Source organism: Pseudanabaena sp. FACHB-2040 (assembly GCF_014696715.1).
Taxonomy (GTDB): domain Bacteria; phylum Cyanobacteriota; class Cyanobacteriia; order Phormidesmidales; family Phormidesmidaceae; genus JACVSF01.
Map to the genome: position 1 here is coordinate 1 of NZ_JACJQO010000015.1, position 115,343 is coordinate 115,343.

General features: G+C 53.3%; 108 protein-coding genes and 3 pseudogenes (1 of these 111 running past the window's edge). 48 read left to right on the forward strand and 63 right to left on the reverse strand.

What is annotated here, in order from left to right; all coding sequences use genetic code 11:
* Window positions 1-115 precede the first annotated feature (115 nt).
* Both H6G13_RS17365 and H6G13_RS17370 read right to left on the reverse strand, forming a co-directional pair.
* Window positions 116-460: pseudogene (locus H6G13_RS17365) on the reverse strand (transposase); the annotation flags it as partial.
* A gap of 79 nt (window positions 461-539) precedes the next feature.
* Window positions 540-6,425 carry an EAL domain-containing protein gene (locus H6G13_RS17370; protein ID WP_190485062.1) on the reverse strand — a complete coding sequence of 1,962 codons (5,886 nt, stop codon included), beginning with the start codon at window positions 6,423-6,425 and terminating at the stop codon, window positions 540-542.
* A 153-nt stretch (window positions 6,426-6,578) separates the two neighbouring features.
* Between H6G13_RS17370 and H6G13_RS17375 the strand changes: the two genes are divergently transcribed.
* A complete protein-coding gene (locus H6G13_RS17375; protein WP_199305981.1) occupies window positions 6,579-6,953 on the forward strand; it encodes a hypothetical protein in 375 nt (124 codons plus the stop codon).
* Between the two features lie 198 nt (window positions 6,954-7,151).
* Here the strand turns inward: H6G13_RS17375 and H6G13_RS29190 are convergent, their stop codons facing one another.
* The 4 genes from H6G13_RS29190 to H6G13_RS29195 all read right to left on the reverse strand — a co-directional run bounded on the left by H6G13_RS29190 (window position 7,152) and on the right by H6G13_RS29195 (window position 8,378).
* Complete coding sequence (locus H6G13_RS29190; RefSeq protein WP_277882526.1) at window positions 7,152-7,274, reverse strand: hypothetical protein; 123 nt, start codon at window positions 7,272-7,274, stop codon at window positions 7,152-7,154.
* 99 nt (window positions 7,275-7,373) lie between these two features.
* Entirely contained in the window at window positions 7,374-7,565 is a 192-nt protein-coding gene (locus H6G13_RS17380) for a hypothetical protein (protein WP_190485064.1), read from the reverse strand.
* Window positions 7,566-7,752: 187 nt separating this feature from the next.
* Window positions 7,753-8,085, reverse strand: coding sequence for an HU family DNA-binding protein (locus H6G13_RS17385; RefSeq protein WP_190485066.1), 333 nt, complete (start codon window positions 8,083-8,085; stop codon window positions 7,753-7,755).
* Window positions 8,086-8,252: 167 nt separating this feature from the next.
* Window positions 8,253-8,378, reverse strand: a complete 126-nt coding sequence (locus tag H6G13_RS29195) for a hypothetical protein (RefSeq protein ID WP_277882527.1) — start codon at window positions 8,376-8,378, stop codon at window positions 8,253-8,255.
* A gap of 403 nt (window positions 8,379-8,781) precedes the next feature.
* Here H6G13_RS29195 and H6G13_RS17390 point away from each other — a divergent pair, with 403 nt between their 5' ends.
* The gene (locus H6G13_RS17390; RefSeq protein ID WP_190485068.1) at window positions 8,782-9,180 is read left to right on the forward strand and encodes a hypothetical protein; all 399 of its coding nucleotides are present in this window, start codon (window positions 8,782-8,784) and stop codon (window positions 9,178-9,180) included.
* A gap of 547 nt (window positions 9,181-9,727) precedes the next feature.
* Here the strand turns inward: H6G13_RS17390 and H6G13_RS17395 are convergent.
* Window positions 9,728-10,243 carry an O-acetyl-ADP-ribose deacetylase gene (locus H6G13_RS17395; protein WP_190485070.1) on the reverse strand — a complete coding sequence of 172 codons (516 nt, stop codon included), beginning with the start codon at window positions 10,241-10,243 and terminating at the stop codon, window positions 9,728-9,730.
* Between the two features lie 44 nt (window positions 10,244-10,287).
* A complete protein-coding gene (locus H6G13_RS29520) occupies window positions 10,288-10,377 on the reverse strand; it encodes a DUF6508 domain-containing protein (protein WP_347277500.1) in 90 nt (29 codons plus the stop codon).
* 208 nt (window positions 10,378-10,585) lie between these two features.
* On the opposite strand from H6G13_RS29520, the pseudogene H6G13_RS17400 reads away from it, so the two are divergent.
* The 7 genes and pseudogenes from H6G13_RS17400 to H6G13_RS17430 all read left to right on the forward strand — a co-directional run.
* A pseudogene (locus H6G13_RS17400) lies at window positions 10,586-10,705 on the forward strand (IS982 family transposase); the annotation flags it as partial.
* A 107-nt stretch (window positions 10,706-10,812) separates the two neighbouring features.
* Window positions 10,813-12,399: a cryptochrome/photolyase family protein gene (locus tag H6G13_RS17405; protein ID WP_190485072.1), complete on the forward strand. Its 1,587-nt coding sequence runs from the start codon at window positions 10,813-10,815 to the stop codon at window positions 12,397-12,399.
* 221 nt (window positions 12,400-12,620) lie between these two features.
* Complete coding sequence (locus H6G13_RS17410) at window positions 12,621-12,860, forward strand: hypothetical protein (RefSeq protein WP_190485074.1); 240 nt, start codon at window positions 12,621-12,623, stop codon at window positions 12,858-12,860.
* Window positions 12,861-12,963: 103 nt separating this feature from the next.
* Window positions 12,964-13,278 (forward strand): SHOCT domain-containing protein, encoded by a 315-nt coding sequence (locus H6G13_RS29525; protein ID WP_199305982.1) that lies wholly within the window; start codon window positions 12,964-12,966, stop codon window positions 13,276-13,278.
* A gap of 100 nt (window positions 13,279-13,378) precedes the next feature.
* Window positions 13,379-13,930 (forward strand): annotated as a pseudogene (locus tag H6G13_RS17420) (cyanophycinase); the annotation flags it as partial.
* Window positions 13,931-13,945: 15 nt separating this feature from the next.
* Window positions 13,946-15,019, forward strand: coding sequence for a succinylglutamate desuccinylase/aspartoacylase family protein (locus H6G13_RS17425; RefSeq protein WP_190485076.1), 1,074 nt, complete (start codon window positions 13,946-13,948; stop codon window positions 15,017-15,019).
* A gap of 28 nt (window positions 15,020-15,047) precedes the next feature.
* Window positions 15,048-15,467: a hypothetical protein gene (locus tag H6G13_RS17430; protein WP_190485079.1), complete on the forward strand. Its 420-nt coding sequence runs from the start codon at window positions 15,048-15,050 to the stop codon at window positions 15,465-15,467.
* A gap of 145 nt (window positions 15,468-15,612) precedes the next feature.
* Here the strand turns inward: H6G13_RS17430 and H6G13_RS17435 are convergent, their stop codons facing one another.
* Window positions 15,613-15,903, reverse strand: a complete 291-nt coding sequence (locus H6G13_RS17435) for a hypothetical protein (protein WP_190485408.1) — start codon at window positions 15,901-15,903, stop codon at window positions 15,613-15,615.
* A 7-nt stretch (window positions 15,904-15,910) separates the two neighbouring features.
* The gene (locus tag H6G13_RS29200; RefSeq protein ID WP_190485081.1) at window positions 15,911-17,212 is read right to left on the reverse strand and encodes a glycosyltransferase; all 1,302 of its coding nucleotides are present in this window, start codon (window positions 17,210-17,212) and stop codon (window positions 15,911-15,913) included.
* Window positions 17,213-17,365: 153 nt separating this feature from the next.
* Here H6G13_RS29200 and H6G13_RS17445 point away from each other — a divergent pair, with 153 nt between their 5' ends.
* Both H6G13_RS17445 and H6G13_RS17450 read left to right on the forward strand, forming a co-directional pair.
* Window positions 17,366-17,974, forward strand: coding sequence for a GNAT family N-acetyltransferase (locus H6G13_RS17445; protein WP_190485083.1), 609 nt, complete (start codon window positions 17,366-17,368; stop codon window positions 17,972-17,974).
* The gene (locus H6G13_RS17450) at window positions 17,967-18,971 is read left to right on the forward strand and encodes a hypothetical protein (protein WP_190485085.1); all 1,005 of its coding nucleotides are present in this window, start codon (window positions 17,967-17,969) and stop codon (window positions 18,969-18,971) included. Before H6G13_RS17445 ends, H6G13_RS17450 begins: the two co-directional genes overlap by 8 nt.
* Before the next feature lie 41 nt (window positions 18,972-19,012).
* Here the strand turns inward: H6G13_RS17450 and H6G13_RS17455 are convergent, their stop codons facing one another.
* Complete coding sequence (locus H6G13_RS17455) at window positions 19,013-19,150, reverse strand: hypothetical protein (protein WP_190485087.1); 138 nt, start codon at window positions 19,148-19,150, stop codon at window positions 19,013-19,015.
* A gap of 346 nt (window positions 19,151-19,496) precedes the next feature.
* Here H6G13_RS17455 and H6G13_RS17460 point away from each other — a divergent pair, with 346 nt between their 5' ends.
* Window positions 19,497-19,847: a hypothetical protein gene (locus H6G13_RS17460; protein ID WP_190485089.1), complete on the forward strand. Its 351-nt coding sequence runs from the start codon at window positions 19,497-19,499 to the stop codon at window positions 19,845-19,847.
* Here H6G13_RS17460 and H6G13_RS17465 read toward each other — a convergent pair.
* The 11 genes from H6G13_RS17465 to H6G13_RS17520 all read right to left on the reverse strand — a co-directional run bounded on the left by H6G13_RS17465 (window position 19,844) and on the right by H6G13_RS17520 (window position 30,514).
* Window positions 19,844-21,325 (reverse strand): cytochrome P450, encoded by a 1,482-nt coding sequence (locus H6G13_RS17465; RefSeq protein ID WP_190485091.1) that lies wholly within the window; start codon window positions 21,323-21,325, stop codon window positions 19,844-19,846. The genes H6G13_RS17460 and H6G13_RS17465 overlap by 4 nt on opposite strands.
* A 1,048-nt stretch (window positions 21,326-22,373) precedes the next feature.
* Window positions 22,374-22,763 carry a VOC family protein gene (locus H6G13_RS17475; RefSeq protein ID WP_190485095.1) on the reverse strand — a complete coding sequence of 130 codons (390 nt, stop codon included), beginning with the start codon at window positions 22,761-22,763 and terminating at the stop codon, window positions 22,374-22,376.
* A 76-nt stretch (window positions 22,764-22,839) separates the two neighbouring features.
* A complete protein-coding gene (locus tag H6G13_RS17480; protein ID WP_190485097.1) occupies window positions 22,840-24,168 on the reverse strand; it encodes an MFS transporter in 1,329 nt (442 codons plus the stop codon).
* A gap of 351 nt (window positions 24,169-24,519) precedes the next feature.
* Window positions 24,520-24,912, reverse strand: a complete 393-nt coding sequence (locus H6G13_RS17485) for a VOC family protein (RefSeq protein WP_190485099.1) — start codon at window positions 24,910-24,912, stop codon at window positions 24,520-24,522.
* 86 nt (window positions 24,913-24,998) lie between these two features.
* Complete coding sequence (locus H6G13_RS17490; protein WP_190485101.1) at window positions 24,999-25,367, reverse strand: VOC family protein; 369 nt, start codon at window positions 25,365-25,367, stop codon at window positions 24,999-25,001.
* A 34-nt stretch (window positions 25,368-25,401) separates the two neighbouring features.
* Window positions 25,402-26,181 (reverse strand): AraC family transcriptional regulator, encoded by a 780-nt coding sequence (locus H6G13_RS17495; RefSeq protein ID WP_190485103.1) that lies wholly within the window; start codon window positions 26,179-26,181, stop codon window positions 25,402-25,404.
* Between the two features lie 104 nt (window positions 26,182-26,285).
* On the reverse strand, window positions 26,286-26,801 hold the full coding sequence (locus H6G13_RS17500) for a DUF1579 domain-containing protein (RefSeq protein ID WP_190485105.1): 516 nt from the start codon (window positions 26,799-26,801) through the stop codon (window positions 26,286-26,288).
* A gap of 160 nt (window positions 26,802-26,961) precedes the next feature.
* Window positions 26,962-27,363, reverse strand: a complete 402-nt coding sequence (locus H6G13_RS17505) for a VOC family protein (RefSeq protein ID WP_190485107.1) — start codon at window positions 27,361-27,363, stop codon at window positions 26,962-26,964.
* 178 nt (window positions 27,364-27,541) lie between these two features.
* Complete coding sequence (locus H6G13_RS17510) at window positions 27,542-27,985, reverse strand: VOC family protein (protein WP_190485109.1); 444 nt, start codon at window positions 27,983-27,985, stop codon at window positions 27,542-27,544.
* 154 nt (window positions 27,986-28,139) lie between these two features.
* A complete protein-coding gene (locus H6G13_RS17515; protein ID WP_190485111.1) occupies window positions 28,140-28,667 on the reverse strand; it encodes a GNAT family N-acetyltransferase in 528 nt (175 codons plus the stop codon).
* Between the two features lie 446 nt (window positions 28,668-29,113).
* The gene (locus H6G13_RS17520) at window positions 29,114-30,514 is read right to left on the reverse strand and encodes a hypothetical protein (RefSeq protein WP_190485113.1); all 1,401 of its coding nucleotides are present in this window, start codon (window positions 30,512-30,514) and stop codon (window positions 29,114-29,116) included.
* A 557-nt stretch (window positions 30,515-31,071) separates the two neighbouring features.
* Here H6G13_RS17520 and H6G13_RS17525 point away from each other — a divergent pair.
* Window positions 31,072-32,871 (forward strand): hydantoinase B/oxoprolinase family protein, encoded by a 1,800-nt coding sequence (locus tag H6G13_RS17525; protein ID WP_190485115.1) that lies wholly within the window; start codon window positions 31,072-31,074, stop codon window positions 32,869-32,871.
* Between the two features lie 69 nt (window positions 32,872-32,940).
* On the opposite strand, the gene H6G13_RS17530 is transcribed toward H6G13_RS17525, so the two are convergent.
* Window positions 32,941-34,176, reverse strand: coding sequence for a M20 family metallo-hydrolase (locus H6G13_RS17530; protein WP_190485117.1), 1,236 nt, complete (start codon window positions 34,174-34,176; stop codon window positions 32,941-32,943).
* 164 nt (window positions 34,177-34,340) lie between these two features.
* Between H6G13_RS17530 and H6G13_RS17535 the strand changes: the two genes are divergently transcribed.
* On the forward strand, window positions 34,341-36,452 hold the full coding sequence (locus tag H6G13_RS17535; RefSeq protein ID WP_190485119.1) for a hydantoinase/oxoprolinase family protein: 2,112 nt from the start codon (window positions 34,341-34,343) through the stop codon (window positions 36,450-36,452).
* 104 nt (window positions 36,453-36,556) lie between these two features.
* Here the strand turns inward: H6G13_RS17535 and H6G13_RS17540 are convergent, their stop codons facing one another.
* A complete protein-coding gene (locus H6G13_RS17540; protein ID WP_190485121.1) occupies window positions 36,557-36,844 on the reverse strand; it encodes a hypothetical protein in 288 nt (95 codons plus the stop codon).
* Between the two features lie 144 nt (window positions 36,845-36,988).
* On the opposite strand from H6G13_RS17540, the gene H6G13_RS17545 reads away from it, so the two are divergent.
* Window positions 36,989-37,654, forward strand: coding sequence for a hypothetical protein (locus tag H6G13_RS17545; RefSeq protein WP_190485123.1), 666 nt, complete (start codon window positions 36,989-36,991; stop codon window positions 37,652-37,654).
* Here H6G13_RS17545 and H6G13_RS17550 read toward each other — a convergent pair.
* From H6G13_RS17550 to H6G13_RS17590, 9 genes are all read right to left on the reverse strand, one after another.
* On the reverse strand, window positions 37,601-38,011 hold the full coding sequence (locus H6G13_RS17550) for a VOC family protein (RefSeq protein WP_190485125.1): 411 nt from the start codon (window positions 38,009-38,011) through the stop codon (window positions 37,601-37,603). The genes H6G13_RS17545 and H6G13_RS17550 overlap by 54 nt on opposite strands.
* A 170-nt stretch (window positions 38,012-38,181) precedes the next feature.
* Complete coding sequence (locus H6G13_RS17555; protein ID WP_190485127.1) at window positions 38,182-38,583, reverse strand: VOC family protein; 402 nt, start codon at window positions 38,581-38,583, stop codon at window positions 38,182-38,184.
* Between the two features lie 122 nt (window positions 38,584-38,705).
* The gene (locus H6G13_RS17560) at window positions 38,706-39,131 is read right to left on the reverse strand and encodes an SgcJ/EcaC family oxidoreductase (RefSeq protein WP_190485129.1); all 426 of its coding nucleotides are present in this window, start codon (window positions 39,129-39,131) and stop codon (window positions 38,706-38,708) included.
* Window positions 39,132-39,288: 157 nt separating this feature from the next.
* A complete protein-coding gene (locus H6G13_RS17565; protein ID WP_190485131.1) occupies window positions 39,289-39,648 on the reverse strand; it encodes a YciI family protein in 360 nt (119 codons plus the stop codon).
* 34 nt (window positions 39,649-39,682) lie between these two features.
* Entirely contained in the window at window positions 39,683-40,162 is a 480-nt protein-coding gene (locus tag H6G13_RS17570) for a DUF1579 domain-containing protein (RefSeq protein WP_190485133.1), read from the reverse strand.
* A 97-nt stretch (window positions 40,163-40,259) separates the two neighbouring features.
* On the reverse strand, window positions 40,260-40,988 hold the full coding sequence (locus tag H6G13_RS17575; protein WP_190485135.1) for a DUF899 domain-containing protein: 729 nt from the start codon (window positions 40,986-40,988) through the stop codon (window positions 40,260-40,262).
* A gap of 47 nt (window positions 40,989-41,035) precedes the next feature.
* A complete protein-coding gene (locus H6G13_RS17580) occupies window positions 41,036-41,434 on the reverse strand; it encodes a YciI family protein (protein WP_190485136.1) in 399 nt (132 codons plus the stop codon).
* Between the two features lie 109 nt (window positions 41,435-41,543).
* Entirely contained in the window at window positions 41,544-42,782 is a 1,239-nt protein-coding gene (locus tag H6G13_RS17585) for an RNA polymerase sigma factor (protein ID WP_190485137.1), read from the reverse strand.
* 142 nt (window positions 42,783-42,924) lie between these two features.
* The gene (locus H6G13_RS17590; RefSeq protein ID WP_190485138.1) at window positions 42,925-43,866 is read right to left on the reverse strand and encodes an AraC family transcriptional regulator; all 942 of its coding nucleotides are present in this window, start codon (window positions 43,864-43,866) and stop codon (window positions 42,925-42,927) included.
* A gap of 205 nt (window positions 43,867-44,071) precedes the next feature.
* On the opposite strand from H6G13_RS17590, the gene H6G13_RS17595 reads away from it, so the two are divergent.
* The 5 genes from H6G13_RS17595 to H6G13_RS17615 all read left to right on the forward strand — a co-directional run bounded on the left by H6G13_RS17595 (window position 44,072) and on the right by H6G13_RS17615 (window position 50,271).
* Window positions 44,072-44,704, forward strand: coding sequence for an FMN-dependent NADH-azoreductase (locus H6G13_RS17595; RefSeq protein ID WP_190485139.1), 633 nt, complete (start codon window positions 44,072-44,074; stop codon window positions 44,702-44,704).
* Window positions 44,705-44,796: 92 nt separating this feature from the next.
* The gene (locus tag H6G13_RS17600) at window positions 44,797-45,279 is read left to right on the forward strand and encodes an anthrone oxygenase family protein (protein WP_190485140.1); all 483 of its coding nucleotides are present in this window, start codon (window positions 44,797-44,799) and stop codon (window positions 45,277-45,279) included.
* A 237-nt stretch (window positions 45,280-45,516) separates the two neighbouring features.
* Window positions 45,517-46,293, forward strand: coding sequence for a class D beta-lactamase (gene blaOXA, locus H6G13_RS17605; RefSeq protein ID WP_347277501.1), 777 nt, complete (start codon window positions 45,517-45,519; stop codon window positions 46,291-46,293).
* Window positions 46,294-46,957: 664 nt separating this feature from the next.
* Complete coding sequence (locus tag H6G13_RS17610) at window positions 46,958-47,731, forward strand: peptidylprolyl isomerase (protein WP_190485141.1); 774 nt, start codon at window positions 46,958-46,960, stop codon at window positions 47,729-47,731.
* A complete protein-coding gene (locus H6G13_RS17615; protein WP_190485142.1) occupies window positions 47,716-50,271 on the forward strand; it encodes a peptidase domain-containing ABC transporter in 2,556 nt (851 codons plus the stop codon). The genes H6G13_RS17610 and H6G13_RS17615 overlap by 16 nt, the downstream gene beginning before the upstream one ends.
* A 258-nt stretch (window positions 50,272-50,529) precedes the next feature.
* On the opposite strand, the gene H6G13_RS29205 is transcribed toward H6G13_RS17615, so the two are convergent.
* Both H6G13_RS29205 and H6G13_RS28765 read right to left on the reverse strand, forming a co-directional pair.
* On the reverse strand, window positions 50,530-50,658 hold the full coding sequence (locus tag H6G13_RS29205; RefSeq protein WP_277882528.1) for a hypothetical protein: 129 nt from the start codon (window positions 50,656-50,658) through the stop codon (window positions 50,530-50,532).
* A gap of 39 nt (window positions 50,659-50,697) precedes the next feature.
* Window positions 50,698-50,871, reverse strand: a complete 174-nt coding sequence (locus tag H6G13_RS28765) for a hypothetical protein (RefSeq protein WP_242028392.1) — start codon at window positions 50,869-50,871, stop codon at window positions 50,698-50,700.
* A gap of 745 nt (window positions 50,872-51,616) precedes the next feature.
* Between H6G13_RS28765 and H6G13_RS28770 the strand changes: the two genes are divergently transcribed.
* From H6G13_RS28770 to H6G13_RS17625, 3 genes are all read left to right on the forward strand, one after another.
* Window positions 51,617-52,039: a hypothetical protein gene (locus tag H6G13_RS28770; protein WP_242028393.1), complete on the forward strand. Its 423-nt coding sequence runs from the start codon at window positions 51,617-51,619 to the stop codon at window positions 52,037-52,039.
* Window positions 52,040-52,359: 320 nt separating this feature from the next.
* Window positions 52,360-53,283 carry a hypothetical protein gene (locus H6G13_RS28775; protein ID WP_242028394.1) on the forward strand — a complete coding sequence of 308 codons (924 nt, stop codon included), beginning with the start codon at window positions 52,360-52,362 and terminating at the stop codon, window positions 53,281-53,283.
* A 203-nt stretch (window positions 53,284-53,486) separates the two neighbouring features.
* Entirely contained in the window at window positions 53,487-54,827 is a 1,341-nt protein-coding gene (locus H6G13_RS17625; RefSeq protein WP_190485146.1) for an HlyD family type I secretion periplasmic adaptor subunit, read from the forward strand.
* Between the two features lie 178 nt (window positions 54,828-55,005).
* Here the strand turns inward: H6G13_RS17625 and H6G13_RS17630 are convergent, their stop codons facing one another.
* From H6G13_RS17630 to H6G13_RS17640, 3 genes are all read right to left on the reverse strand, one after another.
* Window positions 55,006-57,006, reverse strand: a complete 2,001-nt coding sequence (locus tag H6G13_RS17630; RefSeq protein WP_190485148.1) for a cation:proton antiporter — start codon at window positions 57,004-57,006, stop codon at window positions 55,006-55,008.
* Window positions 57,007-57,152: 146 nt separating this feature from the next.
* Complete coding sequence (locus tag H6G13_RS17635; protein WP_190485150.1) at window positions 57,153-57,548, reverse strand: DUF4174 domain-containing protein; 396 nt, start codon at window positions 57,546-57,548, stop codon at window positions 57,153-57,155.
* A 211-nt stretch (window positions 57,549-57,759) separates the two neighbouring features.
* Window positions 57,760-59,205 carry an alpha/beta fold hydrolase gene (locus tag H6G13_RS17640; RefSeq protein ID WP_190485386.1) on the reverse strand — a complete coding sequence of 482 codons (1,446 nt, stop codon included), beginning with the start codon at window positions 59,203-59,205 and terminating at the stop codon, window positions 57,760-57,762.
* Between the two features lie 153 nt (window positions 59,206-59,358).
* Here H6G13_RS17640 and H6G13_RS17645 point away from each other — a divergent pair, with 153 nt between their 5' ends.
* On the forward strand, window positions 59,359-61,353 hold the full coding sequence (locus tag H6G13_RS17645; protein ID WP_190485152.1) for a CHASE3 domain-containing protein: 1,995 nt from the start codon (window positions 59,359-59,361) through the stop codon (window positions 61,351-61,353).
* On the forward strand, window positions 61,322-62,074 hold the full coding sequence (locus tag H6G13_RS17650) for a response regulator (RefSeq protein ID WP_190485154.1): 753 nt from the start codon (window positions 61,322-61,324) through the stop codon (window positions 62,072-62,074). Before H6G13_RS17645 ends, H6G13_RS17650 begins: the two co-directional genes overlap by 32 nt.
* Before the next feature lie 104 nt (window positions 62,075-62,178).
* On the opposite strand, the gene H6G13_RS17655 is transcribed toward H6G13_RS17650, so the two are convergent.
* The 7 genes from H6G13_RS17655 to rppA all read right to left on the reverse strand — a co-directional run bounded on the left by H6G13_RS17655 (window position 62,179) and on the right by rppA (window position 70,885).
* Entirely contained in the window at window positions 62,179-62,928 is a 750-nt protein-coding gene (locus H6G13_RS17655; RefSeq protein WP_190485156.1) for a DUF928 domain-containing protein, read from the reverse strand.
* A 38-nt stretch (window positions 62,929-62,966) separates the two neighbouring features.
* Window positions 62,967-65,288 (reverse strand): CHASE2 domain-containing protein, encoded by a 2,322-nt coding sequence (locus H6G13_RS17660; protein WP_190485158.1) that lies wholly within the window; start codon window positions 65,286-65,288, stop codon window positions 62,967-62,969.
* A 4-nt stretch (window positions 65,289-65,292) separates the two neighbouring features.
* A complete protein-coding gene (locus H6G13_RS17665) occupies window positions 65,293-66,279 on the reverse strand; it encodes a DUF1822 family protein (RefSeq protein ID WP_190485160.1) in 987 nt (328 codons plus the stop codon).
* 29 nt (window positions 66,280-66,308) lie between these two features.
* A complete protein-coding gene (locus tag H6G13_RS17670) occupies window positions 66,309-67,211 on the reverse strand; it encodes a hypothetical protein (protein WP_190485162.1) in 903 nt (300 codons plus the stop codon).
* 398 nt (window positions 67,212-67,609) lie between these two features.
* Window positions 67,610-68,743 (reverse strand): aldo/keto reductase, encoded by a 1,134-nt coding sequence (locus tag H6G13_RS17675; RefSeq protein WP_190485164.1) that lies wholly within the window; start codon window positions 68,741-68,743, stop codon window positions 67,610-67,612.
* Window positions 68,744-68,859: 116 nt separating this feature from the next.
* The gene (gene rppB / locus H6G13_RS17680) at window positions 68,860-70,206 is read right to left on the reverse strand and encodes a two-component system sensor histidine kinase RppB (RefSeq protein WP_190485166.1); all 1,347 of its coding nucleotides are present in this window, start codon (window positions 70,204-70,206) and stop codon (window positions 68,860-68,862) included.
* The gene (rppA, locus tag H6G13_RS17685; RefSeq protein ID WP_190485168.1) at window positions 70,199-70,885 is read right to left on the reverse strand and encodes a two-component system response regulator RppA; all 687 of its coding nucleotides are present in this window, start codon (window positions 70,883-70,885) and stop codon (window positions 70,199-70,201) included. Before rppA ends, rppB begins: the two co-directional genes overlap by 8 nt.
* 150 nt (window positions 70,886-71,035) lie before the next feature.
* On the opposite strand from rppA, the gene H6G13_RS17690 reads away from it, so the two are divergent.
* From H6G13_RS17690 to H6G13_RS17705, 4 genes are all read left to right on the forward strand, one after another.
* Window positions 71,036-72,622 carry an efflux RND transporter periplasmic adaptor subunit gene (locus H6G13_RS17690; RefSeq protein ID WP_190485170.1) on the forward strand — a complete coding sequence of 529 codons (1,587 nt, stop codon included), beginning with the start codon at window positions 71,036-71,038 and terminating at the stop codon, window positions 72,620-72,622.
* 44 nt (window positions 72,623-72,666) lie between these two features.
* Window positions 72,667-75,813 carry an efflux RND transporter permease subunit gene (locus tag H6G13_RS17695; protein ID WP_190485172.1) on the forward strand — a complete coding sequence of 1,049 codons (3,147 nt, stop codon included), beginning with the start codon at window positions 72,667-72,669 and terminating at the stop codon, window positions 75,811-75,813.
* 23 nt (window positions 75,814-75,836) lie between these two features.
* The gene (locus H6G13_RS17700; RefSeq protein ID WP_190485174.1) at window positions 75,837-76,325 is read left to right on the forward strand and encodes a hypothetical protein; all 489 of its coding nucleotides are present in this window, start codon (window positions 75,837-75,839) and stop codon (window positions 76,323-76,325) included.
* Between the two features lie 122 nt (window positions 76,326-76,447).
* Window positions 76,448-77,668, forward strand: a complete 1,221-nt coding sequence (locus H6G13_RS17705) for a pyridoxal-dependent decarboxylase (protein WP_190485176.1) — start codon at window positions 76,448-76,450, stop codon at window positions 77,666-77,668.
* Window positions 77,669-77,779: 111 nt separating this feature from the next.
* On the opposite strand, the gene H6G13_RS29530 is transcribed toward H6G13_RS17705, so the two are convergent.
* Window positions 77,780-78,454 carry a helix-turn-helix transcriptional regulator gene (locus H6G13_RS29530; protein ID WP_190485178.1) on the reverse strand — a complete coding sequence of 225 codons (675 nt, stop codon included), beginning with the start codon at window positions 78,452-78,454 and terminating at the stop codon, window positions 77,780-77,782.
* Between the two features lie 272 nt (window positions 78,455-78,726).
* Between H6G13_RS29530 and H6G13_RS17715 the strand changes: the two genes are divergently transcribed.
* The 3 genes from H6G13_RS17715 (at window position 78,727) to H6G13_RS17725 (ending at window position 81,217) form a co-directional block, all read left to right on the forward strand.
* Window positions 78,727-79,761, forward strand: coding sequence for a hypothetical protein (locus H6G13_RS17715; RefSeq protein ID WP_190485180.1), 1,035 nt, complete (start codon window positions 78,727-78,729; stop codon window positions 79,759-79,761).
* 317 nt (window positions 79,762-80,078) lie between these two features.
* Window positions 80,079-80,273: a hypothetical protein gene (locus H6G13_RS17720; RefSeq protein ID WP_190485182.1), complete on the forward strand. Its 195-nt coding sequence runs from the start codon at window positions 80,079-80,081 to the stop codon at window positions 80,271-80,273.
* Window positions 80,274-80,980: 707 nt separating this feature from the next.
* Window positions 80,981-81,217 carry a hypothetical protein gene (locus H6G13_RS17725; protein ID WP_190485184.1) on the forward strand — a complete coding sequence of 79 codons (237 nt, stop codon included), beginning with the start codon at window positions 80,981-80,983 and terminating at the stop codon, window positions 81,215-81,217.
* 199 nt (window positions 81,218-81,416) lie between these two features.
* On the opposite strand, the gene H6G13_RS17730 is transcribed toward H6G13_RS17725, so the two are convergent.
* The 8 genes from H6G13_RS17730 to H6G13_RS17765 all read right to left on the reverse strand — a co-directional run bounded on the left by H6G13_RS17730 (window position 81,417) and on the right by H6G13_RS17765 (window position 85,685).
* On the reverse strand, window positions 81,417-81,686 hold the full coding sequence (locus H6G13_RS17730) for a GlsB/YeaQ/YmgE family stress response membrane protein (protein ID WP_190485186.1): 270 nt from the start codon (window positions 81,684-81,686) through the stop codon (window positions 81,417-81,419).
* Window positions 81,687-81,998: 312 nt separating this feature from the next.
* Complete coding sequence (locus H6G13_RS17735; protein ID WP_190485188.1) at window positions 81,999-82,475, reverse strand: YchJ family protein; 477 nt, start codon at window positions 82,473-82,475, stop codon at window positions 81,999-82,001.
* Entirely contained in the window at window positions 82,472-82,987 is a 516-nt protein-coding gene (locus H6G13_RS17740) for a 3'-5' exonuclease (protein ID WP_190485190.1), read from the reverse strand. The genes H6G13_RS17735 and H6G13_RS17740 overlap by 4 nt, the downstream gene beginning before the upstream one ends.
* A gap of 138 nt (window positions 82,988-83,125) precedes the next feature.
* A complete protein-coding gene (locus H6G13_RS17745; RefSeq protein WP_190485192.1) occupies window positions 83,126-83,527 on the reverse strand; it encodes a DUF6713 family protein in 402 nt (133 codons plus the stop codon).
* The gene (locus H6G13_RS17750; protein ID WP_190485194.1) at window positions 83,524-83,967 is read right to left on the reverse strand and encodes a dual specificity protein phosphatase family protein; all 444 of its coding nucleotides are present in this window, start codon (window positions 83,965-83,967) and stop codon (window positions 83,524-83,526) included. The genes H6G13_RS17745 and H6G13_RS17750 overlap by 4 nt, the downstream gene beginning before the upstream one ends.
* Window positions 83,968-83,979: 12 nt before the next feature.
* Window positions 83,980-84,624, reverse strand: coding sequence for an arsenical resistance protein ArsH (gene arsH / locus H6G13_RS17755; RefSeq protein ID WP_190485196.1), 645 nt, complete (start codon window positions 84,622-84,624; stop codon window positions 83,980-83,982).
* A 17-nt stretch (window positions 84,625-84,641) separates the two neighbouring features.
* A complete protein-coding gene (locus tag H6G13_RS17760; protein WP_190485388.1) occupies window positions 84,642-85,079 on the reverse strand; it encodes an ArsI/CadI family heavy metal resistance metalloenzyme in 438 nt (145 codons plus the stop codon).
* Window positions 85,080-85,322: 243 nt separating this feature from the next.
* Window positions 85,323-85,685: a metalloregulator ArsR/SmtB family transcription factor gene (locus H6G13_RS17765; RefSeq protein WP_190485198.1), complete on the reverse strand. Its 363-nt coding sequence runs from the start codon at window positions 85,683-85,685 to the stop codon at window positions 85,323-85,325.
* A gap of 190 nt (window positions 85,686-85,875) precedes the next feature.
* Here H6G13_RS17765 and H6G13_RS17770 point away from each other — a divergent pair, with 190 nt between their 5' ends.
* From H6G13_RS17770 to H6G13_RS17780, 3 genes are all read left to right on the forward strand, one after another.
* The gene (locus H6G13_RS17770) at window positions 85,876-86,349 is read left to right on the forward strand and encodes a hypothetical protein (protein WP_190485201.1); all 474 of its coding nucleotides are present in this window, start codon (window positions 85,876-85,878) and stop codon (window positions 86,347-86,349) included.
* A gap of 167 nt (window positions 86,350-86,516) precedes the next feature.
* Window positions 86,517-87,164, forward strand: a complete 648-nt coding sequence (locus H6G13_RS17775; RefSeq protein ID WP_190485204.1) for a MerR family transcriptional regulator — start codon at window positions 86,517-86,519, stop codon at window positions 87,162-87,164.
* An 11-nt stretch (window positions 87,165-87,175) separates the two neighbouring features.
* On the forward strand, window positions 87,176-88,471 hold the full coding sequence (locus tag H6G13_RS17780) for a VWA domain-containing protein (RefSeq protein ID WP_242028396.1): 1,296 nt from the start codon (window positions 87,176-87,178) through the stop codon (window positions 88,469-88,471).
* A 73-nt stretch (window positions 88,472-88,544) separates the two neighbouring features.
* Here the strand turns inward: H6G13_RS17780 and H6G13_RS17785 are convergent, their stop codons facing one another.
* The gene (locus H6G13_RS17785; RefSeq protein WP_190485206.1) at window positions 88,545-89,711 is read right to left on the reverse strand and encodes a DUF4394 domain-containing protein; all 1,167 of its coding nucleotides are present in this window, start codon (window positions 89,709-89,711) and stop codon (window positions 88,545-88,547) included.
* 661 nt (window positions 89,712-90,372) lie between these two features.
* Here H6G13_RS17785 and H6G13_RS17790 point away from each other — a divergent pair.
* Entirely contained in the window at window positions 90,373-90,564 is a 192-nt protein-coding gene (locus H6G13_RS17790) for a hypothetical protein (RefSeq protein ID WP_190485207.1), read from the forward strand.
* Window positions 90,565-90,681: 117 nt separating this feature from the next.
* On the opposite strand, the gene H6G13_RS17795 is transcribed toward H6G13_RS17790, so the two are convergent.
* From H6G13_RS17795 to H6G13_RS17820, 6 genes are all read right to left on the reverse strand, one after another.
* Window positions 90,682-92,868, reverse strand: a complete 2,187-nt coding sequence (locus tag H6G13_RS17795; RefSeq protein WP_190485209.1) for an ATP-binding protein — start codon at window positions 92,866-92,868, stop codon at window positions 90,682-90,684.
* Between the two features lie 232 nt (window positions 92,869-93,100).
* Window positions 93,101-94,723, reverse strand: a complete 1,623-nt coding sequence (locus tag H6G13_RS17800; RefSeq protein ID WP_190485211.1) for an alpha-amylase family glycosyl hydrolase — start codon at window positions 94,721-94,723, stop codon at window positions 93,101-93,103.
* 181 nt (window positions 94,724-94,904) lie between these two features.
* Window positions 94,905-95,144, reverse strand: a complete 240-nt coding sequence (locus H6G13_RS17805) for a hypothetical protein (RefSeq protein ID WP_190485213.1) — start codon at window positions 95,142-95,144, stop codon at window positions 94,905-94,907.
* A 149-nt stretch (window positions 95,145-95,293) separates the two neighbouring features.
* Entirely contained in the window at window positions 95,294-95,749 is a 456-nt protein-coding gene (locus H6G13_RS17810; protein ID WP_190485215.1) for a MarR family transcriptional regulator, read from the reverse strand.
* A 251-nt stretch (window positions 95,750-96,000) separates the two neighbouring features.
* Window positions 96,001-97,461: a cation:proton antiporter gene (locus H6G13_RS17815; RefSeq protein ID WP_190485217.1), complete on the reverse strand. Its 1,461-nt coding sequence runs from the start codon at window positions 97,459-97,461 to the stop codon at window positions 96,001-96,003.
* 78 nt (window positions 97,462-97,539) lie between these two features.
* The gene (locus H6G13_RS17820) at window positions 97,540-99,258 is read right to left on the reverse strand and encodes a SulP family inorganic anion transporter (protein ID WP_190485219.1); all 1,719 of its coding nucleotides are present in this window, start codon (window positions 99,256-99,258) and stop codon (window positions 97,540-97,542) included.
* A 382-nt stretch (window positions 99,259-99,640) separates the two neighbouring features.
* On the opposite strand from H6G13_RS17820, the gene H6G13_RS17825 reads away from it, so the two are divergent.
* The 8 genes from H6G13_RS17825 to H6G13_RS17860 all read left to right on the forward strand — a co-directional run bounded on the left by H6G13_RS17825 (window position 99,641) and on the right by H6G13_RS17860 (window position 108,144).
* Complete coding sequence (locus H6G13_RS17825; RefSeq protein WP_190485221.1) at window positions 99,641-99,976, forward strand: NADH-quinone oxidoreductase subunit K; 336 nt, start codon at window positions 99,641-99,643, stop codon at window positions 99,974-99,976.
* Window positions 99,973-101,418 carry a cation:proton antiporter gene (locus tag H6G13_RS17830; protein WP_190485223.1) on the forward strand — a complete coding sequence of 482 codons (1,446 nt, stop codon included), beginning with the start codon at window positions 99,973-99,975 and terminating at the stop codon, window positions 101,416-101,418. The genes H6G13_RS17825 and H6G13_RS17830 overlap by 4 nt, the downstream gene beginning before the upstream one ends.
* On the forward strand, window positions 101,403-101,792 hold the full coding sequence (locus H6G13_RS17835; RefSeq protein ID WP_190485225.1) for a Na+/H+ antiporter subunit E: 390 nt from the start codon (window positions 101,403-101,405) through the stop codon (window positions 101,790-101,792). The genes H6G13_RS17830 and H6G13_RS17835 overlap by 16 nt, the downstream gene beginning before the upstream one ends.
* Entirely contained in the window at window positions 101,789-102,049 is a 261-nt protein-coding gene (locus tag H6G13_RS17840; protein WP_190485227.1) for a hypothetical protein, read from the forward strand. Before H6G13_RS17835 ends, H6G13_RS17840 begins: the two co-directional genes overlap by 4 nt.
* A 3-nt stretch (window positions 102,050-102,052) precedes the next feature.
* Window positions 102,053-102,331, forward strand: coding sequence for a monovalent cation/H(+) antiporter subunit G (locus tag H6G13_RS17845; protein WP_190485229.1), 279 nt, complete (start codon window positions 102,053-102,055; stop codon window positions 102,329-102,331).
* On the forward strand, window positions 102,324-102,941 hold the full coding sequence (locus H6G13_RS17850; RefSeq protein WP_190485231.1) for a DUF4040 domain-containing protein: 618 nt from the start codon (window positions 102,324-102,326) through the stop codon (window positions 102,939-102,941). The genes H6G13_RS17845 and H6G13_RS17850 overlap by 8 nt, the downstream gene beginning before the upstream one ends.
* Window positions 102,938-103,597 (forward strand): Na(+)/H(+) antiporter subunit B, encoded by a 660-nt coding sequence (locus tag H6G13_RS17855; protein WP_190485251.1) that lies wholly within the window; start codon window positions 102,938-102,940, stop codon window positions 103,595-103,597. Before H6G13_RS17850 ends, H6G13_RS17855 begins: the two co-directional genes overlap by 4 nt.
* A 551-nt stretch (window positions 103,598-104,148) precedes the next feature.
* Entirely contained in the window at window positions 104,149-108,144 is a 3,996-nt protein-coding gene (locus H6G13_RS17860) for an ATP-binding protein (RefSeq protein WP_206756531.1), read from the forward strand.
* A gap of 408 nt (window positions 108,145-108,552) precedes the next feature.
* Here the strand turns inward: H6G13_RS17860 and H6G13_RS17865 are convergent, their stop codons facing one another.
* Window positions 108,553-109,233, reverse strand: coding sequence for an alpha/beta hydrolase-fold protein (locus tag H6G13_RS17865; RefSeq protein WP_199305984.1), 681 nt, complete (start codon window positions 109,231-109,233; stop codon window positions 108,553-108,555).
* Between the two features lie 580 nt (window positions 109,234-109,813).
* On the opposite strand from H6G13_RS17865, the gene H6G13_RS17870 reads away from it, so the two are divergent.
* Both H6G13_RS17870 and H6G13_RS17875 read left to right on the forward strand, forming a co-directional pair.
* Window positions 109,814-111,166, forward strand: coding sequence for an FAD-dependent oxidoreductase (locus tag H6G13_RS17870; protein WP_190485255.1), 1,353 nt, complete (start codon window positions 109,814-109,816; stop codon window positions 111,164-111,166).
* 101 nt (window positions 111,167-111,267) lie between these two features.
* Entirely contained in the window at window positions 111,268-112,611 is a 1,344-nt protein-coding gene (locus tag H6G13_RS17875; protein ID WP_190485257.1) for an NYN domain-containing protein, read from the forward strand.
* Window positions 112,612-112,752: 141 nt separating this feature from the next.
* Here H6G13_RS17875 and H6G13_RS17880 read toward each other — a convergent pair whose 3' ends face one another.
* Window positions 112,753-113,322 carry a hypothetical protein gene (locus tag H6G13_RS17880; protein ID WP_190485259.1) on the reverse strand — a complete coding sequence of 190 codons (570 nt, stop codon included), beginning with the start codon at window positions 113,320-113,322 and terminating at the stop codon, window positions 112,753-112,755.
* Between the two features lie 277 nt (window positions 113,323-113,599).
* On the opposite strand from H6G13_RS17880, the gene H6G13_RS17885 reads away from it, so the two are divergent.
* Entirely contained in the window at window positions 113,600-114,223 is a 624-nt protein-coding gene (locus H6G13_RS17885; protein WP_190485261.1) for a LysE family translocator, read from the forward strand.
* Window positions 114,224-114,550: 327 nt separating this feature from the next.
* A protein-coding gene (locus H6G13_RS17890) for a non-ribosomal peptide synthetase (RefSeq protein WP_190485264.1) crosses the window boundary here: on the forward strand, window positions 114,551-115,343 show its beginning. The gene runs 2,558 nt beyond the window's last position; the window shows 793 of its 3,351 coding nt (coding positions 1-793); its start codon is at window positions 114,551-114,553; the stop codon falls past the right edge of the window.

A 115,343-nucleotide genomic window follows, 5' to 3' on the forward strand; every position in this document is an offset into this window, starting at 1 on the left:
ACACCTCAAGCACTGCAACAAGCACTGAGGCAAATTGTCACCGAGGAGATTTCAGAAAGCAATGCCATTGCTTGGTTCGCTCACTGTGGCTTATTCACGTGAAATTCGCTGTAGCTACATAGTCCGTTGCGTTCCCTTTTTTACGGTCACCCGTTTCGTCGATGATGAGGATGATGGGGATATCGCCAAGCACTGACTTCACCAACTGCAATCGTCTTGACCTTAATTGGCTTGTGTCCCACACCGCAGGATGCAGAAAGTGATGCAGGTTCTGGCTATCTTTGAGCCCAACAACCCGAGCAATAGCAGATAAGCTTTTACGGGGGAGTTCGCCCATTGGACCAACATGGAGGTACTTAAAACACTCAAAGCTGCGAACATCGTTAAACAGGTTTCGGTAGGCTTGGCAGTACTCATCCACAAAACTAACGGTTCGGCGGGCAATACGAGGAATAACCATCGCTCCTACCCTATTACAACTCTTCTTCCTTCAGTTTACTTCCACCAAAGTGACCAAAGAGGGGTTAATTAGGGTTCTATCACTTGAGGCGGAGCCATTGGTTGCCTTGCTCAGCATTTAAGGGTGGGGAGAACCAATAGCCTTGGCCAAATTCGCACCCCAGTCCCTTTAAGACGTCGAGTTCGGCTTCTGTTTCTATGCCCTCGGCAACGACATCCATATCTAGGCTGTGGGCCAAGGTAAGGATCATCTGCACCGTCTCTGGAGAACTCTGATTCAGGCGTTTCACAAAAGAGCGGTCAATCTTAAGCGTATCAATGGGAAACTCATGCAGCCGACCAAGGGAAGAGTAGCCTGTGCCAAAGTCATCGATGCAAAGTCCTACACCCAACGCCTTTAACCGTTTCAGGGATTGAGCCTCGGAGGTAAAGGTTTCGAGGATGCAGCTTTCGGTAATCTCTAGCTTCAGGCACTCTTTAGGAATTTGGGTCGCCTGTAAGACTGACTCTAGCCGCTCAGCTAACTCGGTCTGCTTGAGCTGCATGGCTGACAAATTAACGTTCATAGTCAGCGGGATGGCATGGGAAGTCAGCTCTAACCAGCGCACGAGCTGCTGGCAGGCTTCTTCTACAACCCACCAGCCAATTGCGTTAATGAGGCCAGTTTCTTCGGCCACGGGAATAAATTCCAGCGGGGAGACGAGCCCTCGCGAGGGGTGCTGCCAGCGCACTAAGGCTTCAAAGCCTCTCACCTGACCGGTGGCTAGGGAAACAATTGGCTGGTAGTAGAGGCAAAATTCCTGAGCATCAATGGCTCGACGCAAGTCATTCTCGATTTGGAGCCGGTTTGCCACTTGGGTCTGCATGGCAGGGTCGAATACCACATACTGATTTCGTCCCTTTGCTTTGGCCTGGTACAGGGCAATATCGGCATCTCGCAGTACGTGGGTGGCAATTTGATAGTTTAGGGTGCTGTAGGTAATGCCGGTGCTGGCGGTGGAGAAGACTTCGTAATCGTCCACCTTAAAGGGCTGGGAAAACTGTTCCTGAATGCGCTGAGCGAGCTCAATAGCGTCATCCGGATGAAGCAAATCTTCTAGCAAGATTGCAAACTCGTCGCCGCCGAAACGGGCCACAATATCGGTGGAGCGCACGCAGCTTTGTAACCGTTGACTGGCCAGTTTTAAGAATTCATCTCCGATTAAATGACCCAAACTATCGTTAATATTTTTAAACCGATCTAAGTCCGTAAACAGCACTGCATAGAGCTGGTTAGGGGAGTGAGAACCGCTTTGGATGGTATGGTTTAGTAACTTCATGAAGCAAGAGCGATTGGGCAGATTCGTTAAGCCGTCATATAGGGCATCATGCTGTAGCTTCTCGTTAGCCTGGAAGAGCTGCAACTGGAGTTTTTGCAAACTCGTCAAGGACTGTGTCAGATTTTGGTTGCTGAGCTGCAAGTCCTGATACAAATTGGCATTCTCAAACGAAATAGCGGCCTGGGTGCAGAGAATTTCCAAAATATGAATTCGATCGGCAGTAAAAGCCCCCGTGGTTAGGTTATTTTCCAGGTAAAGAACACCAATTGCATGCTTCTTATGGATCAACGGTAACCCTAATACCGATTTGAGCGAGTGCTGCCTCAGGTAGGGGTCGGCAGCAAATCGCGGCTCGACCCGCATGTCGTCGATTACGAGGGGGGCAGTGGTGCGATAGACAAAGCGAATAAGGCTAATGGGCAGGTTGCGGCTATTTTGAAGGGGCACCAGATTCACCTGGACGGTTTTACCGTTTAGGCACTGGGCCACCACGGTAAGCTGATCGGCTTGTCGCAAGACCAGAGCACCGCGTTCGGCCCCCGCATTTTCTAGCACCAGCTGCATCAGGATGACGATCAGCTGATCGGACTGCAGCTCTTGTGAGATTGCCTGTGAAGCCTCAATGACAGCGGCCAAATCTAGGGCCGCGGTGTTACTGGTGTGGCTGCTGACATCATCACTGGGGTTGAGCACTCCTAGCGATGGCGGCAGCGTGGATAGAACCCCTTGTAAGGGTTCAGGATAGAGGGATTCGAGCTGTTGGGTTTTGGCCTGGGCCCCCCAATGGGCGTAGCTATAGTAGGCAGCTTGCAGGTAGGGTTGAGCCAGCTTTGCTCGCCCCCAAATTAAGTAGAATCTGGCGGCCAGTTCATTAGCTAGACCCTCATCCTGTATGAAGCCATTGGCTTTGGCGGTGTCGATTGCTGTATCGTAAGCCGTCATGGCATCTAGATAGCGACCTTCTACCCGGGCAGTTTCGGCCTCAACCAGTTGCCAACGATGGCGGTGATTGCTGGGAGCCTCTCTGGCCCAGTAGGCTAACTTTTCCTGCTGTTGCTGAATGCGTTGCCAGCGAACGGTCTGCTCGGAAAGGGGGGCCTGGTTGTAGAGAGCTAGCTGAATCAGGGCATCGTAGAAGGAATAGAGGGCGATGGGGAACTGGGCTCGGCCTCCATCTAGGTAAGTAGCCACCTGATCGCTCTCCTTGGCTGCCTGCTCAAGTTGCCCGAACAGGTAGTAAAGTACGGTCTGGTTGAAGTGGTAGTGGAAGAGGGATGTGCGATCGCAATGCTCCTGGTGAAACTGCACCGACGTCTCGGCCTCATACACCGACCCGCTCAATCGCCAGGGGGTTTCCCCCTCCCCCAACAAATTGAGCACCGCCTGTTGGACGATTTCCAGGCACTTCAGGGACACCTGCTTGAGCTGGCGCAGGGTTTGGTGATAGGCGGCTAGCTCCGTTGCCAAGTCCTTCAGGGCGTGTCCAGCGAAATAGGCGTAGTGCCCATAGGCCTGAGCGTTGAGCACGACACATTCTAGATCCCCCGTTTCCAGACCACTCTGGTACGCCTTGACAAAGGCTGGTAGGGTAGAGCGAACGGGGTCGCGCCAGTGGCTGATGAAGTTGTGGACCAGATACCCAGCCCGGCTCTTGCCGGCAGTAGCCTGAAGTTGCTCCAACAGACCGAGTGCTAGTTGACCAAACCCATAGCCCGCTTCAATGTCTCCCATGCTACACAGCGCCATGCCATAGCCTGCATAGGAAAAAATTGAAACCGAACTGTTGCCAAAACGCAGGGAAAATTCAACCTGCCTTGCCATCAGCAGCGGCATCAGGGCCGGCAGCGCCCGATAGGCCGGAGCCGTTAGCTTTGTCATAATCTGCATAGCCGCTAGCCGCTGAGCATCCTCCATCTCTGGCAACGCCAACAGGCTCAGAGGATCTTGCCCAGCCCAAAGCTGGCGAGTTTCGGCCAGAGCTTGCTGCACCTGGGCAGGGGAAGGTTGTGCTGACAAGTCAACTTCCAGAGCGCGCAGCACTTCTAGCCCCGTGTGCACCGCAGCGAGGTAATTTCCCTGAGCCCGATCGGCCAGCAACCGCACCTCGTAAATGGACACCTGATCTAGCAGGGTGCGGGCATGGCAGGTAGTGATAGTAGCCCACTGCTGCATTTGGTCAAAGTTGGCACACAGGTAGGCGGCTTCGGTAATGTCTTGATACAGGGCTAGGGCCAGATCGTACTGGTGTTGCCAGGGATCGGCTGCTAGTAGGGCGATGCCCTGACGCAGGTAGTCCACCGCCGCTTGATAGGCTGTTGCCGCTTTAGCCTTGCGGCCTGCCTGCAAATTTAGCTGGGCCAGCTGTTCCCGTTCAGAGGCCGCTGTCAGCAGCGCCTGCCCCTCATTTAAGTGATTGACAATGGCAAACAGCTGCTCTTCTCGCTGGGCCAGAGACAGTTTGTGCAGCAAAAGCTGACCGATGGTGAGATGGATCTGGGGCCGCTGACCTGCTGAAATCAGGGAGTAAGCTGCCTGCTGAATGCGGTCGTGCAGAAACCTGTAGCTCAGCTCTGAGGTATCTAGGGGCGGTAGGGGCTGGCCTAGGCTATCCTCGGTCTCGGGGAAAAAGGTATATACGCCGCTTTGAGGCAGCACCAGTCCCAGTTCCAGAGCGCTCCATAGCGCGATCGCAACTTCGGTTTCGGGTTGCTCTGATGCCAGCGCCAGTGTCCCCAAGCTAAATGGGTTACCGATGCAGGCTGCCAGCTTCAGTATCGCCTGGGTTGTGGGCACCAGCTTTTGCAGCTGCTGGGCCATGAACGTCACGACATCCTCGCCCAGGGCCGCTAGGCGGGCTTGGGCCATTTTGCACTGCCAAGCCCCCTGAGTTGGATCGAAGATGATGGTGCCGTCCTGGTGCAGGGTCTGCAAAAACTGGGTAGCAAAAAACGGGTTGCCGCCAGTCTTTTGGTAGACCAGATCGGCTAGGGGCTGGGCCAGGGGCACAGGACAAACCAGAGCGTCTGCCACCAGCTGGCTAAGACTCTGAGCCGACAGCGGCTCCAGGGTAATGGTGTTAATCGTTGCCCCACTTTGACGCAAGGTCTCCAGGGTCAGCGTCAGTGGGTGCGCCGGGGCCACCTCGTTATTGCGGTAGGCTCCAATCAGCAGTAGATAGGGACATTGCAGGTCGCCCACAAGCAAATTCATCAGCTGGAGCGAGACCAGATCGGCCCACTGCAAGTCATCCAAAAACACCACTAAGGGGTGCTGGAGCGCGGCAAACACCTGGATAAAGTTTTGAAATAGAAGGTTAAAGCGATGTTGCGCCGCCTGAGCTGAAAGTTCCACAGGAGCAGGCTGAGAGCCGATAATTTGCTCCAGCTCGGGAATCACATCAATTAGCAGCTGACCATTGGTGCCCAAGGCCCGCAGGATATTGACGCGCCATTCCTGGAGGCGTGCTTCGGGCTCGCTCAGGAGATGTCGAATTAGCTCTCGCAACGCCATCAAAAAGCCCGAAAAAGGGATGTTGCGCTTAAGCTGGTCAAACTTGCCCCGAACGAAGTAGCCCCGCTGGCGCACAATGGGCTTCTGCACTTCATTGACCACGGCTGTTTTGCCCACACCCGAGTGGCCTGCGACCAGCATTATTTCGCCGCCTGCCGCACCAACCCCGCTGACGCGCTCAAAGGCGGCTAGCACTGCCGCCACTTCCCACTCCCGGCCGTAGAGCTTTTCGGGAATCAAAAAGCGGCTACTCCGATCTCGCCGGCCTATGGGAAATAGGGCAACTTTCCCCGTCTGTTCAAGCTGAATTCGGCAACACTCGAGGTCGTGGCGCAGCCCAACGGCACTCTGATAGCGGTCCTCCGGATTTTTCGCCATCAGCTTGTTGACCAAAGCAGCAATTCCCTCAGGTACACTCGGCTGAATGCTTTGGATAGGTGGCGGTGACTTGGCAATGTGACAATACAACAGGCCCATTGGGGTATCTGCGGTAAAAGGCCTCTGCCCGGTTAACAGTTCGTATAGGGTGACGCCGAGGGAGTAGTAGTCGGTGCGGTAGTCTACGGCACGATTGATGCGTCCAGTTTGTTCTGGCGAGATGTAGGCTAGGGTTCCTTCTAACGTTCCGCAGCGCTGACTTGGAGCCGCTTCTCGTGGTAAGTGGGAGGCCAAACTAAAATCGGTTAGCTTCACCTGCCGGGTTTTGGGATGAATTAGCAGGTTGCTGGGCTTAATGTCTTTGTGAATGATGCCGTGGTCGTTCAGAAGCTGCAGGATATCAGCAATCTGTTCGGCAATCTCCAAAAACTCCATCAGGCTCAATCCAGGATTGCCCGCGGCCCGGTGTTGGTCCAGCCACTGCTTGAGAGAAATTCCCCTAAAGTCTTCTAGAACCAGCGCGTAGCTCTGGCGGTATGACAAAAGCTCGTAGGGCTGCACAATGCTGGGAAACTTTAACCTGCGTGCGATCTCAAACTGATTGCGAAATTGCATCAACTCATCCAGCGTTGGCCGCTCACTGCGCAACACTTTAACCGCTACTGCCTGACCATCAGAAATCCTCTCCCCTCGGTAAACCAGGCTCTTAGTCCCTAAGTGCAGCTTATCCAAGAGGCAGTATCCAGGCAGCTCAATCATCGGATGAGACCTTGAACGTTACTCTTTATTCTTCCCCACCTTACCTAGCTTGACGAGAGACACCTCAATTTGAATTCCGCAAATTCTGGTACGAGGTTGAGGACATCATAGAGAGTTTGGAGCAGGCATCTATGCTTCTGGAGGGGAAACTGCATGACGAGGTCAGCGAGTGAAGCCAGAGGTCGGCCTGATAGCTTCCAAGCCCTACGCTGCCTCGGCCAACTACATCAACACCATGAGCAACTACTGCAAGGGCTGCACCACAACCCCAAAGACCGCACTACTGAAAAAGCCTGTCCCTTCAACCTGATGTACTGGGACTTTTTAGCCCGCTACTATGAAAAGCTCCAACCCAACCCGCGCATGCGCCAAATCCTGCGAAACCTGGAGCGCATCCCCACTGACGAACTCCAGCACATTCGCCAAAAAGCCGCCGACTGGCGCACCCAGCACGCTCACACCGAGCACCTCCTGCCCGACACGCCCAAGCCGCAGGAGGCGCAAGCGTTGAGTGGGGAAATGAAGTGAGACTGCAAGTTCTGGGGGAACCAGATCAGCTCTCATAACACTATTGAGCAACGCTAGAAACTAGCGTGTAGTGATCTTGGGCTGCGGCCAAATCGAGGATGCGATCTCACAGTAGGGATGACTTAGAATGCGATCACAGAGGGGAGAAGCGATTGAGAGTGCGATCTGGTGAGCGCAGGTGTAGTCCAGAACGGCCTGCTAGATTAGGGCCTGAGTGTTGATATCGAGCATGGCCGTCATTTCATCGACGATCTGGTAGCGGGTCTGGGGGCCGACGGTGCGTGCGATCGCAAGTAGGGTTAATTCAGACTGCGATCGCACCCTTGCTTACCTTCAGCAGGTCCAACGCTTCACCCTCACTAGGGGGCCGCTGAGGCCGGAGTTGAGGCTTGGGGAACTGCGGGCTTGGGAGCGTGGAGGTCAATAATTGTGGCAGCGGGGAGCAGGGGGCGGGGTGATGCTGGCTTTTAGGCTATCCCAGTTCCCCTTGTCTTTGCAGCGCTGGATGTTGCGGCGGGCTACTTCGAACTGCCGCGCCATGTTGCTGGTAATGATGTCCTGCATGAAGAAGGCTTTAGCTTGTTCTCTTTTGCGATCGCTCTCGCTTGCCATGCCTGTGCTCCATCTGTGTTACAGACAGAATTCCTACAGGGCAAGGCTTTCAGGGCGCAATGTCACAGATCGGATCGCAGGGGGCAAATCTGCAAGCGATTGCGGAAAAGGCGGCGCGGCTACCAGTGCTACATCACAAAACCCCGCCGAGGAAGCGGCGGGGCGAGAGTACTGGTAGAGCTATAACTTATTTCTTTTTACCGCCCTTGGCCTTGCCTGAGCCTGCAGTTTCCAGTTCGGGCTTCTTGGGTGCCACCTTCTCCTTAAACAGCTTGCCAGCACTGAAGGCTGGGGTGGTGGTGGCTGGGATCTGCATAGCCTCCCCGGTCTTGGGGTTGCGGCCTTCCCGCTCGGCGCGGGCACGGGGCTCAAACGTTCCAAAGCCCACTAGGGTGACCTTTTCACCGCTAGCAACGGCTTCCATGATGGACTCCACGATAGCTGTGATGACAGCATCGGCCTCCTTCTTGCTCACTGATGCGCTCTCAGCAACCTTATCAATCAACTCGCCTTTATTCATGGGTCAACGGTCAACGACCGAATGAGGGTTTCAGCCGTTTTAACACGAGAGGTCAGGGGTTTCAAGCTTTTGCAACAAAAAGCCTGCTGGATGAGGTCCAGGGCGGGGTTTGAAGTTCCTTTGGCCTAGCTCAACAAGTTCATCATTACCTCTGGAGCTGCACCAGTTCAAGCCGGTTCCTTAGAGGCTGTGTTAGGGATCTGTAAGTGGGTGAAGCGGGCGGTTGAGATCGCACAGTCCGTGGTGATGGCAGTTGCGATCGCAAGTAGGGATAACTCAGAGTGCGCTTTCAAAGGGCCTGAGAGCTAGGGCAAGTTCAGTCTGTAGTTCCTCAGAGGCGGTGTAGGTGCTTGATAACTTTAATTGGCACCATCTCAGCCCTACGATTTCAACAGCCATTGCCGCATCCGACTTCAGCTACACATTGACCATCCTTACCTCTTTGGCACTACCAATTACCGAATTATTTCCTGTATTATTATTCTTTATTAAAGAAGAAATATTTATAGTTTTCTGTCAAGTATGTATTGGTAGGTAAGATTGAAAGGAATAGTTGATTTATAGCTTTTTCGATATTCCTAAGGTTAGATTTTTGGCTCCTTTCGATAGCAGGATTTGTCAAATTGTTTATTATCGAGTAAGAAGTCATTCTGCATTCTTCGAACGATTTGCTCATATTTAACACTGTTTCTAACCATGCCTAATCTAAACTCTCAACAAGAAAAAAGTCTTGCCGCTTTTATAGAAGCCCTTAGTCAGCAAGATGAATCCTTACCGCAAGGGTTACAGCAACAGCTCCATGCTATTGGTCAAAATTTAGATGCGCGGGCTATTGAAATTCCTGGAATAGCAGCTAGTCTTCCAAGTCTTAATCAGGCTTACCAGAACGCTTTAACTCATGTCCAAGAGAAGGACCAAGGAGCAACGCTTGTTTCCACAAATCAGGATGACAGTAGCAAACTACGAGATCGTGCTGTTCAAATTTTCACTGATTCAGATCCGGTTCAAGCTGCTCAGCACAGCCAGTTTAGGGGAATAGGGCAAATTGCCTCCAATCCGTTGAAACGCTTGTTTGGAGGATCTAGAAACGGCTGACCGGAAATGGGGTGGAGTCCAGATCTGATGGGTCAAGGAAAGGCTCTTACGATATGAAGTCTTAAGCCGCTTGAATTGATATTCATACAACCCCCTGTAAAGGATTAAGCAGTAGAGCAGGAACACAGGCCGCGCTCTGTAACCTCTCGCGCCCTCCAGGCAGACAAGCCCCACCCAGAAACCCACTCGCTGCAAACAGATGACTGTTGCGCTTCAAATCCTCAGAGCGATGGGGAAGTTGCGATCGCATACTCTTGAATTTGTAAGAGCTCAGCAGATCTTTCTCTCTACGGCTACAATTTTGCGACAGGACGGGAATTTTCTTAGGTAACAAAAGGGCACAACAGCACAAAACCGTTACCTACGAAAAACACGAGTGAGCAACCGTGTGACCCAAAGCACCCCCCACCGTGTGGCAGGGGTTGAAGGGTGAAGCCAGGCATCTACTCGTCGGGCTCGGCGGCCAACAGCTTGTTTAGGGCATCGTCGAGCTGCGGAAGTTTTATGCCACAACCAGAAAAGCGCAGATCGACTTGAACCAGGACAGCTAGATCGCAGCTTGGTAGCGTTCGTATGCTTCATCCCCAAAGCAGACAAACCTCACCTGCTCAAGGGCAGAGTTGCTCTCTAGGAAGGTCTTGACTTGTGCGATCGCAATCTCTGTCGCCCGCTCCAGCGGAAAACCATAGATCCCCGTACTGATCGCTGGAAAGGCAACGCTGGTGAGAGAATGCTCAACTGCTAAAGCCAAACTATTGTGGTAGCACTGAGCCAGTAGCTCATCTTCGTTGTGCTGCCCGCCCTGCCACACGGGCCCCACCGTATGAATTACCCATTTGGCCGGAAGGTTGTAGCCTCGCGTAATCTTGGCCTGCCCGGTTGAGCAACCCCCTAGAGTTCTGCACTCAGCCAACAACCCTGGGCCAGCAGCTCGGTGGATTGCCCCATCTACCCCGCCTCCCCCTAGCAACGATTCATTCGCTGCATTCACGATGGCATCCACTTTTTGACGGGTGATGTCACCCTGGACAACTTGAACCCGCCCTTGCCAATTTGAAGTCACTGTTCTCACCTCAGATGCGATCGCTGCTAAACGGTTCAGAGTTGTCAGAATGTGGCGTTCTCAATCAGCCCAGCTAAGTGTCCGCTAGAGAAACGCTCAGCTCGAGCATAAGTTGTTATCAGCTTCTGCAGCATTTCTAAGTGTACAGTGACTTTTTATTTGTCGCGGAGACACATGAGTATCATTAAGGCAGCAAAGCTAAAGCCAGCTTGCTTTTTCTGCCTCAAATCAGGTTGACAATGCTGACAGTTGGATGATGAGCCACTAAGCCAATTCTCTGTAATTTGCAATAAAGAAGGTTGCGTTCAACGACCCGAATTTGTCTCGATGTCACTTAATCTGGCACTGTACAGCAGTCCAGTCAACTTCATGGTCAACGTGCTCTGTGGCTTGATCGCCTATTGCCACCAACTCAAAAAGCCTGCTCTCAATCTGGACTTCGCCTTACCACAAGCCGCTTAAACGAACTGAGTCTACTCAACTGCATCCATATCTGCCCAATAGGTCCAGGGACAGAGCCTTTTTCCCAATGGCGTGTAACAATCGCAAACAGTGCACTCAACAAGCTCATGACTACAGGCGTTTGGATACTCGGCGATCAGCTCTGGGCAGGGCAGTCAGCATTGCAAAGCTGCTTCCCCAACCCGGCTCCCGTCATCTTCATCGAGTCGCTGCAGCACGCTCAAAAAAGGCCCTACCACCTGCAAAAGCTGGTGCTGGTCTGGTCGGCAATGCGCCACTTTGCAGGCGAGCTGCGCCAAGCCGGATGGGCCGTCACCTACACCCAGGCCGACGACTTTCGAGCGCCCCTCTTGAAGTGGATCGAGCAAAACCACATCAGCGAACTGCGGGTAATGACCCCCACCGACCGCCCCTTCACCCAGCTGATCCAAAGCCTCGATCTGCCCTGTGTCGTTACCTTCACCCCCAACAACCGCTTCATCTGGCAAGACCAGGCGTTTATCGACTGGGCCAAGTCGCGCCGCCGCCTGCTGATGGAAGACTTTTACCGCGAAGGGCGCAGGCGCTTCAATGTGCTGATGGAGGGCGAAAACCCCGTCGGCAACCGCTGGAACTTCGACCGCGAAAACCGCAAACCCGCGAAAGGTAAACTTACCCTGCCTGAAGCCCTCTGGTTCGAGCCTGACGAGATCACGCGCGAAGTAATTGACTGGGTTAAACAGTCCCCCGCCTTCAAAGACAGCCAGGAGTACTGGCAGGTCGAACCCTTTCGCTGGGGCGTCACCCGCGCCCAGGCCCTGCAGGTGCTCGCCTTTTTCATCCAAACCCGCCTGGCGGGCTTTGGTCCCTACCAAGATGCTATGGTCACGGGCCAGCAAACGATGTGGCACGCCATGCTCTCGCCGTATCTTAACCTGGGCCTGCTGCACCCCCTCGAAGTTGTGCAGGTTGCCGAGCGCGCTTACCGCGAAGACCCCGCCTGCTGGCAGCTCAACAGCATCGAAGGCTTTGTGCGGCAAGTCTTGGGCTGGCGCGAGTACATGCACGGCATCTACCTCTACATGAGCGAAGACTACCCCGAGCGAAACTGGTTCAACCACACCCATCCCCTGCCCGACTTTTACTGGACAGGCGACACCGAAATGAACTGCCTGCATCACGTTCTCCAGCAGGTCAAAGAAACCGGGTACGCCCACCACATTCAGCGGCTCATGGTGCTCAACAACTTTGCCCTGATCACAGGAATCTCCCCCCAGGAACTGCAAGACTGGTTCCACGCTGCCTTTATCGACGGCTACGACTGGGTGATGCAGGCCAACGTGATTGGCATGGGGCAATACGCCGATGGCGGCCTGATAGCCTCCAAGCCCTACGCTGCCTCGGCCAACTACATCAACACTATGAGCAACTACTGCAAGGGCTGCCCCTACAACCCCAAAGACCGCACTAGTGAAAAAGCCTGTCCCTTTAACCTGATGTACTGGGACTTTTTGGCCCGCCACTACGAAAAGCTCCAGCCCAACCCGCGCATGCGCCAAATCCTGCGAAACCTGGAGCGCATTCCCACTGACGAACTCCAGCACATTCGCCAAAAAGCCGCTGACTGGCGCACTCAGCACGCCCACACTGAGCACCCCCTGCCCGACACGCCCAAGCCGCAAAAGGCGCAGGCGTTGAGTGGGGAAATGAAGTAACCCTGCCAGTTTTGGGGGAAACCGGATCAGCTCTCATACCACTGCGGCCAAATCGAGGATGCGATCGCAGTCTTCCTCACGAATGCTGCGTTCCCCAGCATTTCGGCGCAGCCCATTCCTATAGTCGGGTAATCCCTCTTTAGTCACTCTGGCTGGGCAAAAAGCATTCAAAACGTCAGGCAGCAACTTTGAAAGCTTGGGGTGAAGCTCGAAACTGATTGATGCAAGAAGGGTACACCTTTAGTGAAGCCGCGATTGCCTCACTGAGTGCTTATCTGACAGAACATCAATACATAGACGACGACTCCCTAGCCGTCCTGATGCTGTTTGAAAACACCTGGGCCACCGCCTTCCGCAATGCAGTGGTCAAGGCCAACGGCCAGCTGTTATTCAACGAACGGATTCCCAGCAACGTGATTAACCAAGTCATAGCGGCTCAGGTTGTAGGGGGATTTTATTGATGGCCTCTGCCCCGCTAGTTGAGCTCAATTCTTTGCTGTTTACCAACTCCTAAGGAGCCTCCATATATCTAGAAATCGACGCAGTCCAGGTCTACTTCGCACGGTGGGGAAAACCACCGTGATCAGCGGCACCGCTACGGCGACCAGCCGAGCTGTGAACAATGCCACCGACCAGAAGGCACTGCGATCGCAACAAGAGCAGACCGCTGCCATTCAAGCCCAGGCCGACCTAGAACAGGTCAAAGCTCAAATGGCGGCCCTGCAGCAACCTGCGCCAGCCCCCGCGCTAGCTCCCACGCCAATCCCCACCCCTCAAAGCAATCTCTTAGCGCAGCTGACCCAGCTGGCCCAGCTCAAAGAAGCCGGTGCGCTAACCGACGATGAGTTTCAGCTAGCCAAGGCCAAACTGCTGACCTAACGAGATCCTGACCGATCGCAGCCCAAATAGATTGCAGGAGATACCCCCATGAGTACGGAGTCAAGTTCAGGCCCCTCGTCATCATTGGCGGTACTGAAGATCGCGACGGCGAATCGAACAGGCAACAGGCATTTTCTTTACTGGTGGTGACCAGTCTCGGATTGTCGACTTTATCCGAGGTACGCCCCTAGATAACGCGATTCGCCAACAGCATCAGGCTGGGGCGGTCATCGGCGGCACTAGCGCCGGAGCGGCCATGATGCCAGATCAAATGATTGTGGGCGGTGCCTCAGTCTCAAACCCCAGAGTCGATGCCGTCAGCATGGGACCGGGCGTGGGGTTTTTGCCCGGTATTGTAATTGACCAGCACTTTGCCCAGCGGGGTCGCCTGAGTCGTCTGTTGGCTGCCCTGGTGCTGCAACCGGCATCGCTGGGTCTGGGCATTGATGAAGACACCGCCATCATCGTCAAAGATGATGAGTTTGAAGTGGTCGGCCGGGGATCCATTACCGTGGTCGATGAAACCACCGCAACCCACAACAACCTGGACGGCCTGCTCAAAGACGAAGCGATCGCATTGTGCGGCGTAAAACTCTATATCCTGCCACACGACTATCGTTTTAACCTGAGAAGACACCTACCACTGGTGTAGGTAGCAGGTAACTCCATGACAACGCTATTGACTACGCATCAAACGCCAACCGCCAAGACCCACTATACCGGCGACACGATTCAGGGCATCCCTGTGATCAGGGATCTGGCCATTGACGATCTCGAACCAGGCCACCAGCACCGGTTTTTCTTCCAAGGGGTGCAGATGGGCAGCGGCCAGCACTGGTATGTCCCCATTGTGGTGGCTAAGGGAGCCCGCGCCGGTAAGCGGGTGGCGCTAGTCGCGGGAGTGCATGGCGATGAGGTAAGCCCGATCAATGCGGTACAGCGGATTTTGGCGGAGCTAGACCCAGCCCAGATGTCGGGCGCTGTGGTCGCCGCTATAGGAGTTTCCCGTCCAGCCGTGGAATATACCCAGAGCCACTGGCCCACTAGCCAAGGCGGCGGCTCTCTGATTGACTTCAACCGTGTCTGGCCCGGCGATGAAATCGGCAACAGTGCCCCGATGCGCCATGCAGGCCTCCTCTGGAACCGGCTGTTTAAGTCCAACGTGGATGTCGCTATCGATTACCACACGGTGTCTACAGGCGGCGACTTTACCCTCTTTATCTATGCCGACCTGGGCAAACCCGAGATTCGCCAGATGGCAGAGCTGTTTCCGGTTGACCAGATTAAGCACGACCCCGGCGAGCCAGGAACCCTGGAAATGGCCTTTGTGGAAGCAGGTATTTCCGCACTGACGGTCGAAATTGGCAGTCCTCGCATTTTTGATTCCCTCAAAATTGCTCTGACCGTCGAGGGCAGCCTCAATGTGCTGAAGCACTACCGGGTGATTGACGGAGCGCTGGGCCGCACCGCTAAGGATGTAGGCACCTTTGTTGGCAATGCCTTTGAAACAGTGCGGTCTACGTCGGGTGGATTCATCGAACTGCTGGTAGACCTAAAAACGCGCGTTACCCCCGGCCAAAAAGTCGCTCTCCAGCGCAACGCCTTTGGCGACATCGTGGCAGAGTACCACGCCAGCGTGGCGGGAGAAGTGGCCACCATTGCTCGTGATGCCCTCAGCGAACCCGGTTCGCGGGTGATGCAAATTCTATATGACAGTGCCGGACCCAGACCCCTGATCTGACTCTCCATAAACCTATGAGGATGTTCCCATGACCTACGAGCCTGCGCCCCGTCCGATTCGAGACCCGTCCTATCTCGATGTGCTGATTCCCCTGGCGGTGCTGATCGTATCCATCGGCGGAGCCGTTTCGCTATTTGGGCTCAATGCCATCGATGGTCCGGTACAGGTAGCCCTGATAGCCAGTATCATGGTCGCCGCCCTGGTCATCCTCAAAAACGGCCACCCCTGGAGTGAGATCAATGCGTCCGGCAGCCGAGCCAGCTCAAGGACACCCATTTATGACGGGTCTTTTCAAGCAGAACAGCTGTCACTGTGGTCGATCTGTTTAGTGGAAATGTGCAGCCTGGTTCTGAAGTTTCTGTCGGCGTTAAGGAACGGGGATAGGCAAGGGGAAGGTGTAAGCGCTAATGTAACGCTGCTACAGCGGTTTGTCTGGGATACATTCTGATTACTAAAGGGAAATTCCCTTGAAAGTTAGTAACGAAGCCGCAACAAAGTTGGAGTGCGAACTTGAGGAGTATATTTACTTAGAGAAGGAATACGAGGTTTACACCGACCACAGCGATTCTCAGTAACTGAACCCCCGTTCTGCGTTATCTGACCTTGAAGCCTAGAACTCTGGTTTGAGTTGCGATCGCACCCTCGACCACCCCAGTAGGCACTGGGGGCAGCTCCTCAGTTAGCCCAAAATCAACCTCTAATTCCTCAACGACACCGGCTCTTAAGCTGGCCATGGGAACGGCCACATCGCTCTGATAGGTTCTCAGGTCGGGGAAGGTCAGCACCACATCGTTAATCGCTCGAAGCAGGGCAATCTTGTAGCTTGTTACCTTCGAGTCATGCTTGAGTATGGTGCTGGTGATTTTGTCAGGAGAAATGGTCAAGCGAGAACTACCAACTCATGCGGTCAACAAAGGATTTAATGACACCAGCTGCGTGGTTGACTCCGTTCTCAGCTTGTATAGAAGTTGCAAGCTCTTTTGCTTTCTGGTGCAGGGATGGCGTATCTAATACCTGCCGAATCGCTGCAGCCAATTTTGGCGCTGTCAGCTCCCGAATGGGTATGGGCGGCGAACCAACTCCCAACTGTTCCAGTCGCTTCCCCCAAGCAGGTTGGTCACCAAAAACTGGAACGGTTACTGCTGGTATACCTGCCCGTAGACCAGCCGCTACTGTGCCTGCTCCCCCGTGATGGACGACAGCTGAGCAGCGGGGGAAAAGCCAATCGTGGGGAATCGACTGCACAGAGTAGACCTTCTCAGACAAGTAACCTGTCTCGCTGAGTCCCCATCCTGCAACTAATAGGGCTCTAACTTGGGCCAGTTGAACAGCCTCCAGCAAGAGCTGGGTCATTCTTTGAGGGTCGTCAACAGCCATACTGCCAAAACCGATTACAACTGGGGGCTCTCCACCTGCCAGAAAATCCTCAAGCTCCTCTGTTGGCTGATATGGACTCAGGGGTTCTACAAAGCAGTAACCTGTGACATGAATCGGATGTGGAGACCCACCCCAATCAAGCGGAGAAGATATTACGGCCTCACTATAGAGATGCAGGATAGGAACATGCTTCAGAGTTCTGGGCTGCTGCGAACGATAGCTAGGCCCTAGGGAGGACAACTCGGGTAGCTGACATTTTAGAACTCGAAACTTGTTGAGAATCTCCTTATCTCGAACCCAACCCAATAGACTTACAGCTCGGTAGCTAGCCCAATTTAATGTTGATTGAATTGGATTAACAGAGTCTGGAATTTCACCAAAGCCAAGAAATGGAAAAAGACCCGTCTCAGCAATGGGAACATATGAGGCTACAACCATTGGAAGCCTAAGACATTCAGCAATGTGATAGACCCAGAGCGACAATGGCCCAGTGATCAGAGCCTCTGTGCCCTTAGCCGCTTCTAAAACCTGCTCTAATTGGGTCGGTAACTCTTTCTGAAACTGGGGTATTGGCATCCAAGGTGAAAATTCGCCTCTTACAAAGCGCTGCCCCTCATCAGAGCTAAAGAACTGCCGGTAATCTCCGGCCAAAGGGGCAAATTCAAAACCGTGAGCCTCAACAAAGTCTTGGAAACCTGGATGAGTGATTAACTTGGGTGTATACCCGGCAGTCCTTAAGCCTTGGGCGAGGGCACATATTGGCATAAAGTCACCTGTGGAGCCAAGCGCGACCAATGCAATTTTTCGAGGGGACATAGCCTTGATCCGATTGACTTTCGCCCTTAGCCTATTACGTCTTCTAAGAAAGCGCTATATTCTGGCATCAGCCAGCAGGTTTCTTACTCCCTCTCCCAGTCCATACCAGGGCAGAGAGAGTAAGCATTCCAAGGCATTAGATCCCTGAAAGCAATGATTCAACCAGACAATCTACACATCCGTCCCGTTCAACCCAGCGATAAGTCCGCAGTTCTCGCCTTTTGCCAACACACCTGGGATGACGAAGCCGACTATATTGCTGACGTGTGGGATCTCTGGTTTTCAGACCCTTCTGGGCATATCCTCGTCGCTGACCTTAGCGGTCAACCCATTGGTATGACCCGGCTTGTCCAATTTTCTGCTGCTGAAGGTTGGTGGGAAGGGCTACGGGTTGATCGCGCTTACCGCTGTCAGGGCATTGGCAGCCAACTTACGGCTGCAGCTCTGGAAGTGGGTCGTTCTTTGGGGTTTACAACTCTACGCACCTGCGTGAGTACCACAAACACTTTTATGCACCCCTTTGTCCATCAGCAAGGCTTTAGGCCCCTAGGCAACTATGCTGTTTACTATACCGAGGCCAGCGATAATGCCCCAATTGCCCTTCAGCAGTTGGGTTCTCAAGACTGCGATCGCATCTGGGATGCCAGTAATCGCTTTGCCCCACAGAAATGTGATCGTCTGTTTGTGGTCCGCGGAGCTAAATGGCAAACCCTCACCCCCATAATTCTTATCAAGCATAAGGAGCACCTGGAGATTGAGTAAAGCAAGCGTCCCCATCATTCATGCTGTGCGGGATCCCGCTTTGCGGGCGACTGTCCGAAAGCGCATACCGCTTTTCTACCGCCAAGGAGCAGACTCAGAGATAGATCGCCCCGCCCATGTACGGGCAGGCTCTAGTTTGAGCTGGTTTAGCAATCAGCTCGCTCTCGTTCAGGATGATGCCAACTTTTTGGTGCTAATTGATCCTCAAACCTTTGAGGTTGAGGCTATCACACTACCCGCTGGAGAAGCAGGACTACGCCAGTTCGACGAGCAGCGGGGCAACAAACGCTTCAAGCTAGATTTAGAAGCTTGCACCACCGTTCCTACAGCCAATGGCAATCTCTTTCTAGCGTTTGGGTCTGGATCAACGGCACGGCGGGAGCAAATTTTGAGGGTGCAGGAACTAAACCCCGACCGGTTTACCCTAAGCCAAGCAGGGACACTCTATGCCCAACTTAGAGCTTGTGCTGAGTTTTCTGGCAGCGAACTCAATCTTGAAGGGGCATTTTATCAAGCTGGCCAAATCCGGCTGTTAAATCGGGGAAATGGCGCACCGCAAGGCAATTTGTTACCCGTCAACACCACAGGCGATCTGAGCTGGGATGAACTGGCGGCTTATCTGCAGAATCCAGAGAATCAGCAGCCTCCTTCTCTACACAACATTTGTCAGTACAAGTTGGGCAGTTTAAACGAACTTGAATTGAGTTTTACAGATGCCACCATCACGCCTAAAGGAGTCCTATTCTCAGCGGCAGCAGAAGCCTCCCCCGATGCCACGTCCGATGGTGTTGTCAACGGCTCAGTGTTAGGCATTTTGGACTCAAATCCTCCCCGATGGATCGAAATCTGTACCCCTGATGGTGCTTGGTTTACGGGAAAGGTTGAAGGAATTTGTGCCTCAAGAGAAAGTGAGCAGCATCTATTTGTGGTGATCGATGCCGATGATCCAGAACTCCCCTGTGAACTGTGTGAGATTGAACTATCTGGAGAGTGGTAGGTCACGCTTTTAGCAGCTGAGTCGAGGCTTTACCTATCGTTCTATTCTTCGAGGTTAATCTTCTCGACTCGCCACGCCGACTGTGCCCCATTTCTGCCAACTCTAGTAAAACGAAATCCATAGCGCTCAAACTGAGAAACCGAGAGAGACTGTAATTCCAGGATCTGGGGCAGTCCCATTGTGCTGGGCCGTTAGTCGTTGTCAGCGATCGCTTGCAGTTGCTCAAACTGCTGGAGAGGATTAGCTGAAGTTAAAGACTGCTGGTTTGCCAATCGAGCAAACGCCCAGCAGTTCAGACTGCTGGAGTAGCGGTGGAATGAGCTCGGTGCAGTTCAACACCTTGAAGTATTTGGCTTGGCCGCAGGCGGGAGTTCAACTTCTGGGAGGACTTTGAGTCATGAAACTGTTAATTGGACGGATGCAGATAGAGCTGCTGGAGTCAACCTCCAGCTATGACGACCTGCCTCAAGAGCAGGAAGAAGGTTCGATTAACCAAGCTGCCTAGTTGAAAAGGAGGACACACAAATGGAGCTAGCCGTTTACCAATACATTCAGGAGTCAGACCGCGCGGCGGATGAGCTGCCCATGAAAGCACTCTGGTGTGAGGGGCTACCAGAACCTAGTGAAACAGTCTCAATGGGCTTGGGAAGAATCTGCTCGTCATCCAGCCCGCAGGTATCGTGGCCGCAGCTACTGAACGTAAGCGCGGCTGCCTCTGGCCTCTACGGTAGTCGCCTGCGGAGCATTGTCAGGATAGTCATAGAAGTTCCCCTGATTACTGCCGCTATGGCCCAGGATGAAGTAGGGAATCTACGGCTGAGTGGAATGGGTTTATTTTTGGGCACCGCACATAGAGGTTTCTACACAAATCTCTAGGTCAACTTGACCATTTCATGGACATTCCCTTGTACATCACCGACCCCTTGGTGAAACTGTCGATCTTGCCGATGTACGACTAGGGATAGGCCATGTCTAGGTGTCAACACAATAACGCCGGAGCGATCGATAGGCTTTTGTGGCACAAACTGAAGTCTGTATCGCTGCAACAGCATAGCGAGCACAATTTTGATTTCCATCATGGCAAACCCTGCTCCAATACATAGGCGTGGGCCAGCGCTAAATGGGTTGTACTCATATGCATCGGGATGAATAGTTTCCCAGCGACGGGGATTAAAGGATGCGGGATCAGGATATAGGTCAGGCATTTGGTGTGTCTGGTAAATGCTGACTAGCACCTCAGTACCCGTTGGCAACTCGTAACCACCAAGTTCAGTAGGTTTCGCAGTGACGCGACCATTCCACGGAACAGGTGGCAAAATTCGCATGCTTTCCTTGATCACATTTTCAAGTAGCGGAAGCTGCGATAACTGTTCTATGGTTGGCGGCTCGCCATGGAGAACAGCGTCTAGTTCATCTAGGAGATCTGCCATGATCTGAGGATGCTGAGAAAGTAGAAATAGTGTCCAGGTGAGAGCATTGGCACTGGTTTCATGACCTGCTACAAACAATACCCCCACATGCCCTAGGAGTTCTTCTTCACTAAGATAAGCTCCGCTATCCTCATCTTGCACCTGCATAAGCATAGACAGTACATCAGACGCATCTTCATCTGACTGTTGTTTTGCTTTTATCAAATGGCTCATGCTGGCTTCGTAGCGAGCAACCAGATTCAGATAGCGGTTCCACGGAAGTCCTGGCAAGTCTAACGGGAACACCTTCATCAACAAGTTTCCTTGTTGGCTGAGGGCATCCTGAATGATTTGTCCAGTACTCTCCCCTTGATTACCAACATCCTCTCCAAACAATGATTTGGTGGCAATACGAAGGGTGAGTTGGCGCAACCAAGCAGCCATTTCGTTAGCCTGATTCAGCTGTAGCTGTTTTAGTTGGTCTTCGGTAATGGCCACCATATCCTGGGCGTAGGTTTCCAGACGCTGACGATGAAAAGCGGGCAGCATTAGTCTGCGCTGTTGTAAGTGCTGATCAGCATTCACACCAAAAAGACCCACCAGAAAATGATTAAGGGGCTTTGTTCGTTTTGAAGTATCCCGTAAACGGTAAAGCGGGCCTGTGAGAGGATGCTTGAAGTAGACTTCATGTTGGGTGGTAACCTGACGCACCAGTTTTGGACCGCAGGCAAAGACCGTTGCAGGACAAGTATCTCTTGGAGAATAAAGGCGTGTGCCACCGCCCGCTGCCAAAGCAACAAGGTTGCCATAAGTTTGAAAAAGCCCACGGGTATAGCCCACCGAATCTTTAGCAAAGCGAATGCTGTTGAGAGTCCGGCCTACCAGAGGTAAGGGGCGAGGGCCAGGTACAGTGAGGGTCGGTTGGTTTTGAACTGCAGTGGCCATGCGATCCTTCCTTACAGATGAATTTTGTTTATGTCCTCATCCTGCACTTAGCGAGGGAACAGGACATCTTTACTCTTAAGGTTGCGATCGCGACCAGGCTGACCTATTCCTTAACCTCAGTCGTGCTGATCCCCTTCTCGCTATCTATGACAACCTGCTCAATGGAGGACGCAAGAGACCAAAGCAGGCAGCGCTATTATACGCCTTTAGAACCCGGCACAAGGGTAATACGAGCAGCAGCAGGCTATTCCGGTGGTCGCTTCGCATTTTTTATTTGCCTGCCTTACCCTTGTTCGGTGCGATTGAGTGCTACTAGCGCGAGTCCGACAGGTCATTTACCGGCTTTGCGGCTGAGGTGTGGTTTGCCTCACTGCCGCCTCAGTTGTCGGCCGAGTGATCAGCTGCGTGAGCTATCAGGTGCTGGTTTGCTGTGTGTCTCCCCTTTTTTTGCGTTGGAATGGGTGCGATCGCAGGATGAGACGAGAGCGCAGTTCACTTTGCTTCTGACAAATCGCAGATAGCTACCTCATAACCAGATATCCTCAATCTGATTTTCCGTTCCCACAATAATCAAAATCTGTCGGAAGATATAGAAAGCTCTACAAGCCTCAACGTGAAACGATTAGATCGTTCGGTTTGAGTTGCTCTTGTTGGGCAGGATTAGGGTACGCACCACGCAAATTACTCAACACAGCCACAGAACGTAGACATGCTTTTCATCTTTAAATCTCAAAGTTTCGGCGGTCTTTCCTTCTCGATTTGGGAGAACAGCTCAGGTCAGTTCATCGCTTCAGTAGATGGCCCCGATTGCCACTGGCAATCCGAACCCGTTGCGACTATCGCTGAGGCTGAGGGGCTAGCACGGGAGGCAGTCACAAACGAAATAGCGATGGTATCGCAAACAATCGCGGAGATTGCAGCAGCGGTACTTGCAGCTTAGCCTATCCATTCAGGCTCCAAATGCCTGCAGCAAGTTCTAGATAACCTAATTATCACTCAACGGCTTTGGCGGCTTTGAAGGATTGTCTATTCGGTAATTAGAGTTTGGTTAAACAGGCCCATGGCACACGGCCTCAATGTTGTGTCCATCTAGATCTAACACAAAGGCACCATAATAATTCGGGTGGTAGTAGGCTCGTAGACCCGGAGCACCGTTATCTTGACCACCTGCTTCTAACGCGGCCTTGTAAAATGCCTGCACTATTTCATGGGTTTCAGCCCGAAAAGCAATATGAAGTCTAGGGGTGTTGACATCTCCTTGCCCAACCCAAAACTCCGGCTTTCCTTCTACACCAAAAAAGCCTGCGGTAGCGGTAGAGTCAGTGGCAGAGGCATTAAATTCTTTCAGCAATTGATAACCAAGGGCGGCTAATGCCTTGACATAAAATGCTTTACTTTTCTCAAAATTGCTAACGTTGATGCCAACATGGTCAATCATAACTTTCGCTGCCTATCTCGCTTGTGGGAGCCAGGTTTTGGGGTGAGTTTAGTCTAGCGAGTTCGCCCCTAAACGCCTACCCTACTGCTCCCTGATGTTTTCGATCTACTGAGCGTTTTTGATAATTCACTAATAGTTTGCGGTAAGAGCGCGATCGCATCGCCAGCACTGTCACCACCAGCCCAATTAAGCCAGTCAACGTAAATAAAAGGGCAATGCCGCGATCAGTACCGGTGCCAAACCAGGGGCCAATTAAATCGGCCCCGGCCCCAGTGGTCATAAAGGGAATAAACAGAAAATGGGCGATTGGACCAATCATAAATGCGGTGAGCGGAGAGGCCGCCTGCTCAATACTTTGGGCAAAGCCAAACACCCGCCCTTGGCGCTCCAGCGGAATCACCGTTTGCAAGATCATTTGTTCTGATGCTTCGACCACCGGAATCAGACACAAGTACGTAAATAAACCAACCGCCAGCAGCATGATCGATGGCTGAATTGTGAAGAAAACAGACACAATCCACATCACAATGTTGGATGCAAACAGGGTCTTCAGAGGGCTTTTACCCAGGCCGAACTTGGCGACACCTAGACCCCCCACGATAAATCCTAAACTCAAGACGCCCCACAAAATGCCCCAGATCTGGACTGAAACAAGGGATAGCCCGTAGGCATCCATGAGCGACATAAAAACACCGCCCAGGAAGTTGTTGAAGCAGTTGAAGAAGATCAGCGAAAATAGACCCGGCACCAGACGGATTACCCCAATTGTGCCCTGAATATCGAGGTGGTTGGGTTTAGCCTCTGCATGAACAATCCTCTTTTCGGGAATGGCTATGGTCCACAGGTGGAGAATGGTCAGGACTGTGAGTGCGATCGCACTCACCAACATCCAGTACATGCCCAAAAACCCGATCGCCAGTCCGCTCAAGATCGACGCCGCCAAAAAAGCGACGCCATTGACGGTACCCACTAGGCCATTGGCCTTGTCTCGTTCCGCTTCAGGAATCAGCACCGTTACTAGGGTGGGCAGTGCAATAGTACGCAGGTTTCCGGCGATCGCCCCCACCAGGGCCAAAACAATAAATCCCCAGAGAATCACACTGGCCGCATCAGTAAAGGCCGCCGTCGGGGCCGAGACATACAGAATATAGGCGAGACCATATAGCCCCAAGGAACCAAAGCTGGAAAGCAGCATGGCGGTTTTTTTGGTGTAGCGATCGACCAGCGACCCTAAGAAAAAGCCGGAAATGGCGACGGTAACCAGATACACCCCGGCCATCACCGAGGTCGCCAGCACAGATTGGGTTTGCAGATAAACCCAAAAGGTAACCGCAAACCAGACAAAGGTGTTGGTTAGGGTAGCCACTAGTGAGTTGGCCAAGATTTCGTAAAAAACGGGTTTCATTTAATGGAGCCTTTTTGGGTGCGTCATGCTTGAACTACCTGTTTTCAGCCCGCTCAGATGCATATAGGGTGGGCAATGCTAGCCAGTATTGGCGTTATTGAATGGAGGGATAGTTTCACTACGCCAGGGCTATGACAACCGACGCTGGGGGTAAGCAGATGCCTCCTAGAGGCACCTACTCGAAAATTTGAGCGAAGGCAAGTGGTCTGCGCCCTAGGGGATTGGGTTAATCAACCTGGATTTAGCATCAAACCGCTCCAAACATGCGTTTTACGGATCTGCCAAAGCATCAACGACAAATTTGTAGTATACATACTACAGAATAGTGCTGCAAGCTTTTTGTCGATCGAATCATTGAATCGGGGGCGTTATCCACTGCACCAGCTGAATCACAACCCCGTTTGGGTCACTCACTTGAAAAAACCGTTCGCCCCAAGCTTCAGTCTCGATCGGGGTTGTGATCGTCACCCCTTCGGCCTGAAGCCGGGCGTATTCGCGATCAATCTCCTCAACGACAAAAACAACCAGCAGACCGTCGGCGCGATGCCCGCGCATAGAATCTGGCTTAAAAGTTTTTAGCTTGGTATCCAAAAAGATCAAATTAAACCCAGCATCTGCGCGAGAGAGCGACACAAAGCCATCGGCTGACATATCTTCTTTAAAACCAAAATGGTTTGTGACAAAGGCTGCCGATGCGGCGACATCCTCGACGTTGAGCGAAATCGCTGAGGCTGTGATCTGCATAGAGTTTCCTCGAATGGGTCAACTGTTGACGGCGATGGTTAAGCACCAGCCCAGAGGGCCATCACAGAGCCCTCGTAAGCCGGTGCTTAAGTGAGCTGATGTTGCACAATATCGACCCCAATGCCGTTGGGATCGACCACGACAAAATGGCGATCGCCCCAGGGTTCATCGCGCAACTCCACCTCAATGGGTATTCCCATCGCTGCAATACGCTGATACTCGGCATTAGCATCTTCAACATCAATCGTTATCCAAACCCCTTTGCCCGAAAAAGATGGTCGAAAGATAGGCGCTTGAGCCTCAAGATTTGGCTGCATAAACCCCAGTTCGCTCTGCCCTAGTCGCAGTAAAACAAACCAGTCGCTGTTATAAATCACCTCACAGTTAAACAGGCGACGATAGAATACTTTCGACTCTTCGATTTTTTCGGTGATGATGCCAGACCACAGCTTCATAGAAGGGGCTTTCCATACTGACTAAATGAAGGCCCTAGTGTAGAGCAGGGTCATGGTGAGAGTCTTGTAAAAAAGCGACATGAGCTTGAAGAAACTGGGCCGGTGATACCCCCGCCAAGCGCTTAAAGTCGTGGCTCATATGGCTTTGATCAAAATACTTGAGTTCAGCGGCAACGTATGACAGCGATAAATTGCTTGAAGAGGTAAGCAGCTTAGCCGTGTGCTGAAAGCGAATGATTCTTGCAAACGTTTTAGCCGATACCCCAACAGTCTCCAGAAAAACTCGCTCAAATTGGCGACGACTTTGCCCGAATACGTCTGCCGCTTCACCAATACGCACAGCACCGCCGGCCGCCTCGATGAAATGAATGACCTGATCAACGGGTTGAACACTGGGTGACAATCGGGCCAAATGAGCTCCCAAAACCCGATTGAAATGATGCACCACATCGCTCGTCAGCACAGCCTCGGTTAGCCGATCAATCGGAAATCGTAGCAGACTGTGAGAGGCCTCATGGGTATCTGTTAATTCGTAGGCGCTAGCTTGAATGAAATGACGGCTTTGCCCCGGCCTAAAGCGAATGCCAAAATAATCACAACCCTGCTCTAGGGGAATATCTACGCGGGCTGTAGTGGTGCCATATACCCTACTAAGTATGGCACCACAATGAACTTGAAAGACTAGATCGACGGCCCCATCGGGCAACGCAACATAGGCCGAATTAGCATTATTGAGACCTAGCCAATAATGGCTAACTACGTCTCGCAGCACTGGAGACGGTGGAACAATAATTTCTTGTACATTGAGGGCCATGGCTGATGTGGAAGGTATTCAGTGCAATTGTCTACTGGGAGTTTCTACATTGGGTCTGGATGCGCCAGAGGATGTGACACACCCGACGACCTCTTTCAAGCTGCTTAAGCCTGGCGGTGGTAGTTTGCTGTCATGAAGTGGTGCCACTGGCCGTTATCGCCCAGGCAAAAGGAAGTCATCACCCGATGATCGCTACTCTTGAATTCGATCACGTCTTTGTAATGGGCCATTCCGCCCTCGTTAGCCATGGCTGGGCCTTCAGAATGCAGGGTGAGCACCCGTTCAGCAACGTCGAGTTCGCCATCGTAAACCCAGAGGTGGGTCATCATCGACCCAACCCAGGTGCCGACATAGCGCTGCTTTTGGGGGTTATAGCCGAGGGTCATAATGGTGGTGGCCATACTGCCACACATTTCGCCCTGGCCTTCGGCAATTACCCAGAGGTCACCCAGGGATTTCACGCTCTCTGTCCCCGTTGATTTTTCGAGGGGCTGATCTGGCTCTGTCATCGCTTCAACCTCATAGGTCCATTCGCCTACCAATTGTTGGAGCCACTGGTGTTCTTTTTGGGGCTGTTCTAGTGCAGACGGGGCCTGTTGTAAGTCGGTTGTAGTTGTCATTGTTCTTCTCCTTGAGTGGTTGCTTTTGATCGCTAGCTTTGGTGTGTCACACCGAGCGGTGATACTCAGAAACTGGGTTGCCGATGTGAATGAGTTGAGTTTTGCTTGATTGGCCGTAAATTAACTGACCGTAAAGAAACCTGATCTCTCGATCTGCGGCCTACTCGCAGTTGATCATCCAGGGAATGCCAAATTTATCGACTGCCATACCAAACCGCTTGGCCCAGAAGGTTTCTTCCAAAGGCATTTGAATACTGCCGCCTTCAGCTAGGGCTTGAAAAATGTGCTCGGCCTTGTCTGGGTCGGGAATTTGCAGGGAGACCGAGAAGCCTTTGGGCGCATCGTATTGCCCAGGGGAGCAGTCAGACCCCATGATCGCCCAGTCGCCTAGGGTCAGCTGGGTGTGCATGATTTTGTTGCCAAATTCGGATGGCACTTCGGCCTCGGCAGGGGAACCGGCGAAGGTGAGCATTTCGCCCAGTTCGCCCCCCAAGACCTGGTGGTAAAACTTGAAGGCTGCTTCGCACTGACCATCGAACATCAGGTAAGGATTAACTTGCATGACGGTCTCCTTAAATAACTGAGTTACATCGAACGAATGGGAACGTTTCAGAAACGACTCTTGGGTTAATTTCGGAGAGGGCAGAGGTAACGCTCACCCCTGGCTCTATCTATTAGTCGAACGGCGGGAAGCGAGATCGACAAGGCAGCTAAATTTTTATCCAGGTGGTCATTTCAACCTACGCCTGCGGTGATGCGGTGCTCCAGGGGTCATAGGTGCCAAAGTTCCACAGGTAGCCCTCTGGGTCTCGGCAAGAATAGTCGCGCCCGCCATAGTCTTGGTCTTGAATCTCCATGACGATTTCGGCCCCGGCTGCGATCGCATTTTCATAGTGCTGATCCACCTCGTCCACCAAAATGTAAGGGCTTTGGGTGACGACATCTCCCTTTTTGCTGGGGGGCTGCTGGAGTTGAGCAAAGGTGTTATCCCGCACAGAATCCAGCATGATCATGCCGTTGTCAAAGGTAAGTTCAGCGTGGGCAACGGTGCCGTCTGCCTCGGGCACAACTAGGTGTTTCTCAAAGCCAAAGGCCTGGCAAAGCCATTCCACAGCCGCTGCCGCATCGTTATACCGCAGGGTTGGAATGATTGTTGCCACAGTTTTTTTGGGCGTGCTAGTCATAGTCGTTGCCTCCTTAAATGAGAGTTATTTAGTAAAAGTTATGGGCGGCTCCCTGCTGGCGTCAAACCGGCTCGATCAGTCGGGACTGTAGGGCGGGCAATGCAATGTCCACCCATGGAGAAGACGTTTCTCAGAAACAGCCTCGATACTGTAGCTAGGGAGCTTTGGCGCTGAAGTCAGACCAAGTGGCCCGGTCTAGGCGGTAGACCGAGCAGTCGTCGTCGCCAAAGCGGCGGTGCTCCAAAAACTTGAAGCCGAGGCGCTCGTAGAAACGCTGGGCACGGGTGTTGCTAGTGAGCGGGTCAATTAGCACTGCGGTAACCTGGGGGTCAGCAAAGCAGCGGGCTAGGGCTAGGTGCATCATGGTGGTGCCGTAGCCTTTGCCCAACTCGGTGGGTTCTCCAATCCAAATGTCGATCGCCCGCAGGTGGTCAGGCACATCGCCCCAGTAGCGACTGTCTTCTTGAGCGGGGTCAATAATTTGGATAAAGCCAATGGGGCGACCATTTAGCTCAGCGATCAACTGCTCGCGCCAGTCGGGGGTACGGGCTAGCTCTACCTCCCAACCCCAGTCGTCGTTGGGGTCGGCGGCGACCACCTGAGGTTGCTCATCCCAGTAACGGAGGAGGCTTACATCGGCAAGGGTAGCGGGCCGCAAGGTGATGGCGCTTGACTCAGACATGGTCGTTACCTGCTGGTTCAATATCGGCTAACCGCTCAAACAGTATAGTTCTTTTGTACTATTTCGCGAGCAAAGGAAATGAATCTTCAAAGCAAGGGCGTTAATTCAGCTTTAAAACCAGCGTCTGCTGCCATTCATGACGTTTATCAACTGGCGAGCGATAAAAGATATGGCAGTGAAAACATTACTAGTATTGTTCAGCTTTTTATCTGACGCTCTTGTCTGGCAAAAGCTTAAACATAAGCAGACAAATTTAAACTTGAGGAGAAAACCCTTGATACAACTGCTCCTGCAGTTGACACGTGCAAAAGGGGGGCCATGAGGTTTGCTTTAGTTTGAGGAACTTAAGCAGCTCATGAACCCCCCTTTAATCTCCTACTATCTCATTTGAGCTGCAGTAAAATCAGCCCTTTCAAGACTTTTCTGCACCACCAAGGCCAAAGGCCTTAAGACACATTTTGCAGAAAGTTCACTGTATCTGCTGCGGAGGTAAAGACATTACTTCCTACCTGAAACTGTTCCATATTAATGATGGTTTGAGTCCAGTCAGCAGTATTGCCTCGGTTATCTTGAGTGCCCACAATTTCCAGACCCCTTCCTGCTAGTTCAGTAATGGTCATAGTGGCCGCATTGAAGAAGTCTAAGAAGATTAAGTCTCGGCCTCCACCACCGTCTACTGTCCCCTGCCCAGTACCTGTTTTAAAGGTGTCATTACCTAATCCGCCAGAGATAAGAGAATCTTTGATGTCCAAGGTAGTGCCCATAATCTCAAAGAAATCATCTCCATCGCCACCGTTGATAACTGATTTGGACACCCCGTATCCATTAACACTACCACTCGTCCCAATTCCCGAGATAGTGAAGGAGTCGTCCCCATTTCCTCCGTCTATTGAAGATTCTAATACCCCATAAGCATCTCCCCTAGAAGCACTCACAGTGCCCAAGATAGTAAAGGAGTCATTACCATTGCCACCACTGAGAGGAGATCTTGCTACTCCAGAACCCTCACTATAGCCACCGCCGCCGGCACTACCAGTAATGTCAAAGAAGTCATCACCATCACCTCCGTTGATGGAAGATTCTAATACTCCTTGCCCAATGGCACCAGACCCCCCCCCTCGACCTCCAGTAATGGTAAAGGAGTCATTGCCACTGCCACCCTCTAGGGCCGATCGAAATACTGCGTTACTAATGGTAAAAGAGTCGTTCCCATTGCCGCCACTAATAGCTGACTCAGAAACTCCCCAAACACTACCACCAAGACTAAAAGAGTCGTTGCCGTCGCCACCTTCTACGGAGGATTGGTACACACCATAGCCAGAGCCAGACCGTACCTGACTACCAGCGGAAATTCTAATGGTGTCATCCCCACTGCCGCCTTTTACAGCCGATTGATAGACACCATAAGCACCGGAGCCAGTAGTGGTAGTGGCTGAAATCGTGATGCTGTCATTTCCACTACCTGCATCTATAGAGGACTGGAACGCACCGTAGCTACTTCCAGAAAGACTAGCTATAGATAAGACATCATTGCCAGATCCACCTAAAATTGTTGACCATTTTACGCCGTAAGCTGTAGAACCAGTAGCTCTAGCTTGGAAGGTATCGTTACCTTCCCCTGCATCGATTAGAGAAGATAACACACCAACCGCTTCTGGGGCTCCGCCTATTTCCGTGGCTGTAACTGTGGCATTGCCCTCAATAATGTCATTGCCCCCAAAGGCGTTGACAACTGCATTCACAATTGCTGCACCAAACACATCATTTGCTGGACCGGTAATATCCACCGCTCCTATAAATGTGTCGATGAAAGGAGTTCCCTTTAGCTCGCCTGTTAACTGTCCCATGTTATGTGTCCTTCAGTTGAATGGACTGAGGTAATTACTTATATAGAAGTATCAACAATGGCTTCTCTTGTCCTCAGTGATTCAATAAATCGTTAAGGTGGTCTAGATAGAGATAAAACCCTTGATTCCCCTACAAATCCTCCAAACTACAAGATTTATCCCCAATTTTAATGCCCAGGTTTGACTTTATACTCAAATTTTTTAGGCAAATACAGCCAATTTTCAGGGCGTAGTCAATTCTTTTTTCGGATATAGATGACCCTGGTTGACTCTAAATTTTTCCCCGTAGAATGTTGACAAATTTCTGAGCTTCCTATTTTTTGGTTGGCTGAAAGAAATGCGAGCGCACTACAAGAAAAACTACACCGAACGACTCAGACAACTGCCTAATACCAATTCACTAAATAATCACTACTCATCCACCCATCCACTCCACTACCCCCTATCCGCAGCACTTTTTCCTCGAAATTGAGCTTTGCGGTGTTCCGTAGTGCAAGTTACGACTCTGGGAAGCGCCTCCCCGTATAAGAGAAGAACGTTCCCTTACCGAACCTGCTATGACGATTTCTCTCCCCAAGCCTCGTCAACTGCCTACAATCGATCCCGTGACCGCTCAGGTCGTCGCGGGTGCCCTCAATGGTGTTGCCCTGGAAATGGGCCACAAACTGGCTCGCATGTCCTACTCCAGCATCATCCGCGAATCAGAAGACTTTGGGGCAGCGATTTTGGATGCAGATTGCCAGCAGTTGGCGGAATGTGCCTACAGCACCCCCCTACAATTGGGGCCGATTCCGGGCTATATGCGCGGTGTGCTCAAAGCGATGGAAGAAGATGGGGAAGAGTTTTACCCCGGCGATGTGATCCTTCATAACCACCCCTACTACGGCGCATCTCACGGGCCAGATATCGGTATCGGCATCCCTATCTTTAGGGGCGAAGAGCTGATTGGCTATTCCTTCACCACGGCTCACCACCTGGACATTGGCTCGTCTTCCCCCGGTAGCTGCGGCATTGTAGATGCGGTCGATGCCTTTGCCGAAGGACTGCAATTCAAAGCGGTCAAGCTGTACGAAAAGGGCATCAAGAATCGCCAGGTGTGGCGCATGTTGCGGCAAAACATTCGCAGCGCTCAGGTGGTGGTAGGCGACATTGAGGCTCAGGTAGCAGCTTGCCGAGTGGGAGAACAGCGCTTCCTAGAACTCGTGGAGCAGTATGGCCTAGATACGGTGCTGGCGGCCAGTGAGGAGCTGATGAACTACTCCGAGCGCATGATGCGTCAGGCCATTGAGCGTTTGCCCGACGGTCAATACTCGGCGGAGGGCTTCATGGACGGCTTTTTAGACGATCCTGACCCTGGTAAGAAAGACCTGAAGATTGCTGTCACTGTCACCATTGATGGCAGCAACATGACCATTGACCTGGCGGGCACCGCGTCTCAGATAGACGATCGCCCCATCAATATGCCCTTCATCGGCACGGTGGACATTGCGATTTTTGTGACCTTGCGATCGGTGCTGCTGGATACGGCTTTGATGGAGTATGTGCCGCAAAACTCTGGCCTTACCCGCCCTGTCCGGATCTCTGCGCCCAAGGGCTGTCTAGCAAACCCCATTTATCCCGCTCCGGTGATTGCTCGCTGCTGCCCCGGCAACGTTGTGGCGGATACCCTGATGAAGGCTCTGGCCCAAGTCGCACCGCAAAACGTCAGTGGCGGTATCGGCAATATTAAGGTCACCTCCTACAGTGGTACTTTAGGAGAAGACTACTGGGTTTATATGGATATCACCGAGGGCAGCTATGGCGGGCGCTACGGTAAGGACGGCATGGACGGCGTAGATACCCTCTACGCCAACACCCGGAACAATCCCATCGAAGACATTGAGGCCCACTTGCCTCTGCGCGTGACTCGCTACGAACTGATTGAGGACGCCAGTGGAGCTGGGAAGCATCGGGGTGGCTTAGGCTCTATCCGCGATATTCAGTTTCTCTCACCAGGGCAGATGTCTCTGGAAGGGGAAGGCAACAAGTACGCTCCCTGGGGCATCTTCAGTGGCAAGGACGGTACCCCTGGTGGGGTGCAAATTCTCAACCCCTATGTGGGAACCGTGCAGGATTTGCCATCTAAGTTTCCCTGTCGCAAAACCAAACCGGGAGATACCCTGCGCACCATTAGCCCTTGTGGTGGCGGCTACGGTGACCCCCTAGAGCGCAATCCGGCTCAAGTGCTGGAGGATGTGCTGGATGGCTTTGTCGGCATTGAGTCGGCCAAGCGAGACTATGGGGTAGTGATCGATCCGGCGAATATGAGTGTTGATGAACAAGCAACGCTTGCGCTCCGCAAGACGATGGGGAAATAGCGATCGCACTTTCCAATAGCCCCCAGATCCTAGGAGCTTCTGGGGGCAATCGCGATTCGTCGGTGATGGTTACAGCGCCAATTTAAGCAGCACTTGCAGGAGTATGTTTGCCCCGTTCTCTAAATCTTGAGGAGCGGTGTATTCCTTGACGTTGTGGCTGATGCCGTCAACACTGGGCACAAAGATCATGGCGGTGGGTGCGATCGCAGCAATCATGCCGGCATCGTGCCCGGCCCCACTGGGCATGTGCTTGACCGATAGCCCTAGCCCTGCGGCGGTTTGAGCCACCAGATCAATCATTGCGGGGTCAAAGGCAACAGGCTCAAAGCGAGCTAAGGATCGGCTGGTAATTTCCAGACCTTCTGCCGTCGCGATTTCCTGAATTTTGTTGTTCAGTTGGGCTTCGGCCTGATGGAGCAGAGCAGAGTCCGTATTTCGCAGATCTACCGTGAGGCGAGCTTCTTTGGCAATGACATTCACTAGCCCCGGCTTGGTCTGAATCGAGCCGACGGTCGCCACCTGGTTGCCGCCCATCTCTAGGGCCAGTTGGCGGGCGGCAACTGCGATCGCACTGGCTCCATACCCAGCATCGTGACGCAGGTGCATGGGGGTCGTACCGGCATGGTTGGAGACGCCTTTCACCGTAAACTCCTGCCAGATCATGCCCTGCACCCCGGTGACTGCGCCGATTTGAATTCTCTCTTGATCCAGAACTGGGCCTTGCTCCACGTGCAGTTCTACAAACGCTTTTACCGGCTGGCTACCGCAGGGCACTGTCCCGGCATAGCCGATGCGCTCCAGCTCTTTGGCTACCGTAGTGCCATCTGTCCCCACTTCTGCCAGGGCCGCCTCTACCGGAAAGCCCCCGCTAAACACCCAACTGCCCATCATATCGGGGTGAAACCGGGCTCCTTCTTCATTTGTGAAAAAGGCTACTGCCAGCGGATAGCGGGTCTGAATCTGGCGTTCATTAAGGGTTTCGATCACCTCCAGCCCTGCCAAAACGCCCAGGTTGCCGTCGTAACGTCCCCCTGTTGCCACTGTGTCGATGTGCGATCCGGTCATCACAGGGGGCCCTGCTTCTAGCCCTGGACGCGTACCCACCACATTGCCAAGCTGGTCAACGGTGATGGTAAGGCCGAGGGCTTTCATCCACGCCACTACCTGATCGCGGCCTGCTTTGTCTTCGTCGGTTAGGGCCAGACGACAGACACCGCCCCCCGGAATAGAGCCAATTTGAGCCAGCTGATCGAGGCGGTGCAGCATGCGATCGCAATTTACCTGCAGGGCAGTCGCAGTAGCCATAGTCGGTGCCTCAAATTTCTCTACGCCATCTTGACCGCAAACGAGATAGACCACTGTTTCCACGGTTACAGATGGTCTTACCGGCAAAACGGTGCAGCTTGAACATTTCGCAGAAACCCGACTTACCTAAGATGGACGCGGCACTTCAATGCAAGGGGTAGATCATGAAACTGATCGGCGTGGATATTGGCGGCACCTTCACCGACCTGATTTTGGCGGATGTAGCCCAGCAGCAGACCTGGATTCACAAGGTGCCGACCACAGTTCACGACCCCTCTATCGGCATGATCCAGGGCATCCAAACCCTATGCCAAATGGCCCAGGCCGACTACGGCGACATTGAGCATGTGCTGCATGGCACCACCATCGCCACCAATACTCTGCTGACCCACGATGGGGCGCACACCGGCATGATCACCACCGAGGGCTATCGAGACATTGTCCACATCGGGCGGCACCAACGGCCCCAGCACTACTCGATCATGCAGGACATTCCCTGGCAGGCAAGGCCGCTGGTGAAACGGCGCGATCGCAAAGTCGTTCCCGAGCGGCTCGATCCCAAAGGTCAGGTGCTCACTCCCCTGGATGAAGACGCTGCCCGCACCGCTATTTTGGAGCTGAAGCAGGCTGGGGTAGAGTCCATCGCCATCTGCTTCCTCAACTCCTATTTCGACTCGCGCCACGAAGATCGCGTGGCGGAACTCGCTCAGGAGCTTTTCCCCGAAGCTTTTATCACCACCAGTGCCAGCATCTTCCCCCAATTCCGGGAGTTTGAGCGCTTCACCACCACCTGCATCAATGCCTTCGTTGGCCCCAAGGTCAAGCGCTACCTTCAAAACCTCAGCCGTAGCTTAAAGGAACAGTCGGTGCGAGGAGAGCTCCATATCATGCGCTCCAACGGCGGAGTGGCTACGGCAGAGGTAGCAGGAGAGCAGCCCGTGACTCTGCTGCTGTCAGGACTGGCTGCCGGGGTTTTGGGCGGTGCGGCTGCGGGGGAACGATCGTTGCGATCGCGTCTGATCACCTTTGACATGGGGGGCACCAGCACCGACATCGGTATCGTCACCGAGCGCGGCTTTGCCGAAGCCACCGCCCGCGACACCTGGATTGCCGGATACCCCGTCATGGTGCCTATGATCGACGTTCACACCATTGGGGCTGGCGGCGGCAGCATCGCCTACGTAGATGACGGGGGCGCGTTCCGCGTCGGGCCTCGCAGCGCTGGGGCCGAACCGGGTCCAGTCTGCTACGACAAAGGCGGCACAGAAGTGACCGTTACTGACGCCAACGTGGTGCTAAATCGTCTCGATCCAGAGCACTTTTTGGGAGGCGAAATGGCTATCTACCCCGACAAGGCCTTCGCGGCTGTGCAGGCCCTAGCAGATCGGGTGGGGCTAGACCTCTACGAAACCGCAGCGGGCATTATTACCATCGTCAACAACAATATGGCGAACGCCATCCGCTCCCGCACTATTCAAAAGGGGCAAGATCCGCGCCAGTTTGCGTTGGTAGCCCAGGGGGGTGCAGGCCCCCTTCATGCTGCCGAAGTAGCCCGGTCTCTGGGCATTCCCGAAGTGATTGTGCCCCGCTACCCCGGCATCACCTCGGCTATCGGCCTGCTCACCACTGACCTGAAGCACGACTTGATTCAAAACGAATTTACCCTCAGCACCCACCCGAACCTAGGCAAGCTCAACGCTGACCTGCAAGCCCTAGAAGATCAGGTAAAAGACCAACTGCGGGCAGACGGCTTTAGCGAAGATCAAATGTCTCTGCAACGGTTTGCCGACTGTCGCTATGTAGGTCAGGGCTATGAACTGCGGGCGCTAGTGCCCAATGGCGACCTAGATGAAGCGGCATTGCAAAGTGTGTGGCAACAGTTTCATGACCTGCACACTGCTGAATATGGCCATGCCTTTCCCGAAAATCCGGTGGAGCTGGTGACGCTGCGGGTAACGGGCACTGGCCCTATGCCTAAACTGGCAGGTCTACCCGTCCCTACAGAGGGCGATGTGAAGGATGCCTGGTTGAAAACTGCCGTTACTTACTTCCGGGTGAATGGTCAGCTTGAGAAGTATTCCACCAGTTTTTTTGAGCGTGATCTCCTGCCCAGCGGGGGCGCAATCGAAGGCCCCGCAGTGATTTTCCAAAAGGACTCCACCATTTTGCTGCCACCCCACAGCCACACCACTGTGGAAGCCAATGGCAACCTGCTGATTCGCTTAGCCGCAGAATCTCTGGCAGATAAGCGGGTCGCTATGGAGGTAACGGCTTAACCCAGCTCACTGCTATCGTGATCTGCGGCTACGCTAAGGCATCCGTGATTTTTTACACCGCTTCCCAATTTTGGGTAATCCTATGCCAGGATCGAGATGCAAATTTAAGTTCTTGCCCCGAAGGCGATTACTTGAATGCCGATCCCTTGGGCGGCTTGATGCAGCTCCGAATCTTCCTGAATCAGGCAGGCCCAATCACGCTCTGTGCAAATGAATAGCTTGTTCTCCAATAGCATTGGCTGGCCATGAGCTAGCAGTCCCTTGGTAACTGGGCACTTGATATTTTGCTTGAGGTACTCGATGATTGCTGCGCCCATCATTTTTCTCCTTACGTAATAGACGAATGTGCTTTGGAATGCCTTGGGGCATCCGCTATCCCCTGAGACGCTCATAAAATTCTGCCACTTTTCCGAGCGGACTAAGCAGGACTTTACTCAACTCAAGGTTCGCTTTAGGAAGTCTTTACTGCAGGTTTAAGGATGCCTTCGCTAGATTCTATTTCTGTGATTGATCACCGCGAGGCTGATGCGGCTTGATTGCTGCTGCCTAAACCAGCGGTTTTTTCCAGCACAGGTTGGCGCAACATTCATTTGGAGCTGTATCAGCAGCCCAAGTTTTCTACGGCGGAGCACCAGCATTGTCTACATGCGATCGCAATTGGCCTTCCTGATTCATCTGGCCTCTGCGCCACTGGCGATCGCTGGCTAGACAGTAAACGGGGCCTAGAACGAAGACAGGCTGGCGATCTTGCCATAATTGCGGCAGGGGTCTCTCACCGCTGCAGCTGGAATAGTGCAGCTCAATTTATGGTGCTGGCGTTAGAACCTGAGTTGCTCAAGCAGGTGGGGCAAGATTGGGTGAACCCCGACCGCATTGAGCTTATTCCCCGCTCTATGACAGCGCAAGACCCCCTAATTCAGACCATCATCTCTACGCTGAAAGCAGAGGTAGAAACTGGCGGACTGGGGGGGCAACTGCTGGTAGATAGCCTGACTACGGCATTAGTAATTCACCTGCTGCGGCACTATTGCGCCACCCGTCCCAAGCTGTCTAATTATGTCGGCGTTTTTTTGCAGTCACTTATAGACAAGGGTATTGAGGGCACTGTGTGGAGTTGCCCTCAATACCCTGATGCGATCGCACAGAAGTTAGCCAGCGCGATCGCAGTTAATCATCCACGGGGTGCCGAACTGATCGACTAGCATACCAAACCGGGCTGCCCAAAAGGTTTCCTGAATCGGCATCTTAACGGTGCCGTTTTCGGCTAGGGCCTCAAAGATACGCTCTGCCTCTCCAGCATCCTCAATGTTGATCAACACAGAGGTGCCTTTGGGTTCTTCGTAGTACTCTAGTGTACTGTCAGCCCCCATTATTTCTTGCTCCCCTATAGTTAGCTGAGCATGCATGATTTTGTCGTGCCACCCCTCAGGGACTTGGTCCGCCATAGGCGATGCCCCATAGGTCATCCTGTCTCCACTTTTGCCGCCCAATACCTGTTCGTAAAATTTAAATGCAGCATCACAATTGCCGTTAAAACTCAGATAGGAATACAGTTTCATAACGCTCTCCTAGGCTAAAGAATGGGGGATTAATCTGTGCGATCGCAAGGGCTGAGGATATTGCGATCGCGGTACAAGGGAGTGATAGGTGGGGTGGAGGGTGAAAGGTCCAAGGTGAAAGGTTATGGGCAAGGCCCTGGACCCTCTGGCTTTCGTATTTGATATTACTACTAGCCCACTGCGCTAGGTTCCATATACATCAGTTCCCAATTGTGGCCATCTAAATCTTGAAAGCCGTGGCCATACATAAATCCGTGGTCTTGCGGATCGCTGTAGGTCTTGCCGCCAGCATCGACTGCTTGGCGTACCATAGTATCGACCTCGTCGCGGCTGTCGCAAGACAGGCACACCAGCACTTCAGTACTTTGGGTGGTGTCGCAGATGGCTTTGGGGGTAAAGGTTTTGAACTTGTCGTAGGTCAATAGCATAACGAAGATATCTTCGCTGACAATCATGCAGGTAGCGGTTTCATCGGTAAATTGGGGATTGAAGCTGAAGCCAAGCTTGGTAAAGAATTCAATTGACTGATTGAGGTCTTTGACGGGTAGGTTGATAAAGATTTTGCGAGCCATCGTGGGTCTCCTGAGTAATTCGAGAAAAATTTGAGGAAGGGTTAAATAATTGACCGTTTCTAGGTCAGAAGATTGCCAGTTTGGGCACTACACCGCCCAAACTGGGGCAAGGTGAGTGAGCCTCAAGCTGCGGCCATCAAAGGGACAGAGCAATGCTCATGCACGATCTGCCAATGGCCCTCGTGCTTTTGGTAGCCAACGGTGATGCGAAACCGCATCTGGGCCGCTGGATGATCTGCATCAATGCCGGTGAAGTGAGAAATCCAGTGGGCCAGAGCCAGATCGCCGCTGATGGTGATACTGAGGTCTTGAGTTTCAGTGCCGGAGGCGTTGGGCATGCAGGGCAAACAGGTTTCCCACATCTGGCGGAGGGCGGTTACCCCTTTGAGTTGGAGCGGCGGCTTAACGTCAAAGAGAACGACATCTGGGCTATAGGGGGCCATGATTTGATCTAAGTTTTTGGCGCAAATGGCGCTGGCCTGCTCGGTGATAAGCTGTCGAATTTGAGCTTCATCACGAGTGATGGTGGCTGTGGTTGGGCTGGTCATGGGACGCTCTCCAATGTTGATAGGGTTAGGGAGCTGATTGAACCTAGCGGCTCCCGGCTTTATCAATTAGTCGAATTGAGGCGTGGGAGATCGACAGGTAGGACCGATCTTTTTTTGAGAAAATTGAAAAGTTCTGACTGAGGGGCGGAGCTGACCTCTACTGACCCGGTGGCAGGCCGGTCAGCTCCACGATGGGTCGAATCTCGATGGTGCCTTTGTGTACAGAGGGGATGCGTCCGGCAATTGCGATCGCATCATCTAAATCCTGTGCCTCAATCAAAAAATAGCCGCCCAACTGTTCCCGCGTTTCGGCAAAGGGGCCATCGGTTACCAAGCGTTTGCCGTCTCGAACCCGCACGCTAGTTGCCGTTGCCACGGGATGTAGAGGCGAAGCCCCCAGGTATTGGCCGTTGGCGTGCAGGTCTTGGGTTAGTTTTACCGACTCCCCATAGCAGCGCTCTATCTCACCGTCAGCCCAAGCGTTTTCATCGCTGTAGATTAGCAATATGTATTTCATGGTTTAGCTCCCAAAGTTAACTGCGTAGAGAAGACTACTGCTGCCGCCGATAATGAGCGGTCATAAACTGATGCCAGTGGCCGTCATCGGTCAAAATTTGTGATGTCATAATTCGGTGGTCGTCACTGACAAACTCAATGATGTCCTTGTATTGGGCCATTGCGCTTTGACTAAAATTAGGCCCTTCAGTCTCTAGCGTTAACGTCTTTTCGGCCTGATCCAAAGAGCCGCTATAGCGCCAGAGATGGGTCATCATTGAGGCAACAAAGGTGCCAACATAGCGCTTGGTCTGGGGGTCGTAGCCCAAAGTCATCAGGGTCTTGCCAACCTCACCATCGGGCATCTCGCCTTCACCTTCTGCCACAATCCAAAGCCCACCCAGGGTATGCACTACCTCAGTCCCGTGAGTTTTCGAGGGGGGTTGATCCGGCCCCATGCTGCATTCGGTTTCGCTGATCCATTGACCGATGAGCTTGTCTAGCCATTGATGCTCAGCTTGCGGCTTAATATCCATGATTTCTCTCCAAAAAGGTTGAAAGGGTAGGACAAGCAGGCCAAGCATTGTTGGGCGAACTGTCTCTAACAGTGCTCTAACTTGCCTGCCGAAGCAGCTATCCGTAGGTTGGTTGCTGCGGCCAGCCAGAGGGCGACTCCTCAAAGTCTTCCTGCCGACCATAGGGAGTCAAATCGAGCAGGCTGTATGAGTCGGTCAAGCCTTCACAGCCTCGGGCATAGGTCGAATAGGTGTGAAAGATGTCGTTGTCCAGGCGAAAGAACACACTCATGCCATGGCTTTCGCCTTTCGTGAAATGCCGCTCTTGCTTGTTCCCCAGCTCTTCCTGATTGCGGTAGTTATACTGCACTGGAGCCACAGCTTCATCTAAAGAGACGTGGAAATCGTAGTTAAAGTCGCTACCAAAGGACGAGACCCAAGGCAAAGTCCATTGATGTTGGGCCTTGTACTGATTGAGCTTGGCCAGCGGGGCGCGGGAAATCAGCACGAGAGTTGTATCGCGGGCGTTTAGCAAGCTCAAGTCTCCAAAGGCGTTAACCAGACCGGTACAGCCCGAACAGCCTTCGTCCCAAGCAGGGTCAAACATAAAATGGTAGACAATCAGCTGACGACGACCCTCAAACAGATCAAGCAGACTGGTCTGCCCTTCAGGACCCTCGAAACTGTACGTTTTGTCCAGCTTGACCATGGGTAGCCGACGCCGCTTGGCGTTGACCCGGTCGCGGTGTTTGGTCAGTTCTTTTTCGTCAGCTAGAAGCGCTTTTCGCTCAGTCAGCCACGTGTCTCGCGATACTACTGCTGGGTGTGCAAAGGTGCTGCTTTTCATAGTGATTGCTCCTTAAGATCTCATCGTTTATCCTCAGGCAGCGGGCTTTAGCACGGGTCGCGTTGGAGGCTTTTGCCATGATTTGCGACCTGTGCGTTAATCTCCTCATCCGCCGCACGAATCTCGAAGGGGCCGTTGCGGACTCCCGGATGATGCGACATTAGCTGGATGGCATGGTTTAGATCTCTAGCCTCAAGCATCAAGATGCCGCCGATCTGCTCCTTGGTTTCGGTAAAGGGGCCATCGGTGATGGTAACTTTGCCGTTTTGGTAGCGCAGGGTCGCCGCATTTTGAATGCTTTGCAGCGCTTCCCCACCGATAAAGTGTCCGCCCCGCCGCAGCTCATCATCGTAAGCAAAACAGTCTGCCATCAGGGCCGCCTGTTCCGCTTCAGAAAGCCTGTCCCATTGAGTTTCGTCGAAGTAGCCTAGGCAAATAAATTTCATCGTTACCTCCAAAAGTGGGTCTGAAATGGTCACCTTTGTTGAGTAGTCGTTCGGCCCAGCCCCAGATCGACAACAGATCGACAGCGGCGCAAAATTTTTTCTAAATCTTTTAGCCCAGTTCGCGCAGGCGGCTTTCTAGGAACCGTCGCTCAGGTTCTTGCTTCACCAGGGCTAGCGCCTGCTGGTAAGCTTCTCTGGCCTCAGCAGTTTTCCCCAACTGCCGACACAGATCGGCCCGCGCTGCATGAGCCAGGTGGTATTGAGCTAACTCCCCCTGGGCCAAAATGTTGTCTAGTAGCTGCAGACCCGCCTGAGGGCCATCGCGCATGGCTACGGCCACCGCTCGGTTCAGCTGCACAACGGGGGAAGGTTCTACTTGTGCGAGCAAGCTGTACAAAGCCACAATCTGGTCCCAGTCTGTTGCATCTGGGGTGGGGGCCTCGGCATGGACGGCTGCGATCGCAGCCTGCAGCGTATAAGGGCCAAACCGTTGCGACGATAGGGCTTGCTGCACTAGCGCCTGCCCTTCAGCAATCTGGGCCTGGTTCCAGAGCGCACGATCCTGGTCTGCTAAGAGGATCAGATCGCCTGTCGAGGCCGTGCGTGCCGTGCGCCGCGACTCCTGCAGCAGCATTAGGGCTAGTAAGCCAGCCACCTCAGGTTCCGGTAGCAGCTCCATCACTAAACGCCCCAGCCGGATGGCTTCGCCTGAGATATCGGCCCGGGTCAGCGATGCACCAGAGGAGGCCGCATACCCCTCGTTAAACACCAGATAGATCACCTGGAGTACGGCATCCAACCGGCCTGGTAAATCGACGATTGACGGCACCTGATAGGGAATGCCCGCAGCGCGGATTTTGGCCTTAGCCCGGACAATCCGCTGCGCCAGAGTCGGGGATGGAATCAAAAAGGCGCTGGCAATAGCTTCTGTCGTCAAGCCACAGACCTCTCGCAGAGTCAGCGCCACCTGAGCCTCCTGCGGCAGAGCCGGGTGGCAGCAGGTGAAGATCAGCCGCAGGCGATCGTCCTCGACATCTTCATCTTCCTTGGCCTCGTCATCAGAGGTATCAAGCTGCTGAGCGAGCTTGGCTAACGATGCGTCAAAACGAGTGCGTCGCCGGATCGCGTCAATAGCTCTGAAGCGGCCCACCGAAACCAGCCACGCTCGTGGGTTGGTGGGCATGCCATCTCGAGGCCATTGCTTTAGGGCCACGGCAAAGGCCTCATGCAGAGCTTCTTCAGCCAGGTCAAAGTCACCCAGTAAGCGGATCAGCGTGGCAAAAACACGACGCGACTCAGAGCGATAGACGGCATCCACCTGTTTCTGCATCTGACTCGGCTCGTTCATATTTGATGCTCTCAGCCCCAAAGTCCGTCATCCCTAGCCCAGTCTAATATAGTACAGGTGCACTGTCATTTTCTGGCTAAAAGAGTAGGAGCGCCCTTGAGGCTTGGGCTTCTCCGCTGTTTTCTACTGATCTAAAACATCGTCATGACACGGTCGCTCGATAGGCGCTGGGGGTAGTGCCAGTGACCTGGCGAAACTGTTTGCTCAGGTGGCTATGGCTGTTAAACCCACACATCAGGGCGATTTCCACAATCGAGTGGTTATTTTGTTTCAACAACTGCTTGGCCCGCTCGACCCGCTGCTGCAGCACGTATTGGTAGGGCGCAACTCCCATCGTCTGTTTGAACTGATGGCTGAAATGAAACGGGCTAAGCCCCACCAGCGTAGCCAAATCGGACAGCTTAAGGTCTGCGTCTAGGGCATTGTGGATATAGTCCAACACGGGCAGAAGCTGTCGTTGGGGCAACCCTCCGGGATAGCTGGGCGATGTCCCCTCTGAGTCGGTCTTTGCCCATCGTGGTCTAGTCACAGCGTATTGCCGTAGCAAATGCACTGCTAGCAGGTTAGTCAACGACTCTACATAGAGCCTACCACCTGGGTTGGTCTGGTTAAGTTCGTCCAGCAGCATCAATGCGATCGCTTCTAGGCGCGCATCTTGTAGACGAAACTCAGGCATGAGCTCTAGGCGATCGGGGTCGAGGTCGAGGGATTCTCTGGCAACGGCGGCCATAAAATCTGCTGCTAAGCGCATCTCCATATAGTGGTCATTGTCATGCCAACGGGCAAAAAACGGCATCTGCGCCGGAGTGATGGCAATGTCGCCCTTGAGGTTAAGGCTGCTAAGGGTTTTGCCGCCCTTAATCTGCACAAATCGCACTGGACGAGCAGACAACGACATACAAACCGTATGCTCACTGTCTGAGTAAGTGCTGCCTTCCCCTGGAGGATGCTGAAATTGCCCAACTCGGATGTGCTCCCATCCTAAGTCCTGACTCGAAACCAAAGGCAGGCAGTTCGATTCAATCTGATCAACCACCAAACAGTTCGTAGAAGTCTCGGTGGGTCTGGATTTGGCTACATCCATATCTAGCTTCTCCACAGTGGAGGCCGGTTGAAATTAGGCTAGCGCGAGCTGCCCAGCTAATTAAAGTCTATCTGGCAGCATGGAGCAACCAGCTAGGCCCGAGTGAGTGTAAATTCGCCGCAAGATTTTGACAGCATCCCAAGAATCAAATAGCGACCAGTGAGTGAGGGTTTCTAAGCTAAACACGTACTCGCTTGGAGGCTGTATGGCACACCTGCTGCACATTGATTCTAGTCCGCGTGGCGAGCGATCGCACTCTCGCCGCATGACCCGAGAATTTGTTGAAGCCTGGAAGCAAACCCACCCCACCGACACCGTCACCTACCGCGATGTGGGTCACCAGCCTGTCCCCCATGTAGATGAGCCCTGGATTATTGCTGCTTACACCCCACCCGAGGAGCGCTCTCTAGAGCTGTGGGAGGCGATTCGTATAAGCGATTGTCTGGTGGATGAACTCCTGTCTGCAGATGTTTTAGTCGTTGGGGTACCTATGTATAACTTCAGCGTACCCAGCACCTTTAAGGCGTACATTGACCAAATTGTGCGCATCGGTCGCACCTTTGCTCTTGATCCAGAGGATGCGGAAAACCCCTACAAACCCCTGCTGCAAGATAAGAAAATGTTCGTGATCACGGCGCGGGGCGGCTCAGGTTTTGAACCCGGCGAGCGTTACGGCCACATGAATCATCAAGATCCGTACCTGAGAGTAGCCTTTGGGTTTATTGGCATTACCGATATCACCTTCATTCATGTGGAAAACGATGAGCACAGCAGCGCTAGTTTGGCCGCGTCCATAGCGGCGGCCCGTGCCCAGGTGGCTCAACTGGTCGCCGCGTAAGGGGGCTGCACTCAGCATCCGGGCGCTGACACGTCCTCCAGAACGATTGGAGAGCCATTCTCAGCGCCGTTGAACGCTATACTGCGACCCAAATGACACTCTATAACGACCTGTTTTTCTGTCTCAAACTAGGCACCGCCTTGGGCTGCGGGCTGGTTGCTGGGGCCTTTTTCGCCTTTTCCACCTTTGTGATGAAGGCCCTAAGCCAACAGCCCCCTGCTCAGGGCATTGCCGCCATGCAGTCAATCAATATTACAGTGATCAATCCCTGGTTTATGGGCGCGCTGTTTGGCACAGCAGCAGCCTGCCTAGTGTTGGTCGCTGTCTCTTTGATCAGGGGAAGCCAACCCAGCACGATGTATTTGTTACTTGGCAGCCTGCTCTACCTGCTCGGCACAATTCTCGTCACTATCGTCTTTAACGTACCGCTCAATGACGCTCTAGCAGCCGTTAACCCAAACAGCATTGAGGGTACAACCCTTTGGGCCAGATACCTAAGCAATTGGACGCTGTGGAACCACGTTCGCACAGCGGCAGCCCTAGCAGCAGCAGCATTATTTACCATCGCACTCTAGTCGTAGGGCACTGCCCATCCTTACTCAGCTAGGCGTTGCTGAATCGTGAGATGATTTTACTCACCCCCGAACGAGGGCTTAAGCCTTCTAAGCGTTGTCTCATCCCCAGAATCAGCAACGCCACGAAATTTACCCTCTCAGGAGATTGATGCTGTGGATTGTGCCTATCAATGGTTTTGCGGGTTAGCGGTTAGCGGCTTGGTGATTCTGCCTGTACTGCCTGCTGTTGCCCGGCCCATCATGGAACCGACTGCCCCCCAAGTTGCCCAGCAAACAGAGTCTGTAGAGGCTCAATTTGCTCAGCATTTTCAAGCGTTAGGGGTCGAGGGAGCAATTATCATCCATGATGTAAACCAAGATGTGACCTACCAGCACAACCGCGATCGCAATCTCCAACTCTTTCTTCCCGCCTCTACTTTCAAAATCCTCAATGCGCTCATTGCCCTCGAAACCGGAGTGATTGCAAATGATGTTGCGGTTCTGACCTGGGATGGAACAGCGCGTACAATCCCCGCCTGGAATCAGGACCTAAACCTGCGGAGGGCGTTTAACCTATCTGCGGTCTGGTTCTATCAGGTACTGGCTCGGCGCATTGGCCACGAGCGCATGCAGCAGTGGGTTAGTCAGGCGGGCTATGGCAACCAAACCATCGGCAGCCCCGATGAGATCGACAGCTTCTGGCTAGAGGGCGATCTGCGAATTACGCCCCAGCAGCAGATTGAGTTTTTACAACGCCTATATAACGACGAACTCCCCTTTTCCGAAGAGACTATGGCCACGGTAAAAGACGTCATGATCGTAGAGCGCACCCCCGCCTACACCCTGCGCGCTAAGACAGGCTGGGCGGGCTATGGGGAGCCTGATCAAACCCAAATTGGGTGGTATGTCGGCTATCTAGAACGGGGGGAAGACGTTTATCTGTTTGCCACCAATATCGACATTCGCGATGACGCTGACGGCGCAGCCAGGCTGGATCTGACTCGTCGCTGCTTTGAAACCCTGAACCTTTTGTAGCCTCAGCCCTCTCCCCACAGTTGCTCACCATCGCCGATGCTGACATTCGTTTCATCAGCGGTGACGTGAGGCCCATTTTAGTGGGTTTGGTTACTCCACTTTTTTTGGCGAGATTCCGCAAGCGGCTGTTTCCCTCGCTGCCATCCCCTGAAGCCGCACGGTGAAATCGAGGGTAGCCTCCCCTGCGACTGGGATTGCCCTGCGAAAGAGAGGCCTAAATGACTTTAAGCTGCTTCTCACTATTAACTACTGCTGATCCCTTAGCACTTATTCAAGTCGCTGCTTAACTGTATTGCCTTGTGTACTACAAGCTGCTTGTTGATGGTGGCTTACCTATTTTGGTGCCCAGATTCCTAATAACCAGATCGCTGTATAAGTTCGAGCCCGCCAGCAATAGGAATGACTGGACGAACCGCCATTGTAAAGCTATGTAAAGAGATGCATATTTAGCGTTTTTCTGGTGTGAGTAGCGGTTAGAAGCCTCAGTAGGCTTGGAGCCATTTTGAGATTACTGCGTTTCTACTTCTGAAATCGGTTGCTAGCGACTCGTTGAGCCTTTCCTTTCACCACCGGCAAAATTCTTCAACTACAAATCACGCTGACGCTCCAAACGACAAATCAACCCGTTTTGCCTGGAGCCAATATCGACTATAGGAGCAGCCTTGTGTCTAAGCCCCCATTCATGTTCATCGATGATGAAGCAATTAGCCCAGAACAGGTATGTGAGTATCTTCAAAACGCTGGCCAGCTTGAGACCTTTATCGAGGAAATTTTGGGCCAACATGCGATCGCAAAAGAGATCCAGTCTCACCCAGAACTTGCTCCCCCAGATGAGGCCGCTGAACAGCTTCTGCAGGAATTTCGCCAAAGCCGCAATCTTAACGATGATGAGGTCTTCGACGCTTGGCTGCAGCAAAACGCCCTTGATGACGCAACGCTGGCTGATACCTTGCTAGAGCAGTTGACCCTGGAACAACTACTGCACCATATTTGCCAACCCCAGCTGCAGGAATATTTCATCAAACGCAAACAGCAACTTGATCAGGTTGAGCTCTCCTGCATTGTGGTGCAGGAGGAACATCTGGCCAAAGAACTGCACGAGCAAATCACCCAGGAAAACGTTGCCTTTGAGCAGATAGCCCAGCAATACTCCTTAGCAGACAACCGTTACAGCGGCGGCAAGATTCCCCCTGTCGCCCGAGAGAGCCTTTCAGAAGACCTGAGAACCGAGCTAGACGCCGTGTATCCGGGTGAGGTCGTGGGGCCGTTGCCAATCGAGGATAGCTGGTGCCTGTTCCGGTTGGAAGCCGTTTTGCCGGCTGCCCTGGAAGGCGAAACTGAGATCCAGCTTCAAAGCGAACTGTTTCAGCAATGGTTGAAAGAGCGCACCGATGCCATGACCGTCAAGCTGGAGGTGACGCAATGGTGGTATCTCTAGAAGTTCATACCCAGAACCTGCCATGGGATGAACTGCCCTTGGCTGAGCTCAGCAGCTCTCAGCAGGTTTATTTTAAGCAGACAGCCCAGTTCGGCCACCACAAAACGGGCGAAGTACTGTGGTCCACGCGCAACCCCGGCATGCAGTTTCTCATCCTGCGGGGCAAGGTGCGACTGGTGCCGCAGAAAGGCAAGTCCCTTCTAGAGCCGGGCAAAAAGGTGCTGCTAAAGCCAGGCGATTGGTTTGGCGATTTGCTGGAGCTGGCCGGTCACTGGGATGCTGTTGCAGCCAATCAAGATGTCCTAGTCGTGTTTTGGCCATCGCTAGATTGGTACGATGTGGCCTCCGCCGAACTGCGGCAGTTTTGGGAATCGGTACGCTGGCGCTACCAGCCCTTCGACCCCAAGCTACCCCATCCAGTCGCTGGCTACCCCTACCTCTTTCACCTCAATAGCGGGGCGGCCTGCCTGGCGATGCTAACCGAGCATCTGGGATCTGCCATTTCGCCGAAACAGGTCCAGGCCCATTTACACAGTGAAGCGCCTGCCGATGTAGCCAATGCGGCTGAGAAAATTGGGCTACATGTCCAGGCGGTGCTGGCCTCCTGGGAGTCGCTGAAAGAGTTGCCCCTGCCAGCCCTACTGCACTGGCGTCAGCAGCACTGGGTGCTGGTCTATGCCGTGGAGCGAGACCGGCTAGTGGTAGCCGACCCCACCAACCTCCGAAAAACCTGCGAGAGTTTGCCGCGAGGGGTGGTAGAAGCGGCCTGGGACGGCCATCTGTGGCTGGTGCAGTCGTTGCCCAAGGCTGAGAAGTTCAATCTGATGTGGTTTGTGCCAGCTGTTTGGCGCTACCGCAAGCTGCTGGGCGAGGTGCTGCTAGCCTCTCTAGTAATTGAGCTGCTGGGCCTGACTACACCTCTGCTTACCCAGGTGATCATCGACAAGGCCATTCCCCAAAGCAGCCTCTCTAGCCTGCAGGTGATGGTGGTAGGTCTGCTCGGAATCGGCGTGTTTGAAGCAGTACTAGGCATCCTGCGGATGTTTCTCTTTAGCCATACTGCCCGCCGTCTGGACTTGAGCTTGTCTTCCCAGCTGTTTCGGCATCTGGTACAGCTGCCGTTAGCCTACTTCGAATCTCAACGCACAGGCGATACAGTAGCCAACGTGCAGGAGCTGGAGAACATTCGGCAATTCCTCACCGGCACCAGCCTAACCGTGGTGCTCGATGCTCTGTTCACCTTCATCTACATCGCGGTCATGATTGGCTACAGCCCTAAGCTGACGCTGGTGAGTCTAGCTGTCGTGCCTCTCTTTATCCTGCTAATTGTGGGAGCTACGCCACTGCTGCGGGAGTGGCTGAACGAGTCGTTTAATCGTCGAGCTGACAGCCAGTCGTTTCTACTAGAGACAATTACTGGCATTCACGCAGTCAAGGCGCATACAGCGCAACGGCCTACCCGCGATCGTTGGGAGGGCTTGTTTGCCCGCTATGTCAATACCAGTTTTCGGGCCGATACCTTGGCCAATGTTGACGGTCACGTGGCCCAATTTCTCACCCATCTATCGGAAATCCTGATTCTCTTTTTTGGGGCCAAGCTGGTGATCGATCAGCAGTTCACAATTGGCAGCTTAGTCGCGTTTCAGATGCTCTCAGGACAAGCCATTGGTCCTATTTTGCGGCTGGCGCAGCTGTGGGAAGACTTTCAGCGAGTCGCCCTCTCGGTCAGCCGCATCGGCATGATTCTCAATACAACTCCTGAGGGAACCGCCGAGGCCGGGCTGGTGCTGCCGCCGCTGCAGGGGCAGATCACCTTTGAGAAGGTAAGCTTCCAATACCCGACTGCTGAAGAGCCGGTGCTGCGCGGCATTTCTTTTGATATTGAACCCGGCATGTTTGTCGGCGTAGTAGGCCGCAGCGGATCTGGTAAGAGCACCCTCTCTAAGCTCGTGCAGCGGCTGTATCAGACCAAATCGGGCCGAGTGCTGGTCGATGGCATGGATGTGAAGGGAGCCAATCTCTCATCCCTACGCCAGCAGATCGGTGTGGTCTTACAGGATGACTTTTTGTTCAACGGCACCGTGTTTGAAAACATTACCTTTGGCAAACCTGAGGTTTCGCTCGAACGGGTGATCGCGGCGGCACGAAATGCGATCGCACACGACTTCATCATGGAGCTGCCCAACGGGTACGAAACCCCCATCGGCGAACGCGGCACAGGGCTATCGGGCGGACAGCGCCAGCGGGTTGCGCTAGCCCGCATGTTCCTCTCCGATGCGCCCATCCTGGTTCTCGATGAAGCCACCAGCGCCCTCGATGCCCACACCGAACGGCAGGTATTGAGGAACCTGCAGCGTTTCGCCAAAGGCCGCACAGCACTGATTTTGACCCATCGCTACTCAATGCTGCGCTCAGCAGACAAAATTCTCGTGCTGGAAAAAGGCGTGCTGGTTGAGCAAGGCCGCCACGAGGAGCTGCTGGCCGCTAAGGGTGTGTATGCAGTGCTCTATCAGCAGCAGCAAGAATCTGACGACGTGTAACCAGTCTTAACGCTCCACGACTGCCAAACCTTAGACAACCTAGTTCTAACAGGAGTCTGAATCATGTCTCAACCAAAGAACTTTGCCCAATCTGCCAATACCCATCTCCAATCATCTGCTGCAGAATCGCTGCGAAGTGCCCAGTCTGGTGGCTTAGCTCCTCAGTTTCAAACCCAGCAGCATCAGAGTGTTGGAAACAATCGCCTAACATCAGCCCTGCCTACAGAAAATCCCTTGACTAACCCTCGGGTGGTGCGATTAGAAAATGCCTTTGCCGCCGCGACAAACCCTGCCCAGCCCACACTGGCCCAAAGCCTGCAGAATCGTGCTCCAGGCTGGCTCAGGCAAGGCATTCAGGGATTGCAGCAACGGTTCGGCAATGGACATGAGACAACTGTCGGCTCTATAGAGCAAAGCCAGGGGCCGTTAGTTGGCATTATCGACACCGCCTTTGCCCCCGGTCAGCATGGTCACAAAATCCTGCAAACCATTCAAAGCGGCAGCCCGAATGCCACCATTTTGCTGGCCGATGATGTAGGACGCGGCACTTGGGCAAATTCCCTGACCCAGTTTGTCGATACGGCCAAAGCCACAGGTCAAACCAAGGCAGTCGTTAACCTGAGCTTTGATTTGGCCCAGAAGAACCCTGATGGCAGCGCTACTACTCGCTACGAGCTAACCGCTCCGGAAAAGGCGGCTCTGGCCCACGCTCAGAAAAATGGCGTTTTAGTTGTGGCTTCAGCAGGCAATGAGGGCAGTGCCATGTCAGCCTTGGGGCAGGCGTCTCAGCTGTCCGACAACTTGATTGTGGTAGGCGCGGCTGAGGGCAATAACCGGGCAGCTTACTCCAGCTTTGGTAAAGGTCTGGACTTCTTGATCTCAAGCGAAAAAGGTAATGGCACTGGAACTTCTCTATCTGCAGCAGAGATGACGAAGACCATCGCTGAAATTTGGGAAGTTAACCCTAATCTCACTTCAAGGCAGGTCGTTCAAACTCTAGAAGCCACAGCCATCGACTTGCAGACGCCTGGATGGAATCCTAACACTGGCTTGGGTTTAGCTAACCGCAAAGGCGCTCTTCACTCTGCAGCAGCAACTTCACCCGCAGACCGGTTGCTGGCAGAGCAAAGCTTCGCGTTAACACCGGCTTGGCAAAGCAGAGGAGAGGCGATGGCTAAAGACCAACCCTTTGGGGCCATCGCAACCGAACGACCCAATTGGAAAATGCCTAGTTTGCGCTCAATTGGGCACGGAGTTCTAGATGCTGCTGGATTTATCCCCGTTGTTGGGGCCGCGGCTGACTTAGCCAATGCTGGCTGGTATGCAGCTGAAGGCGATTACGTCAATGCAGGTCTCTCCGCTGCTGCTGCAGTGCCAGGCATCGGCGATGCTGCTGCCGCCGTCAGGCTTGGTGTTAGGGGGGTCAGAGCTGCTGCTAGCGGAGGCAGAGCTGCCTCCGGAGGGGCCAGAACTGCTAGAGGTGGCAGAGCTGCCACCCCGTCCCCTCGAAGACCTACACCAGGGGGTAGCGGCAGAGGTGTTCCGACCAGAAGACCTACACCCCCTCCTCCTCCCCGTCCAACAGGATCTGGGGCAGTCCCTCAAAGGCGACGACCCGGAGGCACCACAGGAAGGGGCAGCACCACCACTGCTGCTCCATCTCCCCGCAGAACGCCTCAGCGGCAGCCTACTCCTAGCCCCGTTAGACGACCTACAAGAACTACCCAGGCCAGAACCACCCAAGCCAGAGTCCCTCAAAGTCCCTTAGGGCGGAGCACTCAGCCTCGGCGACCTGTCCTTAGCCCATCTAGACGGCCAGCAAGAACCCTTCAGGCCAGAGCCAATCCCCGCAGAACGCCCCAAAGCCCTTCCCTCAGAGCCAGCCAACCCCAGCATCGTGCTGACTTAAGATCTACCAGACCTCAGCCTAGAGTGTCTCAAGGCAGAGCCAATCTGCGTCGCCCCGCTGCCCCTGCCATAAGCCGTAGACCCGCTTCTACAGGCAGACCCGGCCAGCACCGCCCGCAGCGGTCCACTGTCAGAACCCCTGAAAATAATTCTAGAATTCTAAACGTTCAAGATCTGACTATGGAAGCTGCAAGCCAACCCTTACAGGAGGTGTTAGTAGCATCCAGTGCAGAACCACGAAGTGAGTGGGCTCAGCGTTTATCAACCGGAGCCGAGTTTGCACTCTCCCTATCTGGCAGAGGACGACGGCCTAGAGGGGGTAGTTCTACCACTCGTGGAAATAACCTTCCAGGTAGCTTTGAAGGCAATAGTTCAAGGGGAAGAGCAATTGAAACTTCAATCTCAGGCGGGAGAACAGCGCCTTTAACTAGAGCGAGAAGCGGGTCGGCTTCTAGTCCTTCAGTCAACCAGAGTGTAACTAACAGTAGAGGAATAGGAAGCAGAAATACCCAAACTTCTCGACCCTCTAAAATTGCTGGAAAAAGCGAAAAGTTTTTAACTTATGCATTTAGAGACAAAGATACTAGAGAGATAAGATATGTCGGCAGAACACGAGGAAAAGGAGATTTGGAACAGATTTTGGAAAGAAGATTGAGCAGCCATCATATCTACCAAGGTAAAGGGAAATTTGATGGAGTTGGAATGAAAGATCATGTCGATGTAGAAATCCTTGCAGTACAAGGCAATAAAAACGCAAATCATGGAGCAGAAGATGTCTGGTACGAGTATCACCTCAGGGAAGCACGACAAAGAGTTACAGGAAATTATACTCGTGCTGATGGAAAAGCAGGGACATCTGTAACAGAAAAATTGCCTCCCAAACAACCCTTACCTATTGATTACTTAATTGCCCGCAGAGATGGAGTGATGAGAGCATTGGTGAATGATCCTAACAGCCCGCCATTAACCAACAAAAAATCAGGGAAAATGAAAGATTTTGTAGCCCGGTTGGGGGGAACTCCACCTACTCTTCAGCAGCTTCGAAATTATTTTGGGAAGGGATGGCAAAGAATCGAAGCCTACACTGACGATTTGAAAAAATGAGATATAAAGTATAGCCCTGATTAAAATCTTGAGACAAAGCTAACTTGACAGAATTAAAGCTTAAGTAAGCTTTCTAACAGCCTTATCATGCAAGATGCGGCAATGGCTATGCACCCTTTAGTGGCAATAAAGCTTTGTTCCAAGATCGACAGGCAACCTTGCATAACCCTCAAATGGCGCTTCTTTACTTGGAATAAATTCGCATGAAAGTTCCCACGAAGATTGCTTCAGAAGCCGTTCAATTGCGGCGCAATCAGCATGAATTTGCAAACGCTCAAGACTACCTCAATGCAGATCTAGCTAAAGCCATTCGTCGGGCTCCGCCGAAATACTCCCGCATTCTTGCAGGGGGGCTATGTGTGTTGATGGGAGGTGCCATTGCCTGGGCAGCCCTGAGCAAAGTCGATGAGGTTGCCACGGCTCAGGGAGAGGTCATTCCCTCAACTCGCATTCAGCCGATCAAAGCACTCTCTGGCGGACTAATCCAGGAGATTACAGTTGAGGAAGGTCAACAAGTCAACGCTGGCGACCCTCTAGTTCAGTTTGACCCCACTATTTCAGAAGCAGAGTTTCAGCGACTTAAGCAGCAAGCTGAGCTAACAGAAACGAACCTGGCTCGTCTGGGAGCCGAACGCACAGGCAACACTCGCTCTGGAAACCCCCTGCAAGATCAGCTGCTCACTTCACGCCTGCGGGAGTTTGAAGCTCGCCGCGAAATGGCTCTGGCGGAGACCAATCGGCAACTGGGCGCAGTCAAAGCAGCCCAGGCCGACCTCGAACGATTCAAAGCTACTTTGGGCGTTGCCACCACCAAGGCAGACGGCTTGAGCAAACTGCTGGTCATGGGTGCAGTGCCCCGATTCGACTATTTAGATGCCCAAAATGAAGTGGTCTCTCTACAAAACCAAATTACCGCTCAAGAGCAGACCATCTATCAGGCTCAGCAGGCCTACGAAGCTGCCAAAACCGAAGCCAATCGCCTGGTAGCCGATCGCCAAAACGAAATCCTTACTCAAATTGAGCAGCAGGGCAAGGAACTGGAAAGCCTCAAAGGCCAACTTGCCCAGGCCGAGGAGCAGCGCAACCGGGATACCCTCACTGCTTCTGTAGATGGCATTGTCTACAACGTCAAAGTCGTCGAAGCAGGAGCCACTGTCCAATCAGGCGAGGAGTTAATGTCCATCTTGCCAGAAGGGGCCCCTCTGGTGCTCGAAGCCAAAGTGCTCAACCGCGACATCGGCTTTATTGAGCCAGGGATGCCTGTCAAAGTCAAGCTAGAAACCTTTCCCTACCAGGAATTCGGCCTGCTCCAGGGCACGGTCGAGAGTATCAGCCCCAACTCAATTCAAGAACAAGAACTGGGACTGGTCTACCCGGCCCGCATCAAGATCGATCAAACCTTTATGACCATCCAGGAGCAAGAGGTACCGATTACTCCCGGTATGGCAGCTACTGCCGAAATTGTCACTCGGCAAAAGACTATCCTGTCATTTCTTCTAGACCCTATCATTGAGCATTGGGATAGAGCCTTCTCACTCCGCTGACTAGTACCAGTTCCAAAAAAAGCGCTGTAGATAGGGGGTGGGAGAGTAGATGGATGGATGAGAGAGTGGACGAGTAGCCACTATTTAGAGAATTGGTATAAGCCCTTTTCGAAAGTCAAAATAGATGGAGGCTAGGAATTCAAATCAGTCAGTCAACAGAGTGCCGTATTCCATACCTTTATTGTTCTGGCTTCAACAGTTTTTCAAATGTGGTATGTGCTTCTAGACTGCCTACCACTAGAAGGCGATCTCCCGCTGCTAACGTCATTTCTCCCGTTGGATAGCGGTGCAGGTGTTTGTGGCGTTCAATTGCCATGATGGTAGCTCCAGTCGAACGGCGTATGTTTGCCTGAGCAAGATTTACCCCTACCAAAGGTGAATCTAGCGGTAGACCGTACCAGCGTCGTAGCAGTCCCTCAATAGCAGCCTCTAAATCAGTCGCGCCCCAGTATTCTGCCCGCTCTGGCAGAATGTCTCGATATCGCCTGTTGCGGTAGCGATTGACTACCTGGTGCACTTCAAATGTCGAATCTCCCAGTTTCAACAGCAGGTGTGCCCCCATTTCTAAAGAGGCTTCAAACTCCGGCTGTACTACTTCCTGGGCTCCGAGCTGGTAAAGAGTATCAATCTCTTCATTGCCATGCGCCCGCACAGTGATATCTAGGTCTGGGGAAAAATTCAACGCCCGGTTCAAGGTGAGACGGGTTGCCATCGGGTCAGGCAGAGCGATCGCCATAGCTTTTGCTTGGGCTAGACGTGCTTTTTCTAAAACTAGCCCGCTAGACGCATCACCAATCAGGTAGGGAATTTTTCGTTCTCGAAGGGACTGCAGCACTGCCTCATTGTTGTCAATCACCAAAATTTTATAGCCCTGAAAATACAGCATTCGCACCAGGGTTTGCCCAACTCTGCCGTATCCTGCAACGACTACATGATCGGCTAGTTCTTCCTCCAGCCCAAGGAGGCGTGGGGAGTGGTTCAACTGGAGAAGATTGTTGAACCAGGAGATCTGTTCTAGCCAAGTCAGCATATAGGGCGTGGCCTTCAGCAGAAACGGCGTAATCAAAAGTGTCGCTACTGTGGTTCCTACTATCAGCCCATACAGGCGGGACGAGAAAAGACCTTGTTGTTGTGCCACGCCCGCCAACACAAAGGAAAACTCCCCGATTTGGTTAATCCCCGTGCCGACGGTCAACGCTGTTTTGAGGGAATAACCAAACAGTTTCACGACTCCTGTCGCAATCACTGCTTTGCCAATCATTGTGACGGCAACTAACCCGATTAAGACCCAACTATTGGCCAGCAAAAAGGCGGGATCGATCAGAATGCCAATAGATGCAAAAAATAGTGTCGCAAACACATCCCGCATGGGAAGCATCCGATCTAAAGCGTGATCGGCATACTCCACATTAGAAATCATTAATCCAGCAACAAACGCGCCCATTTCGATCCCCAAACCCAGTGCAGAGGTGAGGAGGGCAATTCCTAAGCAGAGAACCAGAATCCCCAATAAAAATAACTCCTGGGAACCGCTGCGGGCCAGCGATCGCACTACTAGAGGAATGATCCACTTCCCGACCAGGATAGCTCCGCCCAGAAAGAGCGCAGCTTTGAGCAACGCCATCAGTAAGGCCATCCCGATCACACTGCTGGGTTGGGTGAGCGCAGGAAGGATGGCCAGCATGAGGCCTACGCCCAGATCCTGCGCAACCAAGATAGCTAGCATGATCTGGCCGTGGTTGGTTTGCACCTCATTGCGCTCGATTAGACTCTTCAACACAACGGCTGTAGAAGATAGGGAAAGCACCGCTCCTAGGAAAACCGCTTTGGGGATCGTTTCAACCCATCCAGTCAGGTAGGCCAATCCGCCGCCTAAAACGATGGTGAGCAGAATCTGGAGCGTCCCTCCTCCTAACGCGATTGTCCGTATTCGCAACAAGTCTTTGAGGGAGAACTCAATCCCTAAAGCAAACAGCAGCAGCGCTACTCCAATGTTTGCGAGAACCTCAATATCTCCTTCCAGGGTGATGAAACTGAATCCAGCTGGGCCAATCAGCATTCCACCTAAAAGGTAACCGAGCAGCACAGGTTGACCCAGGCGACTGGCTAAGAACCCTCCGGTGGCAGCGGCTCCCAGCACCGTTACCATTTCTACAATCAGCGTCAGCTCTCCAGCCATCTAGGTCTTCTGCCAGAAATATTTTTTGTATCAGGTGCAATTAATTACAGTTAGATCCGGATGTTGCTGTACGAGCCGCTCCAATAGATCGGTATCTTCTGGCTCTAATCAATTGGCTGGAGGACTATGAGGTAGGTGGCATCAAGCTAATACCGAGAGCGCATTTCCTGCTGACGCATCGGCATCGCATCAATGGTGCGGAATAACAGCGCTAGATCAACCGGGGATTGGCTCCGCTGTTTTTCTGTCCCATCCTTACCCACCAGAATCACCGAAAACTGGTCAACAGGGACTCCAAACTGTTGTCTTAGCCCTGCTACTGATGCTGGGCTAATGGGCTCACTATCGACTCGGCTTTCTCCAGTTCCCAAAACTTCCACTAACTTGAGGTTGCGATCGCTAATACCTGTCGTGTCTGCCTGCCATGTCTGCATCTGCTGTTGATAATCAGGTGAGTCATTTGAAGGTGCAAAGACCAGCACAAGACGATGCTGCCATTGATAGTCGCTCAGCTCAAATTGATGTTCAGCCTTTGAGGTCACGCTGGTTGCCTCCGAATGCAAAGAATAAGCAAGGTTTAACCCATCAATCATAGGGGTGAGGGGCTGAGGGTAGCCCTGGCCCTGTAGAAGGCCAGAAAGGGCAAAAAGCATAGATAAGGACTGCATCGCTCGGACGGAAACTACCTCTTCACTGTAGACAAATGTTTGTGGCAGGGGCTAATTCTAAGGTGCGGGCTCTAAAACGGATAGGTCAAGCAGACAGGGGAAAACCTGCTGCCAGCAGCCAGCCGAAGAACAGAGCAGAGCCAATCGCGTAAACCCAAGAACGATTCAACGATCCTGCAACCAGAGCCAAAACTCCCATCAACGGGGGAAACAGCGGTAGGAGCAGATACATAAAGCCCAACTGAGGCAGAAAGTTTAGCGTCAGCACGAAGCCACCAACCAAGATGATGGTTTGTCCTAGCCACCAAAGGATGCGCTTGCTGACTCCAATGTTTTCCTGCACTACTCCAGAGGCTAGAAACCAGGGAAGACATGCGATCGCAATCGGCAGCCACAATCTCAATCGAATGGGGATTAGCCACCACTGAAGCCAGACTACCTGAGCCATTGCACCAAAGGCGACCCAGAGAACCCCAAACAGCACAATCCCTAACCCAACGGTGCGAAGGGTAGGACGAGGCACCCGCCCCAGCACTGCCAGCCAGGTTAATCCTGCAATTAGGAACCAGACGCCCACTGCGCCCCCCACTTGAACCCCGCCTAGATCCTGAAGATTAAGCCGCTGGCCCAGCAACACAAGTCCTGCGGTTGCCGTCAGGGGCGCGACTCCTAAACCTAACCAACGTTGGATAGAAGATGTTTTGACAGTTGTTCTGGGTTGCCCGAATAGAGGAGCCACTGCCGCCAATCCTACTAACCAACCCAGCAGATGCAGGCCGTACCAACCCATCCGCCGGTCAACATACTGGCTGTTACTAGGTCTCTCAAATGTTGCATCTAACCAACGCAGGGCTGCCTGATGGCTGCCGTCACTAAAGAGGATGGTAATGTGTTCCACACCGGGCACGACAACAAGTTCTCGTCCCTGTCCTGCTGCTAAATTGGTATCTTCTCCCCCGGCCTGTGCCAGTAGCCGCTCGGCGTTGGCAATAAATCTTCCCTCCCCACCGCCTGCCTGCAGCTGAAGATTGCGGGGAGTTTGAGGCGTTATGTTCGCTCCGGTTGGGGAAACTGCTACTGTTGCAGCAAAGCGATCTGGGCTGCGAACGCCAGCCGACATCACAATTCCGCTGCCCATTGAGTGCCCTAGAAGTGCCAGACGATCCCGATCAACCTGGGGTTGTTCTAATAGAGCTGCCAAAGCAACGTCCAAGCTTTGCTGCAATTGATCCCGCTGCAGGCGAGCTCCATTGGCCCCATGCCCATTAAAATCCCACAGCATTACCGCGTAGCCTGCATGAGCCAGTACATGCCCATAGCCCAGCATCAACTGCTTGGAACCCGCAAAACCATGGGCCACTAGAACGCCCGGTACCGCTCTCGCCCCTTGAGGAGCCAGGTAAAGCAGGGGAACACCCGCCCGCTGGAGCGATCGCACCTCTAGATTGGATCGGGCTCCAGCGATTCCCAGCCATGATGAGACAATCAGCAGGCTTGCCAGTACTAGTAGCCCCAAACGTTTATAGTTCAAGTTCACGTCTAATCTTCACCGGCTTGTACTATTACTCCTATCACCCTTATCGACCTCAGCCAATCGCTGCAAACGTTAAAGAGATACCAGAATCTAAGCTAACGATTCTTCTACCAAAGAGGCTGTCTTACTAGCTGGCATTAGCATAGGGACATGCTGCCGCAACTTTCCCAGACTCTTTTTCGACGCAGGCTGGTCTATGCAATCACCCTGCCTATTGTGCTCCTGCTTTTGCTGGCAGGGGTTTCCATTCTGCAAATTGCTCGCCTTTTGGATGCTCTCAACTGGATAGACCACACCGACCGGGTGATCTCCCAATCAAACTATGTCCAGAAGCTGCTGCTTGATATGGAAACCGGCGTGCGGGGTTACCTGTTAACTGGCGAGCCGGAATTTCTAGAACCCTACGAGCAGTCCAGCGTTATTACTGGCTCCTCGTTTGACGAGCTACAGCGGCTGGTTTCAGACAATGCCAGCCAGAGCCAGCGGATTGAGCAAATTGAGACCGAGTACGAGGAGTTGAGCCGTTTAATTGGGCCTGCCGTTGACCAGCGGCAGCAAGGAGAAGTAGAGCTCCTTTCCCTGCTACGGTTACAGAAACAGAAGATGGACCGGCTACGGCAGCAGATTTCAGATTTCATTGCTGTAGAAGAACAGCTGCGCGACCAGCGCAGCCAGAGAGCCCAGGAGACCACTGAAGCTGTAGTTGCCACGAGCCTAATACTGGCTTTGGCTGTAGGGAGTATACTGGCCTACTTGATTCGCCGCTTGGTGCTAGGAGTCTCTAGTAACTATGAAGAGGCTTTGCAGACTGCTAGACAAGAAACCGAAGCCACCCAGCGCTCGGCTCAACGGCTAGCTGTATTGCATGATATTGATCGCTCTATTTTGGCTGCTGAATCTAGCAGTGATTTGGTGCGAGGCGCTTTGGTTCACCTGCGGCAGCTAGTGGCGAGTCAGCAGGCGCTGGTAGCTTTGTTTGACCCAAGCAGCCAGCACGCCCAGATTCTAGCAGGCAGTGCCGAGGCAGAGTTGTACCCGGCTGAAGGCATGGTTTTACCCCTAGAGGACTGTGCTTCAGGGGACGAGCTAGAGCACCCTCAAGTTCGTTACATAGAGGATTTGACAACTTCTGAGCAGCCTCTGTCTCTTTACGAGCAGCTGCACTCTAGGGGCATTCGCAGTTGCCTAAGCATTCCTCTGATGGTACAGGAGAAACTGATCGGCGAGTTAGCCCTTGCTGCCGCTGCTCCCGCTGCTTTTGACGAGGAGGCTAGGATTATTGTTGAGGAAGTGGCGGCGCAGCTTGCGATCGCACTTGAGCAGTCTAAGCTCCGAGATCAGCTGCAGACCTATGCAGCGGAGTTAGAGCAGCGAGTAGAAGAGCGCACCCTGCAGCTGCAGGAAATGAACCAGGAACTAGAAGCTTTTACGTACTCAGTCTCCCACGACCTGCGGGCTCCGCTTCGCACTATGCAGGGCTTTGCCCAAGCGCTGATAGAAGATTACGGCGACCAGATCGATCCTCTGGGGCAGGAGTACATCCAGTCCATCATCAAAGACTCGGTGCAGATGGAAACTCTCATCTCAGACCTACTGGCCTACAGCCGTCTGACCCGACAGGAAATTAATCCGCGGCCGACCCAGCTAGCCGCTGTGGTGCAGGAAGCGCAGCAGCAGCTTGCCGCTCCAATTAAAGAGAGCCAGGCTCAAATCACCCTCAGCAGTGAGCTGCCGGTTGTTTATGCTCACCACTCAATCCTGGTTCAAGTGATCGTCAACCTATTGAGTAATGCCATAAAGTTTGTGCAGCCAGGAACGCCTCCTCACATTGAGATTTATGCTCAAGAGGAGAGGCAGAGCCAGCAGGATTGGGTCAAACTGTGGGTGTCTGACAACGGCATCGGTATCGCTCCCAGATATCAAGAGCGCATTTTTCAGGTGTTTGAACGACTGCACGGCAATGAGCGCTACGCGGGTACGGGCATTGGTTTGGCAATTGTCCGCACTGGCATAGAGCGCATGGGAGGCTCTGTTGGGGTTGAGTCTTACCTAGGCCAAGGCAGCCGGTTCTGGATTGCCCTACCCAAAGCTGTTACTGCCTCTCGTTCCTCCCATGGTTCAAACCCTGAACATTCTGCTCATTGACGACAACCGCAGCGACCGAATGCTGGTGATGCGGGAACTACGCCGGGAATTTGCGCAGCTCCAGGTAACGGAGGTTATCGACGCAGATGCGTTTGAGCAGGCGCTGATGGGTGGCTGCTTTGATACTGTCATCACCGACTACCAGCTACGCTGGAGCACTGGGATAGAGGTGCTGCGAGCCGTCAAGGCTCACTATCCTCAATGCCCTGTCATTATGTTTACCAACACGGGCACTGAGGAAGTTGCAGTCGAAGCCCTGCAGTCTGGGCTAGATGACTATGTACTCAAGGCCTCTGGCCGCTATGTCCGCCTGCCCGCCTCCATTCGCCTAGCCCTACAACGACAGCAGCAAGAGCAGCAGGCAGCCCTGCTCGAAATCCGCCTGCAGGGGTTGCTCACTCGGCTCAAGGTAGGCGTCTTTCGCGCTGGGCTAGACAATGAACTGATTGAAAGCAATCCTGCTTTTTTAGAAATTTTGGGGGCAGAGTCTCTCGAACAGGCCAATATGCTGGCTTTGCTTGATTTGCGCGAGTGCTACCGACTCCATAAGAGCCTGCCGCCCTCCCAGCCGCTAGAGCAGGAGGTGCAGATTTGCCGCCCCGATGGCGTCCAGGTATGGGTGTTGCTGACCACAGCGCTCAACACAGTTGCTGGGCAGCCTGTTGTAGACGGCCTGTTAAAAAATATCACTGAGAGAAAGCAAGCCGAGATACTCCTTTAGCAGATTAATACTGTGCTGGAGGTGTGCGTGGGAAGCGCACCATCGGGAGCAGAGGGGGCTAGTGCGATCGCACTTCAAAGCACACTTGTCTTGATCTTCTTCAGCTAAGGCTCGCCCTCCTCCGTACAGCAGTCCAACAAAGGTTTTTCTGCCAGATCTTCTAGCCCCACACTGGCGTGGCCCAACAGCACCGCCCAACCAGCATCCAAGATAGGGTCTGGTGCTGTTAAACGCAGTTCGGCTAGCCCAGTCAGGGCATCGTACCAAAAGCCCTGTTCTGCCAGCAGAGCAACGCGCTCTTGAGCAGCGGCTTCCCTCAGCTGAGTTTGCAGTTCCTCCGAGAGGGCACGCCGTACAACCAGCCCTCTAACCCGAAACCGCGAACGATTCTCTGAGTCGCAAATAAAGTCAAACTGCCAGTTATAAAGCCTATCGACTTCTAAAGGAGGGGCCGTTTCCGGCAGCCGAAAGCGTGCCACCCCATCGCGACCAGACACCGCAAAGGTCGTGCGATAAAGTTCCTCCTGGGTAGGCTCATCCCGCAAGATTAACCGCACTGAGCTAGCTTGATAAGGCAGGTACAGCCAAAAAGTCGGGTGCGATTCTAAGGTTTCACCCCAGTTAGTCGAGGGACTGATGGAGGTAAATGGAGTTGCGGCCCTTCTGCACAACGGTCTACTGCCTAGATCGCTGGTTTCACCAGGGGCACCCCGATTAGGCGGCTCGTATTGAACCCATTCCCCCGCCTTAGGCTCCGGCGGAATGGACTGCTCACAGCCGCAGAGAGCCAACCCCAGCAGCAGCGTCAGTCTTTTAAGCAAATTGGTTCGTAATCCTCGCGTTTTTTGAAACATGCCCTGTCCTCCTCCAATAGACTGCTTGCAGTTCTGAATCAGGCGGGCCTGTTTTTTTGCACCCTATACAGCAGCAACCCGCTGCTGCTGCCAACTAGCGCCAAGGCCGCAGGCACCAACGGTACCCAGAGCCCTTGAATCAATAGCCCTAGACAAGCACCATAAAGCAGCACAATGCTAACTCCCAAGCCTAGGCTCCACAGCTTAAATCGAGACAGCTTCCACCCAATTCCCCCCCCGATCAAAGCCCAACCCACCAGCCACAGTCCCTCAGCCCAGCCAGGTAAAGCGGTTAGTACAGGCCGCTCATCCATAGCGGCTGCAATCAGATGATGAGCCATCTCAGCCTGTAGGAAAACACCTGAGGTTTTTTGTAGGGGCCACTGTCTTGCCCCAAATGGGGTTAAGAAATAGTCAGTGGGGTTAGAGATTGGAGCCGTCACGCCCAGCAGAACGACCTGGTCTGCCAGGTTTTCTAGGACGACCTCATCTCGCAACAGCGCTGATAGAGAGAGGCTGCGCGGCGCAGAACGAGTCCGGCTGTAGTTGAGCAAAACTTGAAAGCCCCAGTGATCGGCCTGATGATACGGTCCTGTATTGCTTTCCAGCGGAGCAAACGTAGCCTTACCCAGCTGTAGACGGTGATCTGCCAGATTTTCAGGGTGAATGTCTGCCTGTTCTAAATAATGAAAAGCGACTAGGGTACTGAGGGCAAAACGAGTCGCACAGGGGCTATTGGAGCTAGGCTGCATAAAAAGCAGATGCCGTCGAATTACTCCATCTGGATCAACGACCACGTTGCTAAAGCCCAACCGTTCATCTGGGACATTAGGTGGTGAGGGAATTCCAGGCTTATTCGGGTTGTCTGGAGTGCCCACGCTGCAGAGGGCAATTAAGTTGTCGGTTTCGCCCAAAAGCTGACCGAGCTGCGGGCTTGCAGGGTCTAACTGAGCCCGAAAGATATCTAGCCCAATTACACGAGGCTGATATTTTTGGAGTTTTTGAATGGCCTGGGCCAGCACAGCATCCGGCAGGGGGTAGCCATACTCATTGAGGTCTGCTTCCGTCGCTTCCACAACCAGCACCCGCTCTGGCAAAATTTCGGTCGGACGCTGACCCATAAGCCAATCCAGTGCCTTTAGCTCCAGCGGCTGCAGCACGCCCAGCCAGCGGCTAGCGCCAACCAGCACCGCAGCAGCCAGGCTGGTCAGCATGACTACGGGCAGTGTCAGCGGCACACTTTCTTGAGGTTTGGTAGGAGATTGGGCTGGTTTGGGCTGCTGCAGATGCTGCCAGTCTGGGGGAGCATCGGGCATCGCCTGAAAAATGGCGGGCAGCCAGCTAGCGCAGGGAAATTCTCCCTCTAGGCCCTGCAGCCGCTCCCGCGCCTGCCGCTCTGCCAGATAAAGGGAACTGCCCGCAGCATAGGCCTGCAAGAAGTGGCGTAGGAACACCTGGGCAATGCGATCGGGCACAGGCTCGCGCATTACAATCATGTAAGGCAGGCCCAGTTCCTTCAGTGTGTAGGCCAGTCCCAGTCCTTCGCAGGAATTGAAAATGGCGAGCTGCAGCCCTTGAGTAATCGCCTGCTTCAGGCCGTACTTGAGTTCTTCGAGGCTGAGGCTCTCCTCGGGATTGAGGTGAATCCGTCCAGTTGTTTCAACAGTTTCGCTGTGGCCTGCGAAGAAGAGAATGTCCCAAGGGGCTTCCCAAAGCTGGTCGTTGATTTGCTGCCGCTGAGGCTCCACCAAAAAGGTCACTGCCGCCTGAGGCAAAGACTCTAGCAGCTGCCGGTCGATGGCTACATCAATGCCTGCGCTGTGGCCCAAGATCGCAAGAATTTTGACTACAGGGGCATGGCGAGTCGGAGCTGGGTTCTCTCTGCGCTCAAAGGCGGGGAGGCTGAGCGCTACTTCTGCTTTAGGATAGCGGTCAACAATATCCCACAAATGCCAGGGCATTTGGTGAAGCTGGGCGCTAGCAGTGCGAATCAGTACTCGGACAGTATCTTCCCGCTGAAGCTCTTCCCGCAATTTCTGGTCGATGCTGCGAAAAGGGTCGGATGCCATCCAGTGCTTGAGACGCTGCCGCAAAGTTTTAGCGCTCTGCTGGCAGGTTTCTAGCGAGTGGATTGAGCCCAGGTAGACAATTTCTTTGGGCTTGATGCGAGTTGGGCCTTTGAGGCTGTGGTAGCTCTGCTGCCAGGATTCTAGCGCCTTCAGCAGCTCAGGGTTGGAGGGCAGCGCGCCCAACACTTCGATGGCAGGCCGCTCTCCTTCAGGTCCAATTTCTAGGGTTGCCTGAAATCCGGCCTGCTCCAAGTCTCCTTCTAGCTTGAGGGTAACTAGCTTGCCTGTCATGGCTTTAGATTACGAAAGCCTCAATCATGCTGGTATTGCCAAGGGTCAGTTTGAGGCTGAACTGCTCGCCAATGGTACCCGTGAATCGGAGCCGGATGGCTTCTGTGCTACGGGCCTCTGCCTGCATCACCTCGGTGTCTAGATCGTCTAGCACAAGCAGATGCAGATGGGGGGGAAGATAGCGCTGGTCGCCTGTAGGGCTAACCTGGACCCAGATTTCCATTTCAGATTCGGGGAGGGGGCTGAGGCCGATAGTGAGCTGAATGGGCGAGCCCTCTGCCTCGGGTAGCTGAATTTGCTTACGCCGCTGTACCACAGGCGGAGTGTCTGCTTCTAGAGGCCGCTCACCTCTAAAACCAAAAGCAGGCTGTTGGGGAGTCAGGGCTTGCTCTACCGTTTGCCAGCCTGCCGCTGCTAGATTTTGCAGCCACTGACTGAGTTGAGATGCGATGGGCGGAGACTGGCTCTCAGGAACCGTCGCAGCCCCCGTCTCACTACTCCCAACCGGCGCTACAGCAGCACACTTTTCTAGGTGTTCAGCCAGGGTCTCTAGGGGCTGTAGCTGCTCCAGCGGCACCCGCTCAGTGCTGACACTGGCAAGAAACCCCAGCAGGGTTGCCTGCCTGAGATCTTGATCGAGCTGCACCGCAACATAGCCAATGCGATCTTGATGGGTCTCGGGAGGGACATTTAAGGTGGTGGCTTCTGGCAGCACAGGGCGGCACTCCAAGCAGCCTCGGTGATTGACGAGCAAGTCTGCCGTATCTAACAAGGTCTGCTGAATCGGGTTCCAGCTTTTACTGTGGGCTAGATCCGTGTCGATGGCTAAGCAGTCTAGATAAAAATTCACGGCATAGACTGCCAAGGTATTGAGATAGACCTGTTTAGCTTTGGCCGGATTGGCGTGCTGCTGACGAAAGCGCTCTGCTTGGGTGTGGGCTGTTAAAGCCAGCGGAACTGAGAAAGTGGTGGCGTCATCGGGGTAACTCATAGATGGTGCTTCCAAAACGTAAATGGCGGTTATAGCAGTTCCTGAAATTTGGCAGAGAATTTGTCGCAGCATCGCTGGAAGAAGCTGCTGAGGGTCGGAATTTTAATCCCCAAATCTGCTGAGATCTCTTCCCAGCTTTTCCCCATCAGCCGCGCCAGGGCAATAGTTTGGAAGCTGGCATCGGGGCGGTTTCTAACATGGGTTGCTTGAAAGTCTCCGTCGGGGTCGGCTCTGATATAGTCGTGCACGTTATCGGCTAGAGAGGGGGCTGTTTCGGGTTGGGGCAGGGTTTCGAGGTCGTTTAGATTGGGTAGGGCTGTGGTGTTGCGATCGCTAAATTCCCGCCGGCACTCAATCAAGGTGCGATCTAGCCGAAAGTTGACCCAGTTCATAAATTTCTGGGCTTGGCCCCGTGCTGGGTCGTAGCTGTCGATGTGTCGGCATAGGTAGGCTAGGGTCTTGTTGACGGCCTCTTCGTGGAGCAAGTCGTAGAACTGGGGAGAGAACTTGCCCCGGTGGGGACGGGCCAATCGGCCTGAGAGCCGGATGGCTTCTACTAGCTGCATTAGGGCATGGCGGCGCAGGGCGCTTTGGGGGGGATGGTTTTGGGCTTCGAGGGCAATCTGTTTGAGCTGGTTGTCGTCGAGGATTTTGCGAGCCGCTTGGTGCTGTAGGGCGGTAGCCCACTCTCGAGCTGGCAACGCTTGGGAGTAAGTTTTGAGGGCAGGGGGCAGATCCTGCAGTAGCTGCTGTCGGAGGCGCTCGCAGAGCTCTTGGTAAATCTCTGTAAGGGGCTGTCCCGCAGGCGGACGGCCAATTTTTCGAGATCGCAACAGAATTTCTGCAATAGCTGCAATGACTTGCGATCGCTCTGCCGCTGCTACATCAGCCTGTTGAGCCTGCTGAATCAGCTGCTCTAGTTGCGCTTCCATAGGGCAAATCTCTCACGAGTTGGCGACCTTTGGCCGAGGCACTCTTTATCCTCCTAACTGTAATGGAGGCCTTCCGATTGTGGCTGGAAATCGTCAACTCCATAGCCGGGATTACTGTTCTTAATGGTCGAGAGAGGGCAAGGTATAAAACTGTACATAGTTCTGAGCTGAATGTGACTATTGTTCACTCAGTCTGTTCGGCTCGATTTTATGCAAAGCGCCAGAGCTTTCTTAAAAAGGGTGATTTGAGGGGCCAGTTTTTTCAATTTGCATAAAACCCATGATGTCCACTGGTCATCTGAAGCAGATTGCAGCCCTAGTAAATAGGCCCATGCGATCGCATCTCACTACCCTCTCTCTGAATATGCGATCGCATGGGCTCTGTAGCCAGCCGAGTTTTAGTGGCTAGATTCACCAGTAGATTCTTCAGAGGTCACGCCAGCCCCAGCCCCCTCAATCAAAAGCGGCTGATGGTAGCTAGCGGGCTTATCGCCCACCGTAGCACCGCCGGTAATCATGCCCTGTAGCGTCTTTTCAAAGAAAGTGTAGGGAAAGCGCGCCTCCGGCTGGCTAACAGCATCTAAGCGCTGGCGCAGCTCTAGCGGCATGTCAAAATCAAGCGCCCCAAGGTTATCCTGCAGCTGGTGCAGCTTAGTAGCACCAATAATCACCGAAGCCACCCCCGGACGATGGGCCACCCAGTTGAGCGCCACCTGTGCCATCGAGCGATCCAGCTCCTTGGCCACCTGCTCCAGCTCAGTAACGACAGCCCAGTTCTTCTCAGTAAACTTATTAAATGCCGGGTTGTTGGTGCCCGCCAGCGTCGCTAGTCGGCCCGACCCCTCAGGCCCGTTTTGCGAAGGCTGGTACTTCCCCGAGAGCAGGCCGCTGGCCAGCGGCGACCACACCATAATGCCGGTACCCAGCGCTTTTGCCAGAGATAGGTACTCAAACTCGATGTTGCGCTCCACCAGGGAATATTCCAGCTGAATGGTGCTAATTGGCTCCAGGTGACGCTCCTGGGCCAAGGTCTGAGCCTGAGCCAAGTACCAGGCTGGCACATCTGAGAGCGCCACGTGCCGCACTTTGCCAGAGCGCACGAGATCATCCAAAGTGCGCACAACTTCCTCTGCAGGCGTTACCTGATCCCAGGTGTGCAGCATGTAAACATCGATATAGTCGGTACCTAGGCGCTGTAGGGAGCCCTCCACCGCCCGTAGAATATTCTTGCGTCCGTTGCCGCCCGCATTGGGATTGCCCGGTTGGGCGTTGTAGCTAAATTTCGTGGTAATCACGACAGCATCGCGGGTGCCGCTCTCTTTGACAAACTGGCCCAGCATACGTTCACTGTTGCCATTAGTGTAGAGATCGGCCGTGTCGATAAAGTTGCCGCCTGCAGCTAGGTAGGTATCAAAAATCTGCCGCGCGTTAGCTTCATCGGCACCCCAGCCCCAATCGTCGCCAAAGGTCATCGTGCCCAGCGATAGCCGGCTCACTTTGAGACCCGTTTTTCCTAAAGTGTAGTAATCCATAGCGTTGTGCCTTTCAGCGCCCGACAAGAACTACTATCGGGGAAATCTGCAAATGAGTCTTGGATTTACTTGCTAAATCTTGGTACAACATTGCTCACGGTCTGTTGAGAGTTGCGTCAACGAGTGGGTAGTTGAATGGTGAAACAGCTGCCCTTGCCCAACTCGCTTTTAACATGGATATTGCCGCCATGAGCGCGAGCAATAGCCTGTGCGATCGCAAGTCCTAAGCCAGAGCCACCTGTGTGGCGAGAGCGGTCAGGGTGAACCCGGTAAAACCGGTCGAAAATCTGGGCCTGATCTGCCGGGGAGATGCCAATGCCCGTGTCTTCTATGGCAATCCAGGCTTGGCGATCACGACCAGAGAGGTGAATGGTAACTTTTCCGCCTTGTGAAGTGTACTCCAAAGCATTAACCACTACATTCAAAACGGTGCGGTAGAGCTGTTCTTCATTGCCACGGACACAAAGGGCAGGCTGCTTGTCATAGACGGCTGTGAGCTGAATGTCTTTGGTCACAGCTAAGGCTGAAAGTTCTTCCTCAATATCAGCGACTAGATCTTGCAGACAGCAGCAGGTTTCTTGAGCTTTAGCGCTAGGCTGATCTAGCCGCGAGAGGATCAGCAAATCATTCACTAGAGTTCCCAAGCGCTGGCTTTGGCGGGTAATCACCTGCAAGATATCGCGAGCTTCTGCATCAGAAATATAGGGAGCCCGACTGACCGATTCAGCAGAAGCTCGCACAGCGGCCAGCGGGGTGCGCAGCTCATGGGCCGCATCCGCCGTGAACTGCTGGATCTGGAGGTAGGCTCCGTAGGCAGGCCGAATCGCTACGCCTGCAACCCACCAGCTCGCCCCCCAAACCAGCCCAAAGGCCACAGGCAGGCCGCCCAGCAGCGCCAGCTTAACCCAAGCGAGATGTCTATCTAGCAGATGGAGAGAACTGCCTACCTCAAGGTACCCCCAGGGGTTACCGGCATTGTTTTTTAGCAGCAGAGACATTTGACGGTAGCTCCGGCCATCTGATGCCTGCAGGGTATAGAGCCCCGCCTCTGGAGGCTGAATGCTTTGCTCCGGAAGCTGACCTGCGATCGCAAGCACCTCCCCCGATAAATTCAGAAAGCGCAGGTAGTAGCCCTCTTGGTGCATTAGGCTCAAGACGTGGCGATCAGGGATAGGCTGAGGGCAGTCTGCCGTGGCTGAACACAGGCTGGGCAACAGCTGCCAGACGACCGGGGTAAGCTGCCCTGGCTGCTCCAAGGATGGCTCTAGGCTGTCGTGGAGGGTGCTGGCGACGGTTTCTAGGCGATGGTCGATCTCCCGCCGATGATCTTGGGCCAGAGCGACGTAAAATCCAATCGCACTAGCGGCCAAAATCACCCCCATCGTGCTGACGTAGAGCGCAGTGAGCCGCCAACGGGTCACTCTAAAGGCTCGGTTATGCAGGACAGGTTTTAAATTACGCATTGAATCGGTAGCCCATCCCATAGACTGTTTCAATCAGGGCTTCACAGCCATAGTCGGCCAATTTTTTCCGCAGCAACCGAATTTGAGCTGCCACAACATTGCTCATCGGATCTGCCTCAATCGACCAGACCCGGTTCATCAGCTGCTCGCGGGGCAAAATCTGGTTGGGATGCTGCATGAAACATTCTAAGAGCTGAAATTCCTTCGCTGTCAGAGATACAGGCTGAAGCGAAGCAGTATCGACCACCGTGACGGTGGAGGTGCCGTAGTCCAAAACTAAGCGGCCCACCCGCAGTCGGGTGGGTTGAAAGGCGGGGGAGCGCCGCTGTAAAGCCCGCAGTCTAGCTAACAGTTCCTCCATGCCAAAGGGTTTGATCAAATAGTCATCTGCACCGGCATCTAGACCGGCGACTCGATCTTCTAGCCGGTCTTTGGCCGTTAACAGCAGAACTGGCAAAGGGTTGGATTGCGATCGCAGCCGCTGACACAGCTCTAGGCCCGAAAGCTCAGGCAGCAACCAGTCAAAAATCCCCAGAGTGTAGGGAAAATCAGAATTTTCCAGGATCTGCAGGGCCGACCCACCGTCCTGCACCCAGTCAACCACATACTTTTCCCGCAGCAGCGCTCGGCGAATAGCTTCTCCCAGGTCTATCTCATCTTCCACCAGCAGTATCCGCATGGCTGACGTTGAGTGTCTCCTGTGAAATCTCGTTGAAATTTTAGGGCGAGAAGAGAGAAACCACAAATTTCATCCTGGTTTGATAATTGGCTGATATTGTCCTGGGCAAAGCCTTCTGTTCGCGCTTCTCCCGCTGACTTACTTGCCCCTATGCGTTTTCGCTACTTTCCTCACTCTGTGCCGGCTGCCCTGATGGGCCTGCTGCTGCTGACTGTGCCCATTGCGGTTGTCGCCCATACGGGGCACGATCACGGCTCAGAATTTAACTCAGGATCAAGTCAACCTGCTAGCGGCGTCCAGGTCGATCCGGCCACCGCTGACCGCCTAGGTATTCAGGTCGTTCCTGTGCAAAAGCAGGTTTTGAGCAGGGGCATTCAGACGACCGGGGAACTGGTGACTCAGCCCGATCAAAAGGGGATGGTAAATGCCCCGATCAACGGCACGGTCGTCGAGCTGTTGGTGCAGCCGGGGGATGTTGTCAAAAAGGGGCAGCCGCTGGCAAAAGTCAGTGCGCCCGATTTAATTGAGCTGCGGGTAGCGTCTCAGGAGGAGCGGGTAGGGGCCGAGGCCGACCTGCGGCAGGCCCAGACGAATCTCACCCTAGCCCAGCGAAACTATGAGCGGCAGGTTGCGATCGCAGAGACTGAAATTGAAGCGGCCCGCCAGCACTTGGCCCTAGCAAAAGACCGCCATGAGCAAAACCAGCAGCTGGCAGGCGCAGGCGCGATTGCCCGGCAGCAACTCCTCGAATCAGAATCAAACTTTGCTGAAGCTCGCAGTCAGCTGACGCGAGCTGAGAGCCGCCAGCCGGTGCTAGAAGCCCAGGCGGAAGTAGAGCGGGCACAGGCAACTTTAGAGGCAGCCCAGTCCCATCTTCGACTCAGCACCACCACCTACGAAACTCGCCTACAGCAGTTAAACAGCCCCGCCACCGAAAGGGGCATTGTCACCGTCGTTGCGCCGATCTCAGGCAAGGTGGCAGAGCGCCCAATCACCCTGGGTGAGACGGTGGAAGAAGCAGTAACGCCGATCATGAGTATCGTCAACGGCGATCGGCTGCGGGTGACGGCCAACGTCTATGAAAAAGATCTAGGCCAAGTCGCCGAGGGTCAGACCGTCAGGGCAACTGTGGCCAGCCTGCCCAATCAGTTCTTCCCCGGACGCGTGGTGACGGTGGGTGCGGTGGTCAATGGGGCCACGCGGGTCATCCCCGTCACCGCCGAACTAGAAGATGCCAGTGACTTACTCAAGCCAGGCATGTTTGCCGAGCTTGAGATTTTGACGGAGCGTACCCCAAACGCAGTACTGGCAATTCCGGCTAGCGCTCTGGTGGAGGCAGACGGGCGCTCCCTGGTCTTTGTGCAAAATGGCCAAGCGTTTGAGCCGGTAGAGGTCACCCTGGGCAGTAAGGCAGGAGAGCAAGTTGAGGTTCAGGCTGGCCTCTTTGAGGGTGATCAGGTGGTGGTGCAGGGGGCTTTGCAGCTCTATGCTCAGTCACTGCGGGGCGGAGAAGAGACTGCCACCGCTGAACCCGTCGTGACTCAGGCTGGTTTTCAGATGCCGGTCTGGGGTTGGGGGCTGGGGGGAGTTGCGATCGCAGCCACTACCGCAGCTGCCTTTTTCCTGGGTCGCCGCTCTCGTCCAGCAACGGTAGCGGCTGAGCCGCTGACCCCAGAGACCTCCTTTACGCTGACCCCAGATCGAGATCCGGCTGAGGCCAAGGTTGGGCCGCGTTAATCACCGCTTCCCTGTGTCCTCTCCCCCATCCCTATCTGCCCTCTATGCTGAACGCGATTCTCAAGTGGTCCATTGCTCAACGCTGGATTGTGGTGATTGGAGCCATCCTGATTACCCTCTACGGCCTCCGCACCCTGAGCCAGATGTCTTTAGATGTGTTCCCCAGCTTTGCCCCACCCCAGGTCGAGATCCAGGCCGAAGCCCCTGGCCTTGCGCCTGAAGAGGTGGAGTCTCTGGTAACGCTGCCGATTGAGAGCGCAGTCAACGGCACGCCCGGCGTAACAGCGGTGCGCTCAAGCTCAGTGGCAGGCGCTTCAGCTGTGCGGGTAGTCTTTGGCTGGGACACCGATGTTTACCAGGCGCGGCAGCTAATTACAGAGCGATTGCAGCAGGCCCAGTCTCGCTTACCAGAGGGGGTAGAAGCGCCCCAGCTTGCTCCCCTCAATTCGCCCCTGGGCATCATCCTAGAATACGCGTTCACAGCAGACTCTACCTCGCTAATGGACGTGCGGCAGCTGGTCGATCGCCAGGTGACCAACCGGCTGCTGGCCGTGCCCGGCATCACCCAGATCACGGTCTTTGGTGGCGAGGAGCGGCAGTATCAGGTACTGGTAGATCCGGCCAAGCTGAGCGCCTTTGGAGTTACTTTAGCGGAGGTCAGCGAAGCCGCTGCTGCCGCCAACCAAAACGGGGCTGGGGGCTACCTGATTGATGCCGACCAGGAACTCCTGATTCGGGGGATTGGCCGCATCGAGTCAATTGAGGATTTGCAGCAGTCAGTGGTGAAGGCGCGGGACGGGACGCCGGTGCTGTTGCGGGATGTAGCCGAGGTCGCCATCGGGCCAGCCCTAAAGCGAGGAGATGGCAGCCTTAACGGCCAACTGGCGCTGGTCATGCTGATCAACAAGCAGCCAATCGCAGATACCCTGACGGTGACCCGGCAGGTAGAAGCGGCCCTAGCGGAAGTCGGCTCTAGCCTGCCGCCTGATGTCACCATTCATCGCACCTTTCGCCAGGCGGACTTCATCGAGTCTTCTATCCGCAACGTGCGGGATTCGCTGCGGGACGGCATCATCATTGTCTCGGTGATTTTGCTGCTGTTTCTGATGAACTGGCGGACAGCGGTCATCACCCTTAGCGCCATTCCCATGTCGCTGCTGATTTGCTTGATTTTGCTCAACTGGTTCGGCCTGAGCGTCAATACGATGACCCTGGGCGGTCTGGCTGTGGCGATTGGCTCGGTCGTAGACGACTCCATTGTCGATATGGAGAACTGCTACCGGGGACTGCGGCAAAACCACCAGCAGGGCAGCCCTAAGCACCCGTTTCAGGTGGTTTACGACACCTCTGTGGAGGTGCGCACTAGCGTGCTCTTTTCCACCGTAATTATTGCAGTGATTTTTGCGCCTATTTTTGCGCTTAGTGGAGTAGAAGGGCGAATTTTTGCGCCGATGGGCATTGCCTACCTGGTGGCGATTTTTGCCTCTACTCTGGTCGCCCTGACGCTATCGCCTGCACTCTGCGCGTTTCTGCTGGCCTACGCACCCTTGCCGACAGAAGAAACTTGGGTCTCTCGCTGGGGCCAACGGCTCTATCAACCGGGCCTGCGCCTGGCCCTAAGGCGACCTCGGCTGATCCTGCTAGTGGCGCTAGGAATGCTGGTGGCTTCCCTGGCTGTCCTGCCAGCGCTGGGGCGAGTCTTTCTGCCTGAGTTCCAGGAGCGATCGCTAGTGGCCTCCATGAGTTTGTTTCCAGGGGGATCACTAGCGGCTACAAACCGGGCTGGCTTAGCGGTACAGGATGCGCTCAAAGAAGACCCTCGCTTTACCACAATTCAGATGCGCTCCGGGCGAGCTCCCGGCGATCCCCACGTCGTCGGATCTAACTTTGCCGAGCTTGACGTTGAGCTCAGTGACGAGGGCATGAGAGACCGGGAAGCGACCCTAGATGCCCTGCGCGCAGAGTTTGCCAAGCTACCTGGTGTTCCAGCTAGCATCGGCGGCTTTATCTCCCACCGCATGGATGAGGTGCTCTCAGGGGTGCGAAGTGCGATCGCAGTCAAAATCTTTGGCCCCGACCTGGCTGAACTGCGTCGTCTAGGCACCGAAGTCACTACTGTGATGGGCACAATTGAAGGGGTAGTAGATCTACAGCTTGCCCCTCAGCTGCCCGTTCGCCAGGTGCAGATTCGCTTTGACCGTGCTGCTGCCGCTCGCTATGGGCTCAGCATGGCCGCCCTAGCCGATACGGTAGAAACGGCTCTCAATGGCCGGGTGGTGTCTCAAGTGCTAGAGGAGCAGCAGCTCTTTGATCTGGTGGTGTGGTTTGATGCCAGCGCCCGAGGCGATCTCGATACCCTGCGTAACGTGCTCATTGACACCCCTGCCGGGCAACAGATTCCCCTGGCCCAGCTAGCCCAGATAGACTATGGCACCGGACCCAACGCCATCAGCCGGGAAAATGTCTCGCGCCTGATCGTTGTCTCCTCCAACGTAGCCGGACGCGATCTGGGCTCTGTGATTGCTGATATTCAGGATCAAGTTCGTCAGCAGGTGCAGTTTCCACCAGGCTATTTCATTCAGTACGGCGGCCAGTTTGAGTCAGAGCAGCGGGCCACTCAGAACCTGCTAGTGTTTGGAGCCCTGGCCCTGGTCGTGATCTCTGTCTTGATGTATTTCACCGTTCGCTCTTTCCCGGCCACCGTTATGATCATGTTCAACCTGCCTCTAGCGGTGGTGGGCGGCATTTTCTCGGTTGCGATCGGCGGTGGGGTGCTGTCCGTCGCTTCCCTAGTCGGCTTCATCACCCTGTTCGGTGTGGCTGTCCGCAACGGTCTGTTACTGGTAGACAACTACAACACCAAGCTGGCAACCGGTATGCCCCTCCCCCAGGTTCTCTTTGCCGGATCGATGGAGCGGCTCAACGCCATCTTGATGACGGCCTTTACCTCCGCCCTGGGAATGCTGCCCCTGGTAATCGGCACCGGCCCCGGTCGAGAAATTCTGCAGCCGCTGGCAGTGGTTGTGCTGGGGGGGCTCTTTACCTCTACTGCTCTAACCCTAATTGTGTTGCCAGCCCTCTATGCTCTGTTTGGCCGTCATCTAGTGCCTTCACAGACAGCCGTTGACATCAGCTCTGATTCTGAAGTTGGGGCCACGGCCAATGGTCACCGACCCGTCAGTTCTATTTAATGCTTACTTAAAAGAGGTGTCCCATGCGTTCTCTGATTTTGCAATTGGTTCTTCTGACTGGCACCCTGGCGCTGGCCGCCTGCGGTGGTGCTGAAACTCCAACTGTTACGGCTCCCGTCACTGACAGCGTAGAAGCGCCAGCCAGCAGCACAGAAGCACCAGCCAGTTCTCAACCCTCCCCCGACGACCACACTGCGGCTACTAAAGGAGGGCAGGTAGTTGAGACGGGTGAATACCATATGGAGCTGGTTCCCGTCACTGAAGCAGACGGCATTCACCTTGATCTGTACCTGCAAACTGGAGATACCCACGAAGCCGTGACTGACGCTACGGTAGTTGCCCAAGTGCAGCTTCCTGATGGCACCCAGCAGGAAGTACCTATGGATTACGATGCCCCAGGAGAACACTTCTTCGCCTTTCTACCTACGCAAGCAGCCGGAGAATACAAGGTTGTAGTCCAAACGGACGTCCAAGGGGAGAAAGTTAATGGACGTTTTAATTTTTCCAAGTAGACGTTCTGGTTCCATCCTGTGCAAAGCTTTTCAAGCATCACAAATTAAAGAACCATTGCCCAACCGATAAAGTTGGGGATATGTTGCTGTGATGGGAAATCTACAGCCATTTTGGAGGTCGAATGACCAGCAAGGACCGAAGTTTTCTGCCGGATGCAGGTCTTGAGTATGCGCTCGAACTGCTTCGCAATGTGCCTGCAGCCGCTGCGGGCTTGCCCCAAGATCTGCCGCAGCAGGGCATCGGCGAGATCGCTTCGCTTGATCTGCTCTCAGGTCACGTGCTCGGAGAGGCCACTCAACTCGGCTCAAGCGTCGCCCTGGCGCACATGGACCCGCCCACACCCTGGATCACTTGGGCCATGTCTCTATGGAATGCCAGCCTGAATCAGAACCTCCTGCACGAGTCGAGTTCTCCCTTTGCGACGCAGGCGGAAACAACTGTGATCCGCTGGCTCGCACCGTACTTTGGCATGGGTGGCGGGCACTTCTGTGCTGGGTCCACGATTGCGAACCTTACAGGTATTTGGGCCGCCCGAGATGCCGCTGGTATCCGGAAGGTGGTTGCCTCTGAAGTAGCGCACCTGAGCGTCGCCAAAGCCTGCAGACTACTCGGACTTGAGCTGATTGAGGTGCCCGTTGATGGGCGGGGACGGCTGGACGTAAACGCTGTGCCAGACCTCAACGACGCGTGCCTGGTTCTCACCGCAGGCACGACAGCCACGGGCAGCATCGATCCGCTTGAGCTGGCAGGCACTGCGCGTTGGACCCATGTCGATGCCGCGTGGGCAGGCCCCCTGCGACTGAGCGGGCGATACGCCCACCTGCTAGACGGGATAGAACGAGCGGACTCGGTCGCAGTTTCTGCGCACAAGTGGTTCTTCCAGCCTAAGGACTCGGCCATTGTCATGTTTCGGGAGCTGGAGGCGGCCAATGCAGCCATCGGTTTTGGCAGCGGCTATCTGGCAAAGCCCAACATTGGGGTGCAGAGCTCGCGCTCGGCCGCTGCGATTCCCCTGCTGGCTACCTTGTTAGCCTGGGGCCAAGAAGGGGTTGTGAGCCGCTTAGATCACCTGATGGAGGTTGCACAGCGGCTTGCGATCGCAATCACTGCCAGCCCTCATCTGGAGCTGTGGGGTGAGCCCGAAACGGCAGTGACGGTGTTTCGGCCGACCGGTTGCTCAATCGAGGAGTTCTTAGCACGCACGCCAACTGGAATGCTGTCGTCTGCCGTCGTAGGGGAGCAGCTATGGGTCAGGTCTGTCGCAGCAAACCCAATGGTAGATATCGATGCTGCGATCGCAGATATCCTCACAGCGGCCGAACTAGGACAACGTATCGAGTAATGGCTTGGAGCAGGCTCGCTTTGCGTGTAGTTAAGCCCTATAGATTACCGATGTATTCGAATGTTACCTAACGGCTTCAAGCTTCATAAGATACCTATTTCTTAGTATTCATTAGTCCGCTCTAAACGTCCGTTTTACGTGAATACTTTTCATATGTCGCTTCACGGTATTGATAGTGATAAATAACGCCTTTCCAATCTGACGGTATGAAAAACCTTGTAGGTATAGCTCCCATACCTCAGCCTCTCTCGGTGTTAATCGATACCGAAATGCGTCAAATAAAGCCCTTTGATGAGCCACCTCTGTAAGATCCTCAAGCGTAACAACGATGTGTGATGCCTGCTGAGCATCCAAGGCGATCCATTCCGCCTGGATCTGCATTCGCGTTTTGTCGCTACGGAAAATATCATCCTGTAATTGAACGGGCTGCCCTGGAAACAGCTGGCGGCTCTCAATGAGGTAATCAGCTAGCTTCTCAATCTCTCTTGGGAGCTGGTCATTAGGCTGCCTTCCCTGCTTACCTGAGGCAATATCAGGAGCACCCTGCAGGGTTTTGCAAAGCAGTCTAGCTTTGGGGCTGCTCTGCAAAAGACGCCCCTGCGAGTCTAATAGCATCAGGCCTTGAGATGGAAAAATACGGCCTAAAACCGTTTCAAAAACAATGGCTAAATAATCAGCCGTAATGGCATCGGACGGGAGTACCTCAGGCTCTACCGGAGAGGCTAGAGACGGTAGTACAACTAAGTTTGGAGGCTGTTGTTTAACTGAAGTTGTGGCATGTGACACCTGATTATCCTCATAGAGATGATGGAGAATCCCTGACAGGAATAACTTGCAAAGCCTGGTTTCTAGAAGAAGCTGGAATGCTACCTCTGGCCGCGAATCATCCTGTTTCCAACAGTGTCATTGATGCTTGAACCTGCCTAGGAGAGGCGAGAAGACCCTTCAATACTGTTGAGGTAGAGGTTTAGTCATCCGTAAAATCCGGAATCAGCCTGAAATAGAGTGAAGTTTTCGTGAAATAGTAAGCTCAGCAATACAATCTGCCACTTCAGGGAATGAACAACGCACCTAAAGCTAGTGATGTGAATGTATGGTTTCCCCAGGTGCATCAAGACCGTTACGCCCAATACATTGTGGGCCAGTCAGGGTTGACCCGCAGACAAGCGATCTGCTTTGTTAGACTTTGGGGCTATGCTTATCTGCAGCAGAGAGAAGCCCCTGCGCCGGTCACAACTCTGAGCAGTTACGTAGGAACTTTTGACTGCTCCCATAGCCAAGCAGCGGACCTGTTTTACAGCGATCGGTCGCGGGGAAGTGAGCGTTCTGCAGGCATGATGATCGACCAGCTCGTTGCCAAGCATTTAGTTAGACGCGCACCCTTTGATGGCGGTCCTACACGGCTAAGTTTGCAGATCCCAGATAGTTTCCTTCCTAAGGAGACAAATTCACATAGTGCTCAACTTTACGTAGATGCCTTTGATGTACGCAATGACGCCTCCCTTGTAGCAGCTTTCCTAGAGGAAAGCTATAGCTGGGTCAGTCAGCGATCTGAGATGACATCATTCAAAATCACAAAAGTTTTGCGCCAGTGGGCTGCTCAGTATCCTAGCGGCTTGCGGGTGTTAAGAAAGGCCTCAGACGATGAACCTGTGGGCTTTGCAACCTTTTTCCCAACACACCCTAACTCTGAAGAGAAGTTTCATCAGCCCCCCAGTGTAAGCCTGCATTTGAGCACGCTGGATAATGATGACCCAATTCGGGTCGCGCTTCCTGGGAATGAGGAGTGCTACGCCGTGTTTGTCCGCAGTTGGCAGATCCATTCACAATACTGGAACTATTCAACGGCCTGCCAGTTTCTACAAGACTCCCAAGCAACCTTGGCGCAGATGCAAGAGGTCTACCCCAATTTGTGTGACATATACACCATCACGATTCATCCTCGGCTTGAAGCCCTGGCCCTGGCCTTAGGATTCAAGGCAATGAAAGCTGACCCCAGTTCCTCACTTCGCTGGTATTACACTCCGTTGGCCCGATTCCTCAAACTAGACGTTGATGAGGCTTTAGCCGAGTTTGACTTCAACCTTGCATAGGTCCAAACACTACAGCTGTCGGGTGAGTACAACCCTTCTCTAGCTGTTCCTACTTTTGATGCCAACAAATCCAGTCTAGTTAGACAGTTATAGGAGGGGCATTACCCTAATGCTTAAAGAGTCTAATCGGTATTCAGTACGCCCCCTCTATATACACCAACCGCTCGACCTGGCAATATGATCTGGCCGATCGCCTCAATGGTAACCTGCAAGAGGCCAACGCAAGTGCCCTCAATGGCGTCACCATTGCGCTAGGGTATGCCGCTCAAGGCGACTCGAACCGAGCCAGCGAGGTACTGACCAAAGCGTTAGAAGCAGTGGCAACAATTGGCCCCGATTTCGGCCGCCGCGATACGCTATGGCAAATGCTTACTGTAGCCCTACAAGCCGAGGATCCGCAGATTAGCTTACAGATTGCTGCGACTTTCCAGCATCCTGAAGAAAGAGCCACTGCCCTCCGTCAAGTCAATCAGAAATACCCGCTAAATGCCGCCCTGATACAGCCGAATTAGGAGCTTCGCGCATCAGTACGATCGCTCCTTTATAGAATGCATTACTGCCGAATAGGCGCACCATTATTGCCTATTTAACAAAACTTCAGAAATGTATAAAAACATGTATAAAGTGGGAGGCTTGGCAGGACATTTGATGAACGCAAAAAATTAACCCGTAGCTACCTCCTAAGCAAGAGTAGGTAGAGGGATTCAGCATAAAATGCTGAATCCCTCTATAATAAAGAGGTAGTCGCATGTCTTCTGAATTAGAAGAATTGCTAATCCAGCGAAGCCAAACCTTAGTTCATATTCAGGAACTGCTTGGTCACATTTGCGGATTGATAAACCTAATTACCTTGGAAGCTCAGAAAGTTCAGGAGACGGCTCAGAACCGACCCTCTACTTCGGTGGAACCTAGGATCTCGTACACTGGGGTCGAAGATAGCGCCATTTTCCCAAGCTGCTTGATCAACCCCAATACTGATTTAGACTGTTAACTTCATAAAGCCTACTAGCCCAGCAATACCAACCTAGCCCTTCCTCAGTGCCTCGCAAACACCCTCACCTCTCATCTCAGCTCCAACTTTAGAGGTATGTGGAGGTGAAAGGCTTAGCGAAACGTTTGATGAACGCAAAAAATTAACCCGTAGTCATCCCCTAAGCAAGAGCAGATAGAAGACTTCAGCATAGGATGCTGAAGTCTTCTATCGTAGAGAGACATTTGCATGTCTTCTGAACTAAAAGAATTGCTAATCCAGCGAAGCCAAACCTTAGTTCATACTAAGGAACTGCTTGGTCGTATCCACGGCTTAATTGACCTAATTGTCTCAGAGGTTCAAAAAGATCAGGAGGCAACTCAAGGCCTGCAGTCTGTCCCAGCAGAATCCACCAGCTCGTTTCTTATTTGGGTCGAGGATAGCGCCATTCCCCAAACTGGCCCAATAAACCCGACACTGCTTTAGACCCTTAGCTACTACAAAGCTTGCCAGCTTCGGCAGCATTGCTTTGTCCCTTTCTCCGTGCTTACAGGCAAAACAAAACCCCACCAGCAGAGCCAGCGGGGTCAACTTCTTCAGGTATATCTATCTCTAGCTGCAGTGCCCAATGATAGGTACAGTTTTACTTGTACTGCCAGTCATGAGCGGCTGTTTTAGCTCACCTTTAGTAGGCTCTGCGGGCAAAAGCATAGTAGAGCCAAAGAGCAAGAACAGCACCCAGAACTGCAACTACGACGCCGCCGAGACTCAATCCGGCCGAGGTCAGGGCTAACGTTCCTGTTGTCAGCAGAGCGTACAAGCTACCGCCAATAAAAGCACCCACAATACCCAGGATCAGGGTTCCGACAATGCCGCCGCTCTGGTGGCCGGGGTAGATCGCCTTTGCGATCGCACCTGCAATCAAACCTAATACGATCCAAGCCAGAATGTTCATTGGTTTCCTCCAGTGTAAAACGCTCTAGAAGTCAACAGGCAATCTCAATCGATTACATCAATATGATTGGATATGACTAGAAGCGTTTGTTGTTTATATGGCTGTTTATCGGTCAATTAAAAAGCAGTTGTATGCCGCTTTCTTATGTTTATTAGCTTATTAGCGGCAAGGAGAAATTTTGACTATCCAAAGACGGAAAGCGAGCTGAGCACAAAGTATGATAGCTAGCCGCCCCTAAGACTGAGACAGCTTAACTGCAGCCCCCAACTAAAGAAAGACGATAGAGCGCATCTCTGCACCTGGCTGTCTCCTTTACCCCCGTCCATGACAGAGCTTAAACTTCTTGCCACTGCCGCACCAGCAAGGCGCACTACGCTGAGGAGCTAGAGGCGGCAACAGGTCGCCCTCCAGATAGAGCCAGCGACCTTTATGTTTGACAAAGCGAGACTTCTCGTGGAGCTGAGCCACAGTTGTCGTGCCGTAAAGGGCGACAAATTCAACAGTCCCAGTTTCATCTGAGGGCTGTCCTGCATTGGCCTCCAAAATAGAGAGCCCTCGCCAAGTCGTGTTTTGGCAATTTTGGCGCAGCTTGTCGAGATCGCCAAGCCGACGCTTGCTAGGGTGATGAGTCGCCAAGAGATAGTCTGCATTGCTATTGACATAGGCTGTGTAGCGAGAGCGCATGAGTGCCTCAGCCGTCGGAGGCTGGGCCGTGCCCTGCAGATAGGGTTCGCAGCAGGCTGCGTAGCTTTTGAGACTGCCACAGGGGCAGGGAGAGCTTTCTATCATCTGCAGGCTCTCCCGCTTGCAGCTTTTGACTGGTTAGCTGAAATCACAATGCGGGCGCAGGCCTCAGCATCTGATAAGGCATCGTGGTGTTTCAGCGGAATGCCCAAATACTCACAAACGTTGGGAAGCTTCGTTGGTCGAATATTCCAGGTATCCCTTGCCAGTTTGACGGTGCAGATAAAGGCTGAGCTAGGCGGGGTGAGGTTATGAGCATTGCAGCAGGCAGAGAGCACACCGCGATCAAAAGAGGCGTTGTGCGCCGCCAGAAAATCGACCCCTTCAAACATAGGTTCAAGGGTGGGCCATAGCTCTGCAAAGCTGGGCTCTCCTGCCACGTCACGCCAGGCAATACCGTGGATATAGGTAAACTCAATGTGCTGCCGAGGCGGACGGATCAGATAGTGAACTTTATCGACCACTTTGCCCTCCTCAACTCGAACCAGCCCAATAGAGCAGGCACTGTCTCTACAGCGATCTGCCGTTTCAAAGTCTATCGCGACAAAATTGTCCATAGGGCTGGGGCTAAGGGCGCTCATGCTGCCGTTGAGATAGGTGTGATAACTTCTTAGCTTAAACCAAGCTTCGCTTCCCTCCTAGAGCCTGTCTTTCAAGCTCCAAAAGTTTTGTCAGTTCATTTAGAGGGAAAGGGGTTAGGTCACTTTTGCGGGAGAGCTGTCGGAAAATCTCTGGACGTAGACTGCCACACCATAAAGCAGCCCAAGCAATCCGCAGCCAAAAATGAGGCTCTGAGAGAGGGGGGAGTGAAACGTATACAGGGGGTGGTTTTCCAGCGCTTTGTGAAGCCCTGCATGAATCACCCAAAAAGCGGCAAAAACAGCTCTTGATCCGGCGCGAATGCTGAGGTTGTCGTTAAAAGTCAGCCAAAATAAAACGGCCAGTAAGGGCACATGAATGGCTACAAAGGCAGTCGAGGCCGTTGGTTCGGGCAGACTGCGTAAAATATAGAGCAGCCGCCACTCAGACTGTGTTACGGCATCGAGTTCGTGGGTGGCTAAGGTAGCAAACCCGAGGTTAAAAATGAGGTCTTTCACGGCTGTAGCTCCCGTAAAAACGCAACTTGTGCTTCTCTTAACTTTACCGCTGGGTTCGCTTGAAGGATCTGATTTAGGGCATTTTCAGCGGTCGCCCCAGTAGCGATGAGGTAGGCTGCTAGCAACGTGCCGGTGCGCCGTCTACCGCTGGTGCAGTGGACCGCAACAGCGTGAGAACGGGCATTTTCAGCGTCTACAAATTGCCTGAATTGCTCGGCCTGCTCTTGTGTTGGCGCAGTGCCGCCTGTGGTCGGTAGCCATAGGTAAGGCATATTTGAGGCGGCATACAGATCCAGGTTGGCCGCATCGTCCATAACTGATACTATCGCACCAATCCCGGCAGTCTTCAGGGCTGAGATCTCCTCTGCGGTCGGCCTGCGAACCCCAGCCAGTTTACCGGGAATGACCCACCACAGGTTTTCGGTAATCGGTTGTTCCACGCTAAGGGCTCCCTAGCTTAGGGCCTGTTGAGCGGTTTCTGCCACCGCTTTGGCGGCTCTTTCCTTACGTTCGCTGTAGCGGTCGGTCAACTCTTCTACCTGCTCCCGCAGCAGCAGGGTAAAGCGGTAAAGCTCCTCCATGACATCCACCACGCGATCGCGGTAGGGCGAGTCTTTCATAGTGCCGTCTTCGTTAAACTCCTGATAGGCTTTGGCCACAGAAGACTGGTTGGGAATGGTAAACATCCGCATCCAGCGGCCCAAAATTCGCATGGTGTTGACAGCGTTGAAGGACTGAGAACCGCCTGAAACTTGCATAACGGCCAACGTTCTGCCCTGGGTCGGGCGCATCGCTCCCATCGTTAGAGGAATCCAGTCGATCTGGGTTTTCATCAGGCCAGAGATGTTGCCGTGCAGCTCGGGGCTAGACCACACCTGCCCTTCCGACCAGAGAGACAGTTCGCGCAGCTCCTGCACTTTGGGGTGGGTATCGGGTTCAGCACCATGCAGCGGCAGCCCTCGCGGGTCAAAGAATTTCACTTCGGCTCCAAAACCCTCGATAATGCGTGCGGCTTCCTCTGCCAGCAGGCGGCTGTAGGAGCGCTCACGCAAAGAGCCATAGAGAAACAGAATTCGGGGGGGATGATCAAAGCTCATAGTAGATTCAAGGTAAATTAACTGCAGCAGGTTGATTTGACCTGCGCCGCCGCAGGCGTCACATTTTTTTCGGGGGCCGTGTCAGCGACTTTGACCACAAAGATTTCCCAGCGGTTGCCGTCGGGGTCGCTCACCCAAACCTTGTCCTGCAGAGCATAGCAGCAGTCGGTGTCGCGTTCCTCTAAAGTGGCTAGTCCAGCCGACTGAAGACGTGCGATCGCAACCCCGACCGCTGCCGAACTGTCCACTTGAATGCCCAAGTGAGACAGCGCCCCATGAGCCGCCAGAGCATCGCTGACGTTAAGCGTCAGATTCAGCCCCGGATTTTCCACATCAAACTTGGCATAGTCAGCCTTGTGCTTAACCGGAGCTACCCCAAACAGCGCCTGATAAAACTCAATAGACCGATTCAGATCAGTTACCCGCAACGCCACATGCGTCTTAAAGCTGGCCATCATAGACTCCTCAAGTATTTCTAGAAAAACCGAAACAAATGGCTAAAAAACGAACCGATATTTTGCTCCCCGCACCCCCACTCCCCAGTCAAGTAGGTTAGGTTAAGCCCAGCGAAACTCAACATTGGAAGAGGCTTTCAGGTTTTGCCACAGCTCAACCCAATCGGTTGGGCTGTGGGTCGCTGCGCTGACGCCAACCTACTAGGCTTTCCCTGCGTCTCCGCGTCCTTTACCCAGTGGCCATCAGCAGTCCAAACATCCCTCCTCCATCTCAACCACCTGATTGCGAGTGCAGCACTCCTCAAACAGAAAGTCGATCAGGTACTTCAAGGTTTCCGAGCGAACGCTGTACCAAATCCACTGCCGATCCTTCTCTGCCATCACCACATTGACCTGGCGCAACTTGTCCAGGTGGTGAGACAGCGTCGCCCCGGCAATGCCCAGCTCTTTTTGAATCTCGCCCACAGGTAAACCCTTGGGGTAGGCCGACAGCAGCAGTCGCACAATCTTCAGCCGCGACGGTTGTCCCAACGCTGCAAAGGTAGCGGCAATGCTGTCTAGAGCGGGGTCGTCAAGGGTGGGGTGAGCAGTATCTAGCTTTTTCATGTTTCTATAATTATCGAAATAAGTTTGCCCGTCAAGCCTTCAGCGATAGGTCAAAGCTTTGACAAAGGTGCGATCGCATTTGCAGAAAGCGGCAAGGGGAATGGTCGTTTGCTGCCTGGTACGGCAGAGGCCGCGGGGCGACACTGGATACATCACACAAGCAAACCCCCTTCGTAAAGGACTTTTCTCCATGCTTCATCATGTTTCTATCGCTGTTGAAAACACCGCTCGCGTAGCTGGCATTTTGGCAGAGGTAATGGGCGGTCAGGCGTTCGATTTTCCCGTTCACCCCAATTCCTACATTGTGTTGAATGGCGACCAGTACGGTACAGCCATTGAGGTACTGCCGGCAAACACAGCTTGGGTCGCCGGAGAAGTAGAGGCCGAAGTCGCCTCAATGCCCACAGCCCCCTTTACACCGACCCACGTAGCCATGTCGGTGCCGATCAGCCTTGAGGCAATCAAAGCCATTGGTGTGCGGGAAGGTTGGCTGGTGCGGCTGTGCGATCGCGGCCCCTTCCACGTAGTCGAGCTGTGGCTCGAAAATCGCGTCATGGTCGAGCTGCTGCCAGAAGAGATCGCGGCTCAGTACCTCGGATTTATGACGCTTGCGAATCTCACGGCCTTCGTCGAGCAGGCCAAAGCAGCAGTTGGGGCTTCATAAAAAGCTTCATAGGGAGTTAAGGCTACAAGGCCAATAAGTTACTGCCCCCGGTGGAGCACCGGGGGTTTTTTGAATTTCAGGAGAGTTGCTCAAGAGGGTTCTGTAAACTGATTATGACAATGAAACATGTCATTGACAATTTAATTTGGCACGATTAGCATAGGTCCATGAGCATATTGCAGCAGTTAGCCCAAGGGGAGCGCCGGTGGCCCCTAGAGGAGTTTGTTGACGTGGCCAACCAACTCCTGCCCCAGTACCTGCCCCAGCAGGAACCGGATAGCCGGATGCAAGATGCCGTCAATCCTCGGCTGGTGCGCCACTACGCCACCCAAGGATTGCTCGACAAGCCCTATAAGCAAGGCCGGGAGGCGCGCTATGCCTATCGCCATCTACTGCAGCTGCTGCTGCTCAAGAAACTGCTGGCCGCAGGCTACAGTGTCGGCTCTTTAACAAACCTGACCCTTAATAAGCCCGATGGTGAGCTAGAAGCCTTGCTCTTAGGCGGGGCTAAGCTCACGGTCGAAACCGCTAATCCAGCGCTGGCCTTTCTATCTCAGGTGCGTCAACGTTCGACTTCAGCCCTACCTGCGGCTCCGGCCAGCTCAGATCGAGCTAGCGCGGCGGCCCCAACCCCTGCTGGGAGGGCTGTATTCACAGAAGCATCGCCATCCCCTACCCAATGGGCGCGGATTGATCTACTGCCTGGGCTAGAACTGCACGTCCGCCAAGACTTTGCCGTTCCCACCAGCCCCCAAGAACGAGATGCGCTGCTGCAGCTCATTGCTCAACGACTAACCGACCTTCATTTTTCCTAGAGACCCTCTCCATGAGCCAATCCCATCCATCCCCGCTGAGCCAGCCTCAGATCGAACTGCTGCCTATGCATGCGGCCCTAGCTGCTAGCCGTTCGACCACTCTAGATCTGCTGATCAAAGTCGTGCCCCCCACCGTGACGCTGACGCCGGAGCGGCCGCCGCTCAACCTCAATATTGCGCTCGATCGCTCTGGCTCAATGTCTGGCTCTAAGCTCGACTACGCCAAACAGGCTGCCTGCTATGCGATTGAGAATCTGCTGCCGTGCGATCGCATTAGCATCACCCTGTTCGACACCCATGTTAAAACCCTAATTCCCAGCACCCTAGCCACCGACAAAGCCAAAATCCTGGAAGCCCTTCGCAGCGTCACCGCCGGTAGCTCGACCGCTCTCCACGCAGGCTGGGTCGAAGGCGGCACCCAGGTAGGCCAGTACCTCCATGCCGAGCACCTAAACCGAGTCATCCTGCTCTCCGATGGCCTCGCCAACGTCGGTGAAACCCAGCCCGACGCCATTTCCTCTGATGTTTCTGGCCTAGCCAAACGAGGGGTCAGCACCTCTGCTCTAGGCGTCGGCAATGACTACGACGAAGATCTGCTAGAAGCCATGGCCCGCAGCGGCGACGGCAATTTTTACCACATCGAGTCCCCCGATCGCCTGCCAGCCATCTTTGAAAATGAGCTGATGGGCCTCTCTGCCACCCTCGGACGCCAGGTCAACCTGGGCCTCACCCCGCAAAACGGAGTCGTCATCAAAGACATGCTTAACGACCTAGACACCACCGAGGCAGGGGCCTACAAACTGCCAAACCTAGTCGTAGGAGTGCCCATTAACCTGGTGGTACGGCTGCAAATTCCGGCCATGAGCCAGATATCTGAGCTTTGCCAGATCTGTCTGAGCTGGGATGACCCGAACCAGAGCGAACGCCAATCCCTCCAGGTGATTCTGCAAATGCCGGTCGTCAAGGCCGAGCAGATGAGCGACTTTCCAGCCCATCCTGAGGTGCAGGAGCAGGTAGCGCTGCTAATGGCTGCCCGCGCCCGTAAAGAAGCCATTGATCGGGCTGATGCCGGAGATCTAGTCGGGGCCAGCCGCTCCCTCCGCCATGCTCAGAGCATGATTGCCGCCATGCCACAGTCTCTAGAGATGTGTTCGGAAATGGACGCCCTCAAGGATCTTGATGTTGATTTTCTCGGTGGGCACACTGCCAAGGCCCGTAAAAAGGCCCTCTCGCAAAGGTTCGACCGGCAACGCAGCCGCCCTGCCCAACCAACCCCGCCAACCCAACCAACAGACCCCACCGCTTAAAAACACAAACACCTTATAGAACAGAAAAATAGACCCCAGGCGATCTGCTTGGGGTCTATCTCGCTGTGCGGGTCTACGCTACAGGACGTCCCTCAGCAAAGCCAAAGTCAACATAGTGCCGAGCCGCTGCAAACAGATCGGTGCCAAAGGCAGCCTGCAGGTCAGCATACGCATTGAGATAAGAAGCCGGGTTAAACAAATCGGTTGCCCGACCTTCCCCAGACCCAAAGCGAACATAGTGCTCAGTCGCCACCTGAGTATCAAAGCCAAAGGCCTGAATCAGGTCACCGTAAGAGGCCAAATATCTAACCTCGTCAAAGCGATCGGTAGAGCGGCCTTCGCTCTTGCCAAACTGCTCGAAATGCTGAGCAGCCGCATTCAAGTCGAAACCAAAGGCAGCGATCAAGTCGTCGTAAGACGCCAAATATTGAGCTGGATTAAGGCCAGTAACAAAGTCTACGTCTAGCCGCCCGTTAAAGCTGTTACTGACGGGAGCCGGAGCTGCCTTTCCTGTAACAGTTAATCCCTTGATATTCAAGCCCGGATCAATGCCAATCGCCCCTAAGTTAGTCGCAATGCCGTTGCCTAAATCGACGGTATACAGTGTGCCGTTAGTGGCTGCAAAGGCTCGGTTGTCGCCTGGGAAAGAAGAACGAATATCAAAGCCACCTCGCAAACCAAAATCAACACCTAAACTGCCGATGGAAACCAGGGTGCCGTCGTTGGGAGGGCTTTGCAGCAGCAGGCCATTGAGCGCAGAGTCAATGTTAAATAGCTGTGTGGTTGTAGTGCCTGCAAAGGAATTGGTATAGGCGGCGGCTGTCACGTTAGGATCAACGCCAGCATTGGCATCATTGCCACCAAAAGCTAGTGTGCCATCAACAAGCACTGCCCCGGTGTCTACATTGATGCGGAAGTTTTGGTTATTGCTGCCGACTACCCGCAGGCGATCCGGCACAGGGTTAAAGTCGAACCCTGAGATTGAGTCTCCTAAGAAGGGGGTGGACAGGGTGCTGACAAAGGTAGCCGCAACGCTGCCAGCCCTGACATTGTTAGGGTCAAAGGCATAGAGGTTGTTGGCGGTTGTGAGGCCATAAATTAAACCATTGGCTGGGCGAACATCAATGCCGATTAGAGTGCCCTCTAAGCCGGTCACAGTCGTTGCTACGGTCTGCCCAGGATTGTTGGGGTTAAAAGATAGCAGGGTATTGTTGTCAGTGAGTGCAATAAGAGTTCCCATTGTTATCCTTGGTTTAATTTCAGTAAAAGGGCAAGTGCTCAAACCTGATCGCCAAATTAACTGACACACTTTTCGTCGGCAGATGCTAGAACCACCTCTGTGGCTTTGAGTCGCGTTTTGAAGCAGCCAGCACAAGCCGTCAGCAGCCCAATAAAATGGGTTTACTGTGTTCAGTTAGTGCTTTGCAGGCGCGACTTAAGTTGTCAACGATTAAGGTTTTGCCTGTTCATAGTTTGGAGACAGATATGAGATGTGCTCAATCTCTAGCGAGCCTGATTTGCTCAGCGGTAGACTGCAGCACCAGGTCATGGACGGCAGACATACTCAGTACGAACTCCACAGTTAATTGGATGCAGGTAAACTCAAAAAATATTTTTAGGCCCTATCCAGTAGGCACAGCTGCTACTCATCCCCCCATCTACCCATCCACTCTCCCATCCTCCATCCACTCCCACCCCTATCTGCAGCACTTTTTTCTGGAATTGGCATTACGCAGTTGAAGTATCCTCAATGATTGCTCGCCTGCAGCAGGTCGTCGACTCTAATCTTTGGCCAGAGAAATCAATATGCCTTGTGACTGAATCTGTTCTGTCCTACGGCACTTTCCACCCGAAAGGAAGATGCCAGAGAATTACAGAAAATATCGGGGGAACTCAACCGGATGAAACTGCTCCTGGAGGCTACGCTGCTGTTTGGGGAGAATACTAACTACACCACTTCCAATTTTCAGAAGCTGATGGAACTGCGCCAAGTTGCCCGTGGAGACGAGGCTAGGCGTATAGGAGAATTGGTTGAGAAGTTCATTTCACAATCCCCTCCAGATGTAATGAAGCAGATCATGTCGATGATTTAGCGTTAGTGCAGCTTGGCCCTTATCTAAGCCTACTCAAAGCACCGATATTTTACAGCCCTCACCCTAGCTCTGCTCCAAGGCGAAAAAACAAGAACTTTGATAGCAGAGCACCCATCTTCAGCTTTGATTAGGCTGTCGGATAGGAATTTGAATGATGAACTCGGTTCCCTCACCGGGTGTAGAGAAGCATTCCAGCTTACCCCCGTGGTTTTCTGTAACGATCTGATAGCTGATCGACATTCCCATGCCGGTGCCTTTGCCCACCGGCTTGGTCGTGAAGAAGGGATTGAATATCTGTTGCTGAATGCTGGCAGGGATGCCAGAACCGTTGTCTGCGATCGCAACCTGAATCCAGTCTGTATCTACCCTGGAAGTGCGAACCGTAATCTGTTTAGGCTTCACCGCCTGACCCGAGAGATCCTGGCAACCGTTCTCTTCTACGGCATCAATCGCGTTCGTGAGAACATTCATAAATACCTGATTGAGCTGCCCAACATAGCACTCGACCTGAGGTAACTCGTCATAGTCTTTAACCACCGTAATGGCCGGCTGGTCAGGCTTAGCCTTGAGACGGTGCTGCAAAATCAATAAAGTACTGTCAAGGCCCTCATGGATATTGACCGGCTTAATCTCTGCCTCGTCCATGCGTGAGAAGTTGCGCAGAGAGAGAACGATCTGGCGAATTCGATCGGTTCCCAGTTTCATGGAGGCAATCATCTTGGGCAGGTCTTCCCGCATGAACTCTAAATCAATGTCGTCTGCTTCTGCCTCAATTTCAGGCCCAGCATCAGGATAGTGATCCTGATAAAGCTGCACAAATTCCAATAGATCCTGGGTGTATTGCTCCACATGAGCCAAGTTGCCATGAATGAAGTTGACCGGATTGTTGATTTCGTGGGCAACTCCAGCAACTAGCTGCCCCAGACTAGACATTTTCTCGCCTTGAATCACTTTTGCCTGAGTGCGCTGCAGCTCACTGAGGGCGTTTTTCAGCTCAGTTGTCCGTTCTTCTACCCGATTTTCCAGGTCCTCATTGCTTTTTTCTAGCGCTACAAAAGAGTCGCGCAGTTGCTCTGCCATGTGGTTAAAAGAGCCCGCCAGCGTATTGATTTCCTGAATGCCGCTCTCATCTACCGTTTGATTGAGGTTGCCAGCAGCCATCGCTTTGCTAGCCCGATTTAGCCGCAAAACAGGATGGACAATCCAGCGAGAGGTCAGCAGCCCCATGGCCGATGCTATCCCCAAGGCTGCTAAACACAGCAGAATCGTGGTCCGGGTATTTTCGTGGATTTGGGCCATGAATACCTTGTCAGGAATGCCCATGACCACCACCCAATCCAATCCATACTCGTCCTTCCAAGGAGTCACATGAACGTGGTAGGGTTCTCCCTGAAACTTAACGTGCCATTCCTGAACTGTGGTGGTGTCCTGAAGATTTTCCTGCTGGATGTATTGGGCAATTTCTCGAATAATTGGGTCAGGGCTATCATATGCCTTTAGCCGCTCAGCCTGATTCTTGACGAGCGTGAAGGGCTGCTGTTCGCTAGAATTGGCAACTAACGTACCATCACGCTCCAGAATAAAGATTTTCCCAGAGCGGCTAACTTCTAAATCCTGCAAAAAATCGCTGAGCTTTAACAGGGAAATATCAATGCTAACCATCCCCAATAGACGATTCTGGGCGTCATAGATGGGACGACCTGCTGACGTCGCAATGTAGACATGGTTAGGGTAGTTAATGGTGAAAATGGGCGACCAGATCGGCTTGTCCGCTTTTATAGGTTCTGTGTACCAGGCCTGTTCAAAGTTGTTCCACTCTAAAACTTCTAGAACTTGAGTGCGGTTACCTTGTTGGTCTAGGGCATAGCTATACCAATTGTTGGGAGCAGTTGGCCCCCAATCATCTACCGTGGTCGTTTGGCCGTCGTAGCGGGCCGCCCCTACCCCTTCACCTGTGGTCAGCCCAATTCCGATATAGCTGACGTCATGCGCCTGCATCTGATGCCAAAAATACTTTCCGGTGGTTTCTCGATCGCGCACGTCCAGTAGCCCCATCTGGATGGCGTCTGCATTAATCTGACCGATAGTGTGAGGAATAGATAGGTAAGAGTCAAGGTGTTGACTGACCGCGCTGCTGGTTCGATCCATCAGTTGCTCAGCCAGGTCGTTGACTGCTTTTTGCCCATTCCGGTAGGATAGATATCCCACTAGACCGACCGCCCCAAAAATCTGCAGCACAAAGGGAACTATGAGAACAAACTGCAGCGGCAGTGCTTGCAAGAGTTTAAAGCGGCGTATTTTCATCACTAGGGCTACGCACAATCAGAATTAGGCACCTGCTTAGAGTTCCCGGCTAATCGCTACAGCTAGCAGCCGCGAAACATTAACCCATTCTGGCTGGCTCTGGCGACTGTTTCAAGCAACGGGCGGTAACTTCATAGCAATGCTCAGAAAACTCAAGCTAGGGCCAATCGGGTAAGACCTTAGCTTGGGTAGGCTTGCTGACAATGGCTACAGCTCTAGGGCAACGGCTAGATCAATTGCCTTCAGCAGTAAGCCGAATGAGCAGCCCTTCATCTCCTGAAACGGTCACAGTTCCTGACAAGACCTGCCCTTCATGGGCTAGATTGCTGCTGACGATAACCTGGCCCTGTAGATCTAAGTCAGGGTGGGAAAATTCGGCCGGTTCGCTCCCCAGATTGAGGATGATCAGAAATTGCTGGTCTGCGGCATGGCGCACGTAGGCTAGGAGTGTGCCCTGGCTCTGCACCCAGCGGTAAGCTCCTAGCTGCAAAGCGGGTGCCTGCTGGCGTAGGGCAATTAGCCTGCGGTAGAGCGCGAGGATGGAGTTGGGGTCTTGCTGCTGTGCTGCCACATTTTGAACCGCATAGTCATCAGCTAGCGGCAGCCAGGGCGCTCCAGCGGTAAAGCCTGCATTGTGCTCTGCGTTCCACTGCATGGGGGTGCGTTCTGGGTCTCGTCCTAGCCCCAGCCCAGGGACGTTGCGCTCAAAAGGGTCCTGCACCTGATCGGGGGGAATAGGAACATCGTGCAGGCCAATCTCATCGCCGTAGTAGAGAGTAGGCGTGCCGCGCAGGGTCAACAGCAGCATGGCAGCTATACGGGCCTGCTCTTTACCGATTCGACTGGCAATACGAGCTTTGTCGTGATTGCCAAGCACCCAGTTGGGCCAGCCGGAGGGCGGTAGCGCGGCTTCGTAGCGCTGGATTAGGGTTGCGATCGCAACCGCATCCCAAGCGGTAAAAATCAGGTGAAAGTTAAAGGGCAGATGGCAGCCGCCTCCGTTCACCCCGTAGTAAGCCACTAGCCGCTCAATCGGCAGATACAGTTCCCCAATCAGGACTCGCTCTGAGTAGACATCTAGAGTTTGGCGCATCCGCTCTACCGCCGCCAAGGTCTCCGGTAGATCGGTTGTGTGGAGTGGCAGCAGCGCCTTGTAAGGGCCTTGCTCCAGTTCGTAGTCGGGGTTAATGGGGTTGTCGCGCAGCTGATCATCCTTAAAAATCTGCCGCAAAGCATCGACCCGAAAGCCATCAACCCCGCGCTCTAGCCAAAACCGCATCACCCCTAGCATGGCAGCTTCGACTTCGGGGTTGCGCCAGTTAACGTCGGGCTGCTGAGGCAGGTAAGCGTGGTAATAGTACTGGCCTGTCTTTTCGTCTAAGGTCCAGGCCGGGCCACCGAAGTTGCTGACCCAGTTATTAGGCGGGCCGCCATCGGCAGCAGGATCGGCCCAAATATACCAGCTGCGCTTGGGGTTATCTCGTGAGGAGCGGGACTCTAAAAACCAAGGATGCTGCTCAGAGGTATGGTTGGGAACGAAGTCTAAAATGACCTTAATGTTGCAGGCATGGGCTTGGCTCAGGAGCTGGTCAAAATCCGCCAAGGTGCCGAAGATCGGGTGAATTGCTGTGTGGTCGGAGATGTCGTAGCCAAAGTCAGCCATAGGTGACGGATAGATGGGCGAGATCCAGATCGCGTCTACCCCAAGCCACTGCAGGTAATCCAGGTTTTTGACGATGCCCGTCAAATCGCCAATGCCGTCGCCGTCGCTGTCCATAAAGGAGCGCGGGTAGATCTGATAGATGATCCCCTTTTGCCACCAGGAGGCGTTGACGGCTAAGTTTTGTTTGAGCATGAGTGCGCGGCAGTTTTCTCTCCCCGTCCTAACACAGCCACTCGGATCTTGCCCAGGCAGCAAAAGGAGTGCTTTTGCCTGGGCAGGCTGGCATAAAGATGAGGCTGCCGGTCTGTTATGCAAAACGAGGAGCGGCAGCGCTCAAGGCCATTAACTGGCAAGTAGGGAGAGTGGTTTGGGACTAGAGGTTGTTGTCTCCGCTGTCTTCATCGTCGAGGTAATCTTCAGCCTCGTACATTTGCAGCACCACCGATTCTTTACCGATTCTAAAAAGGGTATCTTCGCTGAACTCCAATCCTAGAGCGGTCGCCTTGGCCCTTGCAGCGGCCATGCCCTCAACGATTGCTTCAGCATTCTGCCTAACATCAAAGAGACGCTTTTGATTTAAGGCTTCTAGGGGCGAGTTAGGGATTTGGGGCATTTGATAACAAATGTGGATATCTCAATTTTAGCTTGAGAGAGCCGGTTAGAGACGTTAGGGCCAGAAGCTAAAGCTTTCTGGAGATTGTGCGCGGCCTTTAGGGCTGGTCTTTGACCAAGAAGGATCTGGTGGAAGAATTGTGCCAGACCTTAAAACACCTGACGCAGGCGGCTCAGCAAAACCCTAAGCAGTTCTAATTCAGAGGGTTCCAACTGCTCAAAGTGCTGCTTCAAATCCTGAATATGGGCTGGAAACACTTCTTCAAAAAGGGCTTCGCCTGCCGCAGTGAGTCGAACGATTACGCTACGACGATCGCCTAGAGGCACCTCCCGCAAGACAAGCCCTTTCTTTTCCAGACGATCGACAACCCCCGTCAACGTTCCTTTGGTAATTAAGGTTCTCTCGCCAATCTCCCCCATGCTCATGCCGAGCGTGTTGCCCAAAGTCGCAATCACATCAAACTGGGCAGGCGTTAGGTCATATTGTCGGACACCCGCCTCGGAGTAGGCCGAAAAAGCTTGGTAAGTACGCACGAGCTCAAGCATGGTGCCTAGGAAAGGCTCTTGAGCCGCAGCCTTGGCAGAATACGTAGGGGAATCGGTCATAGGCTAGGGAAGTTTGCGTTTTATATTATCCTAGCTAGAACTAATCGATTCCCCTGCAGCGATTTTTAGATCAGTAAGCTATAGGTGGGGTGAACGGGTAGATGGGTGGTGAATGCAAGCGAAAATGATTGTAGAGGCAGAAAATTGCTCTCTCTGGCTTGTTTCGGCTTTCTCGTGTCTAAAACGTTCCAAAAAAAGAAACCCGCGAAAGCGGGTTTCAGGGAAAAGCATTTTGATGGAGTCTGTGTTTTCTACGGCAGCGTTTGGGTCTCTCCTGCTAAGACAGGTCCATTTATCACAGGCTCTGCATCTTCGGGGGGCTCTGCCGGCTCACCAAAGGCCAACCGCAGGAAGGGTGGAGCCACAAACGTCGTCAGAATTACCATGATGATAATGGCGGCCTCTAGGGGTTTGCTGAGGACACCGCTAGCGGAGCCAATGCCAGCAAAGACTAGGCCCACCTCGCCGCGAGGAACCATGCCCACGCCAATTGCCAGGCGGTTGATGCCGGGTTGACCAAACGCTGCCCAACCTGTGACGACCTTACCCAAAATAGCTACCACAATTAGAAAGGCAGCAATCAGCAGCCCAGCCCGATTGTCGGCCACAGCCGGATTCAGCACACTCAAATCAGCTCGTGCGCCCACGGTGACAAAGAAAATTGGCACCAGTAAATCGGCGATGGGCTTGACCTGTTCATCTAGCTCTTTGCGGCGATCAGTTTCATCGAGCACTAGCCCTGCTGCAAACGCGCCCAAAATCGCTTCTAGGTGAATAGCATTGCCTAGAAAAGCCATGAAGAAGGCGAAGATAAACGCCGGAACCACGATATTGCCGCGGGTCTGCAGTTTGTCGACAATAGCAACAAAGCTCTGGTTAAAGAAATTGCCTAGCAGGATTGCGCCAATCAGGAATACCGTAGCGCTAACGATCAGATAGATGACGTTGCTGACGTCGATTTCGCCCGTTTTGGCTAAGCTAGCCACTACCGCCAACACGATAATGCCTAGTACGTCGTCGAGTACAGCAGCGCCAACAATGATCTGGCCTTCCTTTGATTTCAGTTGCCCCAGTTCTGACAAGACCTTGGAGGTGATGCCAATACTGGTGGCGGTCAACGCTGCCCCGGCAAAAATAGCGGGAATCGCCGCCACATGGAACAGGGTCATCAAGCCAACGGTACCGGCGATGAAAGGCACAACCACCCCGACACAGGCGACCACCGCTGCCTGATAGCCCACTTCTCTGAGCTGCCGCAGGTCAGATTCCAGACCAATTTCAAACAGCAGGATGATTACCCCAAGTTCGGCCAAAACAGAGATGACCTCGCTTTGAGATTCGAACACCTGGTTGGCCGCTTCCGGGCTGAGGCCGGTAATGAAGTTGACCACGGTCATGATCACTGAGTCGGCGGCTTCTGCACCGCTCTCAGGAAACATCAGCAGGTGCAGGGCCGAAACGCCGACCACCACGCCAGCCACCAACTCACCCAAAACGGGCGGGAAGTCTAGCCTTTTGGAAAGCTCGCCGCCAAGCTTGCTAGCCAGGTAGATCACGACCAGGCTGAGGAGGACTCCAGTGAGCACGATGGGAGCATTTTCAGGGTCCAGCGTGGCTAGCAGAGGGTTGGAGAACTGAGAAGCCAAGGCGGAAAGGGGAGGAGCGATGGTCGAAGACTGACCAATCAAGGCCAATGCAGGTATCAAAAACATAACTACTGTTCAGAATCAGGGTTGTTTTACAAAAGCTGTAGAACCGGCAATTCAAGCTGAATTGAGCTGCCCAGTTAATTACATAGAAGGATTCAAGCCAGGATTGGAGACAATCACGCTTGGGCCTCCGACAGTGAGGCCAGAGACATTTGAATCAGAGACAGTGGCGACTGCCTGTCGTAGGGCCTCTGTGCGATCGCTAAAGATATTTGCTTCGGGAACGATGGCGAAAATGCCTAGCTTCTCCAGCCGTTTCTGAATTTTCTGGCTGGCACCCACAACATAGACGTTCAGGCCCTTGTCGTAGGCATCTCGCATGGCATTCTCGATGGCTAGTGAAGCCGTTACACCCAGCATCGGCACATCTGTTAGGTCCATGACCAGCGCATCTGCCTCTTTCATGGCGTTGTGTTCCCGTGCGATCGCTTTCGACAGACCAAAAATCATGGGGCCGCTTAAGTAAAACAGCAGCACCCGACCATTCCCCTGGTCTAACAGCTGCTTGTCTTCGTCGCTCAAACGCACATCATCATCAGTGTCTGTGATCAGCTTGACCTCTTTAGCCTGCAAATTGCTCAGCCGCTCGATGGTCAAGATGTTTGCGATAAACACACCCACACCCACTGCCACAATCAGATCTACAAACACCGTCAGCAGCAACACCCCATACATAATCAGGGAGCCTCTGAGGGAAACTTTGTGGGAGCGCTTCAAGAAGCTCCAATCGAGGATGTCGATACCCACCTTGAGGGCAATGCCTGCCAGTACCGCCATGGGAATTGGCTGAGTCAGTCGCGCCGCGCCCAATACCACCACCAGCAAAATCAGAGCGCGAGTCAACCCCGAGAGAGCCGAAGTCGCCCCGGTTTGAATGTTGACTACAGTTCCCATCGTCGCCCCTGCACCAGGCAGACCGCCGCAAATCCCCGAAACCAGGTTGCCAATACCCTGACCAATCAATTCCTTATTAGACTTGTGCTCAGTCCGGGTGAGGCTATCGGCAATTACAGCGGTCAGCAGGGTATCGATACAGCCCAGCATCCCCAGCATGACAGCGTCTACAAACATGACGGTCATCTGACCTGCTGTAAAGGTCGGGACTTGCAGCGTCGGCAGCCCCACCGGAATTGCCCCAATGCGCCGAATGTCTACATCCTGAAAAACGACCAGGGAGAAGACCGTACCCGCGACCAGCGCCACCAATTGCGGCGGTACAACCCGCTTAACCTGCTTGGGCATCAGGAAAATAATGGCCAGCGTCAGCACGCCCAAAATCAGCTCTGGTGGGTTGATGTTGGATAAAAGCTGAGGCAAGCTTGTCACCGTGCCCATAACGCCGCCCTTGGGCGCAGCCTGGCCTAAAAACGGCGCAATTTGCAGGATAATTAGGATCACGCCAATTCCCGACATAAAGCCGGAGATGACGCTGTAGGGCATCAGCGTGACGTATTTCCCTAACTTGAAGAGGCCAAAAATAATCTGAAAGACGCCTGCCAGCATGACCACGGTGAAGGCCATCTCCAGACCATTTTCAGGATTACTGGCAGTCAGTCCCGCAATGACGGCAGTCATGACGACGGTCATTGGCCCGGTCGGCTCAGAAATCAGAGTAGGAGTGCCGCCGAACAGAGCTGCAAAGAAGCCGACACAAACAGCACCGTACAGACCCGCGATGGGACCTGCACCAGAAGCCACACCGAAGGCAAGGGCAAGGGGTAGAGACACAATAGCGGCTGTGACTCCGCCAAAAACATCTCCCCGCAAGTTGTTAAAGCGGATCCGGTTAGTAATAGACATCCAGGGGCAATGAGGTATGGGTTACGAGTCCTGCTTAGGACCTTACAGAGGCAGTTTGGAGAACCAACCTGTGCCTTAAATATTGTTGTATCATAGATTTTATTCTTGTTTAAGATTTTTTACTATTGAAAAAAATCTATACTAAAGACTTGAATCTGTTTATTGCATTGAAAGGCTGCTTGAGAAGTTCTTTCCGGTACGCTGGCTGAAGGAGCTGTCTTGGCCTCTCTTTCTAAGGGAGAACCCTCCTACCCCTTAGAAGGAAGTTCAGCTAGGCTGCGGCCCTTCTCAAACAGCCTCGAAAAAGTTTTGCCCCTGGCTGAACCAGCGGCATTGGTCCCCCAGTTCATGTGTGTATTGCTCTCTTTCAACAGGTGTCCCCGTGCTAGAAGCCTGCGTATTTGGAACCGTACTACTTGGATTTTTCGGCATCATTCTGAAAAAGAACCTGATGATGAAAATCATCTCGATGGATGTCATGAGCACGGGGGTGATTGCCTGTTACGTGCTCGTAGCATCTAGAAATGGCCTGTTTACCCCGATTCTTTCAGATGCCCATGAAGGTGCTTACGCCGATCCGGTGCCTCAGGCCGTTATCTTGACCGCGATTGTGATTGGCTTTTCAATTCAGGCGCTGATGCTGGTCGGCGTCATGAAGTTGGCCAGCGATAATCCAACCCTGGAAAGCAGTGAGATCGAGGAGAGCAGCACGCCATGAGTACCCTAACGATTACCTGGGTCGCTCTCCCCTTTTTTGTGGGGTTTGTGATCTACCTGATTCCTAGACTGGATCGCTATCTGGCTCTGGGTATGGCCTTAGCCTCAGTAGCCTACGCGCTGCGGTGCTTTGCCTCACCGTCACCGCTGACCCTGCAGTTGCTGGATAACTTCGGCGTCACCTTAGTGGTCGATCCGTTGGGCAGCTTCTTTATCTTGACCAACGGGTTGGTCACAGCAGCAGCGCTGCTCTACTGCTGGCACAGCGGCAAGTCACCTTTTTTCTACGCTCAGATGATCATTCTGCACGGCAGTGTGAATGCCGCATTCGTCTGTGCAGATTTCATTAGCCTCTATGTGGCGCTGGAAGTTCTCAGCATTGCCGCGTTTCTTCTAATTGCCTATCCCCGCACCAATCGAGCCATTTGGGTTGCCCTGCGCTATCTCTTTGTCAGCAACACCGCCATGCTGTTTTACCTGATTGGCGCGGTGCTGGTCTATCAAGCCAATCATTCATTTAGCTTTAGCGGTTTGCGCGGAGCACCTCCGGAGGCACTGGCTCTCATCTTTTTAGGGCTTTTAGTCAAAGGGGGGGTGTTTGTTTCGGGATTATGGCTGCCGTTGACTCACTCTGAATCGGAGACACCGGTATCGGCAATGCTGTCGGGTGCTGTGGTCAAAGCGGGGGTGCTGCCGATGGTGCGCTGCGCCGTGGTGCTGGAGGAGATAGATCCCATCGTCCGGTTCTTTGGCGTTGGCACCGCGCTGCTAGGCGTGTCCTATGCCGTCTTCGAAAAAGACACCAAGCGCATGTTGGCGTTTCACACGGTTTCGCAGTTGGGCTTTATTCTGGCAGCCCCCGAAGTGGGTGGCTTTTACGCGCTGACTCACGGCTTAGTTAAATCGGCACTGTTTCTGATTGCTGGGGTTCTCCCTAGCCGCAACCTTAAGGAGTTGCAGCACCAGCCAATCAACACTGCAGTCTGGGTTGCCTTGGTCATAGCCAGCTTCTCGATTTCGGGTTTTCCTCTGTTATCTGGCTTTGGGGCAAAGGTGCTGACTATGAAAAATTTGGCACCTTGGCAACCGATCGCAATGAACATCGCAGCCTTGGGAACGGCAATCTCTTTTGCCAAATTCATATTCCTGCCCCAATCTTGGGAGACAAAAGCAAATGTGAAACCCGGCTTTTGGCCAGCAGTGGGTTTGTTAATTATTGGCCTCTTTGTCGCCAATGTTGTGTATTACGAAGCGTACACCGTTGCCAATATTGTAAAACCCCTTGCAATCATCGGCCTTGGCTGGTTAGCCTACTTCCTGTTTTTTCGCCAGTCAACCCTCAAATTGCCGCGACTTTTTGAGCAATTTGATCATCTTATCGGCGTTATGAGTCTGATGTTAATTCTGCTGTTTTGGATGGGATTTTCATGGTTGAGTATTTAAATCTGATACTGCGGCTAGCTATCTGGTTTCTGCTCACGGCCAACCTGAGCGTAGTCAACATCTTGATCGGCGTTAGCATCGCTTTCCTGTTGCCCCACAGACATCAGGCTTTGGGCACTCTAAAGGAGTGGCTGCGGGTACTGGGCCACATCGTGATGGCAATTCCGCTAGCCTATTATGAGGCCTTTGAAATGATTCTTCGGCCTCATCAACAGGAAGATGTCACCCTAGAGCGAGTGAGATCCCGACGAACCTCTGGGCTGATCTTTCTCGATATCTTTTTGATTACCTTCACGCCCAAAACAATTGTTTTGAAATACCACGAAGCAGGTTGGTACGAAGTACACCGAGTAAGCCAGAGGAGGCAGCGATGAACCTGATTTTGATTACCCTGCTGCTAGCCCTGCTAATCCCTATCTATGAGGCCTGGCAAGACGATGACATTTGGCAAAAAATGCTGGCCTTCGCCAGTATCGCCACTAAGACATCCATCCTAGTTCTGTTCATATCGGTTCTAAGGGATGACTGGATGATTGGGGTGGTCGGCGTCATCATCTTGAGCGTAGGCAATGCCGGATTAATGTTGCTAGCCCATGTCCTCAGACGCATGAATTATATCGGGAACGAGTAAACCATGATTAACCTGCTTAGCTATACCTGTATTGGCGTTGGCCTGTTCTTTTGGTTTTGGGGCACTTGGCCTCTAGTCGGCCATCGCTCAGTCTTATTCAAGCTGCACAGCCTTTCGGTGGCAGACACTCTGGGCTCAATCGCCATTATCGTGGGGCTGCTGCTGAAGATACCTCGGGAGTGGCCTCTGCTCGTCCTCGCTATCCTCTCTCTGGCGATCTGGAACACGATGTTGGGCTATGTGCTGGCCTACTGCTCTAGCGGCGGAGGTAGCCATGACTGAGAACTATGTTTACGTCATTGTGGCGCTGCTGCCGCTGACCGCATCTATGTTGGTTTTTCAGGTTAATCCGTACCATGCGTTGGTGATTCGCGGCATTTTGGGGGCAGTGTCGGCCCTGGTCTACGCTATGTTGGGGGCTGCGGATGTGGCCTTGACCGAGGCTTTGGTAGGCACTCTACTCTCAGTTACGCTTTACGCGGTGGCTGTGCGCTCATCGCTGGTGATGCGTCTGGGCGTGCTCCAAGACAAATCAGCTGAGGCAAAGGCCGATCTTCGCTTTAAAGAATTGACAGACGATCTGCGAGTCATTTTAAGTAAGCGCCATCTGCGGCTTGAACTCGTTCCCTACCCAGACCCGCAGGCTTTGCACCAGGCGCTGATCACGAAAGAGGTTCATGCTAGCTGTATGCAGCGACCAGAGCACGATCAGCACAGCCCTGCGGCGGGAGCGGCTACAAAACAGCCTTATCAGATCATCCTGCGGGTCAAGCGTCTCTACAACATTCTGCAAAGCGAACTTTTGTCACCAGCAACCAGCCTGACCTATGCCGCTGCAGAAGCGAGTACGACCGATTTAGGAACTCAAGATTTAGGGAGGGTGCCCTCATGAAGTGGCTCTATGTGGCAGCCGGAGTCGTGCTCTTCATCAAAATGCTCGTCATGCCCAATCCGGCACCTGATCTGCCATTCTCGATTGTTGAGGTTGTCGTTCAAGATAGCGGGGTATCTAACGCGGTTTCGGGCATTATCTTTCGCAATCGCCTCTACGACACCATTTTTGAGGTGGTGGTGTTTACCATCGCCATTATGGGGGCTCACTTTCTGCTGGCTAACGAAAAGCCCTCTAGTGTGGTTTATCAAGTCACCGATGAGCCTTCTACTATCTTGGCGCGGGTGGGCGCGACCATCGCTGCCCTGGTGGCGATTGAGCTGGCGATTCGAGGCCACTTGACGCCAGGCGGGGGGTTTGCGGCAGGCGTTGCGGGGGGAACGGCTATCGGCCTGGTTGCTCTGACTTCACCCCCAGAGCAGCTGCAGGTGATCTACAAGCGCTGGCAAATCGCGACTTGGGAGAAGATTGCCGTCCTCGTTTTCATTATCTTGGCTGTGCTTACACTGATTGGCGTAGAGCTACCGCCCGGAGAGCTGGGTTCACTGTTCAGTGGTGGGGTGATTCCTTTGCTCAATATCCTTGTCGCCGTAAAGGTTGCCCTGGGGTCGTGGGCGGTCATATTGGTGTTTATTCGGTATCGAGGATTGTTGTGAGCAGGGGGACTCAACTGAGTGACAGCATAATTTGATGGGCACGCTTTGCTTTCCCCTCCTACAAAACTGGGCGCAGGAGCCTGCGCCCTTACCAGAGATTGTGTGTAACTAGACCCTAGGGAATTGGGATTATCCAGGCCCTAGGGTCTTGGTATTAGAGGTTTGTCTTAGGCTTGCGGTCTGGTTGATGGGTAGCGCTGGAGGTAGCGCACATCGCCGGGGTCAGGCCGCACTAGTAGACCCCCTTCCAGGATGTCAACAACATGGCTCCACTCAAACTGCTCGGCGTAGCCTAGGTGGTGCAGGCTGGCAATAGCACCCCGCGTATCTGCCTATTCCCTAAGACAGAGTCTCCTCGCCTAAAAAAAGCTTATGCTGTTCTGATTGTGCAGAACTAGTACGGACGTCTTCAGCAGGTAGGCTAGCCTTTTTGGTGAGAGCAAGTTGAGGAAAAATTGTCACATCAGCTTTTTTCTCACTAGGAGCAAAACCTTGTGAGCCCAGAGCAACGTAACGCTTCTGCTAGACCAAACTCTCCCACATCCTCTCCATTGGATCGCCCTGCCGTAGCCAGCAATGGGCCTGAACCGATATCACCACCTCAGGGTCAGCAATCGCTGATTCTCAAGCGGGACTTCTTTGGTCAGGGCAGTGAGATGGCAAGCCTGATTAGTGCCTTTGACTGGTCAGCTACGCCACTCGGCCCGATTGAAGCTTGGCCGCAGAGCCTGAAATCGCTGGTCAAAACGCTGTTGGCCTCACGCTACCCGATGGTGCTGATTTGGGGCGCGAACCTAACTCAGTTTTACAACGACGCCTACTCTCAGCTAATCGGCGACAAGCATCCGGCAGCGCTCGGGATTGATATCCGGGTGACGCTGGCTGAGGCTTGGCATACGCTAAGCCCGATGATTGAAAAGGTGATGCAGACAGGTGTAGCTAACTGGACTCCGGCGCTGCTCCTGGTGCTTGAGCGCTCTGGCTATCGTGAGGAGTCGTACTTTAGCGTTTCCCATTCTCCGGCAGAGGATGACGACGGGCAGATTGTCGGTATGTTTGGGGTGTGTAGCGAGGTCACTCAGCAGATTTTAGGGGAGCGGCGGCTACGGCTGCTGCGCGATTTGTCTTCTAAGGCGGGTGAGATTCGCAGCGTTGCGGCGACCTGCCAGGATGTGGTGGGTGCGATCGCAGCCCATCCCCTCGATGTTCCCTTTGCGCTGCTCTACCTGTGTGAACCTGGCGGCAAAACCTTAAGCCTACAAGGCAGCACAGGAATTGAAGCCAGCGCCAGTGTCTGCCCTCCCGCCGTTGACTGGGCGACGGCAGCGGATCAGATCTGGCCCTTGGCTGCCGCTATGCAGGGCGAGACGGTTTTGGTCGAAGCCGTTGATGGCCGAGTGACGGTGCCGGGCGGCCCCTGGCAAGAGCCGGTTCAGAGCGCCCTAGCCATGCCGCTGATGGTGTCGGATCAGAATATGCCGCAGGGCGTCTTAGTGGCAGGCATTAGCCCTAATAGGGCTTTGGATGAAGGATATCGCTCGTTTTATGAGCTTTTGGCCGGTCAAGTATCCGCTGCACTGCGAAACGCCTCGGCCTATGAGGAGGAGCGCCAGCGGGCCGAGGCTCTAGCCAAGCTAGACCGAGCTAAGACAACCTTCTTCAGCAACGTATCCCACGAGTTTCGCACCCCCCTCACCCTGATGCTAGGGCCTCTAGAGGCGACGTTGAACAGTTTAGAGGAGCGTCTGCAGCCAGACGAACGCGAGCAGCTATTAATGGTGCAGCGAAACGGCCTACGGCTGCTCAAACTGGTCAACAACCTGCTAGATTTCTCGCGAATTGAAGCCGATCGCGTTCAGGCAGATTTTCAGCCGACCGATTTATCCCAGCTGACCGCTGAGCTGGCAAGTATTTTTCGATCAGCCATTGAGACGGCTGGCCTGCATCTGGTAATTGACTGCACTCCCCTGCCAGAGCCGGTGTATGTAGACCAGAGCATGTGGGAGAAGATCGTCCTCAACCTTCTTTCCAATGCGTTTAAGTTCACTTTCGAGGGCGAGATTCAGGTCAGTCTGAGAGTGGGTGAGTGGGAGAGTGAGTGGGTGGATGGGTGGGAGAGTGGCAGAGTGAATGAGTGGGAGAGGAGCAACACAAACAATCACCCATCCACCCATCTACCTCGCCACCCCGCTGCTGTATTAGAGATCCGCGATACCGGCATCGGCATTGCAGCGGAGGAGTTGCCCTATCTATTTGATCGTTTTCATCAGGTTGAAGGAGCGCGGGGGCGCACCCATGAGGGGTCGGGCATTGGTCTATCCCTTGTGCAAGAACTCGTCAAGCTACATGGGGGCCGAGTTGAGGTCGCTAGTGAGGTGAGACAGGGCACAACCTTTACAGTGGTGCTGCCTATGGGACTGGCTCACCTACCTGCCGATGCAGTGCGGGCCACTGGCAGCCCCTCTGTGAGTTCTCAGTCTGTTAACGCAGCGCCCTACGTGGAAGAGGCGCTGCGATGGTTGCCCGAGGCAGACAGTGCCGGAACCAGTAAGGCTGCACCCTCTCCTTTTCGCATTCTGTTGGCTGACGATAATGCCGACATGCGCGACTATGTGAAGCGGCTGTTGGGCCAGCACTATCGGGTAGAAACGGTTGCTAACGGCAGAGATGCCCTAGCCACTGCGCGAACCGAACCCCCAGACTTAATCCTGAGTGATGTGATGATGCCAGAGCTAGACGGCCTGGCGTTGCTACATGAGCTCAGAAGCGATGCTCGCACGCGGGAAATTCCAGTTATTCTGCTGTCTGCTCGGGCGGGTGAAGAATCTAGAATTGAGGGACTGCAAACCGGCGCAGATGACTATCTGATCAAGCCCTTCTCTGCGCGCGAGCTGCTGGCTCGGGTAGAGGCCAACTTAGAGGCGGCGCAGCTGCGGCGAGCTCCTATGGACCAGCGAGAGCAGCTGCTACAGGCCGATCGCAAACGTTTAGAAGAGACTTTGGCAGAACGAGAAGCAGAACTACGGCTAATCACCAATGCCGTCCCGGTGCTGATTTCCTATGTTGATGCAGACCAGCGCTACCGCTTTAATAACCGGGGCTATGAAGAGTGGTTTGGCTACCCAGCCGACGAACTGTACGGCAAGCACCTGCGGGAGGTCTTGGGTGAGGCTGCCTACAGCGCTACTCGGCCCTATATAGAACAAGCTTTGTCGGGTCAACAGGTAACTTTTGAACATCAAGTCACGCTCAAGAACAGGGGAGTTCGCTATATCAGTGCCACCTATGTTCCTCGTTACGGTAAGGAGGGGCGCATTGAAGGCTTTGTGGCGCTGATTACAGATATTAGCGATCGCAAGCAGCACGAGCAGGAACGGGAACAGCTCCTAGCCCGCGAGCGCACTGCCCGAGCCGAGGCCGAAGCCGCTAACCGGCTTAAAGACGAATTTTTGGCTATTGTCTCCCATGAGCTTCGCACCCCGCTCAACTCAATTTTGGGTTGGTCTCATTTGCTGCTAAACCGCAAGCTAGATGAGGCCTCTACTGTAAAAGGCTTAAAGACCATTTGGCGCAATGGCAATCTGCAAAACAAGCTCATCGACGATATTCTCGATGTTGCTCGTATCGTTCAAGGCAAGCTGCAGCTAGAGCTGCAGCCGGTAGGCTTGGTCACGCTCATCGATGCTGCGATTGAAGAAATTCGCCCAACCGCAGAAGCAAAAGACCTTTACATTGAATCATTCCTTGATCCATCAGTTGGGCAGGTGCTAGGCGATATTACCCGGCTACAGCAAATTGTCTGGAATTTGCTGTCTAATGCAGTTAAGTTTACGCCCAATGGGGGACATGTCTCGGTTTACCTCCGACAAATTGAGGCCCAGGCTCAGATCACTGTCACAGATACAGGTCAGGGGATTTCGGCGGACCTTCTGCCCTACATCTTTGAGCGCTTCCGGCAAGGAGACAGCAGTAGAACTAGGGCGCAAACGGGGCTAGGGCTAGGACTTGCGATCGTCAAGAGCCTGGTCGAGATGCACCAGGGTGAAGTTCAGGTAATGAGCGCTGGGGAGGGTAAAGGAGCTACTTTCACGGTGCTGCTGCCGACCCAACAGGCGCGGCAGGTCTTCTCAGCCACTAGCTCTACCAACGAGAACGCTCTCCCCAATCTCACCGATTGGCGAATTCTCGTCATTGACGATGATGAAAATACGCGAGAGCTGACAGCTTTCATCCTAGAGCAGCTTCAGGCCCAGGTTACGGCAGCCGTATCTGCCAGCACAGGCTTTGCTGAAATCCTCAATCAGCGACCCGATGTCATTATTTGTGATATCGGTATGCCTGACGAAGACGGTCATGCACTCATCCGTCGAGTTAGGGCTTGGGAAGCTGAGCAGGGGCTGACGCCGATTCCAGCGCTAGCCTTAACGGCTTTTACCCGCGACGAGGATAAGCAAGCGGCCTTGACGGCAGGCTTTCAGCAGTATTTAGCCAAACCTGTTGATCCAGATCAGCTAGTTGCAACCGTCGCCAGTCTGCTCAAGCCATAATTAACACGATGGGTATTTGGCTCTCAAGCTATTCTTTTGGACCTGCTAGATAGGGTAGGAAAACTACCTCTTGAGATTCGGGTCTTCCACCCCACGGGCGATAGTTACTTTGTTAAACTAGTAACTAGTGGATGGGAGTTGAGCCTGAGTAATCACTCAGCTAACATCCACCAGGAAGCTCCCTCAAAAGTTCCATTATTTTCTCCACACTTCGTTCTCAATTTGTTAGCACTGGAAATGTAAAAGCTGAAAGAATCAGCTACTGTGCAGTTTTTAAGCATAAAAAAGCCTCCGTCCTTAAGAACATTAAGACGGGGGCTTTTTGCTGAGGTTTATCCTTTCCTGCAGATTAGTGTCTGGATCATCTGGATCAATCCGAGTGGGCACGCCATCAAGGCTATCTAGGCTCTAGGTGGTCAACCAGGTCATGGCTTCACGGGAAAGGTCAGCCGGAACTATATGGCCTCCCTCGAACTCTCGATAGCGCGTGTCATAGCCTGCTTGCTGTAGTTGAGGGACAATTTTGCGGCTACACCTATCAATCGGCAGCACAGGGTCTCCTGTACCGTGGGAGATGAAGATGCGAGGCTCGCCTTGCTGGGTGGCAGGAACCATAAAGCCAGGGGAAAAAGCGATCACATGGGTAAACAAATCGCCGTTGGTAATGCCGACAGAGAGCGCGTAGGAAGCGCCATCGGAGAAACCTGCGATCGCAACTCGGCCTGCATCAACCGCATAGCGCCTAAACGTTTGTTCCAACGCCCGATCAATAGCGGCAATATCAGGCCCATAGCTGCGAATAATTACGTCCCAAGTGCGACCGCGAGACTCCACGGCTAGCAACAGCAGTCCGTAGTCATCGGCCAATCCTGCCAAAATTCTCAAGGCTCTCTCAGCATCACCGCCCGCCCCGTGCAGCATCAACACCAGCGGAGCCGGACTACCAGGCTGATAGTTTTTAGGCACATAGATCAGCCCATCCCGTTCGCTCTCTAGCCCTAGGGAATGTAGCCCGCTAGCTAAGCCTGCTTCAGTAGGCGGGCTCGGGCGAGAGAAGAGCTGCCCTGTTTGATTGCGTGTGCTTTTCACGGGGTGTGTACTTCCTGAAACGAGATCGGTCATACAGGCTGCTAGCGCAGCACAAACGCTCAATGCTCCCCCTTTGAGGAGCCACCGTCGCCTTATTTTTAAGTGACTATGCATCACTCCTCCTGGAAAGCCAGAAGATGGGGTCTAAGGAGTAAAAACAGTCTAGAAAATGCGAATACCTGCTGCCTCTTTCTATGAGTTTTTTGAGAGTGCGAAATCCTCTATCCAGTGGAGTATTTGCATTGTTAGAGGCTGCTTGTTTGGTATTTTTTGCAACACTTTTAGTCATATTTTTGTTGCCTTTTATCATCTTCCTTAAGGCAACAAAAATATTTCGGCTCAATGTACAGTATTGCTGTCCCAAAAGAATGTCTTACTTCGTGCATTCAGGCGGACACTACGCTATCTAGCTTCTTGTTACAATCTAATCCTTTAAGTAAAGCTAGCTCTGTTCCTGCGATAGAGAGCTAGGCAAACAGTAGCCGCTATTCTAGGTTTTTCACGTAGGTGAAGGGGCAGGTCTGTAGAACGAGCGTCGGTAGAGCGAACACCCAACGAATATCTGAAGGACGGACATCCCTTGAACTTAGACTATGATCTTGTTGTGATTGGAGCAGGTTCTGGCGGGCTAGCAGCAGCAGTACGAGCGGCTGGCTACGGGGCCCGCGTTGCGATCGCAGAACGCGCCAAGCCGGGCGGAGCCTGTGTTAACTATGGATGTATCCCAGAGAAGTTTTTAGATTACGCGGCTGGGTTTAATCGGCTGGAGCAAGTTGCGTTTAGCTACGGCTGGCAGGAGTGCCCCCGAAATTTTGACTGGCTAAAGTTTAACAAAGCAAAAGAGCAGCACATCCACCACCTTAATGAGGTGCACTTAGGGCATATTCAAGAGGCAGGTGTTGAATTTCTGCAGGGTCATGCCAGCTTTTTAGATGCTCATACGGTCATGGTAGAAGGCTACCCGGTAACAGCAGAAAAAATTCTCATTTCAGCGGGTGCAAAGCCCACAAAACCCAACATTCCGGGAGCAGAGCACGCGATTACCTGGCATGAACTTTACCAACTCTCAAGCCAGCCTCGATCTATTGCGGTTATAGGCGCTGATCCGATTGGGGTGAAAATTGCTGGCAGCTTAAATGCGCTGGGAACTCAGGTGACTCACATCGTTTCCGAAGAACGAATTCTGTCGACTTTTGATGCGGAGATAAGTCAGGAGATTCAAAATCGACTAATCCACCGAGGTGTGCAGTTCTTCAACAAAACCCACGTTGCCGCCATCAAAGAAGAACGCGATGGCTTTTCCCTCACCTTTGCCGGACAAGCAGAATCTTTAATAGTTGAAACAGTGCTAATGGATGCGCCGCGCACGCCTAATCTAGAAAATTTAAACCTAGATAAGGCCAATATTCAACTGTCCCCATCTGGTGCTATCAGCATTAACGAATTTAGCCAAACCTCGCAGGAGAGCGTTTTTGCCGTCGGAGACTGCACAGAGCGCATTCCCCTAACTCCAAGTGCGATCGCACAAGGAAGAGCCTTTGCAGACACGGAGTTTGGGGGGCAAAAACGCAGCGTTAGTTTAGTCTGGGTTCCCATTTCTATTTCCTCCCATCCAGAAGCCGCCACAGTTGGCGCTTCTGAGGCAGAAGCTCACGCCAAGTTTGGAGAGGCCGCCGTTTGCTATCGCACCCGGTTTCGCCCGTTGCTCTACTCCTTTTCCCAGATTGAAGAAAAGACGTTTATTAAAGCCATCGTCAATCGCCAGGATCAAGATCGCCTGCTGGGCGTTCACATGGTGGGAGATGGGGCAGTCGATATTATTCAAAGTCTTGCAGTTGCACTCAAGCTGGGAGCAACAAAGCAGGACTTAAATGCCGCCATTGGCATTCATCCCTCAAGTGCAGAAGAGCTCTTTTCCATAGAGGCTTTTTAAAGGAGGTTTGGAAAAGCTTTTTCAAAAGATCCGTATACTGAAATTGCGTAAAGCAAAGTGGACGCTGTGTAGCTCTCTGTATCGAGTTATTAATGATACCTGTGTCCACTGAGCCTGCCTTGCCGTTTCCCCATGACCGGGTTCTGTACGAGCGCATCAGTCGTCTGATTGCTACAGCCGTGATTCAGATGCAGCAGACGGCACCCGAGTATCTTCAGGCGAAGTTTAGAGCGGTTGACCTGGCAGAGAAACAGGGACGGCTGGTTGCCAAGCTAACGGGTCTGCTAAGCCCCCACACCGACTTTGAGAGTTTGAAACGGCTTCTAGAAGGAGCCTTGCAGCAGCTTCTGATACCGCAATTTTTTGAAACCGTAATTTATCAAAACCTGCTCCGACAAATCGACGCTCTGATGGCGGCTCCGGGAGGACGCACCGCTGCATTCCCTCAGCCTGACTTTGCTCTGCAGACTCCACGGGCTGAGCGAGGAGATGCGATCGCAGTTCTCCTCCTAGATGCAGAAAATATTACGCTGCCTGAACCGGCAGAGAGCTGGATTGCCGAGCGCTGCCAATACCAGATCCAAACCAAAATTGCCTTTGGCAACTGGCGCAAGCTCGGCAACCAAGACCAGAACCTCCACCAGCGGGGTTACCAGATGATCCACGTGCCCCAAGGCAAAAATGGGGCTGACCTAAAGATGACCGCTCTAGGTGCGTCCATGCTCGTTCTCGATCCTAAGGTCAAAGAAGTGATCGTTTGCTCCTCCGATCAAGACCTCAACCATTTAAGGCAAATGTTGGCTGCTCAGGGCCTCAAGGTTTACCAGGTGCGCCGCCAAAATAATACGCTGACCTTGGTAAACGGCAATCCTCATGCTCCACAGGTCTTTTCGCTTACGCCGCCAATTGAAGCTCCTAGCTTATCAGTAGGGCTGCAATTTCTCAGGGCACATCTTGCCAATAGTCCAGAGTTTTCTAGCCCTTTTAATCAACTGGGTTGCGCCTTTTACCAGCACTTCAAAGTTTCGCTGCGTCAGTTCATCAGCCATCACGGCTATACCCAGACGCCCAAGGCTTTTCTCGAGAGCCAGCCTGATTTCGTACTTTTAGCCAGTGAAGCTGACCGATCGCTTTGTATCCCCCTAAAAGCTCAGCTCGTTGCCGCCCAGCCTCAAGCTACTCCATCTAAAGAGGCCAAAGACTTCACTCCTAGAACGCTAGAGATCGTCAGCAGAGGTATTTTGAAGCGGCTAATTCAGGAGCAGTCAACCGACAAAATTCGTCTTGAGGTGATTGCTGTCCAATTTCAAAAACAGCATGGGCAATCCATCAAAAGCATCTTGAAACAACACCAGTTGGCCACAAGTCTGCCCAAATTCTTCCAGTCCTTGAAAGGCATCACCGTAGAGCAGGATGGAAAGTACTGGCTGGTGTCTTTGCAGTAATGAGTTCAACTGCTGTGCTAGTGAGTCTTTTCGTCTCTTTGTTTAGTCAGCTCCAATGCTCTAGCCATTCCAGCGATCGCGGCTGAAATCCGAGTAGCCCCTTGGATTTAGCATTAAAGACAACAAATTGCCCCAGAAATTTCAATCCTGCAGCAAATGGCTGACCAGGAGCTTGAGAAAGAAGAACGGCAAAAACCATTCCAGTCCGGGCGTGGGGGTAAAGAGATAGCGATCGCCCAACAGCGCCAATCCATAAAGCCCTAAAGCGACCGGGCGCTGAAGATAGAGGGGCGATCGCAAAATCAAGATCGCCGCCCCCAACAGATAGCCAGACGTACTCAGCCCAAAAACCCAATCCCCTCCTCGAAACAGCACCGCCACCAGCCACACATGGATGACATGAAGGGACACAAAGGCCAAATGTTGTTGCCATCCCTGCCCAGGACGGTGATACCACCGCTTAGCAGCAGACGTGGCGTTGGTGAGAACACCTCCCACCAAATCGAGCGCTAACAGCGCGATGAGTCCTATCTGCACCGGAGTCCATTGAATGGGGAGGGTCAGCGCATAGGCCGGAGCCACAATCATCGCTATTAGAGGCGGCACAAATTGCAGCAGCAGTTCGGCTTTTGTCGCGCCCGGTCCAATGAAGCGATCTAGGAGACCGCCCAATCCGTTGCGGGGCGAGATATCCCTCCAGTCCGAACCCATACGGCTACCTCACAACAGTTGTTATGTACAAAAATAACAACTGTTGTGATAATGTGTCAACGGGGTTGCCCCTGTTTTAGTTCTCTTGATAGTCAGCCTTAAAGGTCATGTGCCAACGCCATCGCTGATGGTGTGAGCCTAGACTTCCTGATTCAAGCCAAACTCCTCAGCCCAGACCAACAGCAGCAGGTTTTTCGGCGTTACATTGACGGGTTGCTGTCTACGCATAGCCGTTGTCCATGAAAAGTTTGTAGCCACTTCAGCAAGTAATGTGCCAATGCAAAGCAATCTGACATTTAGCAGCATGGTTGCATTGTTCAGCGCCCTGATTGTTCTGGCAGCTATTCCCAGTGTAAGTGTATTGGCTGTCTCTACTCGGGCAGCGACATCGGGCTTTATTCATGGTGTTTTCACGGCTATGGGAATCGTGCTCGGCGACATCATTTTCATCCTTATAGCTATTTGGGGCTTATCGTTTCTAGCTGAGACAATGGGTAGCCTGTTTGCTCTCATAAAATACCTGGGTGGAGCTTATCTAATTGGTTTAGGGATAGCGTTGTGCAGGTCAAAATCAAGCTCTGTTGAGTCGGAGGAAGCTGTAGACTCTTCTTTGCTGTCTAGCTTTTTGACTGGACTGGCAATTACAATGGGCGATCAAAAGGCGACCCTATTCTATCTTGGGTTTTTCCCGGCGTTTCTTGATATTTCTGAAGTATCTTATTTTGATACTGCCATTATTATTGCAATTGCAGCAGTAGCCGTAGGGGGTGTAAAACTGGGCTATGCATTCATGGCAGATAGAGCCAGATTACTGATTAGTTCTAGAATCAGGAAAGGCATGAATCTTGTTGCTGGCTGTGTGATGATTGCTGTTGGGGTATTGTTAATAACAAAAGCTTAATTTTGTGGTTCTAGCCCACTAGTTTTCTGTACTAGAACTACGACGTTGGTTTACAGAAAGGTTGAAGGCTTACAGACAGGCCCGGTGCGATCGCATCTTCAGCAATTCCAAAGCGACTAGTCTGCATGGAACGGGGATTTCTACCAGACGGGGCTGTAAGCCACACCGGACTAGCCCAGCAGACAGCAATCAACCTATAGACCTAGCAAGTCTTTACAAAAGTTCAACAAACAATACATAGGCTCTGCTCAAAATCTATCTTAGAGCATAATTTTTGAGCGGCTTTTTCTCCTACAAGAGAGTGGGGTTTAGTAGATGTAGGTGTGAATGACTTTAGACAAACTGAATCAGGAGCAAATTGAGGAAGATGTTTTCATCTTTCCAGCTTCGTTTGCTCAGCAGCGTTTGTGGTTTATCGAGCAGCTGCTTCCTGGGGAGACTCTATACGTCATTCCGCTTGTATTTCGGCTCACGGGCTCACTGGAGCGATCGCAACTTGAGCAAAGCATTCAAGCAATTGTCCACCGCCACGAAAGCCTTCGAACTACGTTTGAGGTGGTAGACGGGCAGCTGGTGCAAGCGATCGCGCCAGATCTACAGGTGCCGCTCAGATTTATTGATCTACGGGAAACACCTGCTAGCAGCCGAGAAAAGACTGCACTGGGCCAGATTTGGCAAGAGATTCAGCAGCCGTTTCACTTGAGTCAGGGGCCGCTGTTTCGAGTGCAGCTGTGGCAGTTACAGGACAATGAACATCTGCTGTTAATGGCCCTGCACCACATTATTTTCGATGAGTGGTCCAGCGGCGTTTTAATCCGCGAGCTGGGTGAGCTGTATACGGCATTGGTGGAAGACCAGCCGATTGCCCTACCGGAGTTGGCCGTTCAATATGCCGATTTTGCCCACTGGCAGCGGCAGTGGCTGCAGGGGGATGTGCTAAACACTCAACTTCGTTACTGGAAGCAGCAGCTCAAAGATGTTCCTATGCTCAATTTGCCCGGGGCTGCCCCTCGGTTGGGAGAGCTGCAGGGGCATCGGGGAGCTAGCCAGCTACTGGAGTTGCCGCAGTCGTTACTTGATGCGCTAGAAGCGTTAAGCCAGCAGGCGGGCGTGACGCTGT

Coding starts and splice junctions, on each gene's coding strand:
- H6G13_RS17495 (WP_190485103.1), bottom strand. CDS start 26,181: ATGGCCCTCAATGTACAAGAAATTATTGTTCCACCGTCTCCAGTGCTG.
- H6G13_RS17590 (WP_190485138.1), bottom strand. CDS start 43,866: ATGGATGTAGCCAAATCCAGACCCACCGAGACTTCTACGAACTGTTTG.
- H6G13_RS17570 (WP_190485133.1), bottom strand. CDS start 40,162: ATGGATATTAAGCCGCAAGCTGAGCATCAATGGCTAGACAAGCTCATC.
- H6G13_RS17380 (WP_190485064.1), bottom strand. CDS start 7,565: ATGGCAAGCGAGAGCGATCGCAAAAGAGAACAAGCTAAAGCCTTCTTC.
- rppB (WP_190485166.1), bottom strand. CDS start 70,206: ATGCGTAATTTAAAACCTGTCCTGCATAACCGAGCCTTTAGAGTGACC.
- H6G13_RS17715 (WP_190485180.1), top strand. CDS start 78,727: ATGAACAACGCACCTAAAGCTAGTGATGTGAATGTATGGTTTCCCCAG.
- H6G13_RS17740 (WP_190485190.1), bottom strand. CDS start 82,987: ATGGACAATTTTGTCGCGATAGACTTTGAAACGGCAGATCGCTGTAGA.
- H6G13_RS17790 (WP_190485207.1), top strand. CDS start 90,373: ATGAAACTGCTCCTGGAGGCTACGCTGCTGTTTGGGGAGAATACTAAC.
- H6G13_RS17705 (WP_190485176.1), top strand. CDS start 76,448: ATGACCAGCAAGGACCGAAGTTTTCTGCCGGATGCAGGTCTTGAGTAT.
- H6G13_RS17390 (WP_190485068.1), top strand. CDS start 8,782: ATGCCTAATCTAAACTCTCAACAAGAAAAAAGTCTTGCCGCTTTTATA.
- H6G13_RS17550 (WP_190485125.1), bottom strand. CDS start 38,011: ATGAAACTGTATTCCTATCTGAGTTTTAACGGCAATTGTGATGCTGCA.
- H6G13_RS17615 (WP_190485142.1), top strand. CDS start 47,716: ATGGTGGTATCTCTAGAAGTTCATACCCAGAACCTGCCATGGGATGAA.
- H6G13_RS17850 (WP_190485231.1), top strand. CDS start 102,324: ATGACTGAGAACTATGTTTACGTCATTGTGGCGCTGCTGCCGCTGACC.
- H6G13_RS17375 (WP_199305981.1), top strand. CDS start 6,579: ATGACGAGGTCAGCGAGTGAAGCCAGAGGTCGGCCTGATAGCTTCCAA.
- H6G13_RS17520 (WP_190485113.1), bottom strand. CDS start 30,514: ATGGGACAGTTAACAGGCGAGCTAAAGGGAACTCCTTTCATCGACACA.
- H6G13_RS17425 (WP_190485076.1), top strand. CDS start 13,946: ATGACAACGCTATTGACTACGCATCAAACGCCAACCGCCAAGACCCAC.
- H6G13_RS17525 (WP_190485115.1), top strand. CDS start 31,072: ATGACGATTTCTCTCCCCAAGCCTCGTCAACTGCCTACAATCGATCCC.
- H6G13_RS17885 (WP_190485261.1), top strand. CDS start 113,600: ATGCAAAGCAATCTGACATTTAGCAGCATGGTTGCATTGTTCAGCGCC.
- H6G13_RS17690 (WP_190485170.1), top strand. CDS start 71,036: ATGCGTTTTCGCTACTTTCCTCACTCTGTGCCGGCTGCCCTGATGGGC.
- H6G13_RS17580 (WP_190485136.1), bottom strand. CDS start 41,434: ATGAAATTTATTTGCCTAGGCTACTTCGACGAAACTCAATGGGACAGG.
- H6G13_RS17445 (WP_190485083.1), top strand. CDS start 17,366: ATGATTCAACCAGACAATCTACACATCCGTCCCGTTCAACCCAGCGAT.
- H6G13_RS17655 (WP_190485156.1), bottom strand. CDS start 62,928: ATGTTTCAAAAAACGCGAGGATTACGAACCAATTTGCTTAAAAGACTG.
- H6G13_RS17505 (WP_190485107.1), bottom strand. CDS start 27,363: ATGCAAGTTAATCCTTACCTGATGTTCGATGGTCAGTGCGAAGCAGCC.
- H6G13_RS17560 (WP_190485129.1), bottom strand. CDS start 39,131: ATGACCAGCCCAACCACAGCCACCATCACTCGTGATGAAGCTCAAATT.
- H6G13_RS17735 (WP_190485188.1), bottom strand. CDS start 82,475: ATGATAGAAAGCTCTCCCTGCCCCTGTGGCAGTCTCAAAAGCTACGCA.
- H6G13_RS17645 (WP_190485152.1), top strand. CDS start 59,359: ATGCTGCCGCAACTTTCCCAGACTCTTTTTCGACGCAGGCTGGTCTAT.
- H6G13_RS17830 (WP_190485223.1), top strand. CDS start 99,973: ATGAGTACCCTAACGATTACCTGGGTCGCTCTCCCCTTTTTTGTGGGG.
- H6G13_RS17665 (WP_190485160.1), bottom strand. CDS start 66,279: ATGAGTTACCCCGATGACGCCACCACTTTCTCAGTTCCGCTGGCTTTA.
- H6G13_RS28770 (WP_242028393.1), top strand. CDS start 51,617: ATGCAGGTCTCTCCGCTGCTGCTGCAGTGCCAGGCATCGGCGATGCTG.
- H6G13_RS17575 (WP_190485135.1), bottom strand. CDS start 40,988: ATGAAAAGCAGCACCTTTGCACACCCAGCAGTAGTATCGCGAGACACG.
- H6G13_RS17385 (WP_190485066.1), bottom strand. CDS start 8,085: ATGAATAAAGGCGAGTTGATTGATAAGGTTGCTGAGAGCGCATCAGTG.
- H6G13_RS17725 (WP_190485184.1), top strand. CDS start 80,981: ATGTCTTCTGAACTAAAAGAATTGCTAATCCAGCGAAGCCAAACCTTA.
- H6G13_RS17805 (WP_190485213.1), bottom strand. CDS start 95,144: ATGCCCCAAATCCCTAACTCGCCCCTAGAAGCCTTAAATCAAAAGCGT.
- H6G13_RS17800 (WP_190485211.1), bottom strand. CDS start 94,723: ATGCTCAAACAAAACTTAGCCGTCAACGCCTCCTGGTGGCAAAAGGGG.
- H6G13_RS17675 (WP_190485164.1), bottom strand. CDS start 68,743: ATGGATTACTACACTTTAGGAAAAACGGGTCTCAAAGTGAGCCGGCTA.
- H6G13_RS17530 (WP_190485117.1), bottom strand. CDS start 34,176: ATGGCTACTGCGACTGCCCTGCAGGTAAATTGCGATCGCATGCTGCAC.
- H6G13_RS17405 (WP_190485072.1), top strand. CDS start 10,813: ATGACTACAGGCGTTTGGATACTCGGCGATCAGCTCTGGGCAGGGCAG.
- H6G13_RS29205 (WP_277882528.1), bottom strand. CDS start 50,658: ATGTCCATTGCCGAACCGTTGCTGCAATCCCTGAATGCCTTGCCTGAG.
- H6G13_RS29520 (WP_347277500.1), bottom strand. CDS start 10,377: ATGCTGCAGAAGCTGATAACAACTTATGCTCGAGCTGAGCGTTTCTCT.
- H6G13_RS29200 (WP_190485081.1), bottom strand. CDS start 17,212: ATGTCCCCTCGAAAAATTGCATTGGTCGCGCTTGGCTCCACAGGTGAC.
- H6G13_RS17765 (WP_190485198.1), bottom strand. CDS start 85,685: ATGAAAAAGCTAGATACTGCTCACCCCACCCTTGACGACCCCGCTCTA.
- H6G13_RS17660 (WP_190485158.1), bottom strand. CDS start 65,288: ATGACAGGCAAGCTAGTTACCCTCAAGCTAGAAGGAGACTTGGAGCAG.
- H6G13_RS17515 (WP_190485111.1), bottom strand. CDS start 28,667: ATGTCTGAGTCAAGCGCCATCACCTTGCGGCCCGCTACCCTTGCCGAT.
- H6G13_RS17430 (WP_190485079.1), top strand. CDS start 15,048: ATGACCTACGAGCCTGCGCCCCGTCCGATTCGAGACCCGTCCTATCTC.
- H6G13_RS17780 (WP_242028396.1), top strand. CDS start 87,176: ATGAGCCAATCCCATCCATCCCCGCTGAGCCAGCCTCAGATCGAACTG.
- H6G13_RS17595 (WP_190485139.1), top strand. CDS start 44,072: ATGGCACACCTGCTGCACATTGATTCTAGTCCGCGTGGCGAGCGATCG.
- H6G13_RS17565 (WP_190485131.1), bottom strand. CDS start 39,648: ATGAAATACATATTGCTAATCTACAGCGATGAAAACGCTTGGGCTGAC.
- H6G13_RS17480 (WP_190485097.1), bottom strand. CDS start 24,168: ATGAAACCCGTTTTTTACGAAATCTTGGCCAACTCACTAGTGGCTACC.
- H6G13_RS17815 (WP_190485217.1), bottom strand. CDS start 97,461: ATGTTTTTGATACCTGCATTGGCCTTGATTGGTCAGTCTTCGACCATC.
- H6G13_RS17760 (WP_190485388.1), bottom strand. CDS start 85,079: ATGGCCAGCTTTAAGACGCATGTGGCGTTGCGGGTAACTGATCTGAAT.
- H6G13_RS17500 (WP_190485105.1), bottom strand. CDS start 26,801: ATGACAACTACAACCGACTTACAACAGGCCCCGTCTGCACTAGAACAG.
- H6G13_RS17845 (WP_190485229.1), top strand. CDS start 102,053: ATGATTAACCTGCTTAGCTATACCTGTATTGGCGTTGGCCTGTTCTTT.
- H6G13_RS17410 (WP_190485074.1), top strand. CDS start 12,621: ATGCAAGAAGGGTACACCTTTAGTGAAGCCGCGATTGCCTCACTGAGT.
- H6G13_RS17695 (WP_190485172.1), top strand. CDS start 72,667: ATGCTGAACGCGATTCTCAAGTGGTCCATTGCTCAACGCTGGATTGTG.
- rppA (WP_190485168.1), bottom strand. CDS start 70,885: ATGCGGATACTGCTGGTGGAAGATGAGATAGACCTGGGAGAAGCTATT.
- H6G13_RS17540 (WP_190485121.1), bottom strand. CDS start 36,844: ATGAGCGTCTCAGGGGATAGCGGATGCCCCAAGGCATTCCAAAGCACA.
- H6G13_RS28775 (WP_242028394.1), top strand. CDS start 52,360: ATGGAAGCTGCAAGCCAACCCTTACAGGAGGTGTTAGTAGCATCCAGT.
- H6G13_RS17535 (WP_190485119.1), top strand. CDS start 34,341: ATGAAACTGATCGGCGTGGATATTGGCGGCACCTTCACCGACCTGATT.
- H6G13_RS17460 (WP_190485089.1), top strand. CDS start 19,497: ATGGAGCTAGCCGTTTACCAATACATTCAGGAGTCAGACCGCGCGGCG.
- H6G13_RS17770 (WP_190485201.1), top strand. CDS start 85,876: ATGCTTCATCATGTTTCTATCGCTGTTGAAAACACCGCTCGCGTAGCT.
- H6G13_RS17775 (WP_190485204.1), top strand. CDS start 86,517: ATGAGCATATTGCAGCAGTTAGCCCAAGGGGAGCGCCGGTGGCCCCTA.
- H6G13_RS17820 (WP_190485219.1), bottom strand. CDS start 99,258: ATGTCTATTACTAACCGGATCCGCTTTAACAACTTGCGGGGAGATGTT.
- arsH (WP_190485196.1), bottom strand. CDS start 84,624: ATGAGCTTTGATCATCCCCCCCGAATTCTGTTTCTCTATGGCTCTTTG.
- H6G13_RS17630 (WP_190485148.1), bottom strand. CDS start 57,006: ATGGCTGGAGAGCTGACGCTGATTGTAGAAATGGTAACGGTGCTGGGA.
- H6G13_RS17465 (WP_190485091.1), bottom strand. CDS start 21,325: ATGGCCACTGCAGTTCAAAACCAACCGACCCTCACTGTACCTGGCCCT.
- H6G13_RS17455 (WP_190485087.1), bottom strand. CDS start 19,150: ATGGGACTGCCCCAGATCCTGGAATTACAGTCTCTCTCGGTTTCTCAG.
- H6G13_RS17625 (WP_190485146.1), top strand. CDS start 53,487: ATGAAAGTTCCCACGAAGATTGCTTCAGAAGCCGTTCAATTGCGGCGC.
- H6G13_RS17670 (WP_190485162.1), bottom strand. CDS start 67,211: ATGGAAGCGCAACTAGAGCAGCTGATTCAGCAGGCTCAACAGGCTGAT.
- H6G13_RS17880 (WP_190485259.1), bottom strand. CDS start 113,322: ATGGGTTCGGACTGGAGGGATATCTCGCCCCGCAACGGATTGGGCGGT.
- H6G13_RS17555 (WP_190485127.1), bottom strand. CDS start 38,583: ATGGCTCGCAAAATCTTTATCAACCTACCCGTCAAAGACCTCAATCAG.
- H6G13_RS17795 (WP_190485209.1), bottom strand. CDS start 92,868: ATGAAAATACGCCGCTTTAAACTCTTGCAAGCACTGCCGCTGCAGTTT.
- H6G13_RS17785 (WP_190485206.1), bottom strand. CDS start 89,711: ATGGGAACTCTTATTGCACTCACTGACAACAATACCCTGCTATCTTTT.
- H6G13_RS17650 (WP_190485154.1), top strand. CDS start 61,322: ATGGTTCAAACCCTGAACATTCTGCTCATTGACGACAACCGCAGCGAC.
- H6G13_RS17855 (WP_190485251.1), top strand. CDS start 102,938: ATGAAGTGGCTCTATGTGGCAGCCGGAGTCGTGCTCTTCATCAAAATG.
- H6G13_RS17370 (WP_190485062.1), bottom strand. CDS start 6,425: ATGATTGAGCTGCCTGGATACTGCCTCTTGGATAAGCTGCACTTAGGG.
- H6G13_RS17510 (WP_190485109.1), bottom strand. CDS start 27,985: ATGACTAGCACGCCCAAAAAAACTGTGGCAACAATCATTCCAACCCTG.
- H6G13_RS17475 (WP_190485095.1), bottom strand. CDS start 22,763: ATGATTGACCATGTTGGCATCAACGTTAGCAATTTTGAGAAAAGTAAA.
- H6G13_RS17730 (WP_190485186.1), bottom strand. CDS start 81,686: ATGAACATTCTGGCTTGGATCGTATTAGGTTTGATTGCAGGTGCGATC.
- H6G13_RS17835 (WP_190485225.1), top strand. CDS start 101,403: ATGGTTGAGTATTTAAATCTGATACTGCGGCTAGCTATCTGGTTTCTG.
- H6G13_RS17490 (WP_190485101.1), bottom strand. CDS start 25,367: ATGAAGCTGTGGTCTGGCATCATCACCGAAAAAATCGAAGAGTCGAAA.
- H6G13_RS17600 (WP_190485140.1), top strand. CDS start 44,797: ATGACACTCTATAACGACCTGTTTTTCTGTCTCAAACTAGGCACCGCC.
- H6G13_RS17485 (WP_190485099.1), bottom strand. CDS start 24,912: ATGCAGATCACAGCCTCAGCGATTTCGCTCAACGTCGAGGATGTCGCC.
- H6G13_RS17585 (WP_190485137.1), bottom strand. CDS start 42,782: ATGAACGAGCCGAGTCAGATGCAGAAACAGGTGGATGCCGTCTATCGC.
- H6G13_RS17700 (WP_190485174.1), top strand. CDS start 75,837: ATGCGTTCTCTGATTTTGCAATTGGTTCTTCTGACTGGCACCCTGGCG.
- H6G13_RS17810 (WP_190485215.1), bottom strand. CDS start 95,749: ATGACCGATTCCCCTACGTATTCTGCCAAGGCTGCGGCTCAAGAGCCT.
- H6G13_RS17840 (WP_190485227.1), top strand. CDS start 101,789: ATGAACCTGATTTTGATTACCCTGCTGCTAGCCCTGCTAATCCCTATC.